The sequence below is a fragment of the Brachybacterium phenoliresistens genome (assembly GCF_039530785.1).
GTDB lineage: Bacteria > Actinomycetota > Actinomycetes > Actinomycetales > Dermabacteraceae > Brachybacterium > Brachybacterium phenoliresistens.
In genome coordinates, this window is the sequence record NZ_BAAAOW010000004.1 from 221,484 (window position 1) to 325,175 (window position 103,692).

The following is a 103,692-nucleotide window of genomic DNA, read 5'->3' on the forward strand; positions in this document are numbered from 1 at the left end:
GCGCCGGTCTAGGCCCCGGACCAGCGCACGGGATCCTCGCAGTCCCCGATCTCCCGGGCGTCCTCCCGGAGGCAGCCGCCGTCGACGAGCTCGCGGTCCCCGACGGGCTCCTCGAGGCGGACGGTGACGGGCACCCTGTCGTTGCCGGGGCAGTCATAGCCCCCGGGCTTCAGCGGAACCGCGTCGATGCGGACGATGACGCGGGACTCGGAGACGGTGATCACCGGCTCCAGGAGTTCACCTGTGCGGCCGTTCGCGCAGGATGTGCGCGTCGCCTCGAGCTTCAGCACGGTCGTCTCGGCCGTGACCTCCTGGCCGGGGGCCAGGGACCAGGTGGCCTGGTCCCCCTCCTCCGCCGCGGAGCATGCCGCGAGCCACACCAGCCCCACGACAGCCAGCGCGACCGTCGCACTCCTCATCGCTCTCATCCCGCGACGGTAGGGCGCTCGCTCGATGCTTGCGCGGATCGACGCTGGATCGTGACCTTCACACGACGCAGAACTCGTTGCCCTCCGGGTCCGCCATCACCACGTGGTCGAGGTCCTCGCCGATCCGATGCTCGGAGAGCACCTGCGCGCCCGCGTCGAGGAGCCGGGCGACCTCTCCGGTGATCCGGGCGCGGCGGACCTCCGCCGGGACCGCCCGGCCGCCGCTGACCTGGAGGTCCAGGTGCAGGCGGTTCTTGACGGACTTCGGCTCCGGCACCCGCAGGAAGGAGATGCGCGGCGCCGCTCCGGTCGGGTCGACCAGGGCGGCGCCGTCGCCCCGCTCGGCGAGGGGCACCTCGCAGGCGTCGAACCAGTCCTCCCAGGAGGCGAAGCCCGCCGGGGGAGGGGCGTCCTCGTAGCCGAGGGCCGTGCGCCAGAACGCCGCGCAGCGCACGGCGTCCGTGCAGTCGATGGTCATGGTCCATGGTGTCGTCATGGGGCCATCGAAGCATCGGCCTCCGACTACCGGATCGGCGTGCCGGCCGGGTCCAGCACCCACCACACCTCGTTGACGCCCTGGCCGGCGACGTCACCGGGGGCCTGGTCGCCGATGAAGGTGTACAGCGGCCAGCCGTCCAGGGTCAGCTGGGTGGAGCCGTCGACCCCGGTGATCGTGCCGACCTCCCCGGTGACGCCCTCGACCTCGGGTGCGTCGCCGTCGACGGTGACGGCCGGCCAGTTGGCGGCGCAGTCCCCCTCGCAGGCGCTGGCCCCGGAGCCCTGGGTGTCCTTGTCGAACATGTAGACCGTCATGCCCTCGCCGTCGACGACGATCCGGCCGAGATCGGACTCGGCGACGCCGAGCGCGGCGCCCTCCGCGGCGGGGGCCTGCGTCGTCTCCTCCGCGGGGGCCCCGCCGCCGTAGCCGCCTCCGCCGCCGTCGGACCCGCCCTCGCCCGAGGACGTGCATCCGCTGATGCCGAGCACGATCACCGCCGCCGCGCCGAGCGCCGCGTGCCTGATTCCGATGGACATGGCTGCCTCCTGGGTCCGGACCGGGAACCCGGTCACCCAGGACACGAGACCGGCCCGCCTGCGGTTCACCCGGAGCGCATGAGCACGGCCCCGGTGTCCGCCGCGCGGATCTCGAGGGCCTGGATCTCCTCCGCCGGCAGCGCCGTCCCGGCGCTGAGCAGCGCGGTCGATCCGGGCTGTGCATGCCAGGTGGACAGCGAGGTCTCCTGGCCATCGGCCCCGATGGCCACCAGCTCGTACTCGCCGCCGCCGGGCCGGCCGTACGCATCGGCCTCGTAGCTGCAGGTCACGTCCAGCTTCGTCCCCCAGGGGACGGTGGTCATGCCGATGCTCGCCCGCAGCGGCGCGGCATCCACCGGCTCCATCGCCACGGTCGTCTCGGGGCCCGGCTCCGTCTCCGCAGCGGGCCGCAGCAGGTCCAGGGCCGATCCCGCGAACAGCAGCGCGACGGCCGCTGCGGCGGCGGCCAGGGCGGTCAGCACCCGCCGCCCGCGCCGGCGCCGGGCGCGGTGCGCGCCGAGGTCCAGCAGGGCCTCCCGCTCGGCATCGGCCGGTGCCAGGAGCTGCTCGGCGCGCTCGGCGGGGATGCGGGCCAGCAGTCCGGGGACGGGGGCCAGTTCCGCGACCGCGTCCCGGCAGGCGGCGCAGTGCTCGAGGTGCTCCTCGAACTCCGCCCGGTCGGCGGCGCCGAGGGCCCCCAGGACGTAGGCGGCGTCCCATTCGGCCAGGCGCTGGTGCTCGCTCATCGCGTCACTCCTCTCTCCTGCAGGGCCAGGCGCAGGGCGCGCAGCGCGTAGTGCATGCGGGACTTCACGGTGCCTTCGGGGATGGTGAGCTCCTGGGCGATGCGGGCGGTGGACATGCCGCCGAAGTAGGCGCGCACGACGACGGCGCGGTGGGGCTCCGAGAGGGTCGCGAGGGCCTCCTCGACGAGCATCTGGTCGAAGACGGCGTCGGTCGCATCGCGCATCTCGGCCTCGGGGGCCTCCGCCACCGGCTGCTCGCGGCGATGATGGGCGCTGCGGGCCTCGTCGATGACGAGGTGGCGGGCCACGGTGAACATCCAGGACCGGACGGTCTCGGGGTCGTCGGCCAGGATCCTCGGCGTGCGCCAGGCGCGCAGCAGCGTCTCCTGGACCACGTCCTCCGCCGCCGCGGCGTCGCCGGTCAGGCGCGTCGCGTAGCGCCGGATCGGCGCGGCGTGGGCGTCGTACAGCGCGCCCAGCCGTGTCGCGTCCTCCTCGCCCATGCTCACCTCCGTCGGTGACACGGGGCAGGGGCGCCGCAGGTTCATCTGAACCGCGGCGGCCCGTCCCTCGTGGTCCGAGTATGAACCCGATCCTGGACGGCGTCATGGGCCTGCCGATGCACCCGCTGGTGGTGCACGCCGTGGTGGTCCTGGTCCCCCTCAGCGCCCTCGCCCTCGTCCTGGGCACCCTCGTTCCGGCGGCGCGGCGCCGCCTCGGGGCGGTGACCCCCCTGCTGGCCCTGCTGGTGATGCTGCTGGTGCCGGTGACGATCGCCTCCGGCGAGGTGCTCCTGGGCATGGTCGGCCCGACGCCGAGGGTGCTGGAGCATGCCCGCCTCGCCCGGATGCTGCCGCCGTGGACGATCGCGATGGCCGTGGTCGCCGCCGCCCAGTGGGCCTGGTACCGGTGGCGCGAGGAGCCGGGCCGCCTGGTCCCGCGGCTGCTCGGCGCGGCGGCGGTCGTCGCCGCCGGCGGCGCGACGACGCTGGTGGTGATGATCGGCGAGGCAGGCGCCCGCTCGGTCTGGGGCGGCTGAGCGGGGACCGGCCGCTACAGTGCTCGGATGCAGCACATCGTGGAGCCGTGGGTGCGGGAGGTGCTCGGCCCGCGCACCCGGATCGCGGCGATCACCCCGCTGACCGGAGGCCTGTCGCAGGCCATGTACCGCCTGGACCTCACGGGGGCCGATGCTCCCGCGGTGGTCCTGCGGCGCTGGCCCGAGGACGGCCCGTGGCCGCGGGAGTGCGCCCGCCGGGAGGCGGCGGCCCTGGAGCTCCTCGCCGGAGGCGGCATCGGCGCACCGGGACTGATCGCCGCCGACCCGGAGGGGGAGCGCACCGGCAGGCCGAGCACGCTGATGACCTGCCTGCCGGGGCGGGGCGTGCTCGACCCCGAGGACGTCCCGGGATGGCTGGAGGCGCTCGCCGCCCGTCTCGCCGCGATCCACGACCTGCCGCCGGGCCCCGACCTCGAGCCCTGCCCCCGCCACGCGGACATGGCCGATCCCCGCCGCCGCGCCTGGATGGCCGGGCTCCCGGAGGGTGCGGCCGCCCTCGACCTCGCGGTCTCGGCGGACGACCCCCGGCGCCCGCTGCTCGCCCACGGCGACTACCAGCACTTCAACGTGCTGTGGACGGGCAGCGCGCTGACCGGGGTGGTGGACTGGACGGGCTGCGGCGTGGCCGATGCCGGCCGCGACGTGGGCCACTGCATGCTCAACCTGACCGTCCTCCACGACGCCGCGCGGGCATGGTCCTTCCTCGGCCGGTACCAGGCGCTCACGGGCACCCGCGTCGATCCGGCCTGGCTGATGGGCGAGCTGCTGGACTTCTCCCCGGCGTGGGAGGAGTTCATCCCGATCCAGGTCGGCGGGCGCGCCCCGGTGGATCCCGCGGGGATGCGGGCCCGCGTCGAGGAGCTGATCGTGCAGGTGCTGCGCGCCGCCGGGTGAGGCGCCGCGCCCGGGCCACCCTGTCCCGCAGTCACCCCCGTCCCGCAGTCACCACGCCCCAGGCCACGTACCCGGGTCACCCGGCGTCCCCGATCACCGCGTCCCGGATCACCGGCCGTCCCAGATCACCCGCCCGTCGGCGTCGCGGCGGGCGCCCTCGCTGGGCTCGTGCGGGTTCAGCGCGCCGGAGTGCAGCAGGTCGAGGACCTCGAGGCCGTGCTCGAGCAGCATCACGTCGGCGATGAGGCGCCGGTGGCAGCGCCACCACACGGCCTCCGAGCAGAGGATCGCGGTGCGCGCGGCCGCGGCATCGGCCGCGAGATCCTGGGCCCCGGCCCGGAAGTCGGCGCTGCGGGTCCAGGCGGCGTAGGCGCGGAACGCCGCGACCCGCCACCACGTGTCGGGGGTCTCGGCGTCCTCGGCCGCCGTGAGCCGGCGGCGCCCGCCCAGGCGCTCGTCCCAGCGGTAGCCGATGCCGGCCGCGGCGCAGAGGTCGGGGATCGCGCCGCGGGCCGCGGCCTCGTGGGTCCGGCTGCCGGGGAAGCGGCGCACGTCCACGAGATGCTCGACGCCCGCGCCGGTCAGCAGCTCCTCGAGCTGCTCCCGGTCCAGCTGCCCGTGCCCGACGGTGATCAGCGGCGGCGTCATGGCAGCAGATCGGCCGCCCGCGCCAGGCGCACCTGCGGCGGGAACAGGCCCAGGGTGTGCAGGGCGGCCGCGCCGTTCTCCGGCGTGGAGGCGGCGCAGGCGTCGGTGACCACGGTGACGCGGCAGCCGGCATCGGCCGCCGCGAGGACGGTGGTGATCACGCAGCAGTCCGTGGAGACCCCGGTGACCAGCAGCTCCGCTCCCGCGCCGACGATCCCGGCGAGCTGCGGGCCCCACTTGCCGAAGGTCGGCTCGTCGATCGTGGGCCGGTCGGACAGCTGCTCTGCGCCGTCGACCAGGGCGTACAGCGGGTCGTCGGCCGGGACGTCCGCGAAGGGCCAGGCCGCGAAGTAGTCGCCCCACGAGGTCGAGCGGTCGGCGGTCGGCAGCCAGCGGGTGACCAGCGTGCGCTGCGGGCCGATGGCCGCGGCCAGGCGCTGGATCTGCGTCTTCGCGGCGGGGAACGTCGGGGCCGCCCAGTCGGAGGAGGGGTCCGCGAAGATGCGCTGGGGGTCGATGACCAGGAGCCAGGGGGCTGCGGGCGGGGAGCTGCTCATGCAGGCGACTCTACGGAACCGCCCCGGGCCCCGCTTGACTTCAAGCGCACATGAAGTCCTAGCGTCGTCGTCATCGACACGAGAGGACGACAGATGCCCGTCTACACCCTGCCCGACCTGCCCTACGACTACTCCGCCCTCGCCCCGCACATCTCGGCGCGGGTCATGGAGCTGCACCACTCCAAGCATCACCAGGCGTACGTGACCGGCGCCAACACGGCCCTCGAGCAGCTCGCCGAGGCCCGCGAGAAGAACGACTTCGCGCACATCAACCAGCTCGAGAAGGATCTCGCCTTCCACCTCGGCGGGCACCGGAACCACAGCGTGTTCTGGGAGAACCTCTCGCCCGACGGCGGCGGCGACCCCGAGGGCGCCCTGCGCGAGACGCTCGAGGAGCACTTCGGCTCCCTCGACAAGCTCCGGGCCCACTTCTCCGCCACGGCGCTCGGCGTCCAGGGGTCGGGATGGTCGGTGCTGGGATGGGACGGGCTCGGGCAGCGGCCCGTGATCTTCCAGCTCTACGACCAGCAGGGCAACATCCCCGCCGGGATCACCCCGCTGCTGCAGCTGGACGTGTGGGAGCACGCCTACTACCTCGACTACGCGAACGTCCGGGCGGACTACGTCACGGCCTTCTGGAACGTCGTGAACTGGGCCGATGTCGCACGCCGACTGGAGGCCGCCCGCTCGTGACCGCCACGCAGCATCCCTCCGCCGGCCCGGCGCCGGCCCTGTACGACAGCTTCGCGCAGTACGGCAGCGGCGTGACCCTCGTGAGCACGCGGGACGGCGAGGAGGACCTGTTCTTCATCGCCGCCTCCGTGCTGACCGCCTCCGTGGACCCCTTCACGATCGCCGTCTCGATGGGGCGCACCCGGGCGGGCGCCGCCGCGATCGCGGACGGTGCGCCCTGGGCCGTGTCGATCCTCGCCGCCGATCACCTGGGCCTGGTCCGCATCCTCACCGGCCGCACCGCGCGCGAGGAGCGCCGGGCCGCGCTCGCGGCCGCGGGGGCGCAGCGCACGCAGGAGGGGCCGATGGTCCTGCCCGATGCGCTGGTCGCCCTCGCGTGCACGACGCATGCGGTGACGCCGGTGGCCGATCAGCTGCTGGTGGTCGGCGAGGTGCGTCGCGGCAGCGCCCACCGCGAGGCCCCGCCGCTGCTGCGCTGGAACCGCGGCTTCGTCACGGGGGCGCCGATCCCGGCCGAGTGACCCCGGCGGCGAGGGCCGAGGAGTGGGGCGATCTGCGAGGGGATTCCGTGCGGGTCCCGGGTCAGGCGTCCCGTTCCTGCTGGCGGATCCTCCCGCGCCGGGCCAGCAGGGTGATGAGGAACGAGGCGACCAGCGCGAACAGCACGCCCAGGTTCGCGTAGGCCCAGGTGCCGTCCCAGTAGGCGCCGGCCGGGTCGTCGACGAAGGTGCCCATCCGCAGCGGTTCCAGCAGGTACCCCTGCCAGTTGTTCCACGGGGCGTCCTCGGCGTAGGAGTTCACCACCAGGCCCCAGCCGACGAGGGAGGTCGCCGCGAAGGTGACGATCGAGATCCAGTCCACCGACCCGTACCGCCCGGACGGGTCGAACAGGGCGGCCTCGTCGTAGTCGCGGCGACGGGTGAGGACATCGGCGATGAGGATCCCGGCCCAGGAGGCGATCGGCACGCCGAGGGTGATGAGGAAGCTCTGGAACGGCCCGATGAAGCTCGTGGCGAAGAAGACCACCCAGATCGTCCCCGCAGTGAGGATCGCCCCGTCCAGGAAGGCGGCGGCCGGGCGGGGGATCCGGATCCCCAGGCTCAGCAGGGTCAGGCCGGAGGAGTAGATGCCGTTGACCGCGCCGGAGACCAGGGTCAGCACGGCGACGATCCAGAAGGGGATCAGCGCCCACAGCGGCAGCAGCGTGACCAGGGTGCCCACCGGGTCGTCGCCGATCCGCGCCATGACATCGGCATCGGACCCGGCCAGCAGCAGGCCGAAGACCACCAGGATCACCGGCGCGGCCGAGCCGCCGATGGTGTTCCAGGCGACGATCGCGCCGTCGGAGGTGCTGCGCCGCTGGTAGCGCGACCAGTCCGCGGCGATGTTGATCCACCCCAGGCCGAAGCCCGTCATCACCATCACCAGCGCCCCGACCATCTGCTGCACGCTCCCCGAGGGGGCCGAGGCGACCGCCGCCAGGTCGATGTGGGGGATCGTGAGGACCATGAACACGATGGTCATGGCGCCGGTGGCCCAGGTCAGCACCGACTGGATGCGCATGATCGTGTGGTAGCCCAGCACCGAGGCGGTCACGATGATCGCCGCGATCACCAGCGTGGCGATGACCAGCACCGCGGTGCCGGAGGCGAGGCCCAGCGCCTGGAACACGGTCGCCGTGGCGAGCACCGCGGAGATCGCCAGCATCGTCTCCCAGCCGATCGAGGTCAGCCACGAGACGATGCCGGGGACCTTCTGGCCGTGCACGCCGAAGGCCGCGCGGGAGAGGATCATCGTCGGGGCGCTGCCGCGCTTGCCGGCGATCGCGATCAGCCCGCACAGCGCGAAGCTGATGACGATGCCGATCAGGGACACGACCACCGCCTGGGCGAAGGAGATGCCGAAGCCCAGCACCCACGAGCCGTAGCTCATGCCGAACACCGAGACGTTCGCGGCGAACCACGGCCAGAACAGGTCCCGCGGCCGGGCGGTGCGCTGCGACTCCTCGACGATCTCGATGCCGGTGGTCTCCACGAGGGGTGCGCTCATGCGCCCTATCCTGGCACCGGTGCGCACGGCGGCGGCGGAAGGCCCGCCGCACGGTCCCGGACGCGCGGAGGAAGCCCCCATGCCCGTCCCCTCGTCCGTCCGGGAGCGCGCCCGCCGCCTGGTCTCGCTCGCGCCGGGCCGGGTCGACCACATCCCGGCCCTCCGGATCGCGGTGGGGCTGGCCGTGCCGCTGGCGCTGCTGCTGGCCACCGACCGGATCGAGTGGGCGATGTTCGCGGCGTTCGGCGCCTTCACCGGCATCTACTCCCGCTACGAGCCCACCGCCCTGCGCTTCCGCCGGCAGAGCCTGATGGGCCTGGTGCTCACGCTGTGCGTGGGGATCGGCGCGAGCCTCGCCGCGCTCGGGCCGATGCTGGGGGATCGCGCCCTGCCGTGGACGGCGATGGTCGTCGGCGCGCTCGTCGCCGCCGGCGCGGCGACCCTCGTCGCGAAGCGCGGCATCAAGCCCGGCGGCGCGCTGTTCCCCCTGTTCGCGGTCGCGGCAATCTCCTCCGCGCCCTCCGTAGCGCCGGTGTGGCTGGCCCTGCTGATCGCCGCCGGCACTGCCTCCTGGTGCGTCCTGCTGGGGCTAGCGGGTCACTACATGGGTGAACGCCACCCCGGAGCGGGCGTGGACCCGCGCCGCGAGATCTTCACCCGCCGGCAGCTGGCCGAGGTCGGCGGGGTGCATCTGGCCGCGGCGCTGGCCGCCGGGGTCATCGGCATCGTCTCCGGGCTGCCGTTCCCGTACTGGGCGCAGATCGCGGCGGTCTCCCCGCTCTCGGCCCCCGGGCACGGCGCCCAGGTCGAGCGGGGCGTGCACCGCCTGCTGGGCACGATCCTCGGCATCGGGGTGACGGCGTTCCTGCTGTCCTTCCCCGCGCAGGCCTGGCAGCTGGTGGTGTGGGTGGTGGTGATGCAGTTCCTCGCGGAGCTGTACGTACTGCGCAACTACGCCTTCGCCCTGTGCTTCATCACACCGCTGGCCCTGCTCATGGTGCAGCTGGCGCACCCGCAGGCGGTGGGGCCGATGCTCCACGCGCGCGTGCTGGAGACCGCCATCGGCGTCGGCGTCGGCATCGTCGTCGTGCTCATCGGAGCGGCGCTGCGCCGGAAGGAGGGTCCCGGTCCGGATCCCCGCAGTTCCGGCGCGGGCCCCTCCCGCTGATCAGGATGGTCGGACGGATCCCCGACGGTCGGACGGATCTCCCGCGGCGCCGGCCCTGGCGCGCCCCGGCGATCGGATCCATCCCGCATCGGTGCGTTCGAGCACGTCTCGGCCTTCCGCGATCATCGTCCGCAGGTAGGCGGTCTCTCGGCGGACGCTCTTCGGCGAGGTCTCCTGCCAGGTCCTGCGGGTCATGCCGCGGCGGGTCTCCCCGTTGAACGGCTCGTATGCGGCGGTGTAGATCCGCTCGAGGGAGGGCACCTGCTCGGCAAGATGCACGAGGGCACGACGGTGATACCACTTGACCACGGCGATCACCGAGTGCACGGGTCCCAAGCGGTCGATGACGGCGCGGGCGTTGACGGCGTTCTCGAGCGTCGTCGCCGATGCCGTCTCGCAGAGGATCCGGTCCTCGGGGACGCCCCGGGCCACCATGAGATCCCTGTGCATCTCGGATTCGCAGAGACGCCCGTCGTGACGCGAGGAGCCGCCTGTCGCGAGGATCCGAGGTGCCAGGTCTCGGGTGAACAGATCCACGGCGACCTCAGCAGGTGTCCAATGAGGGGTGCCGAAGATGATGATGAGGTCAGCGGGGCGGATCAATCCGCTGTCGGTCTCGATGAGGTCTGGATCGGCATCGACGCCGGCGTTCATGTCGGTCCTGTCGTGTTCCCGAAGTCTTCGCATCGGCGCCCCGGGACGCGTGCGATGCGCTGATCATCCCCGAGCCTGCCACAGGGGCCGGATCAGATCGGCCCGTTCGTACCGAGGACGGGTCCTGGACGGCGAGTATGTCCGACACTCGAGCAGATCCAGGTACAGGGCGCGAACGGACGACCGTGAACCAGGCCGGATCGGCTTCTCGTCGACGAAGGGTGCCCGTCGCGCGCGAACCGGGCACGGTGATGTCCGAAGGCACCGCTGCTGTGGCCGTGACCTCGTGGAGCGATGCGTCGACAAGCGCAAGCAATGGCGCAGCATCTCGGGGAGCTACATCTGCTGCGTCACGGTGACGACATTGCCGCTGTGCTCATCGACGAACACGTACAGATGTGCGGTGTCGTGATGGAGAGCGGACACATCGAGCTGTCCGACGAAAACCGCAGCCCGTTGCTCTACCAGCGGCCATTGTGGTGACTGCAGCCATCGCGGCGGTCGTCGCAAGTACCGGTAGCGCTCCTTGATCATGGCTTTCAGCTGAGCTCGTCGTGAGTCCTCGGGGGCGTCTGCAGCAGCGGCGAGCAGCTCCTTCATTTCGTCCCCCGTGACGTCGAGCCAACGAGGCTGGACGTCAAGCAAGAGTTCGTAGTCGGACGCGGCTTTCCGTCCTCGTGTCGTAGGAGCCACAGCGGCGCCATGATCACGCAGATATTCCTCCAGCACGCTCGTGACGGCGTACCGGCCATCTGGAGTGTCGATGTCGGCAAGCAGGAGGTACTGCATCAGGTCACGGTGTGGAACGTACGCCGGCGCATTCGGCCAGTGGCGCAGACCGTCGAGCCGGTCGCCGCAGAGCTCCTCCAGAAAAACGGCATCGCTGATCTCGCCCGACAGGAACCCCTGGATGATGCTGATCACTTCAGGACTCTCCGACGTCATGCGGGTCAGAGTACCCACACCATGCGCAGGCGAGACGAGGGCTGCCCGCTGCAGGCGTCAATCGGCCTGGCAGCGTGCCCTGGCCGGTCCCCGGTCGGCGCCCAGCGGGCGGGGGAGGCCGGCCGCGGCGAGCAGGCGCGCCGTGCACAGGGCGAGGACGGGCATGAGGATCATGGAGGTCAGCACGTCGCTGGGGTGATGCACGCCCAGGGCCATCCGGGACCAGGCGACCGCCAGCACGAGCAGGGCGCCGGCCGCGACGGCGATGCGGCGCCTGCCGCCCGGCGGCAGCGCCAGCACGAGCGTCGTCGCGAGCGCCGCGGCGAAGGCGGTGTGCCCGCTGGGGAAGCTCGCCGAGGCCGGGTGGTCGATCAGCACGTGGTCGAGCACCCCCAGGTCGGGGCGCTCGCGCCGCACCAGCTCCTTGACCAGGCGGGAGGCCGCCCACGGCACGCCCGCGACCAGGCCCGTCCACAGGGCGGCGCGGGAGCCGCGCAGCAGCAGGGCGGCGAGGACCGCGAGGATCCACACGATCGCCGAGCCCATCGGCCCGAACAGCACGTCGATGCCGCGGGCGAGGGCGTCGGTGGCGGGGGAGTGGAGCGTGTTCACGGCGCGTACCCCGAGCATGTCGAGGTCGTCGACCGCCGGGGCGGCGAGGACCCACCATCCCAGAGCGCACGCCGCGAGCACGCTCGCGAGCGCCAGGGCGGCCCAGGGCAGAGGACGGGGAGGCGCAGGGATCATCGCCCCAGCATCCGCCATCATCGCGGCCCCGCGCACCCCAAGTGGTTATGCGATCGTTACTGTCCGTGTGAGCTTCTCGATAACGCAAGCCCTGACTGTCTTAATCGGGCGAGGTGAGGCTAACCTTCGTGACGACAGCCATGCCGACCGAAGGACATCACATGACCGCGATCTCCCGCCGCCGCCTGGGCGCGTTCTCCGCCGCCGGGGCCATCGGCCTGCTCGCCGCCGCCTGCTCCTCCTCCGAGGTCGAGGACCCGGCCCAGGGCGGGGCCAGCGACGCCGGCGGCGACGCCGCCTCGGTGACCATCGAGGACAACGACGGCGAGAAGACCATCTCCCTGCCCGTGCAGTCCGTCGTCGCCACCGACAACCGCACCTTCGAGACCCTCCATGACTGGGGCATCCCGCTGACCGCCGCCGCCGTCTCCCTCATGCCCTCCACCATCGGCTACACCGAGGACGACTCCATCGTCGACCTCGGCACGCACAACGAGCCCGACCTCGAGGCGATCGTGGCCGCGCAGCCCGACGTCGTCGTCAACGGCCAGCGCTTCACCCAGTTCCAGGAGGACATCGAGAAGCTCGTCCCCGGCGCGACCGTCCTCTCCCTGGACCCGCGCGACGGCGAGGACTTCTTCGCCGAGCTCACCCGCCAGGTGGGCGTGCTCGGCGAGGTCTTCTCCAAGCAGTCGGAGGCGCAGGAGCTCGGCGCCGCGCTCGACGCCCAGATCGAGCGGGTCAAGGCCGCCTACGACCCGGCGCAGACCGTGATGGCCGTGATCACCTCCGGCGGCGAGATCGGCTACTCGGCCCCCGGCAACGGCCGCACCTTCGGGCCGATGTTCCCCACGCTCGGCCTCACCCCCGCGCTCGAGGTCCCCGAGTCCAGCGACGACCACCAGGGCGACGACGTCTCCGTCGAGGCGATCGCCCAGTCGAACCCGACCTGGCTGCTGGTGATGGACCGCGATGCCGCCGTCTCGGCCGATGACCCGTCCTACCAGCCCGCCGCGGCGGTGCTCGAGGCCTCCGAGGCGCTCGCCTCGGTGACCGCCGTCGCCGAGGGCAACATCGTCTACATGCCCGCGGACACGTACACCAACGAGGGCATCCAGACCTACACCGAGTTCTTCTCGACCTTCGCCGACGCCCTGGAGGGCACGGCCTGATGAGCGCGACGATCGCGGCCCCTCGAGCGCCGGGCAGGGGCCGCCTGCTGGACCCGGCCCTGCTCCTCGGGGTCGCGGTCGTCGGCCTGCTGCTGGGAGCCTCCCTGTTCACCGGCGTCTACGACATCTTCGGCCAGGACGACGGCGCGCAGATGTTCGCGATCACCCGCATCCCCCGCACCATCGGCCTCGTCCTCGCCGGGGCCGCCATGGCCATGTCGGGGCTGGTCATGCAGCTGCTCACGCAGAACCGCTTCGTCGAGCCGACCACCACCGGCACCACCGAATGGGCCGGCCTGGGCCTGCTCGTGGTGATGATCCTGGCCCCGCAGGCCAGCATCCTCACGAAGATGACCGGGGCGGTGGTCGCCGCCTTCGTCGGCACCATGGTGTTCTTCCTGTTCCTGCGGCGGGTCTCGCTGCGCAGCTCGCTCATCGTGCCGATCATCGGCATCATGCTCGGCGCCGTCGTCGGCTCCCTGTCGACCTTCCTCGCCGTGAAGACGAACATGCTGCAGAGCCTCGGCGTCTGGTTCGCGGGCTCCTTCACCTCGGTGCTGCGCGGGCAGTACGAGCTGCTGTGGATCGTCGCGCTGGTGGGCGTCGCCGTGTTCGTCGTCGCCGACCGCTTCACCGTGGCCGGACTGGGCGAGGAGATCGCCACGACCGTCGGCCTCCACTACGGCCGGATCGTGCTGCTGGGCACCGCGCTGATCGCCGTCGCCACCGGCGTGGTCACGGTCGTGGTGGGGAACCTGCCCTTCCTCGGGCTCATCGTCCCCAACATCGTCTCCCTCATCCGCGGCGACGACCTGCGCAGCAACCTGCCCTGGGTGTGCCTGCTGGGGGTCGGGATCGTGACCGTGTGCGACCTGGTGGGCCGCACCATCATCATGCCCTTCGAGGTGCCCGTCTCCCTGATCCTCGGGGTGGTCGGCGCCGTCGTCTTCGTCGCCCTCCTGCTGAGGAGGCGCCGGCATGGCTGAGCTCACCGCCGCCCCGGCCCCATCCGGGCACCCGGCCCCGGCCGGAACCGCGCCCGCGTCCGGAACCGCGCCCGCGCCGGGGACTGCGCCGCCGTCCGGAACCGCGCCCGCTGCCGGGGCCCGCTCCGATGCCCCGTCCCGTCGACGGGCCGGCTCCGGCGCCCTGCCCACGCCCCGGGCGCGCCGCCGATTCGCGCTCGTGCTCGGCTCGCTGATCGTGCTGTCCCTCGCCTTCGGCCTGGGCTACCTCGCCCTGGACAACCCGATGCCCTTCGGGTCCGAGGGCTTCTGGATCATCGCGAAGCTGCGCGTGACCACGCTCGTGGTGATGGTGCTCGTCGCCTTCTGCCAGGCTCTGGGCACGGTCGCCTTCCAGACCGTCACGAACAACCGCATCATCACGCCGTCGATCATGGGCTTCGAGTCGCTGTACCGGGCGATCCAGACCACGGCGGTGTACGTCCTCGGCGTCGCCGGGCTCACCGCCCTCCAGGGCACCACCCAGTTCGTCCTGCAGATCGCGGCGATGATGGCGCTGTCCGCTCTGCTGTACGGCTGGCTCCTCTCCGGCCGCTCCGCGAACATGCAGGTCATGCTGCTGGTCGGCATCGTCATCGGCGGAGGGCTCGGCGCCGTCTCCACCTTCATGCAGCGCCTGCTCACGCCCAGCGAGTTCGACGTGCTCGCCGCGCGCCTGTTCGGCTCGGTGTCCAACGCCGATGTCGACCAGCTGCCGATCGCGATCCCGCTGGTCGTCCTCGCCGGCACCATCCTGCTGCTGCGCTCGCGGCGGCTGAACGTCGTGGCGCTCGGGAAGGAGCAGGCCACCAACCTGGGCATCGACCATCGCCGCGAGACGATCCTCGTGCTGCTGCTGGTCTCCCTGCTGATGGCCGTCTCCACCGCGATGATCGGGCCGATGACGTTCTTCGGCTTCCTGGTGGCGACCCTCGCCTACCAGGCGGCCGGCACCCACGACCACCGCCTCGTCCTGCCCGTCGCCTTCCTCACCGCCTTCGTCGTGCTCTCGGGCGCCTACTTCGTCATGAAGCACGTCTTCTACGCGCAGGGGTACGTCTCGATCATCATCGAGCTGATCGGCGGCTCGATCTTCCTCGCGGTCATCCTCCGAAAGGGTCGCCTGTGATCACGCTCCGCACCGTCAGCAAGCAGTACAGCAGCGAGGTCCGCATCGGCCCCGTGGACCTGGAGATCCCGGCCGGCGGCGTCACCGCCCTGGTGGGGCCCAACGGCGCCGGCAAGTCGACGCTGCTGACGATGATCGGCCGCCTGCTGGGCCTGGACGAGGGCACCATCGAGGTCGCCGGGATGGACGTGTCCACCACCCGCTCGAAGGACCTCGCGAAGGTGCTGTCGATCCTGCGGCAGGAGAACCACGTCGTCACCCGGCTGACGGTGCGGCAGCTGGTGGGCTTCGGCCGCTTCCCCCACTCGCAGGGACGGCTCACCGCGGCCGACGAGGAGCGGATCAGCGAGGCCATCGACTTCCTCCACCTCGGAGAGCTCGAGGGCCGCTACCTCGACGAGCTCTCCGGCGGGCAGCGCCAGCGCGCCTACGTCGCCATGGTCCTCGCCCAGGACACCGAGTACGTGCTGCTGGACGAGCCGCTGAACAACCTGGACATGAAGCACTCGGTGCACATGATGCGCCACCTGCGCCGCGCCGCGGAGGAGCTGGGCCGCACCATCGTCATCGTCCTGCACGACATCAACTTCGCCGGCCGCTACGCCGACCGCATCTGCGCCGTCCAGGGCGGCCGCGTCCTCGAGCACGGGCCGAGCGCGCAGATCATGACCTCCGAGGTCCTCACCCGCGTCTTCGACACCCCGGTCCAGGTGATCGACGGCCCCGACGGGCCCCTCGCGGTCTACTACTGACCCCGGCCGGCGACCCCGCCCGCCGTTCCCCGACGCTTCTCTGCCGCGGAAGATCTGCCGGCGCGGCCCCGGCGTTGCGCGAGATGTCATTCTGCGTCGCTTGAACGGGTGTTCAAGCGACGGAGAATGACATCTCGCGGGGCGGCTCAGGCGCCGGGCAGGGGGCGCTGGGCCGGGTCCATGCCGCCGCGGCCGTCGGGGCGGTCCAGGGCGTCGATCGCCGCGACCTCCTCCGAGGTGAGCGCCAGGTCCTTCGCGCCGAGGTTCTCCTCGATGCGGGAGGGCGTCACCGACTTGGGGATCACGACGTGCCCGTGCGCGAGCTGCCAGGCGATCGCGACCTGCGCGGGCGTCGCCGAACGGGCGGCCGCGATGTCGGCGAGCACCGGGTTCTCCAGCAGGTCGCTCTTGCCCTGGCCCAGCGGCCCCCAGGCCTCGGTGAGGATGCCGTGGCGCTCGTGCACGGCGCGCAGCTCGCGCTGCTGGAAGTAGGGGTGCAGCTCGATCTGGTGGATGACGGGGACCACGCCGGTGGCCTCGATGATCTCCTCCAGCTGCGGCACGGGGTGGTTGGAGACGCCGATGGAGCGGACCTTCCCGCGACGCTGCAGCTCGATCAGCGCCTTCCACGCGTCGACGTACAGGCCCTGCGCGGGCACTGCCCAGTGCGTGAGGTACAGGTCCACGTACTCCAGGCCCAGCCGCTCGAGGGAGGCATCGGCCGCGGCGAGGGCGTCGTCGTAGGCGTGGGCGTCGTCCCACAGCTTGGTGGTCACGAACAGCTCGTCGCGGGGGATGCCGGACTCGCGGATCGCCTGCCCGACGCCCTCCTCGTTGCCGTAGGCGGCGGCGGTGTCGATGTGGCGGTAGCCGGCCCGCAGGGCCTGCCCGGTGACGTCGGCCGCGACGGCCGGATCGACCTTGAACACGCCGTAGCCGAGCTGGGGGATGGCGTGGTCGTCGTGGAAGCGGAGCGTGGGAACAGTGGCCATGTCCTCCACCCTACGTGCGCCCCGGCGGACGGTCCCAGAGGGCTCGGACGCGCGCCCTCTACGATGGATCCATGCCCACCCAGCGCCCGCCGCGGATGGTGCCGCTGGACCGTCCCGTCCCCACGCGGCCGCCGGTCTACGATCACCCTCCGGGACACGTCGAGCGCGGCCGCCGCGGCGAGATCTACCAGGTCCTCGACGCGCTGTTCGTCGTCGCCGGCCTCGTCATCAGCATCTGGCTGGCGCTGCTGTACCTGTTCCAGGGCTTCTCGCTGACGCCGGTGCGCCTGCTGTACCTGCTGGTGTTCTGGGTGCTGTTCACCTACATCACCCTGCCGCGGCTGCACCAGCTGCTGACGTGGATCTACCTGCCGGACTACTTCTTCGGCCGCACCCGCAGCACCGAGGGGGTGCTCTCGGACCCCATCAACATCGCCTTCGACGGCGAGGAGAAGGACCTGCACGTGGCGATGCGCCGTGCCGGCTGGGTCCTCGCCGAGGAGCGCACCCTGGGCTCGGCCTGGTCGATGGTGGCCGCGACCCTGCTGCGCCGCTCCTACCCCGCGGCGCCGGTGTCCGACCTGTACCTGCTGGGGCGGCGCCACGACTTCACGTACCAGCAGGAGGTCGGCGGCAGCACCTCCAAGCGCCATCATGTGCGCTTCTGGCGGCTGCCGGAGAGCTTCGTGCTGCCCGGCGGGTACCGCGCGGACTGGCTGGCCGCCGGCACCTACGACCGGGCCGTCGGCTTCTCGATGTTCACCCTGCAGTTCACGCACCGCATCGACGAGGACATCGACATCGAGCGGGACTACATCGTCGACACCGTCCGCTACGCCGATCCGGCCGTCGAGGTCGAGGTCATCGAGGACTTCTCCACCGCCTACCACCATCGCAACGGGCAGGGCGACCGCCTGCGCACCGACGGCGACCTGCCGGTCGTCGACGTCACGGGCGCCGCGCAGCGCTCCCCGGGGGCGACCGCGGTGATGCTGCCGCGGCATCGGCCCACCGGCATCAGCGTGCTCAAGCCGCGCGCGGCCGCCGCCACCCAGGCGGCCCTGCACGCCGCCGCCCAGGGCGACGCCCACGAGCTCGCCGACCAGTGGCACGACGTCCTCACCGACTTCCGGGACGCCGTCGCGGGCGCCGCCGACCACCATCTGCCGCCGCCGACGGTCATCCTGACCGGCCTCATCATCCTGGTCCAGACCATCGCCGTGGTGATCCAGTGGGTCGCCCTCGGGCTCGGCGCGGACCTCACGGGCCGGATCGCCGAGGCCGGGCTGCTCCTGCCCGGCCGCGAGCAGATCCTCGCCGGCACCGCCTTCAGCGTGCTGGCGATCGTGTTCCTCGCCGGGGTGCTGCGCCGCAGCCGGTGGGCCCGCCTGGGGCTGATCGCGCTGTTCACGGCCGATGCCTCCAGCCAGCTGCTGGTGGCGACCTCGACCTCCGGGAGCATCGCGCACTCGACGCTGGTGGCCGTCGGGCTGTCCGCCCTGGGCGTCATGTCGATGACATCCGAGGCCACGAGGCTGTGGGTGGGCACGCGCCGGGTCCACGTCACGCGGGCCCAGCGCACCGACTGAGGGGCCGGGTGACGGGGGTCACCGTGGTATAGAGTGCGGGCACTGCGGGGCCCCTCGGCCCTGCGACGCATTCCCTTCCCCAGGAGTACCGCATGACGCAGGCACCCGCGCCGGCTGCCGGCTCGTCCGCACCGCAGACCGAGCTGAAGAAGGCCATCACCCCCAAGCTCCTCCTCCTGTTCATCGTCGGCGACATCCTCGGCACCGGCGTCTACTCGCTGACCGGCAAGGTCGCCGGCGAGGTGGGCGGAGCCGGCTGGCTGCCGATCATCATCGCCTTCGCGGTCGCCCTGGTGACCGCGCTGTCCTACCTCGAGATGGTCACCAAGTACCCGCAGGCCGCGGGCGCCGCCCTGTACGTGCACAAGGCGTTCGGCATCCACTTCCTCACGTTCATGGTCACCTTCGCGGTGCTGTCCTCGGGAATCACCTCGGCGGCGACCAGCTCGGTGTTCCTCGCCGAGAACGTGCTGAAGGTCTTCCACCTGGACGAGTCGATGGGCGAGTCCGGCTCCAAGCTCCTGGCCACCATGATCGCCGTGGTGTTCATCTGCATCATCGCCTGCGTGAACATGTACGGGGTCAGCGAGTCGGTGAAACTCAACGTCGGCCTCACCCTCATCGAGCTGAGCGGCCTCGCGATCGTGCTGATCGTCGGGTTCATCGCCATCGGCGAGGGGAAGGCGGACTTCTCGCGCGTGATCCTGTTCGAGACGCAGGGCGACAAGAGCCTGTTCATCGCGGTGATCGGCGCGACGGCCCTCGCCTTCTTCTCCATGGTCGGCTTCGAGGACTCGGTGAACATGGCCGAGGAGGTCGTCGACCCGCTCAAGAACTTCCCGAAGATGCTGCTGACGGGCCTGTCGATCACGGGCGTGGTCTACGTGCTGGTCTCCGTCACCGCCGTCGCCGTCGTGCCGATCGGCGAGCTGACCAGCGCCACCACCCCGCTGCTGAGCGTGGTGGAGAAGGCGGACCTCGACATCCCCATCGAGACGATCTTCCCGATCATCTCCATCTTCGCGGTCGCCAACACCGTGCTCATCAACATGATGATGGCCTCCCGCCTGCTGTACGGCATGGCGAAGCAGGGCGTCGTGCCCGCGTTCATGAAGGCCGTGCTGCCCCACCGCCGCTCCCCGTGGACGGCGATCATCTTCTCGACGGCGCTCGGCGTGCTGCTGATCCTCACCGTCCGCTTCGTGCTCGGCGAGGAGACCATCGGCGCCCTCGGCGGCACCACCGCCATGCTGCTGCTGGCCGTGTTCTGCCTGGTCAACATCTCCGTGCTGGTGCTGCGCAAGGACCACGTCGACGCCGACCACTTCGTGACCCCGACGGTCCTGCCGTACATCGGCGCGACCACCGCGTTCATCCTCATCACGCCCATCGCCCAGACGGGGCGGAACTATGCGATCGGCGGGGCGCTGCTGGGCATCGGGCTGCTGCTGTACCTGGTCACCTATCTGTACAACGGCGCGGTCAAGGCCCGCCGGACCCGCTTCCACCACCCCGACGACATCGGCCGCGACTGAGCCGTCCCGTCCCAGCCAGCAGGGAGCCAGAAGCATGAAGAAGATCCTCGTCGCCTACGTCCCCAGCGCCACCAGCGAGGCCGCCCTCGGCTTCGCGATCGCCGAGGCCGAGCAGCATTCCGCCTCGCTGCTCGTGCTCGCCTCGGAGAAGGCCGTCAACCCGAGCAAGGCCAAGGCCGTCACCGACGAGCGCTCCCTCGAGCAGCGGCTCGAGGAGTCCGGGGTGCCCTACGAGCTGCGCACCGTCCCGCGCCGCGACGACCCGGCCGATGACATCCTCGAGGCGATCGAGTCCGAGGGCATCGACCTGGTCGTCCTGGGCATCCGCAAGCGCACCCCGATCGGGAAGATCCTGCTGGGCTCCACCTCCCAGCGCGTCGCGATCGAGTCGCCGGCGCCGGTCGTGCTGGTCAAGCCGAAGGGGTTCGTGCCGCCGGCGCGGTTCTGAGAAGGCGGCTACCCGACGCCCACAGGCATCGGGAAGCAGATGAACGTCTGGACGCGCCAGACGGAGGAACCCACCATCGCAAAGGATTGCGTCCCGGATTCGGTGTCCACCTCGCATTTCTCGGGAGCCCCGGAGCCTTCCGGCCAGTATTCTTCGAGACCGTCCAGGGGCGGCGACAGGCCGTAGGCGTAGAAGTGCCGTTCGCCGTCCCCCACCTCCACGGTGCACATGACGACGGCTTCGCCGGCGCCGACGTGGCTCCGGACCGTGGAGAGGTCGTCGCCGGTGAGCCACGGGGCGCTCTCCCACGTCTGCGAGCATCTGTCCTGCGCACGGTCCTGCTCGCCGGAGGTCAGTGCAAACGCCTGAGGTCCGCTCGGCTCGGAGGCCGACGTCGGCGTCGCAGGGCGAGGCGGATCCGAAGGAGTCGGCGCTTCGCAGCAGGCGAGCGCTCCCATGGCGGCGATGGAGGCGAGCCATACGCCGACACCCCTGCGCGCCATGCTCCGACGGCGACTCGTCATCGGGCTTCGAAGCCGACCAAGGCCTTGGCGCTTCTGTCCGATGGCCCGGGCGGAGGGGCCGTCGGTCCCTGTTCCGTCGCCGACGGACTCAGTCCGTCGTCGCTCAGCGTGAGCTGGTGCGGCCGACGCTGCGGTGATGGCCATGCCGCCCGGCGCAGGGAGCACGGCACGGGCCGTGGCTCCATGGGTTGACGGAAGAATGTCTGGCTTCGTCATTGTCGGATCCCCCGATCCCCTGGCATCGGCCGCAGGGGCCGATGTTTCCGGCACGCGGACGTGCCTTCCGGGTTTCTAGCACAGCGCGCGGCGCACTGTCGAGACGGTCGTCTTCCTTCGGTCACGTGCGCGCTCCCGAGGGCGTGATGGGCAGGCGCCCTCGCCGGGTCGGGAATCGTCGCCGCTGTGTCTCCGCTGGTCTTTGCCGGTCGAGCTTAAGGGGTTTGTGCCGCCGGCGCGGTTCTGATCCGGGGCCGGTCCCCGCCGCGGAGATGTCCTGCTGTTCATCTTCGCGTTGCCATGGAGTGGGAGCGCTGTCACCCGCTTCGGGCAGGCTCCGAGGTCCCCATGTCGTGCGGCCCCCACCGCACGTGACCGAATCGAAGGGACCAGACCATGCCTCCGATCAGCCTCCCGCTGCTCATGCAGGGCCACACGCGCGGCAAGCGCTCGGCCGTGACCTGCGCTCTGAAGTGCGCGAACGCCTGCACGGGCGAGACCTGCAACACCTCCTCGAACGGCTACTTCCGCGACATCGCCGCGAGCGCCCTGTCGCGCCGCGCCCTGCTGGGCGGGGGCACCGGCGCCCTCGCCATCGCGCTCGGCGGCACGCAGGGTGCGCTCGCCGCGGGCCCCCAGGCCATCGGCGGCTCCGCCTTCGGCCCTGTGCCCTCGCTCGCCCCGAACGGCACCAAGCTCGACTTCGAGGCGATCGCTCCGGTGCAGTTCGAGGTCGACGAGTTCACCGTCCCCGAGGGCTTCGACTGGCATCCTGTGATCCGCTGGGGCGACCCGCTGTTCGACGACGCCCCCGACTTCGACTGGAACGCGCAGTCCGCCGAGGCGCAGAAGCTGCAGTTCGGCTACAACAACGACTACACGGAGATCCAGGAGATCCCGGGCTCGCACGGCAAGCGCGCCGTCATGTTCGTGAACCACGAGTACACGAACGAGAACATCATGCTGCCGGCGGACACCGACGCCGACGAGGCGATCGAGATCGGGATGGCCGCTCACGGCCTCACCGTCGTCGAGCTCGAGCGCCAGAACAAGAACAAGCCCTACCGCTACGTGCAGGGCGCGGAGCTGAACCGCCGCCTCCTCCTGGACACCGAGTACGAGCTCACCGGTCCTGCGGCCGGCTCGGACCTGGTCAAGACCGCGGACGACCCCGAGGGGCGCACCATCCTGGGCACCCTCGGCAACTGCGCGGGAGGCCTCACCCCGTGGGGCACGCTGCTCAGCGGCGAGGAGAACTTCAACGGCTACTTCCGCAGCCCCGGCACCTCCGCCGCGCAGAAGCGCTACGGCCTGGCGGACAAGGCCACCGCCCGCGGCTGGGAGACCAAGCACCCCCGCTTCGACACCCGCAACGCCGGGTACGAGAACGAGGAGCACCGCTTCGGCTACATCGTCGAGGTCGACCCGTGGGACCCCACCTCCACCCCGCAGAAGCACTCCTCGCTGGGCCGCTTCAAGCACGAGGGCGCGAACGTGATCATCGCCGAGGACGGCCGCGCGGTCGCCTACTCCGGCGATGACGAGCGCTTCGACTACCTGTACAAGTTCGTCTCCCGCGACACGTACATCGAGGGCGACCGCGAGCACAACAAGACGCTGCTGGAGAACGGCGACCTGTTCGTCGCGAAGTTCACCGGCAACTCCCCGGCCGCGGAGATCGACGGCTCCGGCACGGTCCCGTCCGACGGCGCCTTCGACGGCTCCGGCGAGTGGCTGCCGCTGGTCGTCGACGGCGAGAGCGCGGTCCCCGGCTTCACCCTCGAGGAGGTGCTCGTCCACACCCGCCTCGCGGCCGATGCGGTGGGCCCGACGAAGATGGACCGCTGCGAGGACGTCGAGCCCTCGCTGCACAGCCGCCGCGTCTACGTCGCCTGCACCAACAACTCGCAGCGCGGCACGGCCGGCAAGGCCGGCGTCGACGAGGCGAACCCCCGCACCGAGAACCGCGACGGGCACATCGTCGAGATCGACGAGCAGGGCGACCAGACCTCCACGACCTTCGCGTGGAACCTGCTGCTGGTGGCGGGCGACCCGGCGCAGGGCGACCAGACCTACTTCTCCGGCTTCCCGGTCGAGCAGGTCTCGCCGATCTCCTGCCCGGACAACCTGGCCTTCGACTCCGTCGGCAACCTGTGGATCTCCACGGACGGCGCGCCGTCGGGCATCGGCTACAACGACGGCCTGTTCCGCGTGACGCTCGAGGGCGAGGCCCGCGGCCGGGTGGAGCAGTTCCTGTCGGTGCCGATCGATGCCGAGACCTGCGGCCCGATCATCCGGGACCAGGACCGGACCGCCTTCGTCTCCGTCCAGCACCCGGGCGAGGACGGCGAGTTCGGCGCCCAGCGCTCCTACTTCCCGGACTACGACGGCACGGGCCCCCGCCCCTCCGTCATCCAGATCCTCAAGGGGTCCCACGGCAAGCCCGGCAAGGGCAAGGGGCGCCGCTGATCCCCGCCCGATCCGCATCGGAGGCCGGCGTCCCGGGAGCATCGTTCCCGGGGCGCCGGCCTCCGGCGTTCCCGCGGGAACACCTCGCGCCCGACCCCGGGGGAATGCCGCTGACCTGCGGCGTCGTCGGGATCGCCGGCGGCCCCGCCGACCGCTCGGTCGGCGGGCACCTGCCCACGGCGGGCGCTGAGCTATAGCGTGGCGCCATGCACATGATGCGTGAGACCGGCACCGACGCCCTCAGGATCCTGCCGGACGTCTCTGCCGCGGTGGGGGGCACGCCGCTGATCCGTCTCGAGAAGCTGTTCCCCGGCTCCGACGTCGAGATCCTCGCCAAGCTCGAGACGCTGAACCCCGGCGGCAGCACCAAGGACCGGCCGGCTCTCGCCATGGTGCGGCGCGCCCTCGCCGACGGCGTGCTCGCCCCGGGCGGGACGGTGGTCGAGTCCAGCTCCGGCAACCTCGGCCTGGCGCTGGCGCGGGTCTGCTCCGCCCACCGGCTGCGCTTCGTGTGCGTGGTCGATGCGCGGACCAACCGCTCCACCGTCGCGGCGATCCGCGCGCTCGGCGGGGAGATCTCCCTGGTCGCCGAACCGGACGAGGCCACGGGCGACTTCCTCACCGCACGGCTGGCCCGCGTCCAGGACCTGCTGGCGCAGATCCCCGGCGCCGTGAACCTGCACCAGTACGGCAACCCCGCCAACCCCGGGGCGCACCGCGACGGCACCATGCGCGAGATCGCCGAGGCCCTCGACGGCGACCTCGACGTGCTGATGGCGGCGGTGAGCACCACCGGCACCCTCGCCGGGTGCAGCCAGTACATCCGCGAGCAGGGCCTGCGCACGCGGACCGTCGCCGTCGACGCCGTGGGCAGCGTCCTGTTCGGCGGGACGTCCGGACGGCGCCCCCTGCCGGGCATGGGGGCGGGCGTGGTCACGCCGATCTCCGAGACCGTCCGCCCGGACGAGGTGATCCGGGTCGAGGCCGTGGAGTGCGTGATCGGCGCGCGCCTGCTGGCCCGCGCCGAGGGGATCCTCGCCGGCGCCTCCACCGGCGGCATCGTCCACGCGCTGGGCACGCTCGTGCCCCGCCTCGACCCCGGCACCCGGGTGGTCCTCGTGATCCACGACGGCGGCATGCCCTATCTCGAGACCGTCTACGACGACGACTGGGTCGCCGCGGAGCTCGGGGCGTCATCGGCCGACCTCGACCACGGCACCGCCGCGCTGCGGAGGACCGCCGACCGTGGCTGAGCCCGCATCGGCCGCCGCGCCGCGCCGGCTCGTGGTTGTCGGCGGCGGGCCCAAGGCGCTGTTCGCGCTCGAGGCCCTGGCCTCCCGCCTGGACCCCGAGCAGGGGCCGCCGCTGCACGTCACCGTCGTCGACCCGCAGGAACGGCCGGGCCCCGGCGCGGGGTATGCGACGGACCAGCCCGATGCCGTCCGCCTCAACGTCGACGTGGGGATCCTCGATGCCCCCGCGAGCGGCGCCGCCGGCTCCTTCGCCGCGTGGGTGCGAGAGCACCGGCCCGAGCTCGCGGAGGATCCGTACCCGCCGCGCGCCGTCGTCGGGGGCTACCTCCTGGAGCGATGGGAGCACTGCCGGGAGCGCTGGCGCGGCATCGGCCCCCTCGTGCACCGGCAGGGCACGGCCGTCGGCGCCCGCCGTGACGGCGAGGGCTGGAGGGTGCAGGTCCTCGCCCCGGGCGCGGCGCATCCGGAGGAGCTGGCCTGCGACGAGCTGCTGCTGGCCACCGGCCACGCCGGCACGTACCGCGGCGCCCTCGCCGCCGCCTGGGAGGGGCCGGAGCGCCTCGTGCCCGCCGTCCACCCCGTGGGGACCATGCTGGATCCCGCCTCGGTGCCGCCCGGCGCGCGCGTGGCGGTGCGTGGCGCCGCGCTCACCTTCCTCGACGCCGCGCTGGTGCTCACCGAGGAGCGCGGCGGGAGGTTCGTCCCCGACCCGGGATCGGGCGCTCTCGTGCACCGCCGCGGCGCGGGCGAGCCCGCGACCATCCTTCCCACCGCGCGCCACGGCCTGCTGCTGCACCCCAAGCCCGCCCCCGCGACCGTCCTGCCCGACGACGCCCGGGCCGCGATCGACCAGGGGCGGCGGCGTCTCGCGCAGGCGCGGCCCGGGGCCGTCGCGGCCTCCATCCCGCAGGTGATCGGCATCGTCGAGGACACGGCCGCGGCGCTGCTCGGCGGCGCGGCATCGGCCCGCGAGGACGTCGTGCGGACGCTCGCCACGGGCCGCGAACCGGACCTGGCCGAGGGCCCCGGCAGCGCGGAGCGGGCCCTGCGCCGCGCGGTCGACGTCGCCGCCGGCACCGTCGTGCCCGGTCCCGCCTGGGCCCTGGGCCGGGCCTGGTCCGGGCTGTACCCGCAGATCACCCGGGCTCTACGGGGCAGCGGCGCGCCCGAGCCCGTGTGGCGGGAGCTCCGCGACGCCGCCCAGGTGCTCGAGCGCTTCGCCTTCGGACCGCCGCTGATCACCGCCCGCAAGCTCCTGGCGATGCTCGACTCCGGCGCCGTGGACCTCTCCTGGCTCGAGGCGGGCACCCGGATCGGGCCGCGCCGCATCACCGGGGTCCCCGCCGGGGCCGCGGCCGCCGATGTCGTCGTCGACGCGGTGCTGGCCCCGCCCGGCGTGCGCCGGCTCCACGACCCGCTCCTGGAGCAGCTAAGGGCCGACGGGCACCTGCACATCCGTCCCGGACGGCGCGGGGCCGTGGTCGACGAGGACGGCACCGCGCTCGACGCCGTCGGGCGGCGCGTGGAGGGTCTCGTGCTCATCGGCCGGCCCACCGAGGACCACGTGATCGGCCATGACACCCTGAACCGGCACCTCCATGACGAGATCGACCACTGGGCCCGGCGCCTGGCAGGAAGGGTACGAGAGCATGCATGAGAACCCCGCCCCCACGATGCTGCGCGAGGGGTGCCGCGGCCTGCCGCCGCTGGACGCCCGGCTCGAGCCGTGGATGCAGGAGCTGCTCGCGGATCCTGCGGCGTGCGCCGATCTCCTCGCGCGGCACGGCAGCCCCGTGAACCTGCACGACTTCGCGGCCCTGTCCCGCAATGCCGCCGAGCTGGAGGAGGCCGCCGCCGCGACCGGCACGCCGCTGCGGATCTTCGCGGCCCGGAAGGCCAACAAGACGCTCGGCCTCATGGAGGCGTCCCGCGCCCGGGGGCTCGGCCTCGACCTCGGCAGCCACCGCGAGCTCTCCCAGGCCCTCGACCTCGGCGTCGCCCCCGAGGACATCATCGTCACCGCCGCCGTGAAGCCGGAGCCGCTGCTGCGCCTGGCCCTGGACTCCGGCGCCACCCTCGCCCTCGACAACCTCGACGAGGCCGCTGCGGTGGACCGCCTGGCCGCCCCCGACCCTGCGCGCCCCGGCGCCGCCCACGCCGGCGCCGCCCACCCCGTCGCGCTGCGCCTCGCGCCGAGCCCCGACGAGCTGATCGCCCCCACCCGGTTCGGCGAATCGGCGGCGACCTGGACGCACTGGGCGCAGGCCCGTGCCCAGCAGGCCCGTGCCCAGCAGGATCGCGCCGGGCAGGACCGCGCCGGTGCGGCGGACCCGCTGCGCATCGACGGCGTCCACCTGCACCTGCACGGCTACGACGCCGCCGCCCGGGTGCGCGCCATCGGCGAGGCGATCCAGCTGCTCGATGCCCTGCGGGCCCTCGGACATCGGCCCGCGTTCCTCGACATCGGCGGCGGGATCCCCATGTCCTACCTGGACGACGCCGCGCAGTGGGCGGCGTTCCTCGCGGCCCGCGAGGACGGCGCCGCCTCCGACGGCGGCCCGCTGACCTGGCGCGACGAGCCGCTGCGGCAGTTCTACCCCTACCACCAGTCGACGGTGCGCGGTCCCTGGCTCCGCGCCGTGCTCGCCGGGGAGATCGCCCCGGGGGTGAGCGTCGCCGCGGCGCTGGCCGACCGGGCCCTGGAGCTGCGCTGCGAGCCCGGGCGCTCCCTCCTGGACGGCTGCGGCATGACCCTGGCCTCCGTGGTGCAGCGGACCACCACCAGCGACGGCGTGGGGCTGGTCGGCCTGGAGATGAACCGGACGCAGTGCCGCTCGACCTCGGACGACTTCCTGGTCGACCCGATCCTGGTGCGCGGCTCCGCGGAGCCCTCCCCGCCGATGACCGGCTTCCTGGTGGGCGCCTACTGCATCGAGGCGGAGCTGATCCTGCGGCGCCGGCTCGCGTTCCCCCGCGGGGTCGGGATCGGGGACGTGATCGCCCTGCCGAACACGGCCGGATACCTCATGCACATCCTCGAGAGCGCCTCCCACCAGCTGCCGCTCGCCTCGAACCTCGTCTCCGGGGACGGGGGCTTCGTCCGCGACCGCATCGACGCGCAGCCGGCGGTGCGCCCCTGGTGAGAGGGGGCGCGCCCCCGCAGGGGCACGCCCCCGTCCCCGGAGGGCGGGCGCGTCAGCGGGAGCTGTCGTCGGTGAACACGTCCGGGACGCCGTCGAGGTTGGTGTCGACCTTCTCCTCCTCGGCGATGCGCCGGTAGCGGGCGTTGCGCGGGATGAGGATGAGCGCGCCGACGATCGCCGCGAGCAGCGAGGCGGTGAGCACGCCGACCTTGGCGATGTCGTGCAACGGATCGCCGGAGTCGTAGCTTAGCTCCGCGACCAGCAGCGACACCGTGAAGCCGATGCCGGCCACGGCCGCCATGCCGACCAGGTCCACCCAGCGGATCGCGGGGTCGAGGTTCGTGCGGCGCTGCCGCGTGATGAGGAACGTGGTGCCGACGATGCCGAGGATCTTGCCGCCCACCAGGCCGGCCATGATGCCCAGCGCGACGGGGGAGGCCCACGAGGCCACCAGGCCCGAGAACCCGCCCACGGCGACGCCGGCGCTGAGGAAGGCGAACACCGGCACCGCGAAGCCGGAGCTCAGCGGCCGGAAGCGGTGCTCGAAGGTCTCCGCGAGGGAGTAGCGCACGCCGTCCTTCTCCCGGGCGGTGGCGGGGACGAGGAAGGCGAGGGCCACGCCGGCGATGGTCGCGTGGATGCCGGAGTTCAGGAACAGCGCCCAGGTGATCAGGCCCAGCGGCAGCAGCAGGATCCACGCCGCCGTGAACGAGCGGTGGAACCAGGACTGCGCCTTCTGCGCCAGCAGGGCGAAGATCGCCATCGGCACCAGGGCCACCAGCAGGTACACCGGCTGGAGGTCGCTGGTGTAGAAGATCGCGATGATCAGGATCGCCAGCAGGTCGTCGACGATCGCGAGGGTCAGCAGGAAGGTCCGCAGCGCCGAGGGCAGGTGCGTGCCCACCAGGGCGAGGACCGCCAGGGCGAAGGCGATGTCGGTCGCGGCGGGGATGGCCCAGCCGCTGAGCGCGCCCTCGGGGCCGCGCAGGGTGATCGCGACGAACACCAGCGCCGGCACGGCCACGCCGCCCGCGGCGGCGGCCACCGGCACCAGGGCCCGGCCGGGATCGCGCAGATCGCCGTGGACGAACTCCTGCTTCAGCTCCAGCCCGGCGAGGAAGAAGAAGATCGCCAGCAGACCGTCGGCCGCCCAGTGCCCGATGGACAGGTCCAGGTTCAGCGGGCCGATGTGGAAGCCGATGTGGGCGTCGCGGAAGGAGGTGTACGCCTCGGAGGCGCCGGAGTTCGCCAGCAGCAGGGCCAGGCCCGCGGCGATGACGAGGATCAGGCCGCCGGTCGTCTCCGCCGTGAGGATGCGTTCGATGCGGCTGAGCTCGCGGTAGGTCCCGCGGGAGAGGACGGCGTCCTGCTCGTTCTTGGGTCGTGCAGTGCTCATGGGCGCTCCTCCTGGAGTCGGGGGGCTCGGGACGATCGTGACAGGGGGCGGCGCCGCCGAGCGGCGCGGCTCAGGGGGTGCGGGGGCGGCCCGCCCCGCGGGCGACCAGCTGCGGGGGACGGGAGGTGGCCTGCCGGGCGGCCCGGGCGAGGATCAGCAGGACGGTCAGCGCACCCAGCGCCTTCGCCCACCACGGCTGCGCGATGAACAGCAGCAGCATGGCCAGCAGCACCGGCGCCAGGTAGACGAAGGCCTCGCGGACGTAGCCGAAGAACGTCGGCATGGAGACGCCGCTGTTCTCCGCCACGGACTTCACCATGAAGTTCGGGCCGTTGCCGATGTACGTCATGGCCCCGCAGAGCACGGCGCCCAGCGAGATCGACACCAGCAGCGCCTCGGGGACGTCGGCGACCCGCGGCTCGCCGGCCACCTGCGTCGACATCTCGAAGAACGTCGCATACGTCGGGGCGTTGTCCAGCACCGCGGAGAGCCCGCCGGTGAGGAAGAACAGCGTGATCTCGTTCAGCGGCAGCGAGGGCGCCAGGGCGCGCAGCACCTGCAGGGCCGGCACCATCGTCACGAAGATGCCGATGAACAGGGCCGCGACCTCGGCGATCGGCGCGAAGGTGAACTCGTTCTCCGTGAAGCGGACCGTCTTGGAGCCCAGGGCGAAGGACGCCCCGGCCGCGGCGAGCATCACGAGCTCGCGCCACGGCACCCAGTTCAGGTGCTCCAGATGGCCGTGGGCGACGGCGTCGATGTCCAGCGAGGGCACCAGCGCCACCGCCAGGATGATCACGGCGAAGAAGACGAGGTTGCCCGCCCCGCCGATGCTGAGCGGCGTCTGGCGCGTCATGTCCAGGGCGATCGCCTCGGGCTTCTCCCGCGCATACATGCGGCGATCCAGCGCCCAGTACGTCGCCAGCAGGAGCGCCAGGATGAACAGCCACTGCGGGAACAGCGAGAACGTCCACGTGAACGGGACCCCGCGCAGCATGCCCAGGAACAGCGGAGGGTCGCCCAGCGGCGTCAGCAGCCCGCCGCAGTTGGCGACCACGAAGATCGTGAACACCACCGTGTGCGCGCGGTAGCGGCGCTCGGAGTTTGTGTTCAGCAGCGGCCGGATCAGCAGCATCGCCGCGCCGGTGGTCCCGATGAAGCTCGCCAGCACCCCGCCGACGGCGAGGAAGATCGTGTTCACCCGCGGCGTCGCGGCCAGGTCGCCGCGCAGGACGATCCCGCCGGAGACCACGAACAACGACAGCAGCAGCACGATGAACTGGGCGTACTCGATCAGGGCGTGCGCCAGCAGCTCCGGATGCGCGACCACCAGCAGGCCGATCGCCACGGGCACCGCGAGCACGAGCGCGTAGATCAGCTGGTTGCGGGGCCGCTCCCAGTGATGGGCCAGCGCCGGCACCAGCGGGAAGATCGCGATGCCCAGCAGCATCGCCACGAAGGGGACCAGGGTCCAGGCGGGGAACGACATCGCGTACGGCACCTTCGGGTCGGCGCCGACGCCGACCGGACCACGGGGGAGACCCCGCTGCGGTGGGGGACCGGGTGGAGCGGCGTACGCCGACGGTGCGGATGATGGACAGGAGGCGCATGGAGGTCCTTCGCGGGGCGCGTCGAGGTGCGGACGGGAACGTTCCCGTGCCGACCAGACTTCCCGGCTCTCCGCCGCCAGTGTCTCATGATGCACCCGGACGGGAGCCGGGAGCCCGCGAGCCGGGACGGGGCGCGTCGGGCCGACCGACCGGTCACGCAATCTCCCTATCGGCCGATGACCTGGCCCGATGCTCGGGAGCCCGGGCGCATCGCCTGGCGATGGGCCGCGCGCCTGCCTAGCGTGGAGAGGGCCCGCGCGCATGCCGGCGCCGGGCCGCAGACCGAGAGGACGGGTATCCCGTGTCATCATCTGCCAGCACCCCGGGGGAGGGCACCGCCTTCGAGGACCTCCCTCCGCGGCGTACGATCCGCCAGGCCGTCGCGGCCTCCGCGATGGGCAACGCCACCGAGTGGTACGACTACGGCGCCTACGCCGTCGTGGCCGTCTACATCTCCCAGCACTTCTTCCCGCCCGGGGAGCAGGGGCTGTTCTGGACCTATGCGTTCCTCGCGATCTCCTTCCTGGCGCGGCCCTTCGGCGGCTTCGTCTGGGGGCCGCTCGGCGACAAGCTGGGGCGCAAGCATGTCCTCGCGCTCACGATCATCCTCATGTCGGCGGCGACCTTCCTCATCGGCGTGCTGCCCACCTACGAGCAGGTGGGGCTGCTGGCGCCGGTGCTGCTGGCGCTGCTGCGCGTCATCCAGGGCTTCTCGACCGGCGGCGAGTACGGCGGCGCGGCGACCTTCATGGCCGAGTACGCGCCGGACAAGCGCCGCGGGCTGTACGGCAGCTTCCTCGAGTTCGGGACCCTGGGCGGCTTCGCCCTGGGCACCGTCGTGGTGCTCCTGCTGCAGCTGGTCATCGGCACCGAGGCCATGGCGGCGTGGGGCTGGAGGGTCCCGTTCTTCATCGCGGCGCCGCTGGGCCTGATCGGCCTGTACCTGCGCTCGCGCCTCGAGGAGACGCCGGTGTTCCAGGACCTCGAGGGCGCCGGCGAGGTCGAGGAGTCCGCCGCGGGCGGGCTGCGCGACCTGATCGCCCGCTACTGGAAGCCGATCCTGGTGATGGCGGGCCTGGTCATCCCGCTGAACATCGCCAACTACACGCTGCTGACCTATATGCCCGGCTATCTCGAGACGAAGATCGACCTCGGGGCGAACCAGTCCCTGGCGGTGATCCTCATCGGCGAGGTGGCGATGATGGCGCTGATCCCGTTCTGCGGGGCGCTGTCGGACCGCGTGGGCCGCAAGAAGCTGTGGTGGTTCTCGATGGTCGGCCTGTTCGTCATGGCCGTGCCGATGTACATGCTCATGGGGCAGGGCTTCGGCTTCGCGATCCTCGGCTTCGCCGTGCTGGGGCTGCTGTACATCCCGCAGCTGTCCACGATCTCCGCGACCTTCCCGGCCATGTTCCCCGCCCACGTCCGCTTCGCCGGCTTCGCGGTCACCTACAACGTGTTCACCTCGATCTTCGGCGGCACCGCCGCGCCGCTGAACGAACGCGTGGTCAGCGCGACCGGATTCCTCGAGTTCCCGGCGGTGTACGTGATGATCGGCTGCGTGATCGGCATGATCGCCCTGGTCTTCCTCAAGGAGACGGCGGGCGCCTCCCTGCACGGCACCGACATCCCGGAGTCCGAGCCGGAGGACTACGGCCCCAAGGCCATCACCGCCGAGACCGAGGCCCTCGACGCCGCCGGTCGCTGACCCCGGGGCGAGCGCTCGGCCCCGCGTGTCCGGGCCGGGCGCCGGGGCGGATCCGAGCGTCGGCTCCGGGCCCCGGGGGCGGTGCGTTCCGCCTGATGCGCTCATCTCGTGCCGAGGAGCGCATGTGCTGGATCCGAGATCCGAGGAGCGAGCTCGGATCCGGCGCGCGATCAGGTCGTGTCGCTGCTGTCGGGCCCTGCTGCGGCGCGCGCGAGGTACTCCGCTCGTTCCGCGGCGGTCGCCGGCCTGCCCGGCAACTCCGGGAACCAGGTCTGGGCGAAGGCCGAATCGGCGTCCAGGGAGGGGCGCCACCACACTCCCGGATCGGCGAGCCGCAGCATGCCGACGGTGCGGCGCCCGACCACGCGGCACGTGAGACCGTGATCGAGATACGCCACGGCCATGGTGACGGCCGCATCGCCCTCGCCGTAGTCCGCACCCTCGGAGCAGTGCACCGACCACGGGCCGATCTCGACCTCGGCGTCGTCCTCGAGAAGAGTCTCCTCGGAGAACCGGACGATGACGGGCCGGCCCGCGGTCTCTGCCGTCGTCAGCTCGACGGAGCCATCTGCCCGGATCGATCGCTCCATCGTCCTCGCGCATCGGCCGATGACCGCCTCGGCGATCGCCCCGAGGTCCGCGGGCCCGCTGCTCGACGACGTGAGCACGACACCGGTCCGGGGAAGAGCGATGCGCGGCTCGCCCCGCATGCGACAGCACGAGGCCGATGGCGCGCTCCATCGCGAGGAACGGGACGGCGACGAGGATCGCGGCCAGCACGAGAGGACCGAGCACGATCCAGACCGCCGCCGTCCCGAGATGTCCGAGAAGCTTCCGCACAGCGCCCCCTTTCCTCTGCCAGGCGTGCTTTCCTCTGCCAGGCGTGCTTTCCTCTGCCAGGCGTGGGCGCCAGTATCCATCGCCCGGTCATGGCGGGGTACCTCGGGACGGGGCTCCGACGGCGCTGTGCAAGGATCGGCCCATGTCACAGCGCCGCTTCGCCCAGCTCGACGTGTTCAGCGACCAGCCCTTCGGCGGGAACCCCCTGGCCGTGATCGTCGATGCCGAGGGGCTGTCCGACGAGCAGATGCTCCGCATCGCCGCCTGGACGAACCTCTCGGAGACCACGTTCCTGCTGCCTCCCACGCAGCCCGGAGCCGACTACCGGGTGCGCATCATGACGACGTCCGGGGAGCTGCCCTTCGCCGGGCACCCCACCCTCGGCAGCGCCCGCGCCTGGCTCGAGGCCGGCGGGCGGCCGATGGGGGAGAAGATCGTCCAGGAATGCGCGGCGGGCCTGGTCGCAGTGCGCCGGGACGGCGAGCGGCTCGCCTTCGCGGCGCCGCCGCTGCAGCGCAGCGGGCCCCTCGAGACGGCCGAGGTCTCGCGGATCGCGGCGGCGCTCGGCATCGCGCGCGAGGAGATCGTCGGCCACGCGTGGGCGGACAACGGCCCCGGCTGGCAGGTCGTCGAGCTGGCATCGGCCCAGGCCGTGCTGGACCTCGAGCCGCAGCTCGAGCCCGAGATGAAGATCGGTGTCATCGGCCGGTACGCGGCCGATGCCCCGCACCCGCGGGGCGCCGCCTACGAGGTCCGCGCCCTCCTCGGGGCGGTCCCCTCCTCCGGCGCCTCCGCCTGCGAGGACCCGGTCACCGGCAGCCTCAACGCCGGCGTCGCGCAGTGGCTGCTCGGGCGCGGAGAGCTGACCGGCTCCTGGATCGCCTCGCAGGGGGCGCGGCTGGGGCGCTCCGGCCTCGTGCACGTCCAGGTCGAGGCGGCCGACGGCGAGGCCATCGTGTGGATCGGCGGGCACGCGGTGACCCGGATCGCGGGAACTCTCGCCGTGTGAGCCGGCCCGGCCCGGGGAAGGCCCGGACGGCGCGCGGCGTTGCCCCGGGCATGAGGCTCTCCCTCCTGGACCGCTCGCGCACGCGCACCGGGCTGCCCGAATCCGCGGCCCTGCCCCACTCGGTCGCGCGCGCCGAGGCGGCCGAGGCCGCCGGCTACCACCGCTTCTGGGTCGCCGAGCACCATGCCGTGCCCGGGATCGCCAGCGGCGCCCCCGCGGTGCTGCTCGCCGCGATCGGTGCCCGCACCCGCCGGATCCGGCTGGGCTCGGGCGGGGTGATGCTGCCCAACCATCGGCCGCTGATCGTGGCCGAGCAGTTCCTCATGCTCGAATCCCTGTCCCCGGGGCGCATCGACGTGGGCCTCGGGCGCTCGCTCGGCTTCACCGCGCCGGTGCGGCGGGCGCTGGGCCGCGAGGAGGTCACCGCCGAGGACTTCGCCCGCGCCGTCGTCGCGGTCCGCGCGCACCTCGAGGGGGAGGCGGAGGTGACCGCCCGGCCCGCCGCCGATCGGCCGCCGCCGATGCACCTGCTGGCCACCGGCTCCGGGCTCGACATCGCCGCGCGGCTGGGACTGCCCGTGGTGCTCGGCGGCCCCGTGCTGCGCTCCGCGGAGCTGCCCGATCGCCTCGCAGCGTACCGCCGTGCCTTCCGCCCCCATCACGGCAGCGCCCCGCACGTGATGCTCTCGGCCGATGTCCTCGTCGCGGACACCGACGCCGAGGCCCGGGAGCTGGCCCTGCCCGAGGCCTGGGCCATGGTCCGCTCCCGCCGCGACGGCGCCTTCCCGCCGCTGGAGAGCGTCGCCGCGATCCGCGACCAGTCGCGGAACGCCCGCGAGGCCCAGCGCCTCGAGGAGACGCTCGAGGGCACCTGGGCGGGCAGCGAGCGGACGGTCGCCGCCCGCATCGGCCGCCTCATGGAGACGTCCGGGGCCGACGAGCTCCTCGCCTCCGGCGCGACCTTCGACCGCGCTGCGCTCGCCGACTCCGACCGACGCCTCGCCGCGCTGCTGGGCTGAGGGCCCAGGTCACGATCGGGACACATCGGCATGGCGACCTCCGGGAGCCGATAAATTGGACATATGACCATCGAGGGGGTGCGTCGGACTCTGGACCAGGTCCGCCGCGAGAACGAGGGGAAGTTCGGGGTCGGCGCGGAGGCTCGCGCCTACGCCGAGGAGATCGGGGGAGAGCTCTGCGCCGCCTGCGGCGCGGTGTTCGTCGTGAACCCGCAGTACCTGGACGGAGGGCACCAGTGCCTGGACGACGGGACCGCTGACATCTACCTGCTGGACGAGCTGCACACCTGAGGCGCGTCATCTCCACGGCCCGAAGCTGACGCGCTCCCGACTGCGCCCGTCACCGCTGGCCACGTGCCTTAGCGTGGGGTGTATGCCGATTGCCCTGCTGCTCCATGCGCACCCGGACGACGAGGCGTTCGCCAATTTCGGGTGGGCGAGCGACCTCGTTGCTCAGGGGTACGACGTGCACGGGGTGATCGCCACAGGCGGCGAGGCGAGCGAACTGCGGTCCACCTCATCGCTCCGCGAGGCTCGTGCTCGACGAATCGCAAAGTACGAGACGGCGCTCGACGTGATGGGCGCGAGTGGGTGGTCGTGGCTCGACAGCTCGGCTGCGTGGGTCGACGCTGATGGCGGGCCACTCGTTGGGGACGCTTCGCCCGAGCGGCTCCGGCAGGCCGTAGAGCGCCTCCTCGAACAGGTCCGACCGGAGATCGTGCTGACCTTCGCATCGGACGGCTTGACGGGTCACCCGGACCACATCGCCATCGCCGAAGCAGCGGTCGCCGCCGAGAACGGTGCTGCCGTCCCCGGAGGCGTCTGGGGTGCCCGACTCGCAGAGCCCGACGTCCGGGCGGGCGTCGATCTGCTCCGGGTGCTCGCTCCGAGCGCCCGGATCGGCTCAGGCCGAGTTCGCGGGACGTGCACGGAGTTGATCACGAGAAACGTGCAGGCCTCCGCACAGAACAGGAAGCGCGCCCTCGATGCGTACCACGAAGGGCTCGGCACCGGATCGCTGGAGTCCCTCGTGCGCGGAGGAGAGGTGGTGGGCGACTCGATCCTTCTGCGCGGGATCCTCGAGGCCACGGGCTGGTCCACTGAGCGCTACGAAGTCATTCGTGCCGACCATGCACGGCAGCCGCTTCCCGGGCCGACCGCATGAGTGCGACGGGCGGCCTCAGGCAGGGACGGCGATCTCGTCGAAGCGGCTCTCATCGATCACCCGGACACGGAGAACTGGGTGACATTCGACCTCAGCTCTCAGAAGACGATGCACTCCGTCCAGGATGATGAGGCGATCGCCAGCGCCGACATACGCGTCGAGAGGGTGCCTCAGGTCGGCCGCCATGGTTCGCCGCCACTGTTCGGCATGTGTTCCAGGATCGGCGGCGACCTCGAGCGGCGTCACCTGGAACGGGCGACTGCCGGACGGCCAGAACGGGAGCTCCAGATGCCACCGCAGCGTCGCGGTCCGCACCTCCCATGACGGCAGGTGAAGGCCGTGGAGACGCTGAAGGTCCCAATGGAAGTCGAGGATGATCCCCTCGAGCTCTGCGGGTCGCTCGGCGAGCAGGGGGAACGGCAGTCGATCGACCATGCCGTCGAGCTTAGGGGGACGCGCGCTCGCCTGGGGCGTGTCTGACAACATGCAGGCGGCGCCTTGCGAGTCCGGGGTCGTGGCACGTGTTGAGATGCATCTCGGATGCTCAGTGGTGGTTGATCGAGGAGATCCTGCTGGCGACGCAGTCGGAGGATGGCGTGAGTCTAAGCGGCGGGCGGCTGACCAGGCGGTTCTGACCGGCCGGTCAACACGTGAATAGCGCTGTGATATGGTGCGCGTCACACGGCGGACATCTCAGGGGGAGAGAGCCCACATGTGCCGTTCGGGGTTTTTCACCAAGGGGGTGCACGATGAAGCGCAGGACGATGATCAGTGGCGGCGTGACGATGATGGCGGCTCTGGGCGTGAGCAGCACGGCGAATGCAGAGGAATCGTTTGAGGCTGCCAAGAAGCGAGTGGATGCGGCGATCGCCGAGTACACCTACACGACGGGAGTCGATGGTCTTTCTCGCGTTGACGTCGCCGCGGCACGTGACGCAGGGGAAACCGAAGAGATCCTCTCGGCACTGCAGACATACAACAACTATTTGGATGACGCCATCGTGCCGGAGGGAATCGCTCCCCGCGCCTCCTTCCCTGTCTACGGCAACTGGTGCGGTCCAGGCCATTCTGGTCCGGGGGCACCGATCGATCTCCTGGATCGGATGTGCAAGAACCACGATGAGTGCTACGCACGAAAGGGATACTTCGACTGTGGTTGCGACCAGGGTCTTCTGTACATTATGAAAAAGGATTACGCAAAACTAAGCACGAAGGCGAAGGCGGTGAGCATCGGCATCACCGCCGCGATCAGCGCGTCGATGACTGTGCATGGCTGCTGAGGAAAGGGGTGCTGATGCACACCTCAGATGAATCCCTGTCGCTGCGGGAGATGTTCGCGAAGAACAAGGTCGCAGTTCTCATGATCTCTGCGATCGTGGCTGTCGGCGCGTGCGTCATCGCGCCGTTGACGGACAGCTATCTCTACGTGCTGGCACCTCTGGTGGGCCTGATCACGATCGTCTACTCAGTCATCGTGCGGTCGATCGGAGGCGTACTGCTGGGCGTCCTGGAGATCTTCCTCCCCATTGCGATGTACGTCGTCGTCGTCGAGCTGATCGGCCGGGGTTGGGCCTGAGCATCCCGTCCGGCGCATCCCTCCCCTGGGCGCGTTGGTGTTCCACGGGAGGGTTGCGTCGGGCCCTCTGGACGAAAGCGCGATGGATCATCGGGCGTCACCTCCCGCGATGGCAGCTCAGGAAACCGCTCCTCCTAGGCGTCACGGACTCCGTCGGGGAGGCCGAGCGTCAGCGCCTCGAGGCGGCGCCCGAGGGCACCTGGGCGGGCAGCGAGCAGACGGTCGCCGCCCGCATCGGGCGCCTGGTGGAGGGGTCCGGGGCCGATGAGCTGCTCGCCTCCGGCGCGACTTTCGACCGCGCCGCGCTCGCCGACTGCGACCGGCGGCTCGCCTCGATGCTGGGCTGAGGGCCCGGGTCACCGGTGGGCAGGAGTGCGTTCACGGCGTCGTGGATGCGGTAGTTGTTGCGGTGCATGGGGAGATCCTGCGTGCAGGGATGTTGCGAGAGCGTATGCGTACCCTGGCCCCATGGCGACGAAGCTCCCCTACGGATCCTGGCCCTCTCCCATCTCCGCCGAGATGCTCGCGACCGGCGGCACACGGCTCGGCGGACCCTGCGCGGTCGGCGACCAGGTGTGGTGGACCGAGGGCATCGCGACGGAGGGCGGCCGGCAGGCCATCGTCCGCACGGCCGGGCCCATCGGCCCCGACGGCGCGGGCGACGCGACACCGGTGACGGTGCTGCCCGCGCCGTTCAATGCCCGCTCCCGCGTGCACGAGTACGGCGGGGCGAGCTGGACGGCCGTGCCGCAGGAGCAGGGCGGGCCGCTGATCGTCTTCGTCGACTTCGCCGAGCAGCGCGTGCACGCCTTCCGCGAGGGGGAGCGGCCGCGGCCGCTCAGCCCCCTGGGCCCCGAGGTGCCCTCCGCCGGCGGGCCCTCCCTGCGCTGGGCGGACCCGCAGGTCGTCACCCCGCCCGGCGGCCCCACCGAGGTGTGGTGGGTGTGCGAGGACCACACCGGCGAGCAGATCCAGCGGTACATCGCCGCGGTGCCGCTGGACGGCTCGGCCGCCGAGGACCCGGCGGCGATCCGCCGCATCACCCCGCCGTCCCGCTTCGTCGCCCACGCCCGGCTGAGCCCCGACGGCGCGCGCCTGGCCTGGATCACCTGGGACCACCCGCGCATGCCGTGGGACGGGACCGAGCTGCACGTCGCCCCGCTGGTCGGCGGCAGCGCCGGGGCCGGCGAGGTGATCGCCGGCGGCGAGGCCGAGTCCGTGCTGCAGCCCGAGTGGCTGGACGAGCGGCGCCTCGTCCTCCTCTCCGACGCCTCCGGCTGGTGGAACCCGTGGCTGTGGGACGGCGGCGCCCCGCGCCCCGTGCTGCAGGCCGAGGAGGAGTTCGCCGGGCCGATGTGGATGCTCGGCACCACCTGGTACTCCGTCCTGGACCCCGACCGCCTGCTGGTGACGCACGGCCACGCCGACGACCGCATGGGCGTGCTGCGCGTGTCCACCGGGGAGCTCACCGCCATCCCGCTGGACCTCACCGCGATCCGCGGGGCGAGCGTGCGCGCCGACGGCCTGCTCACCCTCGAGGGCGCGTCCCCGACGGCGTTCCCCGCGATCCTCGCCGGAGCCCTCGACGCGGACGCCGCCGCGGCGGACCTGCGGGTGCTGCGCTCCTCCCGGGAGGACGCCCCCGACCCCGGGGTCCTGCCCGCCCCGGAGCCCGTCGCGGTCCCGCTGCCGGACGGCAGCGTGGTCCACGCGATCGTGTTCCGGCCCCGCCACCAGGGCATCTGCGGCCCCGAGGGCGCGAGGCCGCCGTTCATCGCCCGCGTCCACGGCGGCCCCACCAGCCACGTCCCGCCGGTGCTCAGCCTGCCCATCGCCTACTACACCTCCCGCGGCATCGGCGTGGTCGAGGTCAACTACGGCGGCTCCAGCGGCTACGGCCGCGCCTACCGCGACCGGCTCAAGGGCCAGTGGGGCGTGGTCGACGTCGCCGACACCGTCGCCGTCATGGAGCACCTGGTGGACGAGGGCATCGCCGACGGGGCCCGGCTGGGCATCGAGGGCGGCTCCGCCGGCGGCTGGACGACGCTGGCCTGCCTCACCCGCACGAGCACCTTCAGCGCGGGCGTGTCCAGTTTCGGCGTCGCCGAGCTGGAGACCTTCATCTACGACACCCACGACTTCGAGTCCCGGTACATCGACGGTCTCGTCGGCCCGTACCCCGAGCGGAAGGACCTGTACGTCGAGCGGGCGCCGCTCAGCCACGTCGACGAGCTCGAATGCCCGGTTCTGCTGCTGCAGGGGGACGAGGACCGGATCGTCCCGCCCAGCCAGTCGGAGATGTTCCGCGACGCGCTCGCCGCCAAGGGCATCCCGCACGCATACCTGCTGTTCGAGGGCGAGCAGCACGGCTTCCGCAAGGCCTCGACGATCATCCGCGCCACCGAGGCGAGCCTGTCGTTCTACGGGCAGGTGTTCGGGTTCTGCCCGCTCGAGGTGCCGGTGCTGTCCTTGGAGGGCTGAGGCTCCCGCACCCCGCGCCCCTCGGACCGGCGCCCGACCGGCGCGGGGACCCACGCCCCCGCCGCGCGCCCGCCGCGAGCCGGCGAGTGCCGGTCTACGAGCCGAATCAGGGCCATAGATGGCTCGCCATCCGGCACTCGCGGCGACAGGGGTCGGGCGACGGCGGCGACAGGGGTGGGGCGGCGGGCCGGTGGGGCCCGGCGGCGGGTGGGGCCGGCGGGGCGGGGGTGGTCAGTGCTTCTTGGAGCGGGAGCGCGGCGGGGCGGCCATGATCTGCAGGTCCAGCTGCCGCAGCACGTGATCGGCCGCCTCCGGGTCCACGCCCGGCTCGGAGCGGGCGGCGAGGATCTCGGTGCGCGCCGCGTCCAGGCCCACGGTCTGGGCGACGGCCATGAGCTCGCGGCCCTTGGCGACCTTCTTCCGCACCGCGGCCTGCTGCGCCGCCTGCTCCGCGGCCTTCTGCGCCGCCTCGGGGTCGAGGGGCTCGCCGTCGGGCCGGACCGCGCGGATCGCCTGGGTCTGGGTGTCGATCTCGCGGCGCATGCCCTCGAAGCGCTTGGTGAGCATGCGCATCTGCTCGCCGGAGAGCTCCTCGGACTCCCCGAAGCGCTCCCGGATCGCCCCCAGCGCGGCGGTGCGGGCGCGGCCGGTGAGCTCGCGGATCTCCGCGGCGGCGACGGAGCCGTCGTCCTGCAGGCCCAGCAGGCGCAGCACGGGCCCGACGGTGAGGCCCGTCGGCACCAGGGTCGCCAGCAGCACGGCGCAGGCCAGCACGATCACCAGGCCGCGATCGGCGATGAGGCTGCCGTCGGTGGCGAAGGTCGGCACGGACAGCGCGAGCGCGAGGGTCGCCAGGCCCCGCATCCCGCACCAGGTCAGCACGAAGGCCTCCCGCCAGTCCCGCGGCAGCGGGTCGGAGCGGCGGGTGGCGGCGGCCAGCGCCAGCATCCCCAGGAAGCGCACCGCGATCACCACCGCGCAGACGACCACGGCCGGCATCGCGTAGCCGAGGATGTCGGTGCCCTCGGCCAGCACCACGGCGCGCAGCTCGATGCCCATCAGCCCGAAGGCCAGGCCCGTGAGCATCAGGTTCACGACGTCCCAGAAGGCCGCGCGGGTCACGCGGGCCTCCCCGTCGGAGGCGCGGGCGCGGCGGTTGGTCTCCAGCGCGGTGACGACCACGGCGATGACGCCGGAGGCATGCACCTCCTCCGCGAGGATGTACGCCGCGAAGGGCGCGACGACGCTGACGGCCGTGCGGGCTCCCACCGAGGTCACGGCACGATCGGCCACCCGGTACAGGAAGCCCACCAGGAACCCGATCGCGACCGCGAGCGCCGCGCCGATCACGAAGTCCAGCAGGATCCCGGGGCCGAGGGAGTCCTGCCCCGCGAGCACCGCCCCGAGCGCCGCCTGGAACAGCACGATCGCGACGGCGTCGTTGAACAGGCCCTCCGTCTGCAGCACCGTGAGCAGGCGCCGCGGCATCCGCGCGGGGCCAGCGACGGCCTCGACGGCGACGGGGTCCGGAGGGGCGACCATGGCGCCGAGCATGATCGCCAGCGGCAGCGCGATGCCGGGGACCAGCCACAGCACGGTGCCGGCGACCGCGGCGGCGGTCACCGCCGTCAGGCCCACCGCCAGCATCAGCAGGGTGCGCCAGCGGGTGCGGAACACCGACCAGCTCGAGGTGCGCGCGGCCTGGAACAGCAGCGGCGGCAGGAACAGCGGGAGGATCAGCTCGGCGTCGATGAGGTAGTCCGGCACCCACGGCAGCCAGGCGATCGCGGCCGTCGCCACCAGCATGAGGATGGGGTAGGGCAGCTTCCAGCGCTCGCCGATGGCCACGCAGACCGCCGTCACGGCCAGCAGGGCGACGACGAGGACGATGATCTCCACGTCCCGACCCTACCGCCGTCCCCGGCGACGCCGGGGGAGGGGTGGTGGCGCCGGCCCTGCGCGGCGCAGACTGGTGCCCCAGCACCCTCCAGGAGGAGTTCCCATGTCGAAGAAGATCCTCATCCTCACCGGTGATGCCGCGGAGACGCTCGAGGTGTTCTACCCCTACCATCGGCTCCAGGAGGCTGGCCACGAGGTGCACATCGGCGCCCCGGAGAAGCGCCGCCTCCAGTTCGTCGTCCACGACTTCGTGGACGGCTTCGACACCTACACCGAGAAGCCCGGGCACACCTGGGAGGCCGATGTCGCCCTCGCGGACGTGGATCCCGCCGACTACGACGCCCTCGTCGTCCCGGGCGGGCGGGCGCCGGAGTACCTGCGCAACGACCCCGAGGCGCAGCGGATCGTGCAGCACTTCTTCGCGCAGGACGCCCCGGTCGCGGCGACCTGCCACGGTCCCCTGATCCTGGCGGCGGCCGGCGTGCTGCCGGGCCGCACCAGCTCCGCCTATCCCGAGCTCGCGATCGACGTGGAGACCGCCGGGGGCGTGTTCGAGGACGGCGGCGCCGTGGTCGACGGGAAGCTCGTCACCGCCCGCGCCTGGCCCGACAACGGCACCTGGATGAAGGCCTTCCTCGCCGTCCTCGACGCCGCGTGATCGGCCGCGCGACGCCCGCCGCCGTCGGGCTGGACGCCGAGGCCCTCGCGCGGATCCCGGGGATCCTGCGCGAGGGCGTCGAGGCATCCCCGCCGCGCCTGGCGGGGGCGAGCGCCCTGGTGGCCCGCCACGGGCGGATCGTCCTCGAATGCGCCGAGGGCTGGGCCGTGCGCTGGCGTGACGCCGAGCACGAGCTGCCGATGGACCAGCGGGTCCCGGCCCGCGAGGACACGATCTACGACGTCGCCTCGATCTCCAAGCTGTTCACGGCGATCGCCGTGCTGCAGCTGGTCGAGGCCGAGCAGGTGGGTCTCGAGGACCCCGTCGCGCAGCATCTGCCGCGCTTCGCCGCGCACGGCAAGGACCGCGTCCGCGTCCACCACCTGCTCACCCACACCGGAGGGCTGCCGGCCGAACGGCCGCTGCACCGCGAGCGCCCGGATCCCGCCTCCCGGCGGGAGCTGGCCCTGGAGACCGAGCCGATCGCCGGGCCGGGGGAGCGGTACGTCTACAGCGACATCGGGATGATCGCGCTGGGCTGCCTGGTCGAGGAGGTCGCCGGCCTGCCCCTGGACGCGGTGGTGCGGGCACGCATCACCGGACCGCTGGGCATGGACGAGACCATGCATCGGCCTCCGGCGGCGCTCCTGCCCCGCATCGCCGCGACGGAATGGGACCCGGACACGGGCACGATGCTGCGCGGGGTCGTGCACGACGAGAAGGCCCGCGCCCTGGACGGGGTCGCGGGGCACGCGGGGATCTTCTCCACCGCCTCCGACCTGGCCGTGCTCGCGCAGACGCTGCTGGACGGCGGCCGATGCGGGACGGCGCGGATCCTCTCCGAGGAGAGCGTGGCGGCGATGCTCACCGACCGCGTCGCGGCGATCACCGGACCGGACGGCGCCCGCCGGGGCCTGGGCACGGAGCTCTCCGCGGCCAGCCACGGCGCCCTCGCCCGGCCCCGCGGCACCGGGGCCCGCAGCACCGGCCCCCACAGCACCGGGCCCTGGAACGTCGGGTCCCCCGCGGCCGGGCCCCGCGGCGCCGGGTCCTTCGCGGCCGGGCCCCGGACCGCCGGGCACACCGGCTTCACCGGCACCTCGCTGCTGATCGACCCGGGCACGGGCGTGAGCGTGATCGTGCTGGCCAACGCCGTGCACCCGCGGCGGGAGCGGTCCGGGATGCCGGAGGTGCGGCGCGCGGTCGCCGACGCCGTCGCCGATGCCCTCGGGACCGAGGACGCGCCGGCACCGCACCTGCCCTCGGCACCGGACCGGCCCTCGGCGGCGGTCAGCGGGTCTGCGCCGCCTCCTCCGCGCCGCTGACCCCGTCCTCGTCGTTCCACCGCAGCACCTCGTCGTGGCTGTCGGAGACGAGCGTCAGGCGGTACGCGCCCGGCCGCCCGGAGAAGCGCAGGGTCATGCGGGCATCGGTGACCCGCGCGAGCACGGGCGCCATGGCGAGGGTGAGCCGGTCCCGGGCGCGGCGGGTCTCCGGGGCGTCCTCGGCGTCGTCCAGCAGCAGGACCTCGCGGCCGGCGCGGCGCGCGGCCTCGACCGCGTCGGTGAAGGCGCGCTGGCGGACCAGTCCGGGCACCCGGATCTCGTCGCGCAGCGCCGCCTCGAGCACGCGCGCCCGCACCCGGTCCTCCTCGCCGATCCCTCCCTCGGAGGCGATCACCTCGAGCACCGGCATCGCCCGCTCCAGCACCCCGTCGATGCGGGTGCGGCGCTCCTGCTCGGCGGCCGCGGCCGATGCCTCGGTGGCCGCGCGGGCGATCGCCGATCCCCGCACGCGGTCCAGGCGCCGCCCCATCCGATCCAGGCCCATGGCGACCCAGGTGCCCACCAGCAGCGTCCCGGCATGGCGCACGATCAGCTCGGCCGCGACGAGGGGCGACCCGCCGGCGGCCAGCGCCCACACGAGGGTCACCAGGAACATCGCCGCCAGGCCGACCCAGGCCATGCCGACGCGGCCGCGCACGGCCATCGCCAGCAGCAGGAAGGTGAGCGCCCCGAAGTGCCAGCCGGCCCAGCCCAGATCGTCCGAGAAGGGCAGCCCGTGCTCGACGACGGCGGTCGTGAGCGCCACGGTGGCGATGACCGCGGCGGCGCGGGCCCGGGACATCCGGGGAGCGCCGTCGAGCATGAGGATCGCGGCGCCGACGGCGAGCCCCAGCAGCCCGGCGATCACGGTGACGCTGATCAATCTGATGTCCGGGGTCAGCGCCACGAGCACGGCGTGGGTGAGGACCAGGCAGGCGGCGATCACCCAGGCGGCCCGGGAGCTGCGCAGGACGATCCACGGCTGCATCACCTCACCCCCGGTCGTGTCCAGGAGATCTCCACCTGTGTGCCCTCGCCGGGGGCGGAGATCACCCGTGCCTCGCCGCCGGGGAGCCGGGCGATGCTCCCGAGGATGCTCTCGCGCACCCCCATGCGGTCCCAGCCCACGCCGGCCATCGAGAAGCCGACGCCGTCGTCGAGGACGCAGATGTCGATCCGCTCGTCGCGCAGGCGGACCTCGACGGCCCGCTGCACGGCGCGCTCCTCCGCGCCGCCGGCGTGGCGGAGGCTGTTGCGCAGGGCCTCGCCGACCGCGGTCACCAGGGCGCGGCGCACCTCGGCGGGCACCGGGCGGCTGCGGGTGACCTGCGAGGTGAAGGCGACGGCGGGGCTGATCTCGTAGACGGTCTCCTGCAGCAGGACGACGAAGTCCCGCGCCGCGAACCCGCCCTCGCGGCGCTGCCGCGCCGCGCGCGGGGAGGCCGAGTCCTGCAGGGTGCGCAGGGCCGTGCGGGCATGCTGGCGGGCGCTCTCGCGCAGCGCCGGGTCCTCCCGGCCGGCGAGGACGAGGACGCTGAGCACCTCGTCGTGGAGGAACTGGCGCAGCCACTGGTCCTCCTCGCGCACCGCGGTGCGCCGCGCGCTCTCGCGGGCCTCGGCGCGCGCCCGGTCGGTGGCCTCGTCGGTGCGGCGGGCGAGGTCGCGGAACAGGAGGATCATGCCCACCAGCACGCCGCCGAAGACGATCGGGTACAGGCCGTCCTGCGTGGCCTGCGCCTCGAGCCCCGGCGGGCCGGCCAGCAGCCGCACCAGGCCGATGCCGACGCCGACGAGGACCGCGGAGATCCAGGCCAGCACCGTCCGCCCGGCGATGCAGACGGCGGCCACGCCGATCACGGCCGTGAGCGTGAACCAGGGCGCCTCCTCCAGCGTGCCGGGGGAGTGCATCGCCGGGACCAGCGTCGCCAGCAGGGCGAAGGCGGCGATCCCGGTGCCCAGCAGGGTCCGACGGATGGCCCGGATCGGGGCGCGGCGGGTCATGGCGAGCAGGACCAGGGGCATCACGAACACCACGAGGATCGAGCACACGTCCCACAGCAGGTGGTAGACGTGCCACTGGCGCAGCAGGGCGGGCGTGCCGAGGGCGCCGAAGGTGAGTCCGCCGAGCGCGTAGCCGAGGGTGAGGACCCGGGTGACGCTGTCCTCCATGGAGGCGTGCGCCGGCTCGGAGGAGGTCACCAGACCCCCGGCTCCCCGATGAACCCGTCCTCGACGGCCCGTTTGTACAGGTCGACCTTGGTGCCGCTCTCCCGCCCGACCCGCACGTACTTGGCGCGGATGTCCTTGACGTACTTGTCGACGGTGTGGACGGACAGCCCCAGGCGCTGGGCGACGGAGACCGTGGTGTGGCCGTCGGCGTACATGGCCAGCACCTCGCGCTCGCGCGGGCTGAGCCGGGCGTCGCGCAGGCGCTCGTCGGAGTCGATGGAGGCGGCGAGATCCGCGGTCATGACGTTGCCGCCGGCGAGGACGGCCTGCACGGCGGCGACGAGGTCTTCCTCGGGGGCGGACTTGCGCACCACGGCGCCCGCCCCGGCCTGGGCGGCGCCGCGCAGCAGGAAGCGGCTCTCGCCGGAGGTGTAGACGACCGTGGCGATCCCGGCCTCGCGCAGGATCGAGATGTTCTCGTCCGGGGCGGAGCCGTCCTGCAGGCGGAGGTCGAGGATCGCGAGGTCGACCCGGGGGTGCTCGCGCAGGAAGTCGCCCACGGTCGGGGCCAGGCCCACGAACTCGCAGCCGGGGATCCGGGCGACGACCTCGCTCAGGACCGTGCCCATGAAGGGGTGGTCGTCGATCGCGCCCACGGTGTGGCCCACGGCGTGTCCCTCCCAGCTCACCGGCGCAGGAGGCCCGCGCCGGCATGTCGGCAGCGGTTCCCGGCGAGGAACCGCGGGCCGTCAGTCTACCGGCGCGCCGGAGCGGCCGCAGGGAGGACCGGGCGGCGGGACGTGCGGCGCCTGCAGGGCGCGCGACGTGGTGGGGTGGGCCTGCGGCGCGGAACTCCGCCGCTGCCGGACGGTGCGTCCGGCAGCAGCGCAGAGCGTGAGCCGCAGCCCACCTGCCCGCACCACCCGCGAACGACGGTACGGGACCGCGCGCGCACTTCCCAGACCCGGAAACGGGCACCCCCGAAACGGGTACCCCCTTCCTGTCGTTCCTACATCGAGTCCTGCCAGGCCTGGTACAGCGCCGCGAACCGGCCTCCGGCGGCGACCAGCTCCGCGGGGGAGCCGTCCTCGACGACCTCGCCGCCGTGGACCACGAGCACCCGGTCGGCGATCATCACGGTGGACAGGCGGTGGGCGATGATCAGCGCCGTGCGCCGGCCCAGCAGGCGGGTCAGGCCCTCCTGCACCATGCGCTCGGAGGGGATGTCCAGCGAGCTGGTCGCCTCGTCGAGGATCAGCACCTTCGGGTCCGCGAGGAAGGCGCGGGCGAAGGAGATCAGCTGGCGCTGCCCGGCGGAGACGCGGCCGCCGCGCTTGTTCACGTCGGTGTCGTATCCGTAGGGCAGGGCCTCGATGAAGGTGTCCGCGCCGATGGCCCGGGCCGCGGCCTCGACCTCCTCGCGGGAGGCGCCGGGCCGGCCGAGCTCGATGTTGTCGGCGACCGTGCCCGAGAACAGGTACGCCTCCTGCGTGACCATGACGATGTTGCGCGTCAGGTCCTCCATCGACACGTCCCGGAGGTCCACGCCGTCCAGCGTCACCCGGCCCTCCGTGGCGTCGTAGAAGCGCGAGATCAGCTTGGCGACCGTGGACTTCCCGGCGCCGGTCTGCCCGACCAGGGCGACCGTCTGCCCGGCGGGGATGTGCAGGCTCAGCGGCTTCAGGACCAGCGGGCCATCGGCCGTGTACCGGAAGGAGACGTCCTCGAAGTCGACCCGGCCGGTGGAGTCGGCCAGGGGCGTCGGGCGCTCGGCCTCCTTCACGCTCGGCTGCTCGGCCAGGAGCTGGGCGATCTTCTCCAGCGCGGAGACGCCGGACTGGAAGGCGTTGTAGAAGCCGGCCAGCTCGTCGATCGGCTGGAAGAAGCGCCGCGAGTACAGGACCAGCGCCACGAGCACGCCCACCGACAGGGAGCCGTCGAGCACCCGGAACCCGCCGACCAGCAGCACCACGGCGATGGTCGTGTTGGCGAGGATGCGCAGGGCCGGCTGGTAGATGCCGAACACCCGGATGGAGCGCAGCGACGCGTCGCGGTAGTCCTGCGAGAGCTGGTCGAAGGTCGCCTGGTTGCGGTCCTCCTTGCGGAAGGCCTTCACCGCGCGGATCCCGGCCATGGCCTCGACGAAGTGGACGATCAGCCGCGCCGAATGGGTGCGGATCGCCCGGTACTCCTCGCGGGAGCGCTTCTGGAACCACATCGTCAGCAGCACGCCGGGAACCAGCATGAGCAGCATGACCGCGCCGGTCACCCAGTCCATCGAGACGATGAGGACGACGGTGAAGACCATCGACAGCGACGAGCCGACGATGATGTCGACCCCGAAGTCGAGCAGCTCGCGCAGGGCCTCCATGTCGGAGGTCTGGCGCGAGACGATGCGGCCCGAGGTGTAGCGCTCGTGGAACTCGAGGTCCTGCTTCTGGGTGAAGCGGAAGACCCGCTTGCGCAGGCCGAAGAGCATGCGCTGGCCCACGACCGTGCCCTGACGGACGTAGCCGAAGGTCAGCAGGCCGCCGACGATCGCGGCGCCGACGTACAGCAGGCCCGCGCGGATCGTCAGCGACGCATCGCCGTCGACGAGGGCGGGCAGGGCATGGTCGATGCCGTAGGCGATGATCCGCGGGCCGGCGACGACGGCCAGCTGGGCGATCACCACCATCACGCTCATCATCGCGAACTGGCCCTTCACGGGCGCGAGGAGCTCCCCGAGCAGGCGCAGGGTCCGGCGGCGGGACTCCCGGTTCTCCTCGGCGGACAGGACGCGGCTCTCCGCGTCCTCCTCGCGCTCGGCGGCCTTCCCGGCGGGTGCCGTGGTCATCGGGTCTCCTCCCCGGTCTGGACGGCGCGCAGGTCGAGCTCCCCGGTGAGGGTCTCGATGTCCTGGTCGCGCCGGGCCTCCTCGGCCTGGTGGGCGATGACGTAGCGGTACTGCGAGGAGCGGCGCATGAGCTCCGCGTGGGTGCCGACCTCGGTGATCCTGCCGCCGTCCATGAGAGCGACGCGGTCGGCGAGGGCGACGGTCGAGGTCCGATGGGCGACGATCAGGGTGGTCGTCCCCCGCAGCACCTCGCGGAGGCGCTCGGTGACCCGCTCCTCCGTCTTGGTGTCCAGGGCGGACAGCGGATCGTCCAGCAGCAGCACCGCCGGCTGGGCGGCGATGGCGCGGGCGAGCGCGAGGCGCTGGCGCTGGCCGCCGGAGAGGCTCATGCCCTCCTCGCCGATGCGCGTGTCCACGCCCTCGGGCAGGTCATGGACGAAGGAGGCATCGGCCGTCTCCAGGGCGAGCTCCATCAGGGCCTCGGCCTCGGCCTCGGACAGGGACTGGTCCGCACCGATGAGCACGTTCGAGCGCACCGAGTCGGAGAACAGGGTCGCGTCCTCGAAGGCGACGGCGGTCAGCGACCGCAGCGCCTCGAGGTCCATGTCGCGCACGTCGACGTCGTCGATGGTGACGCGGCCGCCGGTGACGTCGTAGAGGCGCGGCACCAGCTGCAGCAGGGTCGACTTGCCGCTGCCGGTCACGCCCACCAGCGCCATCGTCTCCCCGGGGCGGATCTCCAGGGTGGCGCCGTCGATGACGTCGTCCATGTGGTCCGGCGCATCGGGGTAGCGGTAGTGGACGTCCTCGAGGCGGACGATGCCGCGGGCCTCCCCGGCAGGGATCGCCACCGGCTGCTCCGGGGAGGTGATGGTGTTGACCTCGTCCATCACCTCGTAGTGGCGGTTCAGGGCCGTGGTCGTGTTCACGGCCTGGCCCAGCAGGTTGCCGAGCATGCGCACGGGGCCGATGACCAGCACCGCCGTGGCGAAGTAGGCGGCCAGGTCGCCGGGGGAGATGCTGCCGCGGGCGGTGAGGTGGATGCCGGTGAACAGGGCGACGCCCAGGGCCAGCTCGGGCAGCATGAACATGAACATGTCGAACCGGGCCATCGCGGTGGCCTTGCGGACCTCCGTGCGGCGCAGCGCGTCGGCCTGCTCGGCGAAGCCCTCCAGCGCGGTGGGGCCGCGACCGAAGGCCTTGAGCACGCGGATGCCCTGGACGGACTGCTCGATGGTGGTGGCGAGGTCGCCGTTCTGGTCCTGCGAGAGGCGCGAGAGCGTGTGGAAGCGGACGCTGAAGCGGTAGGCGATGATCGAGACCGGCGCGGCGGCGGCGATGAAGACCAGCGCCAGCACGACGCTCTCGCTGAAGAGGAAGGCGAGGCCCACCACGATGGTCACGGAGTTCGCGACCAGCATGATCAGGCCGAACGCGATCCAGCGGCGCACCGTGGAGATGTCGCTCATCATGCGCGAGAGCAGCTGTCCGGAGCCCCAGGCGTCGTGGAACGCCACGGGCATGTGCTGCACCTTGCGGTAGAAGTCGACGCGGATGCCCTTCTCGACGAGGGTGGCCGGGGAGACGGCGAAGACGCGGCGCAGATAGATGAGGGATGCCTCGACCAGGCCGAGGGCGATGGCGACGGCGCCGCCCGTCCACACGACGGCGGCGGTCGGCGTCGCGTCGAGCTGGTCGACGACGGCGCCCAGCACCTGCGGGATGAGCAGGGCGACGATCGAGGCGATGAGGGCGCTGAGCAGGCCCAGGAGGAGTCGGAGGCGAATGGGGCGGACCGTCTGCCACAGGCGGGCCATGGTCGCAATCATGAGGAGAGACCTCTATCGAGGAAGCGCGGCGTCGCGCGAAGGTGCGGGGCAAGAAGGCCGGGCAGGGCTCGCTGGCCATGCCGGTCGTGGAAGGGAGCGGTCGGTGCCGCGAGATCAAGCCTATCCAGAAGGTCGGACCTCTGGGAGGAACCTGGCCGAGTCTTTTGCAGTCGATGCAGAATCTTTGCGGGAGCGCCGGCCGGGACGAGGAGCACGGAGCGACCGGCTCCCGATGCCGCGGAGAACCGGCCCGATGCCGCCGGGAGCCCGCCCGGAGGCGGCGCGTGCGTCCCGTGCGGCCCGCGATCTCAGGGCTGAGGGTTCTCGGGGAGCCAGTCCTGGTCGGAGGCATCGGAGAGCAGGGCGGCGGCGCCCGCGGCCGCGGCCGTCACGGTGAGCACCGCGGGCCAGGAGCCGATCTTCTTCGCCAGCGGGTGCGAGAGGCCGAAGCCCAGCACGTACGTCGCCCCCAGCACGGCGGTGGTGGCCGGGCCGCGACGGGCCAGCCAGGTGCGGCCGGCATAGACGCCGGCGGCGGCGAGCACCACGCCGCCCAGCGGGCGGATCCCTGTCTCCCGCGCGGTGAGCCAGCCGCCGACGAGCCCGAGGGCGACGACGGGGGCGGTGGCGACGTTCCGGGCGGGCTTCAGGGTCATCGCGGTGCTCATGCCTCCGAGCCTACGCTCCCCGGCCCGGCGGGCGCCATGCGGTATCCCGCGCATCCGCGGCCGATGCTCGTGCCCGATGCGCGTGCCCGATGCGTGTGCCCGATGCGCTTGCCCGATGTACGCGCCCGATGCGCGCGCCCGATACGCGGGCGCGCTCAGCGCAGGACGGCGATCCCGTGGGCGGGGACGGTGCCGGGGCGGACCCGCTGCGTCCCGTCGACCATGTCGGCGCCGGAGACGACCTCGAGGACCTCCCGGTCGGTCGCGACCTCGTCCTCGCCGAGGTTGATCGCGAGCACCAGCGGCGGCATGGGCAGCTGGCATCCGGGGGTCAGCACGATCTCGGCGAAAGTGTGCGAGAGGGTCTCTTCCCGCACCGTGACATCGGCCTTGATCAGCCACGGCTCGCGGCGGCGCAGGGCCAGCAGGCGCCGATGCGCCTCCACGATCCGCGGCGCGGCCTCGGGCTTCAGCAGGGCGAGCGCGGAGGCGGCATCGGCCGGGTCGTCGGGGAAGGAGGGGCGCACGGCGTCGTCCCCGCCGGCGCGCTCCTCCTTGACGCCGACGGCCCCGAACTCGTCCCCGGCGTAGAGGGCGGGCACGCCCGGGAGTAGGGCCAGCAGGGCGATGGCGGCGGCGAGGTCGCGGCCGTCGGCCAGCTGGGAGGCGATGCGGGTGGTGTCGTGGTTGCCGAGGAAGGTCAGCGGCAGCGCGCCGCCGTCCTCCGCGCGGAAGTCCTGGTGGCGGCTCAGCGCGTGGCGCAGCTCGAAGAGGTTGTGGTCGTGCAGCGAGGACCAGATGCCCTTCCACAGCTCGTACTGGGTGATCGAGTCCGCGCCCGAGGCGGCGGCGAAGGCCGGGTAGTCGCCGTGGATCACCTCGCCGAGGATCCACGCCTCCGGGTGGCGCTCGCGCAGCCGCGCGATGATCGGCGCCCAGGCCTCCGGCCCCGCCGCATACATGGCGTCCAGCCGCCAGCCGTCGGCGCCGCGCTGCAGCCAGGCGCTCATCGTCTCGACCACGGCCTCCTGCACCGCCTCGTCGGTGAGGTCCAGCTCCACCAGGTCGGGATTGCCCTCGAAGCCGTAGGGGTGGGCGCCGGCCCAGCGGATCCGCGACCCCTCCGGGCTGTCGGGGCCGCCGGCCAGGGCCGCGCGGACCACCGCATGGTGCTCGCTGACGTGGTTGAAGACGCCGTCCAGCACGACCCGCACGCCCCGCTCGTGGCAGGCGGCCAGCAGGCGCTGGACATCGGCCTGGTTCCCCAGCCGCGGGTCCACCCGCTGGTGGTCCAGGGTGTCGTAGCCGTGGCTGACGGAATCGGCGATGGGGTTCAGGATCAGCACGTTCGCCCCCAGGGAGACGATGTGGTCCAGCCACCCCTCGATGCGCCCCAGGCGGTGCACGACGTGCTCGCCGTCGGTCAGCCCGTAGCTCGTCGCGACGAGGTCGTCGCGGTGCTGCGGGGCGCCGCAGAATCCCAGGGGATAGATCTGGTAGCAGATCGCATCCCGCACCCACGCCGGCGTCCTCGCAGTCATGAGCCCATCGTAGGCGTCCCGCCGGGGCGCGTCCGCCGCACGCGCCCGGCGGACGGGAACGTGGCGGCGGGGGCGCGGAGCCAGGACTCCCGGGATCACGGACTCCCCATCGGCCGTCCCATGAGGTTGGATGAATCCGGGGTGGCAGCCCGCCGCCCCACCACCCCGGCTCAGGAGGCTCCATGATCCGCATGCGCACCGACATCTTCGCCGAATCCCTCGGCATGGGCACCAGCCTGACCGTGCTGATGCCGCAGGCGGCCGCCGGCATCGGCATGGGCGGGGACGACGCCGCCCCGGCCCACGGCGACGGCGTGCCGGTGCTGTACCTGCTGCACGGGCTGAGCGACGACTGCACCATCTGGGAGCGGCGCACCTCGATCGAGCGCTACGCCAGCGAGAAGGGCATCGCCGTGGTGATGCCGCAGGTCGGGCGGTCCTTCTACTGTGACGAGGCGCTCGGCGAGGCGTACTGGACCTACCTCTCCGAGGAGCTGCCCCAGCTGCTCGCGCGGACCTTCCGGATCTCGACGGCCCGCGAGGACACCTTCGTGGCCGGGCTGTCGATGGGCGGCTTCGGCGCGTTCAAGCTGGCCCTGAACCATCCCGAGCGCTTCGCCGCCGCGGCGAGCCTGTCCGGGGTGGTGGACCTCGTCGCCCTCGAAGGCCTCGACGTGCATCAGGGGCATCTGGCCGAGCGGATCTGGGGCGGGAAGCGCCCCGATGGCACCCAGGACGACCTGGTGGGGCTGCTGCGCGCGGCCGATCCGGAGTCGCTGCCGACCCTCTTCCTCGACTGCGGCACCGAGGATCCGCTGGTCATGCTGAACCGGGGCTTCATCGCCGCGGCGGAGGAGAAGGGCGTGGCGATGCAGTCCCGCCTGCGCCCGGGCAACCACACCTGGGACTTCTGGGACACCAGCATCCAGGACGTCCTGGACTGGCTGCCGATCCGCGCCTGAGGGGATCCCGCCCGCGTGCCGCCGGCGCCGTCGACCGGGGCCGCGGCTCGCGGTCTGCGGGCCCCGGCCGACGGACGTCGGGTGCGGCGGGGCGGGGCGTGCGCTACGATCGCCGCGTGATCGATCGTCGCTATGCGTATGACTGCTCGGCTCTGGAGGGGCCGCAGCGGGCATAGACGCACGCCGACTTCCAGAGCCACAGGGCAGAGCGAACGCTCTGCCCTTCGCCGTTTCCGGCGGGCTCTGCGCAGGGTCCGCCCCTCTCCCAGGAGCAGACCATGACCCCTCTCGACACCACCGCCCCCGCCGCGCCCGCCGTCCCCGCTGCGCCCGCCGTCGCCGTCGGCACCGAGGACCTGCACGTCGCCGCCTTCACGGAGCTGCCGACCCCCGCGCAGGTGCGGGCCGAGCTGCCGGCCGAGCCCACCGACGTCGCCCTCGTGCGCCGCACCCGCGAGGAGGTCCGCGCCGTGCTGCGCGGCGACGACGATCGCCTGCTGGTGATCGTCGGCCCCTGCTCGATCCACGATCCCGAGGCCGGTCTCGACTACGCCCGTCACCTGGTGGGGGAGGCGATCTCCCACCGCGACGACCTGCTCGTGGTCATGCGCGCCTACTTCGAGAAGCCCCGCACCACCGTCGGCTGGAAGGGCCTGATCAACGACCCGCACCTCGACGGCAGCCACGACATCGCCACCGGCCTGCGCCGCGCCCGGGCGTTCCTGCGGGACGTCGTCGGGCTCGGGCTGCCCTGTGCGACCGAGTTCCTCGAGCCGATCAGCCCGCAGTACACGGCGGACCTCGTCTCCTGGGGAGCGATCGGGGCGCGCACCACCGAGAGCCAGATCCACCGCCAGCTCGCCTCCGGGCTGTCGATGCCGATCGGCTTCAAGAACGGCACCGACGGCGGGCTGCAGGTCGCCATCGACGCCCTCGGCGCGAGCGCCGCCCCGCAGTCCTTCCTCGGCATCGGCGCCGACGGCCGGGCGAGCCTGGTGACCTCCACCGGCAACCCGGACACCTCGGTGATCCTGCGCGGCGGCGCCGACGGCCCGAACTACGGCCCCGAGCATGTGCGCGCCGCATCCGAGCGCCTCGCGGCGGCCGGGCGCAGCCCCCGGCTGATCATCGACGCGAGCCACGCCAACAGCGGCAAGGACCACGAGCGCCAGGCCGTCGTCGCCCGCGAGATCGCCGCCCAGGTCGCCGAGGACGGCTCCGCCATCAGCGGCGTCATGCTCGAGAGCAACCTGCTGCCCGGAGCGCAGACGCTCGACGTCGCCGCCGGCCCCGCCGCGCTGGTGCGCGGCCGCAGCGTCACCGACGCCTGCATGGGCTGGGACGAGACCGCCCGGATCCTCGAGGACCTCGCCGCTGCGGTGCGCCGACGTCGCCTCGGCGGTCCCGCCGCTTGATCGGGGGCGTCCGGGCCGTCCCGGTCCGTCGCGCGACTGACCGGGGCCGTCCCCGGTCCGTCGCGCGCAGGGAGCGCTGGCCGGTCGCCTGGCCCCGTCACTCGCCCGCAGCGCAGGCTGGGAGCCTCGCCCCCGTTACTCTCCCGGTGCGGGGCTCCCGGAGGGCCGGTCGTGCTCGCCCGGAGCGGGGGCCGCGGCGGCGCGGTCGGCGTGGCCGAGGGAGCGGCCCGGGGCGATGAGGTCGCGGACCCGGCGCTTCAGCTCGGAGATGTCGGGGAAGCCGCCGTCGCGCTTGCGGTTCCACACGTGCGCGCCGTCCACGTCGATGCGGAAGACGCCGCCGGTCGCGGGCACCAGCGCGATCTCGCCGACCTCCTCCTCGAAGGTCTGCAGCAGCTCGCCCTGGTACCACTGGGCGCGCAGCAGCCAGCGGCACTGGGTGCAGTAGGTGATGACGATCCGCGGCGCAGGCATGCGGCCAGGGTGCCACATGCCCGCGCCGCGCGAGGCAGGGGGTCAGCGGCGTGCGGCGTCGTCCGCCGTGGTGCCGGGCTCCGACGGGGGCACCGAGCGCCCGGTCGAGTCCGCGTCTGTGTCCGTGTCCGTATCCGCGTCCGTGCCCGGGGCGGCGCCGCGGGTCTTCGCGAGGCTCGCGACGGTCGCGACGGCCACGGTCGCGCCGATGAACAGCAGCGAGAGCCAGATCGGGATCTCCGGAGCCCACAGCACGGGCTCGCCGCCGTTGATGAACCCCAGCTCGTTGACGTGCAGGGCATGCAGCACCAGCTTCACGCCGATGAAGGCGAGGATCACGGCGAGACCCTGGGCCAGGTACACCAGGCGCTTCAGCAGTCCGCCGATGAGGAAGTACAGCTGGCGCAGCCCCATCAGCGCGAAGACGTTCGCGGTGAACACGATGTACGCCTCGGAGGTGAGGCCGTAGATGGCCGGGATGGAGTCGACCGCGAAGACGAGGTCGACCACGCCCAGGGCGAGGATCGCCAGCAGCATGGGGGTGGCCATGCGGCGCCCGTCCTGGCGGACGGTCAGGCGGTCGCCGTGGTAGGTGTCGGTCACCGGGAGCACGCGGCGGACCAGGCGCATCAGCCGGCTGTCGGCCGGGTCGGCGTCGTGGTCGCCGAAGGCCTGCCGCCAGGCCAGGACCAGCAGCAGCGCCCCGAAGCCGTAGAAGGCCCACGAGAAGTTATCGATCACCGCGGCGCCGGCCGCGATGAAGCCGCCGCGCATGATCAGCGCGATGACGATGCCGATCATGAGCACCTTCTGCTGGTGCACGCGCGGCACCGCGAAGCTCGTCATGAGCAGCAGGAACACGAAGAGGTTGTCGATCGACAGGGCCTTCTCGGTGAGATAGCCGGCGAAGTACTCGCCGCCGTACCCCCAGCCCGAGGTCATGCCGATGCCCACGCCGAACAGCAGGGCCAGGACGATGTAGAACGCGGACCAGCGGGCGGCTTCGCCGAGGCCCGGTTCATGGGGCTTTCGCACGTGCGCGAAGAACTCGTACACGAAGAAGGCGATGGTGACGGCGATCGTGATCGCCCAGATGAGGGGTGTGATCTGCACAGGGTCCTCCGGAGACGGTGGCGTGGCGCCAGAGTCTCCTTCGTCCCAGAGGCGGGACCGACAGCCCGGGTATCCGTTGGCGGATCCGAAGTGACGGGCATGCCGAGGTGAAGTACTCCCTCTGCACCGCCTACGGTACGCGCTCTCGCGGCTCGTTTCCTGGGAACCTGCTCGGGAACTTCTGCATCGGCGGGGTCACACACCCAGCTGGAGGCGCTTGGCCTCCACGGCGATCTCGGCCTGACCTGCGACATCATCGGCATCGGCCCCGGAGGCGGCGGTGACGACCGCCCCGACCAGGCCCTCGACCAGCGGTGCGAAGGTGAGGTGGACGCGGCCCTCGAGCTCCGGGTCGAGGAACTCCAGCGCCGTCTGCGCGGAGAGGATCGCGGAGCCGAGGTCCATCAGCACGACGACGCCCTGGTCGTCGGCGGCGGCCTCGATGGCGGCGCTGATCGCGGCGGCATCGGTGCCGAGGGCGGTGCCGCCGCCCGGCTCCTCGATGCCGGCGGCGATCTCGATGCGCGGGGCGCCGTCGCGGACCATCTGCAGAGCGAGGTCCGCCGCCGCCTCGGCCAGCGCGCGCGAATGGGAGACGACGACGATCCCGGTCATGCCGATCCCTCCTGCCCGGCGACGGTCTCCGCCAGGGCCTGCCACAGCAGCGCGGTGGAGGCGGCACCCGGGTCGACGTGCCCGATGGAGCGTTCGCCCAGGTAGGAGGCGCGCCCCTTGGAGGCCTGCAGGGGGATCGTGGCCTCGCGGCCCTGCTCCGCCCCCTCCGCTCCGGCGCGGACGGCCGCGGCGAGGTCCGATGTGTCCTCGCCGGTGGACGCCTGGTCGAAGGCATCCAGGGCGGGCGCCCACGCGTCGAGCATGGTCTTCTCGCCGACGGTCGCCTTGCCGCGCTGCTCGATCCCGCCGACCCCGGCGCGCAGGGCGGCCAGCAGGTCCGCGGCATCCAGCTGCGTGGCGCCGGGCTGGGAGGTGCCCAGGCGCAGGAAGAACGTCCCGTACAGCGGGCCGGAGGCACCGCCGACGCTCGAGACCAGCGTCATGCCGACCTTCTTCATGAGCGCGGGGATGTCGGCGAACTCCTCGGCGTCCAGGGCGGTGACCACGGCGGCGAAGCCGCGCTTCATGTTGCTGCCGTGGTCCGCGTCGCCGATCGCGGCATCCAGCTCGTTCAGCGCGGACGCGTGCTCGGCCAGCAGCGTGCTCGATCGGCGCAGCCAGGCGGCGAGGTCCGATGTGGTCAGGGCGGTGAGGGCGTCGGCCATGGCGATCAGATCCCCTTCCTCAGGGCGGGGGTGGAGACGGGGGCGTCCCACCAGCGGGTGAGCTCCTCGTCCAGGCGCAGCAGCGTGAGGGAGGCGCCGGCCATGTCGAGGCTCGTGATGAAGTTGCCGACCAGGTGGCGGGACACCTCGATGCCGGCCTCGGCGAGGATCTCGTGGGCATCGGCGGCGAGGATGTACAGCTCCAGCAGGGGTGTGCCGCCGAGCCCGTTGACGAACAGCAGGACGGGGCCCTCGCCGGGCAGCTCCGCGAGGATCGGCTCGAGCATGGTGCGGGCGAGGTCCTTCGCGGGGGCGAGCTTCTCGCGGCGGCGGCCCGGCTCGCCGTGGATGCCGATGCCGATCTCCACCTCGTCCTCGCCGAGCTCGAAGGAGGGCTTGCCGTTGGCGGGCACGGTCGCGGAGGTCAGGGCCACGCCCATCGAGCGGGCCCCGGCGTTGACGCGCTCGGCGACCGCGGTGACGGCCTCGAGGTCCAGGCCCTCCTCCGCTGCGGCGCCGGCGATCTTCTCCACCAGCACGGTGCCGCCCACGCCGCGCCGCCCGGCGGTGAAGGTCGAGTCCTCGACGGCGACGTCGTCGTTCGTGATGACGGAGCGCACCGCGATGCCGGACTCGGCGTCGGCCAGCTCGGCGGCCATCTCGAAGTTCATGACGTCGCCGGTGTAGTTCTTGACGATCTGGAGCACCCCGGCCCCGCGGTCGACGGCGGCGATCGCGGCGGTCATCTGATCGGGGACGGGGGAGGTGAACACCTCGCCGGCGCAGGCGGCGTCCAGCATGCCGTGGCCCACGAAGCCGCCATGGAGGGGCTCGTGGCCGCTGCCGCCGCCGGAGATGATCGCGACCTTGCCGTCGTCCTTCGGCTGCGCGCGCAGGACCAGCCTATGGTCCAGGTCGACGCGCAGGGTATCGGGGTGTGCCAGGGACATTCCGCGCAGCGCGTCGACGACGACATCGTCCACGGCGTCGATGATCTTCTTCATGCCCACGACGCTACCGCGAGACGTGAGCGCCGTCACCCAGTTCCGAGGGGCGGGTCCGGGGGTTTCGCTGCTCGCGAGAGCCGGGCAAGAACCGCGCGAGCGCCGGGCAAGAGCACGGGAGCGACGGTGGGCGAGGGGAGAAGGGATCGGGGCAGAGTCCGGTGAGGACCCCGGGTCATCTGTTCCGGGGACTCGAGAAATTGCAGGCCCCAGAACCACTTCGGCGATGAAAGTGGATCAAAACGGGACAATCGCTGGAACGCCCCGGGAGGCGTCTCGTCCGCCGGTCGCGACGCCCAAGGCGAAGGGCCGTCGCGCGCCTATCGCCGCCGTGCCTGCGGGACGCGTGCTGGTCCTCCCCAAGGGACTGCGCTCCACATCGGAGCACCATGACTGACCGGGGCGGGGACCGGCGCCTAGCGTCGGAGCGTGCGCGATGACCAGGAGGACGATGCCGGCTCGGGGCAGCTGCTGCATCGGCGCGAGTGGCTGCGCAGAGGCGTCCACCCTCGACAGCTCGCCTCGGAGCGGTACATCCGCGTGTTCTGCGGATACTTCACGCCGTCGGCTCGGCCGGCCACCCTCGAGACGGCGTGCCGTGTCCTGCAGAACGAAGTGAGAGCCGGCGCTGTGATCAGCCACGAGAGCGCTGCCGTTCTCCTCGGGCTCGCCCTCCCGGACCGGTGCGGTCCCTCTGGCGCCGATGCCGACCGGACCGCCGTACCCGGTGAGGTGCCGCGCGTGCACGCTGTGCAGCCAGGGGATCGGTCCCGGCAGGTCGCGGGCTGCACGCTGCACGCGAGTCCGCCGGTGGCACGGGTCCTCGTCGCCGGGATCGAGGTCTGCCATCCGTACGACGTGGTCTGCCAGCTCGCGCCGGATCTTCTGCCGTGGGACCCGACGATCATGCTGGAGAGCATGGTCCGCCCCGGTCGCCCCGGTGCCGTCGTTCCGGGGCTCAGCCTCGACGGAGTCGTCACGCATGCCCTCATTCGGGCGTCTGCGGCAGTGGCGGAGGCGGTGTGCAGCGCGGCCCGGCGTGCTCGACGCCCGTCGCGCTCATGTGCGGAGACGCTGATCCGTCTGATGGTGCGGGCCGCGGGATTCGTCGACCCGGAGCTCGGGCCCGTCGTGGTCGGCGGGAGCGACGGAGGGGCGCCGCACCGGGTCGCGCTCGGATGGCCGACATGGCGCGTGGGCATCGATACGGACCATCTCCTGGGGCCTGCGCAGGCCAGGCGTCTGTGGCCCGCGAACCGCGCGGTCGCCCTCGCGGAGAGCGGCTGGTGCCTGCTCCGCCCGACGGCCGACGACCTCGGGGACTTCCTCGTGCTGCTCCTGAGCCTGAGGAACCTGCTCCAGCACGGGGGAGCTCCGGCACCGTCCCTCGCGCAGATCCGCGCCGCCGCCTCCTCGCGGGCGCGGCGCACGGCGCACCGGCACCCATGACGTGCGCATGCCCCGACGACCGGATGCCGGCACCCGGTGTCGGGTGCCGGCATCGGCTGTCGGGTACCGGCGGCCGATGACAGCGGCCGGTACCCGTGGGCCAGTAACCGTGGGCCGTGGGCCGTGGGCCGTCGGCGGGGCGGCTCAGAGCATCGCGCTCGCCGCGGCGGCGCGGCCCTCGGACTCGAGGGAGACGGCCAGTACGAGGCCCTCGGTGTCCCCGTCCGGGAGATCGAGGACCAGGTCGACCGCGCCGGCCGCGGCCTCCACGGGCTCCGCCGCGCTGACGGTCTCGCCGTCACGGACCAGGAAGGCCCGTACGGTCCCGCCCGAGGAGAGCTGCGCCCGGGCCGTGACCTGCCCGCCTGCGGCGCGCACCGAGGACAGCACGAGCGCGTCCTCGCCGAGGCTCGGCCTGCCCCCGAGACCCACGCCGTCCGCGGAGGCCTGCACGATCGACGGGCCGGAGGCGACGGACTGCGCGGCGGTCGAGGGGATGGTCGGCTCGCGCGGATCGGACTCCTCCTGCGCGAGCCCCGGCAGCTCGAGGACGCCCCAGCGGTACGGATCCGCCTGCACGCCCGGGAACGTCGACCAGCCGATCCGGGACTGCCCGGTGCGGTCCTGCGTGTCGGAGTCGTAGACCACGACGTTCAGGCCCATGCGGTCCGGGCGGATCGCATCGGGAAGATCCGCAAAGGGGATCCGCGCCTCCACCTCGTAGCCCGTGTACGGGTCCGTGACCTGCGAGGCGATCCTCACCCCCGGGGCCGTCTCGGAGAGGGGTCCCTGGTGGTTGTCGTGGTCGCGGCCGCCGCCCACCCGGGTGGTGCCATCGGCCTCGAGCACGGCGGGCAGCAGCCCGAGGATGAACGTGCTGGCCGTGTGCTGGGAGTCCCCGCGCGGATCGATCATGATCTCGACCGAGTCGGTGCGGAAGCGCTGCTTGTCGTCATCGGCCCCGAGCACGGCCCCGGCCACGTCGTCCGTGACGGCGACGTGGACGTACAGCGCCTCGTCGTCGTAGGCCACCTGCACGGTCCCGGAGGCATCGGCCGGCTCGACGGGCTGGCCCTCCCAGAGGGTGCCGATGTCCAGCGCCTCGCCCGGATACTCGCCGCCCCCGCGCACGCCGTCGGCCGTGGCCCCGGGCGTCCGGGAGGCGACCAGGCGCGGCACCAGATGCAGGCCCTGGGCGGCGGTGGAGGTGATCCCGTCGGCGCTCGCATGGACGGAGACCGGGTAGACCCCGCCGTCCGGGGCACGGTTGGCGGTCGGCAGGCTCGGGTCGGTGCTGATGATCTCGACCTCGAGGCGGGCCGTCCCGCCGGCGGGGACGTCGGCGACGTCGAGCACGGGAGGCTCCGCCGCGAAGCCCTCGGGCAGCTCGATCTCGACGGTGCCGTTGCGCGTGGCGTCGGCATGGTTGCGGACGATCACCGCGAAGCGGTCCGAGCCGCCGACCGGCAGGGAGCGCCGGGTGGGGACCAGCGCGTCGAGGTGCTGCATGCCGAGCTCCTCGGTCCAGGCCAGGAAGTCCAGCACCTCGGGCCGGTTCTCGAGACCGGCCTCGAGGGGGCCTCCCACCCGCACCGGCACGGCGTTCCAGCCGCTGCCGCGGTTCTTCGTGCTGACGCGGGCGCGCAGCAGCACGTCCGTGCCGGGCTGCGCATCCGCTCCCGGCGTGACCTGCACGGTCACCTGCCGGGTCTGACCGGCGGGGATGGTCGGCAGGTCGACGGGGCCGTTCGTCGACCAGCCGGCGGGCACCTCGACGTCGACGCTCGCCTGCGGCGTCGCCCGCCCCGGCGAGCTCAGGGAGACGGTGACCTCCAGCGGCGTGCCCGGCAGCACGGTGAACGTCGAGGCCGATGCCTCCAGCAGGGTCCCCAGCGCGAGACCGCCGTCCACGGGCAGGCTCGCGCCGCGCAGGGCGGCCTCGTCGCCGCTGGTCGGCTCGACGAGCGGGGTGCGCGAGGCGATCAGGGTGAACCAGGTGGAGGGGATCTTCTCCGGATCGGTGGGCGAGGGCGGGATGACCGACCAGCCCTGCGTCCGGTACGACCAGACCGCCTCGTCGCGCAGGGCGCTCCAGCGCTTCCCGTGCTCGGCGCTCGGCGTCCCGTTCCAGGCGCCGTAGACCAGGTCGCTGGCCACGGCGGGCTGGTACCCGGCCTCGACGGCGTCCGGTCCCAGTCCTCCCGTGCCGTTGGAGCCCGAGCGCAGCAGACGGCGCGGAGCCCAGGCGGAGAAGCCCTCCTCGAGGTGCTCGGGGAACGCCTCCGGGTCCCCGGCGAGGAGGTAGGCCTCGACGGCGTACATGGCCGCCTGCTGGTGGTTGCCGTGGTTCCCCTCCACCGCGGAGGGGTTCATCGTGATGATGACGTCGGGGCGGGTCGCCCGGATGACCCGGACGATGCGTCCCAGCACGTCGCGGCCGCCCCACACCTCCCGCGACAGCGGCGCGGACAGGGTGTAGAAGAAGTCCACGGCGTCGAGGTTGAACACGTGCTCGATGCCGGCGATGCCGACGGCGCGGCGCTCCTCCTCCTCGCGGATCAGGCCCAGCGGCGGGCCCTCCTCGAGGCCCACGGCGTTGCCGCCGCCCTCGCCGCGGGTGATGGTGATGACGCCGGCCTGCTGCCCGTGCAGCTCGTGCCATTGGCCCAGGGCGGCGAGCGTCCACGCCTCGTCATCCGGGTGGGCGCCGATGTACAGCACGTCGAGCTTCACGGCCTCGTCGGCGAGGGCCCGTTCGGCGGGGGTGAGGAGGGTCAGGTCGAGGGTGGCGGCGCCGGCGGCGGCGCCCAGCAGGCCTCCGGCGCGCAGCAGGGATCGGCGGGACAGGGTGGGGGACATGTGTTCTCCTTCGAACGCGGTGTTCCGTGCGGGGGTTCCGCCTGCCCCTCTTCTCAGTGCGCTCCGGCGTCCGAGCGCAGCGCGAAGGTGCCCTGAGCGCGGCGGCGGCCCTGGACGGGGTGATCGGGGACGACGCGCTCGAGGAAGCGGTAGCCGTCGCGGGTGTGGGCGGCGCGCAGGTCGCCATCGGCGGTCGCCCTGCTCAGGGCGGCCCACCAGTCGGAGATGTCTCCCCAACCGGGGGCGGCGAGGGAGCCGCCGAACTGCTGCACCGCCAGGGCCGAGCACAGCGAGGCGAACTTGAGCCGGTCCACCAGGGGCCATGCGGCGAGGGTGCCCATCACGATGGAGGCGGCGAACACGTCGCCGGCGCCGGTGGTGTCCAGGGCGGTGACGGGCACGGCGGGGCAGTACGCCTCCTCGCCGGTGCTGGAGTCGATCGCGTAGGAGCCGGCGGCGCCGTCGGTGACCACGGCGAGCGGGACCCGGTCGGCGAGGGCGCGCACCGCGCGGTCCGGGCTGTCGGTGCGGGTGTACCCCATGGCCTCGATCGCGTTGGGGGTGAAGGCGTGGCAGTGGGCCAGCGGGGCCAGGTCCGCCACGTCCCAGCGCTCGGTCTCGTCGAAGCCGATGTCGGCGAAGATCAGCGTGCCGCGGGCGGCCAGCCGGGACCACCAGGCCGTCTCCCCGGCGAGGTCGACGACGGCGGCGCGGGAGGCGGGCGCCCGGTCGATCAGCGAGGACAGCGGTTCGGGCAGGTCGTGGCCGTGGGTGACCATGGCGCGGTCGTCGTGGGCGGCGATCGACACGGTCACCGGGGAGTGGAAGGACGGGAAGCGCCGCGAGGCGCTCAGGTCGATGCCCTCGTCCTCGCTCATCGTCTGCCACATCCAGTCCGCGTAGGCGTCGTCCCCGAAGCCGGCGACCAGCCCCGTCCGCAGGCCCAGGCGGGAGGTGGCGGTGGCGAGGTTGGCGATGCCGCCGGGGCTGGAGCCCAGGCCCTTGGACCACAGCTCCTGGCCCGGCAGCGGCATACGCTCCAGGCCGGTGAAGACGATGTCGAAGAAGACCGTCCCGGACAGCAGCACGTCCAGGGGCGGGTCCTCGGGCGATCGGGTGGCCGCCAGCGGATCCCACTGGTCGGGGTCGATGGTCGGGTGCGTGCTCATTCCTTCGAGGCCCCCTCGAGCATTCCGCGGATGAAGTGTCGCTGCAGCAGGAGGAACAGGATCACCATCGGCAGCGCGACGATGATGGCCCCGGCGGCCAGCAGGGAGTTCTCCGCCGTGTACTGGCCCTGGAAGGTCGCCAGCCCCAGCGGGGCGGTGCGCAGGCGGCCGGCGGGCGCCATCACCAGGGCGATGAGGAACTCGTTCCACGTCCACATGAACACCAGCACCACCAGGGTGATGACGGCGGGCAGGGACGCCGGCACCAGCACGCGGGTCAGGGCGCGCAGCGGGCCGGCGCCGTCCAGGGCCGCGGCCTCCAGCAGGCTGGGCGGCAGGGAGCGGAACTGCGCCCGCAGCCAGAAGGTGCCGAAGGCGATGGACTGGGCGATCTGCGGCAGGGCGATCGCCGCGTAGGTGTCGGTCAGACCCAGGGTGCGCAGATCGAAGAACAGGGGGATGACCACGGCCTCCGACGGGATCATCAGCCCCAGCAGGAACAGCGGGAACAGCAGCCCGGCGCCGCGGAAGCGCATGGTCCCGAAGGCGTACCCGGCGCCCACCGACAGCACCACGGCGCAGGTGACCACGATGACCGCGACGACCAGCGAATGGCCCAGCGATTCGGCGAAGCCGCCGATGCGCCACGCCTCCAGGAGGTTCTCCGGGTGCAGCCCGGGGGACTCGCCGATCCGCGGGGCGAAGGCGGTGCGGACGATGGTGAGGATCGGGGCCAGGGCGAACAGCGCGAACAGGGCCAGGACGGCGTAGTTCATCATCTGCTCGGCGCGCGAGACCCTCATGCCGGTCGCTCCCCGATGCGGGTGACCAGCAGGTTGATCACGAAGACGAGGAGGGTCAGGACGATGGCGACGGCGCTCGCCGAGCCGACGTCCTTGAGCTCGAACGCCCGCCGGTACACCTCGTAGCTGGGCACGGTGGTCGCGCGGCCGGGCCCGCCGGAGGTGGTGAGGTAGACCAGGTCGAAGGTCTTCAGCGCCGCGATGATCGTGAGCACGAGGGCGACGACGATCTCCCCGCGCACCGAGGGCAGGGTGATGGCGAGGAACTCGCGCACGGGACCGGCGCCGTCCAGGCGCACCGCCTCGTACAGGTCGTTGGGGATGCGGCTCATCCCGGCCAGCAGGAGCAGCATCACCAGACCCATCTCGAGCCAGGTGCCGATGAAGCCGACGGCGGGCAGGGCGGCGCCGGGGTCGCCCAGCCAGCCGCGGGCGAGGGAGTCCAGGCCCAGGGCGCGCAGCGCCTGGTTCAGCGGGCCGGAGGGGGCGTAGATCTGCCGCCAGGCCACGGCGATCACGACCAGCGCGATCACCTGGGGCAGGAAGATGACCGTGCGGAAGATGCCCATGGCGCGCACCTGCCCGCGCCGCAGGATGGCCGCCAGCACCAGGCCCACGATCAGCGGCAGCACGGCGTAGAACACGATGAGCACGAGGGCATGGCCGATGGCGGCGCGGAACGCGGCGTCCCCGGCGAGGTCGAGGTAGTTGGACAGGCCCACGAAGGTGGAGGGGCCGAAGCCCGACCAGTCGTAGAGCGAGAACTGGGCCGCGCGCAGCAGCGGGTACAGGGAGAACGCCGCGTAGACCGCGAAGGCGGGCAGCAGGAACAGGTAGGGGGTCGCCGCCGTGCGGGCGACCGGCGAGGGCCTCCGGCGCCGTCGCCGGGGCGCGCCGGAAGCAGGCTGCGCCGGGCCGCCCGCGCCGGTGGCGGCGCGGGCGGGGGCGCGGTCCGCCGGTGCGGCGGCGGGGGAGGAGGAGGTGGGCACGGATCAGCTCGCGGCGGTGAACTCGCCGTAGTCGGCTTGGAGGGCGTCGGCCGCGGCGGCCGGGTCCGTCTGCCCGCCGATGACGCCCTGCAGGGTGTCCGCGGCCGTGTCGGCGAAGGTGGGGGTCGCGTAGTCCAGGTAGGGCAGCAGCGTGCCGGAGGTCGAGACGGCGTCGAAGGCCTCGTAGATCTCCTTGTTCACGCCGGAGTCCGGTGCGAGCGCCGCCGTCTCCAGCACGGGCATGCCGCCGTTCTCGGCGATCAGCGCCATCGCCTCGGAGCTGGTGATGAAGTCGATGTACGCCGCGGCCGCGACGGCGTTCTTCGCCTTCGCGGGGATGGTGAAGGGCAGCCCGGTGCCGCCGGTGGTGGCGACCTTCCCGTCCATGCCTGCGGGCGGCGCCATGAAGTGCAGGTCCTCGCCGAGGACCTTCTCCATGTCCGGTCCCAGCCAGGAGCCGCCGATCAGCAGCACGCCGGTGCCCTCGGTGAACGCGGCCCAGGCGGCGTCGTAGTCTTGGCCGTTGGGGGAGTCCCCGAAGGCGCCGGAGGCGCCCCATTCGGCCATCTGCGTGAGCGCCTGGATGTTGCCCTCGCTGGTCCAGTCCGCGCCGGCGTTGCCCATGCCCAGGGAGACGATCTCCTCCGCCGGGACGTAGTGGGCCTGCAGCGGCCCGAAGACGTGCAGGGCCGGCCAGCCCTCGATGTTGCCGAGCACCAGCGGCTGCTCCCCGGCGGCCTGCGCCGCGGAGACCAGGGCGATCAGCTCGTCCCAGGTGGTGGGGACCTGGGCGGAGAGCGCCTCGAGCTTGGCGGCGCTGTAGTAGATGCCGACCACCTCGCCGGTCTGCGGCAGGCCCCACAGGGAGCCCTCGCCGAAGGCGACGGCATCGGCCGAGTAGCGGGACTTGGCCAGGACCGAGGCGGGGAAGCGGTCCTCCCAGCCGTAGGCCTCGGAGTAGCCGGACAGGTCCGTGAGCTGGCCGGCCTTGACGAACTCGCCCATGTCAGCGCGGGCGTTGTTGACCTGCAGCACGTCGGGGACGTCGTTCCCGGACAGCGCGAGGGCCGTCTGCTGGCGCAGGTCGTCGAAGGACTGGGAGTGGCGGTCCACCGTGACGTTGGGGAACTTCTGCTGGAAGGACTCGATGAGGGCGGTGATGGCGTCGTTCTGGGCGCCGCGCACCTCCTGGTCCCACACGGTGAGGGTGACGTCGCCGAGCGCGGCGACGTCCTTGTCGACCTCGTCGGCCGCGGGGCCGGTGGCGGATCCGGGCTCGGGGGCATCGGAACCGGGGGCGCAGGCGGCGAGGAGGCCGAGGCCTCCCACGGCAGAGGCCTGGCCGAGGAAAGCGCGTCGTCGCATGGTCTCCTCCAGAGAACGGGGCGGTGCCGCGCCGGGAAGGGCGCAGACCCCCACGATGCCACATCCTGCGCAGGGATGACAGGAGTTGTGCACAGATGACGGAAGATGCGTGGAAGGTGCTAGCGTGAGCGCATGCTCAGCGAGGACCGGCTCCGCGGGATCGTCGCCGAGGTGCGGCGTCGCGGCTCGGCCAGCGTCTCGCGCCTCAGCGTCGACTTCGCCGTCTCCGAGGCCACGATCCGCCGGGACCTCGACCAGCTGGCGGAGTCCGGCACCCTGCGCCGCGTCCGCGGCGGGGCGACCGCGATCCGCGGCAGCGTGCGGCCCGAGGCGGATCCGCGCCCCTTCGCGGACGTCGCCACCGCCGCGTCCTCCGCCAAGGCGGGCATCGCCGCGCGCGCCGCGACCCTGGTCGAGGACGGCTCCGTGGTCGCCCTGGACATCGGCACCAGCGTCGCCGCGCTGTGCCCGCAGCTGCGAGATCGCGAGCTGACCGTGGTCACCGCCTCCCTCGCCGTGGTCCAGGCCCTCGCCGACGCCCCCGGCATCGACCTCGTGGTCCTCGGCGGGCTGCTGCGCCCCAGCTACCAGTCCATGGTCGGCACGCTCACCGAGTCCGCGCTGCGGCAGGTGCGGGTGGACGTCGCCTTCCTCGGGGCGGCGGGCGTGCGCCCCGACGGCTGCGTGCTGGACTCCACCCCCAGCGAGGTGCCCGTCAAGCGCGGCCTGCTGGACATCGCCGGCCGCTCCTATCTCCTGGTCGACCACGAGAAGTTCCCCGGCACGGGGTTCCTCGAGATCGCCCCCGCCACCCGCTTCGCCGGGATCGTCACCGACCGTCCCCTGCCGCCCGGCGCCATCGACCTCCCCGAGGGGGAGGAACTGGAGGTCCTGCTCCCATGAAGCTCACCATCCTCGGCGGCGGCGGGTTCCGCGTGCCGCTGGTGTACGAGGCCGTCGCCGCGCGGGCCACCGGCCTGGTCGTCGACGAGGTCGCCCTCCACGACGTGGACCCGGAGCGCCTGGCCACCATCGGCGCGGTCGCCGCGCAGCTGGGGGAGGAGCTCGCGGCGTCGGGCCGCGCCCCGCACCCGCTGCCGCGCCTGGTGCCCACCACGGATCTCCGCGAGGCGGTGGCCGGGGCCGACTTCGTCTTCAGCGCGGTGCGGGTGGGCGGCGCCCAGGGGCGCACGGTCGACGAGCGCGTCGCCCTGGACCTGGGGCTGCTGGGCCAGGAGACCATCGGCCCCGGCGGCCTCGCCTACGCGCTGCGCACCATCCCCGTCGCCCTCGACGTCGCCCGCACCATCGCCGAGCTCGCCCCCGCGGCCTGGACGATCAACTTCACCAACCCGGCCGGCATCGTCACCGAGGCGATGCGCACGGTGCTCGGGGATCGGGTGGTGGGCATCTGCGACACCCCCATCGGCCTGGTGCGACGGGTGGGCCGCCTGCTGGGGGCCGATGTCGACGCGATGGGCCCCGACGGGACCCCGCGGATCGGCGTGGACTACGTGGGGCTGAACCACCTGGGCTGGCTGCGGGCGATCACCGTCGACGGCGAGGACCGCCTGCCGGGCATCCTCGCCGACGACGCGGCGCTGGACGCGATCGAGGAGGCGCGGCTGATCGGCCCGGACTGGGTGCGGACCATGGGCGCCCTGCCCAACGAGTACCTCTTCTACTACCTGTTCACCGAGGAGGCCCGCTCCCGCATCGCCGCCGCGGAGGAGACCCGCGGCGAGTTCCTCGCCGCGCAGCAGGGGCGCTTCTACGAGGCCGCCGGGGACTCCTGCTGCGCCTCGCCGCTGTCCGCCTGGCGCGCCACGCTCCACGAGCGCGAGGCGACGTACATGGCCGAGACCCGGGACGAGGAGCGCCGCGAGGAGGACGTGGCCGGCGGCGGGTACCAGGAGGTCGCCCTGCGCCTGATGACCGCGCTGGCCACGGGCACGCCCGCCCGGATGATCCTCGACGTCGGCAACGGCCGGCCCGGGGGCGGGCGCATCGTGCCCGAGCTCCCGCCGGACCTCGTCCTCGAGGTCCCCTGCGTCGTCGACGGCGAGGGCGTCCACCCCCAGCAGGTGGGGCCCGTGAGCCTCGGCCAGCTGGGGATGATGGCGCGGCTGCGCGCCGCCGAGCGCGCGATCCTCGAGGCGGCGCGGCACGGGCAGGAGGCATCGGCCCGAGGCGGCGAGGAGGCCGCGCGGCTGCGGTCGCTCGCCCGCGAGAAGGCGTGGGAGGGCTTCTCGACCCACCCGCTGGTCGACTCTCCCGAGCTGGGGCGGGCCCTGCTGGACGGCTACGTCGCCGGGCACCCCGAGATCGCGGCGCTGCTGGAGGGGTAGGCGGCGCGCAGCCCTCGAGGGTGGGCGTTCCTCCTCGGCGGTGCGGCGCTCAGCCCTGGGCGAGGATCCGCGCGGCCCGCTGCCGGGACACCGGCCGGGCCAGCGCCACGATCCCGAGCACGATGTTCACCAGCGGGGCGAGGACGCAGATGTACACCAGTCCCGGCAGCGCCAGGCCGTAGAAGACCCCGGGCTGCTCCTGCGCATCGATCCCCCCGAGGACCCGGGTGAGGATCCCCAGCATCACCAGGTACAGCACCACGATCAGCAGGTTCGCGCCGCCGAGCAGCGCCGCCCGCAGCCCCGAGCGGCGGGCCACGGCGTTGCGGCCCAGCTGCGCCAGTCCGACCACCAGCATCAGGATCGAGGGGACCACCAGGGACAGCAGCGGCACGGCGAGCAGGGAGAGCAGACCGAAGGCCCAGGCCAGACGCCCGTCGTTGCTCGCGGTGGTGGGGAAGAAGTCCGGCGTCGGGTGCCGCGGGAACGGCGGCGGTCCCGTGCGGGCGCGGGCGTGCAGCGCCGGGTACAGGTTCCCGGATCCGGGATCGGGCGGCGGGCTCAGCTCGCTCATGGTCCGAGCATAGGTCGGCCTGCCTGGTCACGGTTCGGGCTGTGGACGACCGGTCTCGGCCTCGCTTCCCCACAAAGGTCGGATGTTCCGATAGCCTCCCTGAGCAACGACGCACGAGGCGAGGGAGCCGCCCTCAGCCGGGATCCGCAGGAGAGCCCCTTCATGACCACGCCCCGACCCCGCATCGCCATCGCCGGGATCGCCATCGAGTCCTCCACGTTCACGCCCTACCGCTCCTCCGCCGCGGACTTCGAGGTGCGGCGCGGCACCGCCGAGATCCTGGAGCGCTACCCCTTCTTCGCCCCCGTCGCCGACGGGGGCACCGAGACCGGTCAGGTGCTGCGCGAGGCCGCCGAGTACGTCGGCGTGCTGCACGCCCGCGCGCTGCCCGGCGGACAGCTGGTCGGGGCGGACTACGCCGTGTGGAAGGAGGAGATCCTCTCCGGGCTGCGCGCGGCGCTCGCCGAGGCCCCGCTGGACGGCTTCTTCTTCGACATCCACGGCGCCATGAGCGTCGAGGGGCTGGACGACGCCGAGGGCGACCTGATCGCCGCGATCCGCGGCGTGATCGGCCCGGACGTGCTGGTGGGCACCGCCATGGACCTGCACGGCAACGTCTCCGAGGTCCTCTTCGAGCACTGCGACCTGCTCACCTGCTACCGCCACGCCCCGCACATCGACGCCTGGGAGACCCGCGAGCGCGGACTGCGCGACCTGGTCGAGGCCGCCTCGCGCGGCGGCGCCCGCCCCCACAAGGCCCTCGTGCACGTGCCGATCCTCCTGCCCGGGGAGAAGACCTCCACCCGCATCGAGCCGGCGAAGTCCCTGTACGCCCGGATCCCCGGGCTCACCGCGCGCGAGGGCGTCACGGACGTGTCGATCTGGATCGGCTTCGCGTGGGCGGACCAGCCCCGCTGCAAGGCCGCCGTGCTCGCCTTCGGCGACGACGCCGATGCCGTCGACGCCGCCGCGCTCGAGCTGGCCACCGCCGTGTGGCAGGCGCGGCACGACTTCGAGTTCGTCGCCCCCACCGGGACCTTCGAGGAATGCCTCGACCGGGCCGTCGCCTCCACGGCGCGCCCGTTCTGGATCTCCGACTCCGGGGACAACCCCGGCGCGGGCGGGGCCGATGACACCACCTACTGCCTGTCCCGGCTGCTCGCCCGGGAGGAGATCCGCGCGGGCGAGGTCAGCGCCCTGATGGTCTCCCTGGTCGATCCGGGCTCCGCCGGCCTCGCGACGGAGCTGGGCGTGGGCGGGCGCGGCGACTTCACCGTCGGCGGTCGCATCGACGCGCGGGACCCGGGCCCGGTGGCGCTGCGCGCCGAGGTGACGGCCCTGGACGACGCCCCCGGCACCGGCCGCGCCGCCGCGCTGCGGGTGCTGGACGGCGACACCCCCACCGGCCTGACCGTCGTGGTCACGGCGCGCCGCTCGCAGTGGGCCAGCCACGAGATGTTCGCGCGCCTGGGCATGAGCATGACCGGCTTCGACATCGTCACCGTGAAGATGGGCTACCTCGAGCCGGACCAGTACGAGTCCGCCGCCGACTGGCTGCTGGCCCTCACCCCCGGCGGCGTCGACCAGGACCTGGTGCGCCTGGGCCACGCCCGGATCGACCGGCCGATGATCCCTTTCGACGCGGAGATCCCGGCGCCCACCCCGGACAGGATCCTGCGCGGCGGCGGCGCCTGACAGAATCGGCCGCATCACCCCCGTGCGAAGGAGCCCGTCCATGTCGATCTATGCCGTCACCTACCTCTATGCCGATGACACCGCGCTGAAGGACCGGCATCGGCCGGAGCACCGCGAGTTCCTGGGCGCCCTGCACGCGGAGGGCACGCTGCTGGCCTCCGGCCCATACTCCGACGAGGACGGCGGGGCGCTGCTGATCCTGCAGGGCGAGGGCACCGCGGCCGAGGTGCTCTCCGTGCTGGACCCGGACCCGTTCCGCCGCGAGGGCGTCGTGCTCGAGCGGAGCATCCGCCCCTGGAACGTGGTCATCGGCGGCTTCGGCACCGCCTGAGCGCCCGGGCCTGCGGCTCCGCGCCGTCGGCCCGGCCGGGCGGGGTCACGCCGGGTCGGGACCGTCGGAGTCGGAGCGGCCCGCGGCCTCCTGGGCGGCGGCGCTCGCATCGAGGAAGGCGCCGACGCTCGCCCGGCGCACCTCGGTGCCGTCTCCCAGCAGCACCAGCGGCAGCGCCTCCCGGCCGCCGTGCTCGGCGAGCAGCTGGGCTGCCTCCGCATCGCGGTAGACGTTCACCCAGGTCACATCGGTGCGGGTGCTGCGCACCGCCGTCTGCAGCCGGGCGCTGAGGGGATCGCCCGGCGCCCACAGGATCACCGAGTCGCCCGGACCGCGGGCGGCGAGGGCGGAGGCCAGCGGCGTGTGCTGCCCGGAGCGCAGGGGCGAGGTCCAGTAGCCCATGAGCAGGGCGAACAGCGCCATCGCGAGCGCGGCGACGCGCTGGTCCACGGCCAGCAGGAGCGCGGCGAGCAGCAGGCCGCCGACCAGCAGCAGCGCCGGCCTCAGCCAGGCGCTCGCCGGGACGCGCAGCGGGGCCGGCCGGGGCGCGGGATCGGTGGGCTGCGCCATCAGATCATCAGCGCCGCGACGGAGCGGCTGTCGGCCTCGGCCCGCAGCGCATCGCGCAGGGCCGCGACGGCGGGGATCTTGCAGGCCCCCCGGCGGTTGACCAGGCCGATGGTGCGGTTCTGCAGGTCCGGCAGGGAGCGGACGACGACGTCCTCGGAGGGCGAGGCCTCCAGGGCGATCTCCGGCAGCAGGGCCGTGCCGCCGCCGTGGACGATCAGGCGCTGCACGACGGTCGCATCGTCTGTGGTGTGGCGGATCTTCGGGGTGAACCCGGCCAGGCGCGCGCTGGCCAGCAGGTTCGCGCGACAGCGTTCGCAGCCGGCGATCCACGGGTCCTGGGCGAGGTCGGCGAGGGTGAGGTCCGGGTCCTCGGCCCGCGGGTGGGTGCGGGGCAGCACGGCCAGGACCCTGTCCTCCAGCAGCGGCGTCCACTCCAGGGCGTTCTCGCCGTCGGTGTCCGAGAGGGGGTAGCGGAAGACCAGGGCGAGGTCCAGGTCCCCGTCCTGCAGGGCGGCGATGGCATCCGGCGGCTCGAGCTCGTCGAAGGTGACGTCCACGCCGGGCGCGGAGTCCTGCATGGCCGCCAGCGCCGGGGGCAGCAGCACCGCGGCGGCCGAGGGGAAGGTCCCGAAGCGGACGCGGCCGCGGCGCAGGGCGGTGAGGTCCGCGAGCTCCTCCGCGGCGGCGTCCAGCTGCGCGGCGATCGCCTCGGCGTGCTGGAACAGGCGCTGGCCGGCCTCGGTCGGGGTGACGCCGGTGGAGGAGCGCAGCAGAAGCGAGGTGCCGATCTCCTTCTCGAGGGCGGCGAGGTGCTGGGAGACGGCCGGCTGCGTCCAGCCGAGCTCGCGCGCGCCGGCACCGATGGTGCCGTTGCGCACCACGGTGCGGAAGATCAGCAGTCGTCTGGGGTCCATGCGCCCATCGTACGAGCTGGTGCCAACGTCTGCTTATGACTTATGGCATTCCGGGCGGTTCTGTGAGGGGACCGACCCTGCGGTCGGCGACGTCACCCCGGCAGCGGGAGCCCCAGGTTCTCGCGCAGCGTCGTCCCGGCGTAGTCCTCCGGGTAGATCCCGCGCTCCTGCAGGCGGGGCACGAGTTCGTCGACGATGTCGTCGATGCCGCCGGGCACCAGCCACGGAGTGATGTTCAGACCGTCGATCGCGCCGATCCGCGCGAACTCGGCGAGCTGCTCGGCGATCGTGTCGTAGCCGCCGACGAAGGTGCCGCGGCGGCCGCCGGTCTGCTCGCGCGCGAACTCGAGGATCGAGAGGCCCTTCTGTGCCGCCTCGGCCCTCCAGGCCTGCGTGAGCTCCTGGGCCTTCGCGAACTGGAACCCGGCGCCGCGGGTCACCCCGGACTCCTCGACCTCGGGCTCGACGTCGGGCAGCGGGCCGTCCGGATCGAAGGCGGAGAGGTCCCGCCCCCAGTACTGCTCGAGCAGCGCGATCGCCTGCTGGGGGCCGACCTGCTGCTCCCGCACCCAGCGGAACTTCTCCTCCGCCTGCTCGTCGGTCGGAGCGAGCACGAGCACCGCCCCGGGGAAGATCTGCACCGCGTTCGGGGAGCGGCCGGCGGCGACGGCCCGCGCGGAGAGGTCGCGGCGGAACTCCGCGGCGGCGGCCAGGTCGCCGTAGGGGGAGAAGACCACATCGGCCGTGCGGGCGGCGAAGTCGCGGCCCTCGGCGGAGACCCCGGCCTGGAACAGCACCGGCTCGCCCTGCGCGGAGCGGGGCAGCTGCGAGTGCGCGCGCACCGTGTAGTGGGCGCCCTCGTGGTCGATCGCCTCGCCGCGCCAGACCTGCCGGGCGATCCGCACGGACTCCTCGGCGTGGGTGTATCGGTCCGCATGGTCGAGGTACCCGCCGCGGCGGAAGTTCTCCCCGGTCCAGGCGTTGTCGGTGGTGACGATGTTCCAGGCGGCGCGCCCGCCCGAGAGCAGGTCGAGGCTCTGCAGCCGGCGGGCGAGGTCCACGGGGTCGTTGTACGTCGTGTTCTGAGTGGCGACCAGGCCGATCCGCTCGGTGACCGCGGCCAGGGCCGCGAGCAGGGTCTGGGCGTCTGGTCGGCCGGCGACGTCGAGCTCGAGGGGGACGCCGCGGTGCTCGCGCAGGCGCAGCCCCTCGCCGAGGAAGAACGCGGCGAACCGGCCGCGCTCCGCGGTGCGCGCCAGCGTCTCGAAGGACTCCCAGGCGACCTGGTCGCCGCTCTCGGGCAGGCGCCACACGGTCGAGGAGTTCACGCCCTGGAAGAACACGCCCAGGCGCAGCTGACCGGTGGGGGCGTGCTCAGGGTGGAGGGGGCGCTCGGCCGGGCCGAGCGCGAGGTCCGCGGGGTGGGTCGCGGTGGCGGTCATCGGGTCTCCTGGAGGATCGAGGCATCATCGGAGGTGGCGGGGGAGGACGAGCCGGAGGGGCTGGTCGGGCCGCTCGGGCCGCTCTGGTCGGTGGGGCCGATGCGGTCCGCGAAGAGGCTGCTCTCGCCGCGCGCGATGCGGGCGCGGTCGGCGCGGCGCGCGGGGTCGATCACCGCCTTCGGTCGGGTCAGGCCCAGCTGGTCGCGCAGGCTCTGCCCGGCCGATGGGGACGGTGCCACCAGGCCCCGGCCGCGCAGGGCGGTCCCGGCGTCGTGGAGGGTCGCGGCGAGGCGGTCATCGGGCACCAGGCCGAGGAGCCGCACGATCTGCGCCGTCGGCGCTCCGGCGACCCGGAGGGCGGCGTCGACGGCGGCGACGATGCCCTCGGAGTCCAGGCCGGTCGCATCCACGTCCAGGGCCCGACCATCGGCCGCGCGGCCGGCCACGGCCTCGCCGACGACCTCCCGGTCGGCATCGGCGACCAGCACGGGGATCTGCCCCTGCGGGGAGCGGGGCGTGATCGCGGGCCCGCGCACCGAGAAGGTCGCGCCCTCGAAGTCGACGTACTGCAGGCGGGCGGCCGCGACGTAGATGCCGCTGTCGGCATCGCGCACCACCGCGTCGTCCGTCCACGAGTCCCACAGCAGGCGCGAGACCGCGAGGACATCGGCCGCCTCCTGCGCGGCGGCCCGCGCATCGAGGGCCTCGCGACCCACGGCGGCGGGAACGGCCGGGTCGGTCGCGGCGGTGAGCAGCCAGCCGGCACGGCCGCCGGAGACGTGATCCAGGCTCATCAGCTGCGTGGCCAGGTGGAACGGCTCGACGTGCACGGCATCCGCGCGAGGGATCAGGGCGGTGGCCGAGGTCGCGGGGGCGAGGTGGGCGGCGGCGTGGATCGGGTGCAGCCCGCCGTCGGTGAGGACGATCGCGCCGATGCCCGCGGCCTCCAGCGCGCGGGCCCGCCGGGCGAGATCGGGGGCGAGCAGCGGATCGGTGACGAGGTCGACCGCGAGGACGGGCGGGAGCGGGCGGGAGGGTGCGGGGGTCACGGGTTCTCCTGGGTGTGGACGCGGCTCTCGGGGAGCGATTCGGCGGTCAGGCCCCAGCGCTCCTGCACCGCGGCGTACGTGCCGTCGGCGATCAGGGAGTTCAGGGCCGCGGCATAGGCGGCGGCGAGGCCGCTCCCGGCAGGGAAGGTGGCGGCCACGAGGGTCTGGTCGGGCCAGCCGGCGTCGATGCGGCCCTGCACCTCGACGTCCGTGCGCCGGGCGGCGACGAAGGACTGCGAGGCGTAGGGGCCCATCGTGGCGTCGATGCGTCCCGAGCCCAGGGCCAGCAGGGTGTCGGCATCGCTGGAGTAGTTCTTCAGCTGCGCGGGCTCCTTCCCCTCGGCCTGGAGCCGGGCGTTCCAGTCGGTGAGGATCCGCTCCTGGTTGGTCGCGGCGCCGACGGCGATGATCCGCCCGCTCACGGAGGCGGGGTCCTCCAGGAAGAAGTCGGCGCCCTTCGCCGCGAGGAAGGACATGTAGGCGGCGCGATAGGAGGCGAAGTCGAACTTCTGCAGGCGCTCGGCGTTGATGCCGATGTTCGCGTGGACGACGTCGAACTCGCCGGCCTCGAGCTTGAGCGGCCAGTTCTCCCAGGTGGTCAGGCGCAGGTCCAGCGTGAGACCGAGCCGGTCGGCGACGATCCGTGCGATGTCGATCTCGGAGCCGATGTAGGTCGTGTTGTCGTCGGCGAGGAAGGCCAGCGGCGCGGTCCCGGCCCCGTTGGTGCCTGCCCGCAGGACCCCGGCGGCGGCGATCTCCTCCGGCAGCAGGGCCGCGATCTCCGGGTCGGCGCTCGCCCGGATCAGCTCCTGCGTGCCGCTGGTGTCGATCGCGGTGCCCTGCGACCCGCCGGCGTCGGAGGCGCCGCCCCCGCCTCCGTCCGATCCGCCGGGGTCCGACGCCCCGGGACCTGTCGCGCTGGAGACGGGATCTGCGCAGGCCGCGAGGCCGGCCAGGGGCAGCATCAGGCCGCCGAGGGCGAGGGTGCGGCGGCGGAGCGTGCGCGGGGTGCTCATGGGGTCTCCTGAAGCAGGGTGGGAGGCGGACGGGGAGGCGGGCTCGGGCGAGGGGGACGGGGACGGGGACGGGAGAGGCCGCGGACCGGGGCGAGGGCGCGAGGAGGAGCGGACGGGACGGGGGAGCGCGCTCATGCGGGGCGGACCTTCTGCAGGAAGGCCCGGGTGCGCTCGTGGGTCGGGGCGTCGATCACCTGGGCGGGCGGGCCCTGCTCGAGGATCCGCCCGCCGTCCATGAAGACGATCTTGTCGGCCACGGACCGCGCGAAGGAGATCTCGTGGGTGACGATGACGAGGGTCCGGCCCTCGCGGGCCAGACCGCGGATCACGGTGAGGACCTCCTCGACGAGCTCGGGGTCCAGGGCGGAGGTCGGCTCGTCGAACAGCAGCACCGTCGGCTCCAGCGCCAGCGCCCGGGCGATCGCGACGCGCTGCTGCTGGCCGCCGGAGAGCTGACGCGGGTAGGCATCGGCCTTCTCGGACAGGCCCACCTGCTCCAGCAGGGCGCGGGCGCGGGCCTCCGCCTCCCGGCGCGGGATCCGCCGGGCGCGCCGCGGCGCCTCGGCGACGTTCTGCAGCGCGGTCATGTGGGCGAAGAGGTGGAAGCTCTGGAAGACCATCCCGATGCCGGTGCGCTGGCGCAGCACCTCCCGCTCGGGCAGCTCATGCAGCACGCCTCCCGCCCGGCGGTAGCCGATGATCTCGCCGTCCACGCTGATCAGGCCGGCGTCGACCGTCTCGAGATGGTTGATGGTGCGCAGCAGGGTCGACTTCCCCGACCCCGAGGGGCCCAGGATCGCGGTGACCGTGCCGGGGCGAACGGTCAGATCCACCCCGCGCAGCACGGCGAGGTCGCCGAAGGACTTGTGCACGCCCCGCAGCTCGACCAGGCCGCCGGGCCGGGCGATCGGGGCGGGCGCCGCGCTCATGCCCCGGCCCCGGAGGGGATCGGGCGCAGGGCGCCCAGGCGGGCGCGCAGGCGCTGCAGGGGAGTGGGCGGCAGCGTCCGGACCGCGCCGCGGGCATAGTGCCGTTCGATGTAGTACTGCGCGATCGAGAGCAGCGAGGTGATCACGACGTACCAGAGGGTCGCCACCAGCAGCATCGGCAGCACCTGCTGGGTGCGGCCGTAGATCAGCTGCACGGTGAAGAACAGCTCGGCGTGCGCGAGGACGTAGACGATGCTCGTGCCCTTGACCAGGCCGATGATCTCGTTGAACGCCGTGGGCAGGATCGCCCGCATGGCCTGCGGCAGGACGATCCGCAGGGACCGGTCGCGGGCGGGGATGCCCAGGGCGCTCGCCGCCTCGAGCTGGCCCTGGTCGACCGAGAGGATGCCGCCGCGGATCAGCTCCGCCGCGTAGGCCGCCTGGTGCAGGCCCAGTCCCAGCACCGCGGCGAGCATCGGCGACATGAGGTCGCTGGTGCGGGCGTCGATCAGGGTCGCGCCGGTGAGGGGGACCGCCACGGTGATGCGCTCGTAGAGGTAGCCCAGGTTGTACCAGAGCAGGAGCTGCACCAGCAGCGGCGTGGAGCGGAAGACCCACGAGAACGTCCAGCTCACCCCGGACACCAGCGGGGAGCTGGACAGCCGCATGAGGGCCAGCACGAGACCCAGCCCGAAGCCCACCGTCCCGGCGAGGACCGTCAGCCGCAGGGTCTCGGCGAGGCCCCGGAGGATCGACTCGGCGAAGAACCAGCTGCCGACCACGCCCCACTCCCAGCGGGGATTGGTGAGGAAGGACCAGGCGACCGCGGCCACGACGATCGCGACCAGCACCGTGAGGACGATGCGCCCGGGGTGCCGGGCCGGGACGACCCGCAGCGCGGGCGGGGCGGCGGTGCCGGGCACGGAGGCGGGACCGGCGGGAGCACGCTGATCGGAGCCGGAGCCGGAGGCTGCGCGGGCGGCGGGGTGCGGGGGCGGGGCGGCGGCGTCGAGGGCCGGGCCGACGGGACCGCGGGCAAGCGTGCTGCCCGGGCCGGATGCCGTGCTGCGGGACATGGGCGGGACCTTCCGTGACGGGGCGTGAACCTGAGGTGGGCGGATGCTTGCGGTGGACGTCGACATAGGCAACGCTAATGATGGTTCAAAGGAAACCGCAATGGCGGTTGCACACGGCGTCACAAACGCCCGAGCGAAGGGGAGTCACCGGATGAGCACGCGTCTGGTCGTCATCGGCGGAGGACCGCGCGCCATCGGCGTGCTCGAGCGGATCGCGGCCCGCGCCGCGCAGCCCGAGCACGCCGCGCTGCGGGCCGCTCCGCTCCGGATCGACATCGTCGACCCGCACATGCCCGGTGCCGGCCGGATCTGGCGCGCCGACGAGAACCCCCTGCTGCTGATGAACTCCCGCGCCCAGGACGTCACGATGTTCCTCGACGACTCCGTGACCTGCGAGGGTCCCGCCCTCGCCGGACCATCGCTCGCCCAGTGGGCGCAGGGGATCCGGGAGGGGCGGATCCCCGCCCCCACCGCCGGGACCGTGCGCCGGGCCGAGATCGAGGCCCTGCGCCCCGAGAGCTTCGCCAGCCGCCGGGTGCAGGCGCTCTACCTCGAATGGTTCTTCGGCCAGGTCCTCGCGCGCCTGCCCCGCACCGTCGAGGTGCGCGTGCACCGCTGCGTCGCGACGGCCGTCCGCCGCGATCCGTCCCGCCGGACGGGCTGGCTCGTCGACCTCGAGGACCGCCCGCCGCTGGCCGCGGACCTGATGCTCCTCGCCGCCGGGCACACCGACGCCCGACCCGACGCGGCCCGGCACGAGCTCGCGGCCTTCGCCCGCCGCCACGGAGGCACCTACCTCCCGCCGTCCCAGGCGGCCGATGCCCCGCTCGAGCAGCTCGGCCCCGGGCAGGAAGTGATCGTGCGCGGCATGGGCCTCGCCTTCGTAGACCTCATGGCCCTGCTCACCGAGGGGCGCGGCGGCGTCTTCGCCCCCGATCCGCGCCCCGGCGATCCCGACCGCCTGCGCTACACGCCCTCGGGCCGCGAGCCCCATCTCTGGCTGGGGTCCCGGCGGGGCGTGCCGTACCACGCGAAGATCGTCGACGAGGCCGTGCCCGCCGGCCCCCGCGATCTCGTCCACGTCACCGCCGAGGAGCTCCGCGCCCGGGAGGGAGCCGACGGCCTGCTGGACCTGCGCGAGGACGTCGTCCCCCTCATCGCGGCGGAGATCGCGCGCGCCGCCCCCGGCGCGCCGGGGCCATCGACCGGGGACGGCGACCCCCTCGCCTGGCTCGACGAGCCGCTGGCCGACCTTCCGGCCGACGCCGGCCCCGAGGCCACCCGCGCCGCCGTGCTCCGGCACATCGAGGAGGATCTCGCCGCCCGCACCGGCGGGGACACGGCGCCCGCCCGCGCCCTGTTCCAGGTGCTGCTGCGCCTGGCCGGGGCCCTGGTCGACCTGCTGCCCGCCGATCGGCTGCGCGAGAGCTCCCACGGCCAGCACCCGCGCTGGTGGCACTCCCTGTTCAGCTTCGTCGACTCCGGCCCGCCGCCGCACCGCCTGCACCAGCTGCTCGCCCTGGAGCGCGCAGGGGTCGTGGCCTTCCTCGGACCCCGCACCCGCGTGGTCGCCGATGCCGAGCTCGGGGTCTTCGTCGCCCGCGGCGGGGGCGGCGTGGAGGTCTCGGCATCGGCCTTGGTCGATGCGTTCCTCCCGGAGGCCGCGCTCGCCTGCTCCGCGAACCCGCTGCTGCGCTCCCTGGTCGGGGACGCCGAGGAGGGCGAGGCGCTGGGCCGGGAGTCCGCGGCGGCCCCCGGACGGCTCGAGGTCGACGCCGAGCACCGGGTCATCGGCCCCGACGGGTCGCCGCAGGCGGGCCTGTGGGCGGTCGGCGCGTGGACCTCGGAGATGCCCGTCGGCGCCTTCGCCCGGCCCGGCACGAATGCGCCCGCCTTCCGCCTCAACGACGCGCTGGCCGGCCGCCTGCTCGCGGCGGCGCATCCCAGGGCGGGGGCGCCGGGGGAGAGCCGGAGCCTTCCGGACCGGAACCCCTCGGCCGATGCGGATCGATCACGACCGCGGCGTCGCCCGCCCTCGTCCCCGCGACTGGGCGTGCTCGGCCCGGGCAGGATCGGCACCGCCATCGCCCGAGCCGCCCAGCGCGCGGGGATCGAGGTGCGCGTCGCCTCCCGCCGCCCGGTGCCGGACCTCGGGCGGCGCATCCCGGGAGCGGAGGCCGTGCCGATCGAGGCGATCGGGCACTGCAGCGACATCGTCCTGCTGTCCCTGCCCCTGCACGCCGCCCTCGCGATCGATCCGCAGGCGCTGCGCGGCGCCGTCGTCATCGACGCCACCAACCCGTGGGGCGAGCAGGACCGGGCCGCGCTCGCCGCCGCCCGCGCGACGCCGCCCGGCGGGATCGGCGCGGAGGCCTCGACCAGCGAGCTGCTCGCAGCCCGCTTCGAGGGCGCCCACGTGGTGAAGACCCTCAACCACATCGGCTACCACGATGTGGAGGACCACGGCCGGCCCGCCGGGCACCCCGAGCGTCGCGCGCTCGCGGTCGCGGCCGACGACGACCGGGCGGCCGATGCCGTCAGCGCCCTGCTGGGACGTCTGGGCTTCGACGCCGTGCGCATCGGTCCCCTGGCCGAGGGGCGCCGCGTCGAGCCGGGCGCCGGTCTGTTCACCGGCTGGAGCACCCGCGAGGAGCTGGCGCGCGCGGGCGCCGGGCATCCGGGGGCGGCGTGACCGGAGCGGCCGGAGCCCGGCTCAGCCAGGCGGGACGGGCCGGCGGGAGCCGGCGGGCGCGGGCGCGCCCTCGGCCCCCGGCGGGACGGGCTGCGGGGCGAGCGGGGGGATCCGCTCGGCGATCGCCGCAGGGGCGGGGGATGCGGCAGCGACCCGGGGGGCCGGGGCGTCGGCGCTCGACCGTGCACCCTCCGCCTGTTCTCGGCGCCGGGCGGGGAATGCGTAGAGGAAGCCGGTCATCGGCCGCAGCAGCACGGCGAGCACGCAGACACCGAGGGTGATCGCCAGGGACGGCAGGAACCCGGCGCGGCCCGGCGGCAGATCGGCGTGGCGGGCCAGGACCTCGGCCACCGGCAGGTGCACGAGGTAGAACACGATCGAGTTGCGCCCGGCCCACTCCAGCGCCCGGACGACCCGGACGCGCGGCAGGCGCTGCGCGATCCCGATCGCCGCGAGGACCCCGACCAGCACCATGAGCTGCGAGAGGACCGGCAGCTCGGGCGCGCGATCGATGCGCACGGCGTAGGCGGACCAGGCGAGCGCGACCAGGATCGAGGGGATGAGGACGCCCATCGGCACCCGGCGGGACATCAGCCGCCCCCGCAGCGCCGCGCCCGCGAAGAAGAACGCCGCGTAGTAGAGGAACTTGTCCGGCCGCAGGCCCGAGGTGGCGAGGTCCACGCCCAGCACGGGCAGCGCCGTCCACGCCGCGATGCTCGCCAGCGCCACCCAGCCCGGCGGGATGCGCCGGGTCAGCAGCCCCACGACGTAGTAGGCGAACAGCGCCAGCAGGAACCAGGTGTACATGCCGTTGACCCACCACAGCGGGTCCGTGCCGTAGCTCCAGCCCATGATCGGCAGCATCACCAGGGACCACAGCAGCCAGGGCCACAGCAGGGCACGGGCCTTCCCCGACAGGTACTGGCCTGCGGGCTTGCGCAGCGACCGCGACAGCAGCAGCCCGGAGGCGAACAGCAGGGCCGGCATGCGGAACGGCGTGGTCGCCTCGGAGACGAGGACGGCCTCGCGAGGGCTCGGCCCGTCCCAGGCCTGCTGGACCAGGTGGACGTGCAGGACGATCACCAGCAGGACGGCGGTCCCGCGCAGCAGATCCATCCAGTGCTGGCGACCGGGGGCGCCGGTCGGCGGGGTACTGCGACTGCTCATGGCGATCGAGGGTACGGGGCGTGCGGCCCTGGACCGGGGACCGGCGCGGCCGGTAGCCTGCCCGGCATGAGCGAGCCGACGGTCCGTCCCTCCGCCCGCCCGGCCGTCCCGGGGCGGCGGGCAGGCATCGCGCTGGTGCTCCTCGGGGTCCTCCTGGGCCTGGCCGTGCACAGCCTGACCATGAGCCCTGCCGCGGTGACCCTCGGCGCCTGCCTCGTGATCCCGGGCCTCCTCCTGCTCGTGATGGGCCGGCAGGCTCCGCGCCGTGCCCGGTGAAGCCCGGCATCACGGCCGGAGGCTCGCGCCGTGACCGGCCGCCCCGAGATCGTGTGCCTCTGCGGCTCCCTCCGGTTCGCGGAGCAGATGCGCGCGGCGAACCGTGACCTGACCTTCGCCGGCGTCATCGTGCTCGCCCCGGGCGAGGCCGATGCCGACGAGGTGATCACCGCCGAGCAGAAGGCCGCACTGGACGCCCTCCACCTGCGCAAGATCGACCTCGCCGACCGGATCCTGGTGGTCAACCCCGGCGGGTACATCGGCGCGTCGACCCGTCGCGAGATCGCCTACGCCGAGGCCGCGGGCACGCCCGTCACCTTCACCGATCCCCGGTGACCACGTCCCGCGCCGGGACGACCGGCTCAGGACTGCTCGCGCGTCTCCTCGAGGTGCGCGAGCACGTCGGCGGGCAGCTGCTCCGTCGCCGCCTCGTGGAACGGCGCGAACCATTCGGTGCAGCCGTCCAGGGCGGTGAGCGCCTCGCCCCCGCTCTCGGTGGCCCAGGTCTCGCCGAGGTAGTAGGAGACGGCGCCGTCCTCGAGGACGAAGGACCCGAAGCCCACGCCGTCCCCGCCCATCGCGGCCGCGGGGTCCCCGGGGCCGGCCTCGCGCAGGCACGCCAGAGCATCCTCGTACGTCCGGTGGTCGACGGTGATCACGGGGTTCTCCACGCCGGAGTAGAGGTGGATCATCACGGCCGGGTCCTCGGGGGCCTCCGCGGAGGTGCAGGCGGGCAGCAGGCCCGCCAGGACGATCGCGGCCAGCGCGAGACCTCTCCGGCAGCGCAGCATCGGCACCTCCACCCCTCGTCGGACCATGCGCTCCGCATCCTACGGCCCCTGCACCCGCGTCCCCGCGGCGCCGACGAGCCCGATCCGCCGGCATCGCCCGCCGACGCTGCCCGCCTGCACCGCCCGCCGACACTGCCCGCCGACGCCGCCCGCCCCGGGCGGCTCAGCCGTCGATGCGCTCCGGGCGCAGGTCCAGGCGCCGCAGCAGCTGGGCGTTCAGGGCCACGATCACCGTGGACAGGGACATGAGGATCGCGCCCACGCTCATCGGCAGCACGAACCCGAGCCCGGCGAGCGCCCCGGCGGCCAGCGGCACGGAGACGAGGTTGTAGCCCGCCGCCCACCACAGGTTCTGGGTCATCTTCCGGTAGGCGGCGCGGGAGAGGTCGATGACCGAGAGCACCGCCCGCGGGTCCGAGCCGGCCAGCACCACGCCGGCGGAGGCGATCGCCACGTCCGTGCCGGCGCCGATCGCGATGCCGACATCGGCCCGGGCAAGCGCCGGGGCGTCGTTCACGCCGTCGCCGACCATCGCGACCTTCCTGCCCTCCCCCTGCAGGCGGGCGACCGCATCGGCCTTGTCCTCGGGGCGCACCCCGGCGAACACGCGGTCGATGCCGAGCTGGTCGCCGACCGAGCGCGCCACGGCCTCGGCGTCGCCGGTGACCATCACGACGTCCACGCCGCGCGCATGCAGCGCCTCGACCGCCGAGCGGGACTCCGGGCGCACCTCGTCCGTGAGCGCGAAGGCGCCGATCACCTGGCCGTCGCGCAGCACATGGAGGATGATCGCGCCCTCCGCGCGCCAGGCCTCCGCCTCGGCGACCTCCTGCGTGCCGGTCTCCTCGAGCAGCCGCGGGCCGCCGACCCGCACCTGGTGCCCGCCGACCTGCGCGCTCACGCCCAGGGCCGGGGCCGATGCCACCTCGGTGGCCTGCGGGACCTGCACGCCCTCGGCCTGCGCGCGCTCGACGACGGCCCGGGCCAGCGGGTGCTCGCTCTCGGACTCGGCGGCCGCGGCGAGGGCCAGGACCTCGGCCTGCTCGGCGCCCGTCGCGGCGATCTGCGAGAGCACGGGCTCGCCGCGGGTGAGGGTGCCGGTCTTGTCGACCAGCACGGTGTCCACCGTGCGCATGGCCTCGAGGGCCAGACGGTCGGTCACCAGCACGCCCGCGCGGGCCGCCCGCTCGGTCGCGATGGAGACGACCAGCGGGATCGCGAGCCCGAGGGCATGGGGGCAGGCGATCACCAGCACCGTCACGGTGCGGATCACGGCCTGGTCCGGGAGGCCGATGGCCGTCCACACCACGGCGGTGATCACGGCGGCGCCCAGCGCGAACCAGAACAGCCAGCCCGCGGCGCGATCGGCGATCCGCTGGGCGCGGGAGGAGGAGCTCTGCGCCTCGCTCACCAGGCGGCGGATCCCGGCCAGCGCCGTCTCCTCGCCGGTGGCGGTGACCTCGATGCGCAGGCTCGAATCGGTGGCGACGGTCCCGGCGACCACGGCGTCGCCGGCCTGGCGCGCCACGGGCCGGGACTCCCCGGTCACCATGGACTCGTCGACGTCCGCGCGGCCCTCGACGATGGTGCCGTCGGCCGGGATGCTCGCCCCGGGCCGCACCAGCACCAGGTCTCCGCGGCGCAGATCCGCCGGGTCGACGGGGACGATGCGATCCCCCTCGACGCGCTCGGCCTCGTCCGGCAGCAGCGCGGCCAGGGAGTCCAGGGCGGAGGAGGTGCGCGCCAGGGACCGCATCTCGATCCAGTGCCCCAGCAGCATGATCACGATCAGCAGCGCGAGCTCCCACCAGAACTCGAGCTCGTGGTGGAGCACGCCGATCGTGGCGCCCCACGAGGCGACGAACGCGACCGTGATGCCCAGGGCGATGAGCAGCATCATCCCGGGGCGGCGGGAGCGGATCTCCGAGACCGCACCGGTGAGGAAGGGGCGCCCGCCCCAGACGTACAGGACGGTGCCGAGCACCGGGGCGACCCAGCGCAGGCCGGGCAGCGGCGGGATCTGGTACCCCAGGAGCATCGCGAACATGGGGGAGAGCGCGACGACGGGGACCGCCAGGATCAGGCTGATCCAGAACAGGCGGCGGAACTGGCCGACATGATCGCCGTGCCCGCCGTGCTCCTGATGGCCGTCGTGCCCGCCGTGCTCCTGGTGGCCGTCATGCCCGCCGTGCCCGCCGTGCTCCTGGTGGCCGTCGTGCCCGCCGTGCTCCTGGTGCGCGCCGTGCCCGCTGCTCGGCTGGTGCCCGTCGTGCCGGCTGTGCTCGGGGTGTTCGCCGTGCGTCTGGTGTTCGCCGTGCGTCTGGTGCTCGTCGTGTGCCGGGTGCCCCTCGTGCTCGCTGTGCCCGCCGTGGCCCGCGGCCGCGCGGGCATGCCCGCCGTGCGGATCAGAGCCCGCGGGGTGCCGATGGTCGGTGCGGTTCTGTGGGTCCATGCCCGGCACGATATACCCCAAGGGGGTATGCGTCCAGGGGCGTGTTCTGCTCTCCGCGAGACGCGGGTCGCCGGGTCCGGGGGCGGCTCAGGCCTCCTCGGCCGTGCCCGGCGCGTCGTCGGCGACGCTCGGGGCGGGGGCGGTGATGGCGGGGCCCGGGGCGCCCGGGGCGGCGAGCTGCTGGCCGGAGGTGCCGGCCATCGTGGCCTGCGTGTTCGCGGCGACCAGGGCGACCGTGGCCAGCCCCATGCTCGAGGCGATCATGACGCGGCGCAGGGCCGCCATCGTCGGCGATTCCGCGGCGCGATCCCGAGCATGTCTGCGGGAGTCGTCGATCTCCATCTGCGCTCCTTCCGTGCGCTCCGGGCGGAGCGGGGTCCCGCCCGGTCGAGGCCCCAGCATCCGCAGTCGACCTGGAGCGGGCCTGGACGTTCCGGGGGGACGGGCTCCGGATCCGAGAAAAAATGTGCGCAATTGGGTTGTGCACAATGGAAATCGGTGGCAGGATCGGCCCCATGGCAGTGACCGACGAGATGGTGTGCTTCTCCCTCTACGCGGCGTCCCGCGCGACGACCCAGGCGTACCGGGAGCTGCTCGAGCCCTTCGGCCTCACCTACGCCCAGTACCTCGTGCTGATCGTGCTGTGGACCGAGGGGGAGCGCAGCGTCCGTCAGCTGGGGGAGGCCCTCCAGCTGGACTCCGGGACCCTCTCGCCGATGCTGCGACGCATGGAGGCCGCCGGCCTCGTCGAGCGCCGCCGCACCGGCACGGACGAGCGCGTCGTGACCATCTCGCCCACGGCCCGGGGCACCGCCCTCCATGCCGAGCTCGCCCACGTCCCCGCCTGCGTGTTCGCCGGCACCGGACTGGGCAGCGCCGAGGACGCCCGCGCCCTCATCGCCACCCTGCAGGAGCTCACCCGGGCCCTGCGCTCCGCACCGCGCACCGCCGCGGCGCCGGAGGCCCGCACCGTCTGACCCATCGGCCGGAGAACCGCTTCGGCCCCCACGAAGGAGCACCCCATGAAGGCGCTGTACACCGCAGAGTCCCTGTCCACCGGCCAGGGCCGCGACGGCCACGTCCGCACCGTCGACGGCACCATCGACCTGACCATGGCCCCGCCGAAGGAGATGGGCGGCACCGGCCAGGGCGCCAACCCCGAGCAGCTCTTCGCCGCCGGCTACGCGGCCTGCTTCCACTCCGCGCTGAACCACGTCGCCCGCGCGCAGAAGGTCAAGATCACCGACTCGAGCGTCGGCGCCCGCGTGAGCATCGGCGACAACGGCGAGGGCGGCTTCCAGCTGGCCGTCGACCTCGAGGTCGTCATCCCCTCCCTGCCCGTCGAGCAGGCGCGCGAGCTCGCCGAGGCCGCCCACCAGGTGTGCCCCTACTCCAACGCGACCCGCGGCAACATCGAGGTGAACCTCAGCGTCAGCGACGACTGATCCATCCGGCGCCGCGGCGCCGCCCGGGGCCGGCGGCTCGGATCCTGCGGGGTCCGGGCCGCCGGTCTGCGTCCCGCCGCAGCGCGCCGACGGCGCACAATGGAGTCGATCCCGACGCAGAGATCGGAGCTCCATGCCCCCGCACGCCCCGGCCCGCGACCCCCGCGAGGCCGTCCGCTCCCGCATCGCCGCCGCCCTCGACCCCGCGCTCGCCGCCCCCGAGCTGCTCGAGGAGCTGACCGCCCGCCTGCTCGCCCTGGACTCCTCCGACGCGATGGGCTGGGTCGACGCCCTCCTCGCGGCCGATGCGCAGCACGCCGCCGAGGGCCCCGCCGCCGCGACCGGCGCCCGCGCCGGCAGCGCCCCCGGCCCCGCCGGCGCCGCAGTCGCCGGCAGCCCCGTCGGCACCGGCCGCGCCCTGCCGCCGCCGACCGAGCGGGCCCTCATCGGCGACATGCTCTACGCCCACGGGCTCGCCGCCGACCGGGTCTCGGAGGTGCTGGCCCCGCACGTCGGCGCCTGGTCCCCGCCCGCCGCGCCGGAGGTCCCGCCCGCCCTGCTGCGGCCCGAGGACCTCGCCTCCCCCGCCGATCTCGCCCCGGGCTACGACGCGGTGGTCATCGGCTCCGGCGCGGGAGGCGGCATGGCCGCCCAGGTCCTCGCCGAGGCCGGGGCCCGCATCCTCGTCCTCGAGCGCGGCGGCTACCCCGCCCCGCACGCCCTCATGACCGACCACCTGCGCACCCCGCGCGCCTCCACCGGGCTGTACCCGCTGTCCGGGCCGGGGGCCGATGCGGAGACCCGCTCCTTCGCCATCGGGGACGGGCCCTTCCGCGACGTGCCCGCCCGGGACTGGCTGTGGAACAACAACGCGATCACCCTCGGCGGCGGCACTCGGGTGTACGGGGCGCAGGCGTGGCGCCTGGCGCCGCGGGACTTCCGCATGGCCAGCACCTACGGCGTCCCGGAGGGCAGCGCGCTGGCCGACTGGCCGATCTCCTACGAGGACCTCGAGCCGTTCTACACCCGCGTCGAGCAGCAGCTCGGCGTCAGCGGCGGCCCCTTCACCGACCCCTGGGCCGGGCCCCGCAGCGCCGATCTGCCGATGCCGCCCCTGCCCCTGACGCCGATCGCCTCGCGCCTCGCCGCGGCCGCCGCCCGCCTGGGCTTCGGCACCCAGCCGGTGCCGCTGCTGGTGAACTCCCGCCCCCACGGCGGGCGCGGCGCCTGCATCCGCTGCTCCCAGTGCATCGGCTTCGAATGCCCGGTCGCCGCGCGCGCCGGCAGCCACTCCACGACCCTGCCCCGCGCCATGGCCAGCGGCAATGCAACGGTCCTCGCCGGGGCGCAGGCCCGGCGGATCCTGGTGGGCCCCGGAGGGCGCGCCCGCGGCGTCGAGATCGTCGGCGAGGACGCCGAGGGCCGGATCTGGCGGCGCGAGGTCGCCGCCGGCACCGTGGTCCTCGCCGCCGGCGCCATCGAATCGGCCCGCCTGCTGCTGGACAGCGCCACGGCCGAGCACCCCGACGGCCTCGGCAACGCCGCCGACCAGGTGGGCCGGCACGTCCAGGGCCACGCCTACGGCGGCGCCTCCGCGATCTTCGACGAGGAGGTCGTGGACCTGCGCGGCCCCGGCCCGCGGATCTCCACCGCCGACTTCCGCCACGGCAACGACGGGGTCGTCGGCGGCGGGATCCTCGCCGACGAGTTCGTGCCCACCCCCGCCTCCACCCAGCGGGCCCTGCTCGAGACGGGCCTGGTCCCGGCCGATGTCCCCCTGGGCTCGCCGACGATGGAGCGGGCCATGCTCCGCTTAGCCCGGGTCATGGGGCCGATCCAGGAGGTCACCAGCGCCGATGCCCGCGTGCGCCGGGACGGCGGCCGCCGCGACCGCTTCGGGCGCACGCAGGTGCGCCTGTCCGGCAGCCTGCATCCCGAGGACGTGCGCGGGCGCGACCTGCTCATCGCCCGGGCCGCCGCCTGGCTCGAGGAGGCCGGCGCCGCCCGGGTGGTGCCGATGCGGCCGATGACCCTCCCGGCCCCCGTCAGCGCCGGGCAGCACCAGGCCGGGACGCTGCGCATGGGCACGGACCCGGCGACCTCCGCGACCGCCCCGGACGGGCACGTGTGGGGGCACGAGAATCTGTTCGTCGCCGACGGATCCACGCACGTCACCAACGGCGGCGTGAACCCGGTGCTCACCATCCTCGCCAACAGCCTGCGCATCAGCGAGGGCGTCGCCGGCCGCTGAGGAACGGCGGGGACGGGACCTCGACCTGCTCGGCGACCTCAGCGGCCCCCATCGGTCACATCGGCCGCATCCGGCGCGTCAGCACCACGAGACCGCGGCCGATCGGCTGCGGACCTACGGAAGGATGGACGACATGGATCCGAGGGAGACCCCCCGACCCCCGGCGGGCGAGACGGCCGGCACCGGGCCATCGGCTGAGGCCGAGCTCGCGCAGCGCTTCGCGGCAGAGCGGCCGCGCCTGGTGGGCCTGGCCGCCAGGGTGCTCGGCGACCATGCCGAGGCGGAGGACATCGTCCAGCAGGCGTGGCTGCGCCTGGACGGCAGCGGCGAGGACATCGAGAACCTCCCCGCGTGGCTGACGACGGTGACCACGCGGCTGTGCCTGGACCGGCTGCGCCGCCGCACCCCGATCCCCGAGGAGGAGATCGAGGTCGAGGAGGTCGCCCCCGATCCGGCCGACGACGTGGCCCTGGCCGATGCAGTCGGCGTGGCCCTGCAGGTCGTGCTGGATCGTCTCACCCCGAACGAGCGCATCGCCTTCGTCATGCACGACAGCTTCGGCTTCGAGTTCACGACGATCGCCGCGGTGCTGGACTCGACGCCCGCAGCCGCGCGCAAGCTCGCCTCCCGCGCCCGGGCGAAGGTCGCCCAGCCCCGCTCCGAGGACGCGCTCGCCGACTGGGAGGTCGTCGACGCGTTCATGGCCGCGGCCCGCGAGGGGGACTTCAGCCGCCTCGTGCAGCTGCTGGCGCCCGATGCGGTGGTCCGCGGCGACGAGCAGGCGATCCTCACCGGCACCCCTGCCCGGATCGACGGCCGCGACGACGTGGCCTCCTTCTTCAACGGCTCGGCGCATGCGGCGCTGCCGGTCATCGTCGACGGCCGGGCGGGATCGGCCTGGTTCCACCGGGGCGAGGCGAAGGTCCTGTTCGACTTCACCATCGTCGACGGCCGCGTCCAGCGCATCGACTTCCGCGCGGACCCCCAGGTCATCGCGAAGGTCGCGCGCCGCGACGGGGCCGATCCCCGCTGATCCCCCGCCGTTCCCCGATCCCTCCTCGTGCGGCGGTCACACCTGCGGCCCGCCGTGCGTCATACAGATGACAGCATCTCGAACCCCAGGAGCATCGCGCAGTGCGAGGCCCCTCATGTCCCGGAAGGACGACCGATGAAGACCATGACCTGCCAGCAGCTCGGCGGCCCCTGCGAGCTCGCCCACCGCGGCGAGACCGCCGACGAGATCATCCAGGCCCAGGACAAGCACCTCAAGGACGCCGTGAAGAACGGCGACGCCGCCCACGAGTCGGCCCGCTCGGAGATGAAGTACCGCTGGCTGCACCCCAAGAAGTCCCTGGGCTGGTACAACGACACCAAGGCCGCGTTCGCCGCGCTGCCCGAGAGCTGACCTCAACCGTCCCCGTCGACGTGCACGCCGTACTCGGCCAGGAAGGTGCGCAGCTCCGCCTGGTACCGCTGGTCCTCCGTCAGGGGCGGGGCGGCATAGTCCTCGTCGCCCAGCGCCAGGGTCGCCCGGTCGTAGAAGCCGGGCGAGACGAGGACCGCGCATTCGCGCAGCCCCCGGCTGAGGATCCGCACGGGCTCCGCCGCGGCCTGCTCGATGTCGTGGCTCAGATGCGTCCGCAGATCACTCGGCGTCGTGTTCACCATGGGCTGCTCCTCGGTCGCCGCGGGGAGGCCTCGGCGACCGCCCTCGGATAGCAGCGACGGTACTGCTCCCCGCGGCAGCCCGTGCGGCCGCTGTGGACAACTGCGCCCTCCCCAGGCGGTGACGGATGAGGAGTCCAGACGACGTCGCGCGCCGAGGCGAGGAGCCACGCGCGCCGGCCGAGGAGACGAACTGCTTCCGGCGGACACGTACAAGATGTACGTGTCCGCCGGAAGCAGTCACCCTGCTCGGTGCTCCGTCGAGTCGCACTGAGCGCCGCAGAAGGAAGGGGACTCGGGAGTCCGTGGAGTCGAGGTCGATGCTCCGGGGGAGACCGACTCGGCGGCCCGCGGAGCCGGGCTCGTGGGGCCGCGGGAACGGGATCGATGCTCCGGGGCTCGGATCAGCCGCGGGGGCCCGTGCCGCGCCCGCCGCCGGCTCCGCCCATGCCGCTCGCGGTGATCTCCCCGGCGGTCGCGGTGGCGAGCTCGGTGCCGTCGCTGACCAGGGTGTACGACTCCCCGTCGACCACCTGGTCGCCGGTGGCGATGATCGCCGCGCTGGCCTTGGTCAGCGTGATCGTCGCGACGGTCGTGCCGGAGGAGTCCTGCACCTCGAGGGTGTCGCCCGCGTTCGCCGCGCTGCTCAGCGAGAACTGGACGGCGGGGTGCTCGGAGTCCTCGCTCGGGGAGACGACCATGCCTCCGGCATCGGCCGTGACCAAGGAGCCCCCGGTGACGATGTAGCTTCCGTTGACGTCGACCGCACCGTTGCCTGCGTTCGTGGGGCCGTTCACCGTGGTCTCGCCGCCGGAGATCGTCAGCGACCCGTTGGAGTCCAGCCCATCGCCCTCCGCGTCGACGGCGAGGGTGCCGCCGCTGATGGTGAGGGTCGAGCCGTCGTCGCCCATGCCGCCGCCCGGGCCGAAGCCGCCCGCCGTCTCCGCATCGTCGCTGGTCTCGGAGTCGTCGGAGGCGACCGCATTGAGTCCGTCGTCGCTCGAGGTCACGGAGATGTCGCCGCCGCTGATGAGGATCGAGGCGGATTCGATGCCCTCGTAGGAGGCCGTGATGTCGACGGTGCCGCCGGAGATCTCGACCGCCTGCTCCCCGGTGATCGCATCGTCGCCCGCGTCGATGCTCAGCGTCCCGCCGGAGACGAGCACCCAGCCGCGGTCGGCATCGGTCGCGTTGTCCGACTTCAGGGCATCGTCGCCGGCGCTGATCGTGACGTCGCCGCCGGTCAGGGACACGTAGTCCTTGCCGCGGATGCCGTCGTCCGCCGCGGTCACCGACAGGGTCCCGCCCAGGATCGCGAGGCCGTCCGAGGAGCTGATGCCGTCGTTCGTGCTGCCGGTGACGGTCAGGGAGCCGTCCCCGGCGATGGTCAGGTCCGAGGCCGAGGCGATCGCCGCGACGGGCGTCGCATCGTCGGCGACAGAGTATCCGGAGCCGTCGGCGACGGAGTTCTCCGTGCCGGAGGCGAGAGAGATCGTCACCTCATCGGCGCTGGTCACGGAGATGCCGGGGCCGCTCGAGCTGGCGATGGCGGCGCCGTCGAGGACCAGGGTGACGGTCTCGTCCTCCGCAGCGGCGACCACCACCTGGCCGTCGCTCAGGGACCCGGTGATGCGGTAGACCCCGCCGGCGGTGATGGTGACCGTCGAGCCGTCGATGCTCACCGCGTCGCTGTCCGAGGTCGATCCCGAGTCCGCGAGCGTGATCGTCTGCTCGTCCGCGGCGTCCCAGGTGAGGTCGTCCTCGTCGACGTGGGTGTCGATGCTCGCGAGTCCCCCGGCGACGGTCTCGGTGGTCGCGGTCGTCGAGGCCGTCGTGGAGCTGGAGGAGTCGGTCCCGGTGATCGCCGTCGCGGCGCCGCAGGCGGCCAGGGCCATGGCGGCCAGGCCCACCGTCGAGGCCATCATCATCCGGCGCAGCGAGCGGAACCCGGCAGGGCCGCGACCCCCGGACCGAGGGGTGGGCGACGGGGCGGGGGAGGGAGTTGGGGTGTTCGGCGTGGTCATGGCGGGGTCCTTCCGGAGTCTGAACGGGTGATGGATCCAGGTTCGGCGCCGCTGCTGTGCGGGGCCTATGCCGATCCGAGGCGAGGGATGTGCGGATCGCCGCGCGGGGTCAGGCGGCGTGAAGGTCGAGTCGGCCCAGCGTGCGGTGCCAGCGGTTCGCCGCCAGCTCGGGGCGCAGGAGCGCGAGCCCGACGGCGTACTTCGACAGCCGCAGCGGCCGATGCCCCAGCGCCCACAGCAGCCGGTCCGCCGGGCCGGGGCGGGTCCCGGCCTTCGTCTCCACCACCACCAGCTCGGTGAGGCTGGTGGACGCCCCGGTGACCGGGTCCGTCCAGGCCAGGGCGGCGTCGACGGTGATGCGGGAGGGGTCGGAGCGGACATCGGCCGGGGCCGCCATCAGCGTGGTGCGGTCGTAGGCGGTCGCGAGCACCGGGTGCAGCGCGCCGGCGGGGACGGGGATCCCCGCCTCGGCCAGCTGGTCGAGCACGAACTCCGCCGCCTCCCCGCGCAGGTCGCCCGGTGACGCAGGGGAGGGACCGGGAGAGGCCGGCGGCAGCGGGTCCGCGGCCAGGGCCAGGCGCACCTTGCTGCTCTCCCCGCGGCCGGTGCGGGTCTTCACCTCGAGGAACGCGGCGCCGGTGTCGAGGTAGTCGCGACGGCGCACCTTGAACCGGCGTCGCCGGCCCGTCGCCGCCGCCCGGTAGGAGGCCAGCTGCGCGGTGTCGTAGTACACCGAGCGGTACCCGAAGGTGCGGCGGCCTGCGATCTCCAGGACCTGCAGATCTGCGGACATCTCCTGCAGCAGACGGTGGACGGCGGAGGCCGGCACCAGGTACTTGCGGTCCACGCGCGTCATGAGGGAGGCCTGCTCGGTCAGCTGCTCCAGGCCGATGGCCGGGAGGTCCAGCAGGGCCGGCCGGGGCGTCGGGCGGGCCGTCGGCGCGGCGCTCATCGTGCGGCCCCGCTGAGGGAGGCCACGGGCGCGGCGGACGCGGCGCCCGCCGATGCCGGCATCGAGCCCGGTGCCGGCGAGGTCGAGGTCGAGGTCGAGGGCGAGTGCGCGGCCGGCACCTGCGCGGATGCCGCCGTTGCCGTGGACATGGCCGATTCGGCCGGTGCCGGTGCCGGCGTGGGCGCGGGGCCGGGGGCCGCCATCGACCGCTCCGCTCGGGGGTCGCGGGAGCCGGCCCGCGGCATGCGATAGCGCACGTCGACGGTGGTGGTGTCGGTGACGAGATCCAGCTTCTGCAGGGACACGGCCGTGACTTCGGCGCCCAGCATCTGCTCGAGATGCTCGCGCAGCAGGTCTTCGTCGCCGATGGCCCGGTCCAGGACGATCAGCTGGCGCCGCGAGCGGGCCATGATCGCGGGGTGGTCGACGATGCCCATCGTCACCAGGATCAGAGCCATGAAGGCCAGCGACATCCAGATCGGGGTGATGCCCAGCCCGCCCACCAGGCCCAGGGCGAGGGTCGCGAAGTAGTAGGCGATCTCGTGCTGGGCCAGCTCGTCGGAGCGCAGACGGATGATCGACAGCACGCCGAACAGGCCCAGGCCCAGCCCCGCGGTCACGGCGGAGTTCGCCAGCAGCGCGGAGACCGCCAGCACCCCGACGTTGATGCCGAAGAACGCGACCACGAGGTCGCGGCGGCGGTGCCGGGGCCAGTAGACGCCGGCGGCGAGGACCGTCACGGCGATCAGATCGGCGAGGTAGAGGATCGGTGCGGACATCGGGGGCTCCTGGGGGGTCTCGGGACGCCCGGGGTCCCGGGCGGTGCGGGATCCACCCTCGGAGCCGATGCTGTGGATCGGCTATGCCTGCCCTGTCGTGCCTGTATGCACTCCGGTCGCCCGGGGTTCACCGGCCGTTCATGCGTTCCCGGGAGGTGCCGGGCCTACTCCTGCGGCGCGTCCGCCAGGATCTCCTCGAGCCGGGGCAGCACCGCGTCCATCGGCCCGGAGGCGTCCAGGTGGAGCACCTCCTGGTTCAGGTCGGCGGCCATCACCGCGATGCGCCGCCCCATCTCGAGGGCGTCCTGGACCGCGAGCCCCGCGTCGTTGGCCGCCTGCTCGGGCCGGGTCGGGGCGGCGCGCCGGGCCGCGAGCCGCACGCGCAGGGCATCGGCCGGCAGCTCCAGGAAGACGTGCGCGAAGCGGGCCCCGCTGCGGTCGGCGAGCTGCTGCAGCGCGACCGCGAACTCCGGCCGGGCGAGCAGCTGGGGGATCACCACGCTGCGGCCCGCCGCGAGCTCGCGCCCGGCCTGCGCGAGCACCTGCTTGCGCGCCTCCAGGCCCGCGGCGTGCGGGTCCTGCGGCCAGGCGGGCAGGCCATGCTTGACGACGTCGACGTCCAGCGCGGTCCGCTGCGGGTGCGAGCGCGCCAGGGCCTCGGCGAGCGTCGACTTCCCTGCCCCGGGCGGGCCGTTGAGCAGGAGCAGGACGGGTGTGGCGGGGCGGCTCATGCCCCCATGATCGCCCTCGTGGCCGGGCGCACAGCATCGGCACAGCTCGGACGGGGTCCCGGGCACAAGCTCGCCGCGCACCGTACCGGGCATGAGCACGCACCGCTTCGACTCCCGCACCCCCGCCCACACGCTGCCCGAGGACGACTCCCCGCCGGGCCGGTCCCGCCGGGCGGACCTCACCCGCCGCAGCCTGCTGGCGGGCGGTATCGGGGCCCTGGCGCTCACGGGCGGCTCGGCGGCCTGGGCCTACGACCGGTTCCTGCGGGAGGAGGTCGATGTCGAGGACGTCTCCGCGCAGGAGGCCGCCTCCGGCGTCGCGGCCGGCACCCTCGTCCCTGCCGACGGCGTCTACAGCTCCACCGGGTACACCTCCTCGACGACCACCCTCGAGATCACCCGTTCCGCCACCGGCAGCGGCGACACAGCCCTGGCCTGGTACGCGGCCGACGTCACCGTGAGCGATGCCCGGCTGATCCGCTCCGCCTTCGCCGAGGACGACTTCGGCCGCAACATCACCGAGATGCCCTCCGCGATCGCCGAGCGGGCCGGGGCGGTGCTCGCGATCAACGGCGACTACTACGGCTTCCGCGACACCGGCATCGTGATCCGCAACGGCATCGCCTACCGCGACGAGCCGGCGCGGGAGGGCCTGTGCTTCTTCGCCGACGGCCGCACCGCCGTGTACGACGAGACCGCGACGACCGCCGACCAGCTGATCGCCGACGGCGCCTGGAACACCCTCTCCTTCGGGCCGGCCGTCCTCGTGGACGGCGCGGTGCCCGACGGCATCGAGGACGTCGAGGTCGACACCAACATCGGCAACCATTCGATCCAGGGGGAGCAGCCCCGCACCGCCATCGGCGTGATCGGCGAGAACCACCTGGTCATGCTCGTCGTGGACGGCCGATCGGAGGGATATTCTCGCGGCGTCGGCCTGCCGGAGCTCGGCGGGATCCTGCTCGACCTCGGCTGCACGAGCGGCTACAACCTCGACGGCGGCGGCTCCTCGGTGATGCTGCTGGACGGGGAGATGGTGAGCGACCCGCTGGGCCGCGGCCGGGAGCGCGCCACCAGCGACATCCTCTACGTGGCCGGGTGAGGACGATGACGATCTCCCGGCACCCTGCCCGCCCCCGGACCACCGCCGCTGCGGTCGGGACCCCCGCCGCACCCTCCCGGATCCCCACCGCGCCGCTGCCGGCCGTGGCCGCCCCCGTGGTCGTGATCCCGGCGCTCGCCCCCGACTCCGCCCTGCCGGATCTCGTCCGCCGCCTCGCCGGGCGCGGGATCGAGATCGTGGTCGTCGACGACGGCTCCGGCCCCGGCTACGACGTCGTCTTCGACCGCTGCGCGGTGCTCGGCGCCGTAATCGCGCGCGAGGCCGTCAACCGGGGCAAGGGGGCGGCGCTGCGGCGCGCCCTCGCCCTGGTCCAGGACCTGTACCCGGGAGCCGGCGTCGTCACGGCCGATGCCGACGGACAGCACGCCCTCGTCGACGTCCTCGCCGTGCGCGACCGGCTGATGGGGCAGGGCGCGCGCGGTCCGGAGCGCCCGCTGGTCCTCGGGGTGCGCACCGCCGAGCGCGTCGGCGTCCCCCTGCGCAGCCGCCTGGGCAACGCGGTGAGCGCTGCCCTGTTCCGTCTCGCCGGCGGGGTGCGGCTCGCGGACACCCAGACCGGCCTGCGCGGGATCCCCGCGGAGCATCTCGACTGGGCGCGCTCCCTGCCCGGGGACCGCTACGAGTACGAGACGACCATGCTGCTGCGCGCCGCGCGCGGCGGCATCGGCCTGGACAGCATCGCGATCCGGACGGTCTACCTCGAGGACAACGCCTCCAGCCACTTCCGGCCGCTGCGCGACTCCCTGCGGGTGCTCGCGCCGATGCTCGCTTTCGCCGCCTCCGGTCTGCTGGCCTTCGCCGTGGACACCGGGCTGTTCGTCGCCCTCATGGCGGCGACCGGGCTCCTGTGGCCCTCGCTGATCGGGGCACGGCTGGTCAGCGCCGGGGTGAACTTCGCCGTCAACCGCGGGCTCGTCTTCCGGGCCCGGCACGCCGGGGCCACCGACTCCGAGGGGCGCTCCGGCCGGGGCCGGATGCTCCCGGACCTGCTGGGCTACGCCGCGGTCGCGGCCCTCGTGGCCCTCGGCGGCGGGCTGGGGATCGACGCGCTGATGGCCCTGGGCGTCCCGGTGCTCGCCGCGAAGGTCCTCGCCGACCTGTCGCTGTTCTGCGTCAGCTACGCGCTGCAGCGCGCGGTGGTGTTCGGGCGCAGGACGGGACGCTCCGGTGCGTGAGCAGTCGGAGAGTGTGAGGACGCGAGCCGGTGACGCTCGTACTCGAATGCGACGAGCGGGGCGGTGGGCTCGGTGAGCGCTCCACGGACCTCGTGAGGTTCAGCAGATCATGTGCACCGCAGGGCTTCGTGGTGCCCGGCCAGGACTGCGCTGCTGGAGCGACTTGACACACGCATGGCCGCCCTTCAGACGGCTCTTGAAACTCGGCATGAGACCATGCAACCCTGGAGAGGCAACAAAATGCACCGGTGTAGCAACAAGTTGCGTCCATGATTGGAGGAACATGTTAGCCCGTCCTGAGACTCGCGAGAGCGCCCTGCTAGGCCCGCTCCTGATCGTCAATCCCAAGGCCTACCTCTACGGCCCGCAGCTGCTGGATCTGGCCGTGCTTGTCGACGAGGTAGCCGCCAGCTCGAAGGTCACGACGATCTTCACTGCCCAGCACGCGGACTTGCGTCTGGTGGCCGAGCGCACCCGACATGTCGTCGTGACCGCGCAGCACATGGACCCACTGCGCCCCGGGCGCGGGATGGGCCACGTGCTGCCGGAGTCCCTCGCTGCTGCGGGCGCCCGCGCCGTGGTCCTGAACCACGCCGAGCACCCGATGTCTCTCTCAGATCTTGACGTGGCCCTGGAGCGATCCCGCGAAGTGGGGCTCGCAAGCATCGTCTGCGCCGACTCGGATGCCCAGTGCCACGCCGTCGCGACGCTGGGCCCGGACGTGATGATCTGCGAGCCGACCGCTGCGATCGGCACCGGGGCCATGGACGAAGGGGACTACGTGCGCCGCACCACCGCAATCGTCAAGGCCGTTGACCCCTCGATCCTCGTTATCCAGGCGGCCGGCGTCACCAGCGGGGCCGATGTCGTTCGGGTGCTGGCCGACGGGGCCGACGGCTCCGGGGGTACCAGCGGGATCCTGCGCCACCCGGACCCGCGGTCGCTCCTGCTCGAGATGTGTGAGGCCCTGCGAGCTCACCCCGCAGCGGCCGGCCGGTCCCGTACCCCCACCCCGACGCCCACTGCACTACCCCAGGAGCCGACATGCTGATCACCCTGACCGAGGCACTCGCCCACGCCGAGCGCCACGACATTGCCATCGCTGCCGTGAACACCCCCTTCTTCGAGGCACTGCTGGGCGCGATCGATGTGTGTGAAGTCACCGGCACCCCGATGATCCTCCAGTTCGCCCAGGTCCACGAGGGCATCGTCGGCATCGAGGAGATCGGCCCGGCGATGGTCGAGTTGGCCCGTCGCTCCAGCGCGCCCTTCGTGCTGCACGTCGATCATGGGGAGGACCTCGAGTACATCCGCAAGGGCCTCGAGATCGGCTTCACCTCGTGCATGATCGATGGCTCCCATCTGCCCTACGAGCAGAACGTCGCTCTGACCGCGCAGACGGTTGCCCTGGCTCGGGAGGTGGGCGGCATCGGTGTCGAGGCGGAACTGGGTGTCATGACCGGCAATGAGAACGGCGACCCGTCCCAGGGAATCGCCGACGCGGCCCTGTACACGGACCCGGAGCAGGCGCGGGACTTCGTCGCACGTACCGGCGTGGACGCCCTGGCCTGCTCCTTCGGGACGGTGCACGGATTGTATCGACGCCAGCCGGAGCTCGACCATGCACTCATCTCCCGCCTGAGGGAGGCGACCGGAGTGCCGATCGTCATGCACGGTGGCTCCGGCCTCTCCCCGGAGGACTATCGGCGCAGCATCGCCGCGGGCGTGCGCAAGATCAACTACTACACCTATGCTGCCCGCGCCGCCTACGACGCCGTCGTCCCCTTGGTCGAGGACGAGAACGTCTTCCTCTTCTCCAACCTCGCGCGGGCGGCCCGCTGTGCCGTTCGCGAGGATCTGTCGAGCTTCACGAGGATTCTCGCCGGGGACGCTGATGCCAAGAAGGGAAGGGTATGAGCACCTTCTCGCGAACCGTCTCTCTGCACTCGCATGGCGGAACACCGACATTCCTCGACGTCACCGATCAGGTGCGCGCGGCGATCGCCGACAGCGGCATCACCACGGGTACCTGCACGGTCATCTCTCCGCACACGACCTGTGCGGTCTACTACGACGAGTTCGCCCACGATTCCTTGGCCGACGGCACCGACTTCCTCCAGGCGGACCTGGATGCTGCCCTGTCGCGCATGTTCCCGGCCCAGCAGGACTTCCCACCCGCGCAGGGGTACCTCTACCCCGGTGAGGAGCACTACCGCGAGGTCGAGATGTGGCCGGAGGCCGCGACCTATCTGCCCGGCGGTGACCGCCGCCAGCTTCTCAACGCCGATGCGCATCTCAAGGCCACGCTCATCGGCTCCAGCGAGATGGTCGCGGTGCTCGGGGGCGAGGCGGCAGTCGGGGCGACCGGCTACCTGTTCTTCGTCGATTTCGACCGCTCCCGACCGCGCGAGCGGCGCTGCCACATCGTCGTCAGCGGCGACTGATCTCGGCATCGCGGGCTCCGACATACTGGAGGCTCTCCGCTTCTGGCCCGGCGTCTCCGGCGCCGGACGGCCAGACGATAGGGAGGATCTTCGTGGCACGACGCGATCGCCGCACGCTCATCGAGGCGGCCCGGCTCTACTACCTCGAGGGTCAGGACCAGACCGCCGTCGGAGAGATCCTGGGTCTGTCCAAGTCGGGGGTTTCCCGCGTCCTGCGCGCCGCCAAAGACGAGGGGATCGTCCGCTTCGAGATCGTGGACGACGAGGAGGACGTTCGCCGTGATGCTGACCTCGAGCAGCAGCTGCGGACAGTCCACGGCTTGCGGGCCGTTCGCGTGGCCCGCGGTCCAGGTGAGGGGCGCGATCCCGTGGACCGTGTGGCCCGCCTGGGCGCCGAGGTGTTCTGCGAGCTCGCTCCCGACGCCTCTCGGATCGGTTTCGGCTGGGGCGTCAGCATCCAGCGCCTCACCGAGGTGATCCCTTCCCAGCGCCTCGCCCCCGGCACCAGCCTCGTCTCTCTGGTGGGCGGCATGCCGACCGTGGACACCGCTGTCTCCGGAAACCACATGCTGGTGCCGCTCGCCGAGCGCACCGGCACCCGCACCGAGCGATTCGATGCCCCGGCGATCGTCGAGTCCCGAGCAACTTTCGATGCGCTCCGCTCCGAGACGTCCGTGCGCGCCGCCCTCGAACGGGCGCGCCACTGCGAGCTCGCCTTCGTCGGCATCGGCTCCTACGGCCGTGGCACCTCCCGACGGATCCTCGAGGCAATGCATCTGGACGCGGAAGAGTCCCAGCGGTTCGTCGCCCAGAAACCTTGCGGTGACTTGTGCGGTCACTACTTCGACGCGCAGGGCCGGCCACTCGGCGAGCCTTCCTCCCACCGGGTCATCGGCCTCACCGTCGAGGAGTTGCGAGCAATGCCGCTCGTGGTAGGTCTCGCGGCGGGCGTCGAGCGTCTTCCCGGCGTCCGCGCCGCTCTCCGCACGGGGGCGCTGGACATGCTGGTCCTGGACGCGGACCTGGCCCGGGCGCTGCTGGCCGACGAGGTTCACCTCCAGGGGGCCGCGGATGAAGGATCCGCCTCCTCCACCGCGGCGCATGTGACCGTCGAGGCCCACTGCCCGCGTTGCGGCTTCCCCATCACCCCGGCGGGGTGAACCCACCGGACTGTACGCAGCCGGTGGGACAACAACCGGTGGGTCAGAGGCCCAGCTGCTCCAGGAGGGGCAGGCCGGCGCGGACGGCCTGCTTCGCGGCGGAGGCGGTGGGGGCGGCCACGGCCGCGGCCGCGAGCTCCTTCGCCTGCTCGAGGGAGAC

At 73.1% G+C, this 103,692-nt stretch carries 100 protein-coding genes; 48 read left to right on the forward strand and 52 right to left on the reverse strand.

The genetic code is table 11. From position 1 onward, the window contains the following. Nucleotides 1-8: 8 nt before the first annotated feature. From ABD234_RS11340 to ABD234_RS11360, 5 genes are all read right to left on the reverse strand, one after another. A complete protein-coding gene (locus tag ABD234_RS11340; protein WP_344356234.1) occupies nt 9-419 on the reverse strand; it encodes a hypothetical protein in 411 nt (136 codons plus the stop codon). 67 nt (nt 420-486) lie between these two features. Beyond that, nucleotides 487-924 (reverse strand): VOC family protein, encoded by a 438-nt coding sequence (locus ABD234_RS11345; protein WP_344356236.1) that lies wholly within the window; start codon nt 922-924, stop codon nt 487-489. Nucleotides 925-950: 26 nt separating this feature from the next. After that, a complete protein-coding gene (locus tag ABD234_RS11350; protein WP_344356238.1) occupies nt 951-1,463 on the reverse strand; it encodes a COG4315 family predicted lipoprotein in 513 nt (170 codons plus the stop codon). A gap of 65 nt (nt 1,464-1,528) precedes the next feature. Further along, the gene (locus ABD234_RS11355) at nt 1,529-2,209 is read right to left on the reverse strand and encodes an anti-sigma factor family protein (protein WP_344356240.1); all 681 of its coding nucleotides are present in this window, start codon (nt 2,207-2,209) and stop codon (nt 1,529-1,531) included. After that, nucleotides 2,206-2,712 carry a sigma-70 family RNA polymerase sigma factor gene (locus ABD234_RS11360; protein ID WP_344356242.1) on the reverse strand — a complete coding sequence of 169 codons (507 nt, stop codon included), beginning with the start codon at nt 2,710-2,712 and terminating at the stop codon, nt 2,206-2,208. The genes ABD234_RS11355 and ABD234_RS11360 overlap by 4 nt, the downstream gene beginning before the upstream one ends. A gap of 80 nt (nt 2,713-2,792) precedes the next feature. Between ABD234_RS11360 and ABD234_RS11365 the strand changes: the two genes are divergently transcribed. Then, nucleotides 2,793-3,248, forward strand: a complete 456-nt coding sequence (locus ABD234_RS11365; protein ID WP_344356243.1) for a DUF2231 domain-containing protein — start codon at nt 2,793-2,795, stop codon at nt 3,246-3,248. Nucleotides 3,249-3,275: 27 nt separating this feature from the next. After that, entirely contained in the window at nt 3,276-4,163 is an 888-nt protein-coding gene (locus ABD234_RS11370; RefSeq protein ID WP_344356245.1) for a phosphotransferase family protein, read from the forward strand. 108 nt (nt 4,164-4,271) lie between these two features. On the opposite strand, the gene ABD234_RS11375 is transcribed toward ABD234_RS11370, so the two are convergent. After that, nucleotides 4,272-4,811 carry a DUF488 domain-containing protein gene (locus ABD234_RS11375; RefSeq protein WP_344356247.1) on the reverse strand — a complete coding sequence of 180 codons (540 nt, stop codon included), beginning with the start codon at nt 4,809-4,811 and terminating at the stop codon, nt 4,272-4,274. Next, a complete protein-coding gene (locus ABD234_RS11380; protein WP_344356249.1) occupies nt 4,808-5,368 on the reverse strand; it encodes a cysteine hydrolase family protein in 561 nt (186 codons plus the stop codon). The genes ABD234_RS11375 and ABD234_RS11380 overlap by 4 nt, the downstream gene beginning before the upstream one ends. A gap of 93 nt (nt 5,369-5,461) precedes the next feature. On the opposite strand from ABD234_RS11380, the gene ABD234_RS11385 reads away from it, so the two are divergent. Together ABD234_RS11385 and ABD234_RS11390 are read left to right on the forward strand one after the other, a co-directional pair. Beyond that, nucleotides 5,462-6,061 (forward strand): superoxide dismutase, encoded by a 600-nt coding sequence (locus ABD234_RS11385; RefSeq protein ID WP_344356251.1) that lies wholly within the window; start codon nt 5,462-5,464, stop codon nt 6,059-6,061. Beyond that, a complete protein-coding gene (locus tag ABD234_RS11390; protein WP_344356253.1) occupies nt 6,058-6,582 on the forward strand; it encodes a flavin reductase family protein in 525 nt (174 codons plus the stop codon). Before ABD234_RS11385 ends, ABD234_RS11390 begins: the two co-directional genes overlap by 4 nt. 61 nt (nt 6,583-6,643) lie before the next feature. Here ABD234_RS11390 and ABD234_RS11395 read toward each other — a convergent pair whose 3' ends face one another. After that, a complete protein-coding gene (locus tag ABD234_RS11395; protein ID WP_344356255.1) occupies nt 6,644-8,110 on the reverse strand; it encodes a purine-cytosine permease family protein in 1,467 nt (488 codons plus the stop codon). Between the two features lie 79 nt (nt 8,111-8,189). Here ABD234_RS11395 and ABD234_RS11400 point away from each other — a divergent pair, with 79 nt between their 5' ends. Beyond that, complete coding sequence (locus ABD234_RS11400) at nt 8,190-9,278, forward strand: FUSC family protein (protein ID WP_084148468.1); 1,089 nt, start codon at nt 8,190-8,192, stop codon at nt 9,276-9,278. Here ABD234_RS11400 and ABD234_RS11405 read toward each other — a convergent pair whose 3' ends face one another. From ABD234_RS11405 to ABD234_RS11415, 3 genes are all read right to left on the reverse strand, one after another. After that, complete coding sequence (locus ABD234_RS11405) at nt 9,279-9,932, reverse strand: YdcF family protein (protein WP_038372633.1); 654 nt, start codon at nt 9,930-9,932, stop codon at nt 9,279-9,281. A gap of 336 nt (nt 9,933-10,268) precedes the next feature. Then, nucleotides 10,269-10,856: a hypothetical protein gene (locus tag ABD234_RS11410; protein WP_051486849.1), complete on the reverse strand. Its 588-nt coding sequence runs from the start codon at nt 10,854-10,856 to the stop codon at nt 10,269-10,271. Between the two features lie 78 nt (nt 10,857-10,934). Further along, the gene (locus tag ABD234_RS11415; protein ID WP_051486848.1) at nt 10,935-11,624 is read right to left on the reverse strand and encodes a phosphatase PAP2 family protein; all 690 of its coding nucleotides are present in this window, start codon (nt 11,622-11,624) and stop codon (nt 10,935-10,937) included. Nucleotides 11,625-11,785: 161 nt separating this feature from the next. Here ABD234_RS11415 and ABD234_RS11420 point away from each other — a divergent pair, with 161 nt between their 5' ends. Genes ABD234_RS11420 through ABD234_RS11435 form a run of 4 tightly spaced genes read left to right on the forward strand, consistent with a single transcriptional unit; the run spans nt 11,786 to nt 15,681 of the window. Then, nucleotides 11,786-12,796 (forward strand): siderophore ABC transporter substrate-binding protein, encoded by a 1,011-nt coding sequence (locus ABD234_RS11420; RefSeq protein ID WP_198025414.1) that lies wholly within the window; start codon nt 11,786-11,788, stop codon nt 12,794-12,796. Beyond that, nucleotides 12,796-13,782, forward strand: a complete 987-nt coding sequence (locus tag ABD234_RS11425; RefSeq protein ID WP_051486847.1) for an ABC transporter permease — start codon at nt 12,796-12,798, stop codon at nt 13,780-13,782. Before ABD234_RS11420 ends, ABD234_RS11425 begins: the two co-directional genes overlap by 1 nt. Continuing rightward, complete coding sequence (locus ABD234_RS11430; protein ID WP_344356260.1) at nt 13,775-14,929, forward strand: iron chelate uptake ABC transporter family permease subunit; 1,155 nt, start codon at nt 13,775-13,777, stop codon at nt 14,927-14,929. The genes ABD234_RS11425 and ABD234_RS11430 overlap by 8 nt, the downstream gene beginning before the upstream one ends. Beyond that, complete coding sequence (locus tag ABD234_RS11435; RefSeq protein ID WP_038372630.1) at nt 14,926-15,681, forward strand: iron ABC transporter ATP-binding protein; 756 nt, start codon at nt 14,926-14,928, stop codon at nt 15,679-15,681. The genes ABD234_RS11430 and ABD234_RS11435 overlap by 4 nt, the downstream gene beginning before the upstream one ends. 146 nt (nt 15,682-15,827) lie before the next feature. On the opposite strand, the gene ABD234_RS11440 is transcribed toward ABD234_RS11435, so the two are convergent. Then, on the reverse strand, nt 15,828-16,673 hold the full coding sequence (locus ABD234_RS11440; protein ID WP_038372628.1) for an aldo/keto reductase: 846 nt from the start codon (nt 16,671-16,673) through the stop codon (nt 15,828-15,830). A gap of 71 nt (nt 16,674-16,744) precedes the next feature. On the opposite strand from ABD234_RS11440, the gene ABD234_RS11445 reads away from it, so the two are divergent. The 3 genes from ABD234_RS11445 to ABD234_RS11455 all read left to right on the forward strand — a co-directional run bounded on the left by ABD234_RS11445 (nt 16,745) and on the right by ABD234_RS11455 (nt 20,245). Further along, a complete protein-coding gene (locus ABD234_RS11445; protein ID WP_344356263.1) occupies nt 16,745-18,262 on the forward strand; it encodes an LssY C-terminal domain-containing protein in 1,518 nt (505 codons plus the stop codon). A 92-nt stretch (nt 18,263-18,354) separates the two neighbouring features. After that, nucleotides 18,355-19,797 (forward strand): APC family permease, encoded by a 1,443-nt coding sequence (locus tag ABD234_RS11450; protein ID WP_038372625.1) that lies wholly within the window; start codon nt 18,355-18,357, stop codon nt 19,795-19,797. Between the two features lie 34 nt (nt 19,798-19,831). Beyond that, entirely contained in the window at nt 19,832-20,245 is a 414-nt protein-coding gene (locus tag ABD234_RS11455; protein ID WP_038372624.1) for a universal stress protein, read from the forward strand. An 8-nt stretch (nt 20,246-20,253) separates the two neighbouring features. Here the strand turns inward: ABD234_RS11455 and ABD234_RS11460 are convergent, their stop codons facing one another. Then, on the reverse strand, nt 20,254-20,703 hold the full coding sequence (locus tag ABD234_RS11460) for a hypothetical protein (RefSeq protein WP_344356265.1): 450 nt from the start codon (nt 20,701-20,703) through the stop codon (nt 20,254-20,256). Between the two features lie 678 nt (nt 20,704-21,381). Here ABD234_RS11460 and ABD234_RS11465 point away from each other — a divergent pair. The 4 genes from ABD234_RS11465 to ABD234_RS11480 all read left to right on the forward strand — a co-directional run bounded on the left by ABD234_RS11465 (nt 21,382) and on the right by ABD234_RS11480 (nt 27,850). Further along, entirely contained in the window at nt 21,382-23,454 is a 2,073-nt protein-coding gene (locus tag ABD234_RS11465) for a PhoX family protein (RefSeq protein ID WP_344356266.1), read from the forward strand. A gap of 206 nt (nt 23,455-23,660) precedes the next feature. After that, complete coding sequence (gene sbnA, locus ABD234_RS11470; RefSeq protein ID WP_344356268.1) at nt 23,661-24,707, forward strand: 2,3-diaminopropionate biosynthesis protein SbnA; 1,047 nt, start codon at nt 23,661-23,663, stop codon at nt 24,705-24,707. Continuing rightward, complete coding sequence (locus ABD234_RS11475; RefSeq protein ID WP_344356270.1) at nt 24,700-26,364, forward strand: FAD/NAD(P)-binding protein; 1,665 nt, start codon at nt 24,700-24,702, stop codon at nt 26,362-26,364. The genes sbnA and ABD234_RS11475 overlap by 8 nt, the downstream gene beginning before the upstream one ends. Beyond that, nucleotides 26,357-27,850: a type III PLP-dependent enzyme domain-containing protein gene (locus ABD234_RS11480; protein WP_344356272.1), complete on the forward strand. Its 1,494-nt coding sequence runs from the start codon at nt 26,357-26,359 to the stop codon at nt 27,848-27,850. Before ABD234_RS11475 ends, ABD234_RS11480 begins: the two co-directional genes overlap by 8 nt. 52 nt (nt 27,851-27,902) lie before the next feature. Here the strand turns inward: ABD234_RS11480 and nhaA are convergent, their stop codons facing one another. Both nhaA and ABD234_RS11490 read right to left on the reverse strand, forming a co-directional pair. Then, the gene (nhaA, locus tag ABD234_RS11485) at nt 27,903-29,246 is read right to left on the reverse strand and encodes a Na+/H+ antiporter NhaA (RefSeq protein ID WP_344356274.1); all 1,344 of its coding nucleotides are present in this window, start codon (nt 29,244-29,246) and stop codon (nt 27,903-27,905) included. 70 nt (nt 29,247-29,316) lie between these two features. Further along, on the reverse strand, nt 29,317-30,735 hold the full coding sequence (locus ABD234_RS11490) for a sodium:proton antiporter (RefSeq protein WP_344356276.1): 1,419 nt from the start codon (nt 30,733-30,735) through the stop codon (nt 29,317-29,319). 422 nt (nt 30,736-31,157) lie between these two features. Here ABD234_RS11490 and ABD234_RS11495 point away from each other — a divergent pair, with 422 nt between their 5' ends. Beyond that, the gene (locus tag ABD234_RS11495; protein ID WP_038371503.1) at nt 31,158-32,564 is read left to right on the forward strand and encodes an MFS transporter; all 1,407 of its coding nucleotides are present in this window, start codon (nt 31,158-31,160) and stop codon (nt 32,562-32,564) included. A 170-nt stretch (nt 32,565-32,734) separates the two neighbouring features. On the opposite strand, the gene ABD234_RS11500 is transcribed toward ABD234_RS11495, so the two are convergent. Then, nucleotides 32,735-33,154 carry a hypothetical protein gene (locus ABD234_RS11500; protein WP_344356278.1) on the reverse strand — a complete coding sequence of 140 codons (420 nt, stop codon included), beginning with the start codon at nt 33,152-33,154 and terminating at the stop codon, nt 32,735-32,737. 392 nt (nt 33,155-33,546) lie between these two features. On the opposite strand from ABD234_RS11500, the gene ABD234_RS11505 reads away from it, so the two are divergent. From ABD234_RS11505 to ABD234_RS11520, 4 genes are all read left to right on the forward strand, one after another. Next, nucleotides 33,547-34,413, forward strand: coding sequence for a PhzF family phenazine biosynthesis protein (locus tag ABD234_RS11505; RefSeq protein ID WP_344356280.1), 867 nt, complete (start codon nt 33,547-33,549; stop codon nt 34,411-34,413). Nucleotides 34,414-34,463: 50 nt separating this feature from the next. Next, on the forward strand, nt 34,464-35,432 hold the full coding sequence (locus ABD234_RS11510; RefSeq protein ID WP_344356282.1) for an MsnO8 family LLM class oxidoreductase: 969 nt from the start codon (nt 34,464-34,466) through the stop codon (nt 35,430-35,432). A gap of 63 nt (nt 35,433-35,495) precedes the next feature. After that, nucleotides 35,496-35,723, forward strand: a complete 228-nt coding sequence (locus ABD234_RS11515) for a hypothetical protein (RefSeq protein WP_344356284.1) — start codon at nt 35,496-35,498, stop codon at nt 35,721-35,723. Between the two features lie 82 nt (nt 35,724-35,805). Beyond that, nucleotides 35,806-36,597, forward strand: a complete 792-nt coding sequence (locus ABD234_RS11520) for a PIG-L deacetylase family protein (protein WP_344356286.1) — start codon at nt 35,806-35,808, stop codon at nt 36,595-36,597. A gap of 15 nt (nt 36,598-36,612) precedes the next feature. Here the strand turns inward: ABD234_RS11520 and ABD234_RS11525 are convergent, their stop codons facing one another. Continuing rightward, the gene (locus tag ABD234_RS11525) at nt 36,613-37,032 is read right to left on the reverse strand and encodes a hypothetical protein (protein ID WP_344356288.1); all 420 of its coding nucleotides are present in this window, start codon (nt 37,030-37,032) and stop codon (nt 36,613-36,615) included. A 314-nt stretch (nt 37,033-37,346) separates the two neighbouring features. Here ABD234_RS11525 and ABD234_RS11530 point away from each other — a divergent pair, with 314 nt between their 5' ends. The 4 genes from ABD234_RS11530 (at nt 37,347) to ABD234_RS11545 (ending at nt 40,654) form a co-directional block, all read left to right on the forward strand. After that, nucleotides 37,347-37,877 (forward strand): phospholipase A2 family protein, encoded by a 531-nt coding sequence (locus tag ABD234_RS11530; protein ID WP_344356290.1) that lies wholly within the window; start codon nt 37,347-37,349, stop codon nt 37,875-37,877. A gap of 8 nt (nt 37,878-37,885) precedes the next feature. After that, on the forward strand, nt 37,886-38,173 hold the full coding sequence (locus tag ABD234_RS11535) for a hypothetical protein (RefSeq protein WP_344356292.1): 288 nt from the start codon (nt 37,886-37,888) through the stop codon (nt 38,171-38,173). A 53-nt stretch (nt 38,174-38,226) separates the two neighbouring features. Continuing rightward, nucleotides 38,227-38,520: a hypothetical protein gene (locus ABD234_RS11540; RefSeq protein WP_344356294.1), complete on the forward strand. Its 294-nt coding sequence runs from the start codon at nt 38,227-38,229 to the stop codon at nt 38,518-38,520. A 121-nt stretch (nt 38,521-38,641) separates the two neighbouring features. Next, on the forward strand, nt 38,642-40,654 hold the full coding sequence (locus ABD234_RS11545; protein ID WP_344356296.1) for a prolyl oligopeptidase family serine peptidase: 2,013 nt from the start codon (nt 38,642-38,644) through the stop codon (nt 40,652-40,654). A gap of 231 nt (nt 40,655-40,885) precedes the next feature. On the opposite strand, the gene ABD234_RS11550 is transcribed toward ABD234_RS11545, so the two are convergent. Next, entirely contained in the window at nt 40,886-42,553 is a 1,668-nt protein-coding gene (locus ABD234_RS11550; protein ID WP_344356298.1) for a cation:proton antiporter, read from the reverse strand. A 103-nt stretch (nt 42,554-42,656) separates the two neighbouring features. On the opposite strand from ABD234_RS11550, the gene ABD234_RS11555 reads away from it, so the two are divergent. Further along, on the forward strand, nt 42,657-43,211 hold the full coding sequence (locus ABD234_RS11555) for a DJ-1/PfpI family protein (protein WP_344356300.1): 555 nt from the start codon (nt 42,657-42,659) through the stop codon (nt 43,209-43,211). Continuing rightward, a complete protein-coding gene (locus ABD234_RS11560) occupies nt 43,208-44,536 on the forward strand; it encodes a serine hydrolase domain-containing protein (protein ID WP_344356302.1) in 1,329 nt (442 codons plus the stop codon). Before ABD234_RS11555 ends, ABD234_RS11560 begins: the two co-directional genes overlap by 4 nt. Here ABD234_RS11560 and ABD234_RS11565 read toward each other — a convergent pair. The 7 genes from ABD234_RS11565 to ABD234_RS11595 form a co-directional block, all read right to left on the reverse strand. Beyond that, nucleotides 44,502-45,524 (reverse strand): hypothetical protein, encoded by a 1,023-nt coding sequence (locus ABD234_RS11565; RefSeq protein ID WP_344356304.1) that lies wholly within the window; start codon nt 45,522-45,524, stop codon nt 44,502-44,504. The genes ABD234_RS11560 and ABD234_RS11565 overlap by 35 nt on opposite strands. Further along, nucleotides 45,524-46,735, reverse strand: coding sequence for a sensor histidine kinase (locus ABD234_RS11570; RefSeq protein WP_344356306.1), 1,212 nt, complete (start codon nt 46,733-46,735; stop codon nt 45,524-45,526). Before ABD234_RS11570 ends, ABD234_RS11565 begins: the two co-directional genes overlap by 1 nt. Continuing rightward, complete coding sequence (locus ABD234_RS11575; RefSeq protein ID WP_344356308.1) at nt 46,732-47,394, reverse strand: response regulator transcription factor; 663 nt, start codon at nt 47,392-47,394, stop codon at nt 46,732-46,734. Before ABD234_RS11575 ends, ABD234_RS11570 begins: the two co-directional genes overlap by 4 nt. 320 nt (nt 47,395-47,714) lie before the next feature. Then, nucleotides 47,715-49,541, reverse strand: coding sequence for an ABC transporter ATP-binding protein (locus tag ABD234_RS11580; protein WP_344356310.1), 1,827 nt, complete (start codon nt 49,539-49,541; stop codon nt 47,715-47,717). Then, entirely contained in the window at nt 49,538-51,370 is a 1,833-nt protein-coding gene (locus tag ABD234_RS11585; protein WP_344356312.1) for an ABC transporter ATP-binding protein, read from the reverse strand. Before ABD234_RS11585 ends, ABD234_RS11580 begins: the two co-directional genes overlap by 4 nt. A 308-nt stretch (nt 51,371-51,678) precedes the next feature. Continuing rightward, nucleotides 51,679-52,038, reverse strand: a complete 360-nt coding sequence (locus ABD234_RS11590; protein WP_344356314.1) for a hypothetical protein — start codon at nt 52,036-52,038, stop codon at nt 51,679-51,681. Nucleotides 52,039-52,193: 155 nt separating this feature from the next. Beyond that, nucleotides 52,194-53,579, reverse strand: a complete 1,386-nt coding sequence (locus ABD234_RS11595) for an alpha-amylase family glycosyl hydrolase (RefSeq protein WP_038371524.1) — start codon at nt 53,577-53,579, stop codon at nt 52,194-52,196. Nucleotides 53,580-53,761: 182 nt separating this feature from the next. Here ABD234_RS11595 and ABD234_RS11600 point away from each other — a divergent pair, with 182 nt between their 5' ends. Together ABD234_RS11600 and ABD234_RS11605 are read left to right on the forward strand one after the other, a co-directional pair. Beyond that, entirely contained in the window at nt 53,762-54,541 is a 780-nt protein-coding gene (locus tag ABD234_RS11600; protein WP_344356317.1) for an alpha/beta hydrolase, read from the forward strand. A gap of 278 nt (nt 54,542-54,819) precedes the next feature. Next, a complete protein-coding gene (locus ABD234_RS11605; protein ID WP_344356319.1) occupies nt 54,820-55,956 on the forward strand; it encodes a 3-deoxy-7-phosphoheptulonate synthase in 1,137 nt (378 codons plus the stop codon). A gap of 135 nt (nt 55,957-56,091) precedes the next feature. Here ABD234_RS11605 and ABD234_RS11610 read toward each other — a convergent pair whose 3' ends face one another. The 5 genes from ABD234_RS11610 to dhaK form a co-directional block, all read right to left on the reverse strand. Then, the gene (locus ABD234_RS11610) at nt 56,092-56,430 is read right to left on the reverse strand and encodes an Rdx family protein (RefSeq protein WP_344356321.1); all 339 of its coding nucleotides are present in this window, start codon (nt 56,428-56,430) and stop codon (nt 56,092-56,094) included. 42 nt (nt 56,431-56,472) lie between these two features. After that, nucleotides 56,473-57,543, reverse strand: coding sequence for a TerC family protein (locus tag ABD234_RS11615; RefSeq protein WP_344356323.1), 1,071 nt, complete (start codon nt 57,541-57,543; stop codon nt 56,473-56,475). 195 nt (nt 57,544-57,738) lie between these two features. Then, entirely contained in the window at nt 57,739-58,158 is a 420-nt protein-coding gene (gene dhaM, locus ABD234_RS11620; protein ID WP_038371529.1) for a dihydroxyacetone kinase phosphoryl donor subunit DhaM, read from the reverse strand. Beyond that, on the reverse strand, nt 58,155-58,823 hold the full coding sequence (dhaL, locus tag ABD234_RS11625; RefSeq protein ID WP_344356327.1) for a dihydroxyacetone kinase subunit DhaL: 669 nt from the start codon (nt 58,821-58,823) through the stop codon (nt 58,155-58,157). The genes dhaM and dhaL overlap by 4 nt, the downstream gene beginning before the upstream one ends. A 5-nt stretch (nt 58,824-58,828) precedes the next feature. After that, the gene (gene dhaK / locus ABD234_RS11630) at nt 58,829-59,827 is read right to left on the reverse strand and encodes a dihydroxyacetone kinase subunit DhaK (protein WP_038371803.1); all 999 of its coding nucleotides are present in this window, start codon (nt 59,825-59,827) and stop codon (nt 58,829-58,831) included. Nucleotides 59,828-60,637: 810 nt separating this feature from the next. Here dhaK and ABD234_RS11635 point away from each other — a divergent pair. Further along, complete coding sequence (locus ABD234_RS11635) at nt 60,638-61,276, forward strand: hypothetical protein (protein WP_344356330.1); 639 nt, start codon at nt 60,638-60,640, stop codon at nt 61,274-61,276. Nucleotides 61,277-61,420: 144 nt separating this feature from the next. Here ABD234_RS11635 and ABD234_RS11640 read toward each other — a convergent pair whose 3' ends face one another. The 5 genes from ABD234_RS11640 to ABD234_RS11660 form a co-directional block, all read right to left on the reverse strand. Beyond that, the gene (locus tag ABD234_RS11640) at nt 61,421-64,135 is read right to left on the reverse strand and encodes a sugar-binding protein (protein WP_344356332.1); all 2,715 of its coding nucleotides are present in this window, start codon (nt 64,133-64,135) and stop codon (nt 61,421-61,423) included. A gap of 53 nt (nt 64,136-64,188) precedes the next feature. Continuing rightward, nucleotides 64,189-65,304 carry a carbohydrate kinase family protein gene (locus tag ABD234_RS11645; protein WP_038371533.1) on the reverse strand — a complete coding sequence of 372 codons (1,116 nt, stop codon included), beginning with the start codon at nt 65,302-65,304 and terminating at the stop codon, nt 64,189-64,191. Further along, on the reverse strand, nt 65,301-66,107 hold the full coding sequence (locus tag ABD234_RS11650; protein WP_344356334.1) for a carbohydrate ABC transporter permease: 807 nt from the start codon (nt 66,105-66,107) through the stop codon (nt 65,301-65,303). Before ABD234_RS11650 ends, ABD234_RS11645 begins: the two co-directional genes overlap by 4 nt. Then, nucleotides 66,104-66,940, reverse strand: a complete 837-nt coding sequence (locus ABD234_RS11655; protein ID WP_038371805.1) for a carbohydrate ABC transporter permease — start codon at nt 66,938-66,940, stop codon at nt 66,104-66,106. The genes ABD234_RS11650 and ABD234_RS11655 overlap by 4 nt, the downstream gene beginning before the upstream one ends. A 159-nt stretch (nt 66,941-67,099) precedes the next feature. Then, entirely contained in the window at nt 67,100-68,461 is a 1,362-nt protein-coding gene (locus ABD234_RS11660) for an ABC transporter substrate-binding protein (protein WP_344356336.1), read from the reverse strand. A 132-nt stretch (nt 68,462-68,593) separates the two neighbouring features. Here ABD234_RS11660 and ABD234_RS11665 point away from each other — a divergent pair, with 132 nt between their 5' ends. Next, the gene (locus ABD234_RS11665; protein WP_344356338.1) at nt 68,594-69,364 is read left to right on the forward strand and encodes a DeoR/GlpR family DNA-binding transcription regulator; all 771 of its coding nucleotides are present in this window, start codon (nt 68,594-68,596) and stop codon (nt 69,362-69,364) included. Continuing rightward, nucleotides 69,361-70,809, forward strand: a complete 1,449-nt coding sequence (locus tag ABD234_RS11670) for a family 4 glycosyl hydrolase (RefSeq protein ID WP_344356340.1) — start codon at nt 69,361-69,363, stop codon at nt 70,807-70,809. Before ABD234_RS11665 ends, ABD234_RS11670 begins: the two co-directional genes overlap by 4 nt. A gap of 49 nt (nt 70,810-70,858) precedes the next feature. Here ABD234_RS11670 and ABD234_RS11675 read toward each other — a convergent pair whose 3' ends face one another. After that, nucleotides 70,859-71,383, reverse strand: a complete 525-nt coding sequence (locus tag ABD234_RS11675; RefSeq protein ID WP_344356342.1) for a hypothetical protein — start codon at nt 71,381-71,383, stop codon at nt 70,859-70,861. A 162-nt stretch (nt 71,384-71,545) separates the two neighbouring features. Here ABD234_RS11675 and ABD234_RS11680 point away from each other — a divergent pair, with 162 nt between their 5' ends. Then, nucleotides 71,546-73,078 carry a M81 family metallopeptidase gene (locus tag ABD234_RS11680; protein WP_344356344.1) on the forward strand — a complete coding sequence of 511 codons (1,533 nt, stop codon included), beginning with the start codon at nt 71,546-71,548 and terminating at the stop codon, nt 73,076-73,078. Nucleotides 73,079-73,118: 40 nt separating this feature from the next. Continuing rightward, nucleotides 73,119-73,409 carry a YciI family protein gene (locus tag ABD234_RS11685; protein ID WP_344356346.1) on the forward strand — a complete coding sequence of 97 codons (291 nt, stop codon included), beginning with the start codon at nt 73,119-73,121 and terminating at the stop codon, nt 73,407-73,409. 45 nt (nt 73,410-73,454) lie between these two features. Here ABD234_RS11685 and ABD234_RS11690 read toward each other — a convergent pair whose 3' ends face one another. From ABD234_RS11690 to ABD234_RS11720, 7 genes are all read right to left on the reverse strand, one after another. Further along, nucleotides 73,455-73,979: a hypothetical protein gene (locus tag ABD234_RS11690; RefSeq protein WP_038371547.1), complete on the reverse strand. Its 525-nt coding sequence runs from the start codon at nt 73,977-73,979 to the stop codon at nt 73,455-73,457. Beyond that, entirely contained in the window at nt 73,979-74,893 is a 915-nt protein-coding gene (locus ABD234_RS11695) for a LysR family transcriptional regulator (RefSeq protein WP_038371548.1), read from the reverse strand. Before ABD234_RS11695 ends, ABD234_RS11690 begins: the two co-directional genes overlap by 1 nt. A gap of 92 nt (nt 74,894-74,985) precedes the next feature. Continuing rightward, nucleotides 74,986-76,335: an LLM class flavin-dependent oxidoreductase gene (locus ABD234_RS11700; protein WP_344356350.1), complete on the reverse strand. Its 1,350-nt coding sequence runs from the start codon at nt 76,333-76,335 to the stop codon at nt 74,986-74,988. Beyond that, nucleotides 76,332-77,384: an LLM class flavin-dependent oxidoreductase gene (locus ABD234_RS11705; RefSeq protein WP_344356352.1), complete on the reverse strand. Its 1,053-nt coding sequence runs from the start codon at nt 77,382-77,384 to the stop codon at nt 76,332-76,334. Before ABD234_RS11705 ends, ABD234_RS11700 begins: the two co-directional genes overlap by 4 nt. Beyond that, nucleotides 77,381-78,400, reverse strand: a complete 1,020-nt coding sequence (locus tag ABD234_RS11710; protein WP_344356354.1) for a transporter substrate-binding domain-containing protein — start codon at nt 78,398-78,400, stop codon at nt 77,381-77,383. Before ABD234_RS11710 ends, ABD234_RS11705 begins: the two co-directional genes overlap by 4 nt. A 131-nt stretch (nt 78,401-78,531) precedes the next feature. Then, complete coding sequence (locus ABD234_RS11715; RefSeq protein WP_344356356.1) at nt 78,532-79,329, reverse strand: amino acid ABC transporter ATP-binding protein; 798 nt, start codon at nt 79,327-79,329, stop codon at nt 78,532-78,534. Continuing rightward, nucleotides 79,326-80,405 carry an amino acid ABC transporter permease gene (locus ABD234_RS11720; RefSeq protein WP_344356358.1) on the reverse strand — a complete coding sequence of 360 codons (1,080 nt, stop codon included), beginning with the start codon at nt 80,403-80,405 and terminating at the stop codon, nt 79,326-79,328. Before ABD234_RS11720 ends, ABD234_RS11715 begins: the two co-directional genes overlap by 4 nt. A 151-nt stretch (nt 80,406-80,556) precedes the next feature. Between ABD234_RS11720 and ABD234_RS11725 the strand changes: the two genes are divergently transcribed. Beyond that, complete coding sequence (locus ABD234_RS11725) at nt 80,557-83,097, forward strand: FAD/NAD(P)-binding protein (protein WP_344356360.1); 2,541 nt, start codon at nt 80,557-80,559, stop codon at nt 83,095-83,097. A 21-nt stretch (nt 83,098-83,118) separates the two neighbouring features. Here the strand turns inward: ABD234_RS11725 and ABD234_RS11730 are convergent, their stop codons facing one another. Next, nucleotides 83,119-84,264 (reverse strand): acyltransferase family protein, encoded by a 1,146-nt coding sequence (locus tag ABD234_RS11730; protein ID WP_344356362.1) that lies wholly within the window; start codon nt 84,262-84,264, stop codon nt 83,119-83,121. Between the two features lie 66 nt (nt 84,265-84,330). On the opposite strand from ABD234_RS11730, the gene ABD234_RS11735 reads away from it, so the two are divergent. Both ABD234_RS11735 and ABD234_RS11740 read left to right on the forward strand, forming a co-directional pair. Further along, nucleotides 84,331-84,540, forward strand: a complete 210-nt coding sequence (locus tag ABD234_RS11735) for a hypothetical protein (RefSeq protein ID WP_038371551.1) — start codon at nt 84,331-84,333, stop codon at nt 84,538-84,540. A 30-nt stretch (nt 84,541-84,570) separates the two neighbouring features. Further along, a complete protein-coding gene (locus tag ABD234_RS11740; RefSeq protein ID WP_344356365.1) occupies nt 84,571-84,876 on the forward strand; it encodes a hypothetical protein in 306 nt (101 codons plus the stop codon). A gap of 26 nt (nt 84,877-84,902) precedes the next feature. Here ABD234_RS11740 and ABD234_RS11745 read toward each other — a convergent pair whose 3' ends face one another. The 3 genes from ABD234_RS11745 to ABD234_RS11755 form a co-directional block, all read right to left on the reverse strand. Then, the gene (locus ABD234_RS11745) at nt 84,903-85,358 is read right to left on the reverse strand and encodes a hypothetical protein (protein WP_344356367.1); all 456 of its coding nucleotides are present in this window, start codon (nt 85,356-85,358) and stop codon (nt 84,903-84,905) included. A 136-nt stretch (nt 85,359-85,494) separates the two neighbouring features. Next, the gene (locus ABD234_RS11750; RefSeq protein ID WP_344356369.1) at nt 85,495-87,783 is read right to left on the reverse strand and encodes a heavy metal translocating P-type ATPase; all 2,289 of its coding nucleotides are present in this window, start codon (nt 87,781-87,783) and stop codon (nt 85,495-85,497) included. Nucleotides 87,784-87,870: 87 nt separating this feature from the next. Continuing rightward, nucleotides 87,871-88,125, reverse strand: a complete 255-nt coding sequence (locus tag ABD234_RS11755; RefSeq protein ID WP_038371556.1) for a hypothetical protein — start codon at nt 88,123-88,125, stop codon at nt 87,871-87,873. 173 nt (nt 88,126-88,298) lie between these two features. Here ABD234_RS11755 and ABD234_RS11760 point away from each other — a divergent pair, with 173 nt between their 5' ends. The 5 genes from ABD234_RS11760 (at nt 88,299) to ABD234_RS11780 (ending at nt 92,884) form a co-directional block, all read left to right on the forward strand. Next, on the forward strand, nt 88,299-88,760 hold the full coding sequence (locus ABD234_RS11760) for a MarR family winged helix-turn-helix transcriptional regulator (protein ID WP_344356371.1): 462 nt from the start codon (nt 88,299-88,301) through the stop codon (nt 88,758-88,760). 45 nt (nt 88,761-88,805) lie between these two features. After that, nucleotides 88,806-89,228 carry an organic hydroperoxide resistance protein gene (locus tag ABD234_RS11765; RefSeq protein ID WP_038371558.1) on the forward strand — a complete coding sequence of 141 codons (423 nt, stop codon included), beginning with the start codon at nt 88,806-88,808 and terminating at the stop codon, nt 89,226-89,228. 133 nt (nt 89,229-89,361) lie between these two features. Then, nucleotides 89,362-91,479, forward strand: a complete 2,118-nt coding sequence (locus tag ABD234_RS11770; protein WP_344356374.1) for a GMC family oxidoreductase N-terminal domain-containing protein — start codon at nt 89,362-89,364, stop codon at nt 91,477-91,479. A 133-nt stretch (nt 91,480-91,612) separates the two neighbouring features. After that, nucleotides 91,613-92,512 carry a sigma-70 family RNA polymerase sigma factor gene (locus ABD234_RS11775; protein ID WP_344356376.1) on the forward strand — a complete coding sequence of 300 codons (900 nt, stop codon included), beginning with the start codon at nt 91,613-91,615 and terminating at the stop codon, nt 92,510-92,512. Nucleotides 92,513-92,647: 135 nt separating this feature from the next. Further along, complete coding sequence (locus tag ABD234_RS11780) at nt 92,648-92,884, forward strand: hypothetical protein (protein WP_344356378.1); 237 nt, start codon at nt 92,648-92,650, stop codon at nt 92,882-92,884. Between the two features lie 2 nt (nt 92,885-92,886). Here the strand turns inward: ABD234_RS11780 and ABD234_RS11785 are convergent, their stop codons facing one another. The 5 genes from ABD234_RS11785 to ABD234_RS11805 form a co-directional block, all read right to left on the reverse strand. Next, entirely contained in the window at nt 92,887-93,147 is a 261-nt protein-coding gene (locus ABD234_RS11785; protein ID WP_344356380.1) for a prevent-host-death family protein, read from the reverse strand. 401 nt (nt 93,148-93,548) lie between these two features. Further along, the gene (locus ABD234_RS11790) at nt 93,549-95,168 is read right to left on the reverse strand and encodes a carbohydrate-binding domain-containing protein (protein ID WP_344356382.1); all 1,620 of its coding nucleotides are present in this window, start codon (nt 95,166-95,168) and stop codon (nt 93,549-93,551) included. A gap of 109 nt (nt 95,169-95,277) precedes the next feature. Continuing rightward, nucleotides 95,278-96,120, reverse strand: coding sequence for a polyphosphate polymerase domain-containing protein (locus ABD234_RS11795; RefSeq protein WP_344356384.1), 843 nt, complete (start codon nt 96,118-96,120; stop codon nt 95,278-95,280). Next, entirely contained in the window at nt 96,117-96,899 is a 783-nt protein-coding gene (locus ABD234_RS11800) for a DUF4956 domain-containing protein (protein ID WP_344356386.1), read from the reverse strand. Before ABD234_RS11800 ends, ABD234_RS11795 begins: the two co-directional genes overlap by 4 nt. Nucleotides 96,900-97,063: 164 nt before the next feature. After that, the gene (locus tag ABD234_RS11805; RefSeq protein ID WP_344356388.1) at nt 97,064-97,630 is read right to left on the reverse strand and encodes a P-loop nucleotide/nucleoside kinase family protein; all 567 of its coding nucleotides are present in this window, start codon (nt 97,628-97,630) and stop codon (nt 97,064-97,066) included. Nucleotides 97,631-97,721: 91 nt separating this feature from the next. Here ABD234_RS11805 and ABD234_RS11810 point away from each other — a divergent pair, with 91 nt between their 5' ends. From ABD234_RS11810 to ABD234_RS11835, 6 genes are all read left to right on the forward strand, one after another. Continuing rightward, nucleotides 97,722-98,732, forward strand: a complete 1,011-nt coding sequence (locus ABD234_RS11810; protein ID WP_344356390.1) for a phosphodiester glycosidase family protein — start codon at nt 97,722-97,724, stop codon at nt 98,730-98,732. 5 nt (nt 98,733-98,737) lie between these two features. Then, nucleotides 98,738-99,928, forward strand: a complete 1,191-nt coding sequence (locus ABD234_RS11815; protein WP_344356392.1) for a GtrA family protein — start codon at nt 98,738-98,740, stop codon at nt 99,926-99,928. 283 nt (nt 99,929-100,211) lie between these two features. Then, a complete protein-coding gene (locus tag ABD234_RS11820; RefSeq protein ID WP_344356394.1) occupies nt 100,212-100,979 on the forward strand; it encodes a triose-phosphate isomerase in 768 nt (255 codons plus the stop codon). Beyond that, entirely contained in the window at nt 100,973-101,845 is an 873-nt protein-coding gene (locus ABD234_RS11825) for a class II fructose-bisphosphate aldolase (RefSeq protein WP_344356395.1), read from the forward strand. Before ABD234_RS11820 ends, ABD234_RS11825 begins: the two co-directional genes overlap by 7 nt. After that, nucleotides 101,842-102,372 (forward strand): YjbQ family protein, encoded by a 531-nt coding sequence (locus ABD234_RS11830; RefSeq protein WP_344356396.1) that lies wholly within the window; start codon nt 101,842-101,844, stop codon nt 102,370-102,372. The genes ABD234_RS11825 and ABD234_RS11830 overlap by 4 nt, the downstream gene beginning before the upstream one ends. A 92-nt stretch (nt 102,373-102,464) precedes the next feature. Further along, nucleotides 102,465-103,532 (forward strand): sugar-binding transcriptional regulator, encoded by a 1,068-nt coding sequence (locus tag ABD234_RS11835; protein ID WP_344356397.1) that lies wholly within the window; start codon nt 102,465-102,467, stop codon nt 103,530-103,532. Nucleotides 103,533-103,692 lie beyond the last annotated feature (160 nt).

What these genes read in the sequence shown, in the direction of transcription:
- ABD234_RS11340 (WP_344356234.1), bottom strand. Translation starts at nt 419, where the DNA reads ATGAGGAGTGCGACGGTCGCGCTGGCTGTCGTGGGGCTGGTGTGGCTC.
- ABD234_RS11345 (WP_344356236.1), bottom strand. Translation starts at nt 924, where the DNA reads ATGACGACACCATGGACCATGACCATCGACTGCACGGACGCCGTGCGC.
- ABD234_RS11350 (WP_344356238.1), bottom strand. Translation starts at nt 1,463, where the DNA reads ATGTCCATCGGAATCAGGCACGCGGCGCTCGGCGCGGCGGCGGTGATC.
- ABD234_RS11355 (WP_344356240.1), bottom strand. Translation starts at nt 2,209, where the DNA reads ATGAGCGAGCACCAGCGCCTGGCCGAATGGGACGCCGCCTACGTCCTG.
- ABD234_RS11360 (WP_344356242.1), bottom strand. Translation starts at nt 2,712, where the DNA reads ATGGGCGAGGAGGACGCGACACGGCTGGGCGCGCTGTACGACGCCCAC.
- ABD234_RS11365 (WP_344356243.1), top strand. Translation starts at nt 2,793, where the DNA reads ATGAACCCGATCCTGGACGGCGTCATGGGCCTGCCGATGCACCCGCTG.
- ABD234_RS11370 (WP_344356245.1), top strand. Translation starts at nt 3,276, where the DNA reads ATGCAGCACATCGTGGAGCCGTGGGTGCGGGAGGTGCTCGGCCCGCGC.
- ABD234_RS11375 (WP_344356247.1), bottom strand. Translation starts at nt 4,811, where the DNA reads ATGACGCCGCCGCTGATCACCGTCGGGCACGGGCAGCTGGACCGGGAG.
- ABD234_RS11380 (WP_344356249.1), bottom strand. Translation starts at nt 5,368, where the DNA reads ATGAGCAGCTCCCCGCCCGCAGCCCCCTGGCTCCTGGTCATCGACCCC.
- ABD234_RS11385 (WP_344356251.1), top strand. Translation starts at nt 5,462, where the DNA reads ATGCCCGTCTACACCCTGCCCGACCTGCCCTACGACTACTCCGCCCTC.
- ABD234_RS11395 (WP_344356255.1), bottom strand. Translation starts at nt 8,110, where the DNA reads ATGAGCGCACCCCTCGTGGAGACCACCGGCATCGAGATCGTCGAGGAG.
- ABD234_RS11400 (WP_084148468.1), top strand. Translation starts at nt 8,190, where the DNA reads ATGCCCGTCCCCTCGTCCGTCCGGGAGCGCGCCCGCCGCCTGGTCTCG.
- ABD234_RS11405 (WP_038372633.1), bottom strand. Translation starts at nt 9,932, where the DNA reads ATGAACGCCGGCGTCGATGCCGATCCAGACCTCATCGAGACCGACAGC.
- ABD234_RS11415 (WP_051486848.1), bottom strand. Translation starts at nt 11,624, where the DNA reads ATGATCCCTGCGCCTCCCCGTCCTCTGCCCTGGGCCGCCCTGGCGCTC.
- ABD234_RS11420 (WP_198025414.1), top strand. Translation starts at nt 11,786, where the DNA reads ATGACCGCGATCTCCCGCCGCCGCCTGGGCGCGTTCTCCGCCGCCGGG.
- ABD234_RS11425 (WP_051486847.1), top strand. Translation starts at nt 12,796, where the DNA reads ATGAGCGCGACGATCGCGGCCCCTCGAGCGCCGGGCAGGGGCCGCCTG.
- ABD234_RS11430 (WP_344356260.1), top strand. Translation starts at nt 13,775, where the DNA reads ATGGCTGAGCTCACCGCCGCCCCGGCCCCATCCGGGCACCCGGCCCCG.
- ABD234_RS11440 (WP_038372628.1), bottom strand. Translation starts at nt 16,673, where the DNA reads ATGGCCACTGTTCCCACGCTCCGCTTCCACGACGACCACGCCATCCCC.
- ABD234_RS11445 (WP_344356263.1), top strand. Translation starts at nt 16,745, where the DNA reads ATGCCCACCCAGCGCCCGCCGCGGATGGTGCCGCTGGACCGTCCCGTC.
- ABD234_RS11450 (WP_038372625.1), top strand. Translation starts at nt 18,355, where the DNA reads ATGACGCAGGCACCCGCGCCGGCTGCCGGCTCGTCCGCACCGCAGACC.
- ABD234_RS11455 (WP_038372624.1), top strand. Translation starts at nt 19,832, where the DNA reads ATGAAGAAGATCCTCGTCGCCTACGTCCCCAGCGCCACCAGCGAGGCC.
- ABD234_RS11460 (WP_344356265.1), bottom strand. Translation starts at nt 20,703, where the DNA reads ATGGGAGCGCTCGCCTGCTGCGAAGCGCCGACTCCTTCGGATCCGCCT.
- ABD234_RS11465 (WP_344356266.1), top strand. Translation starts at nt 21,382, where the DNA reads ATGCCTCCGATCAGCCTCCCGCTGCTCATGCAGGGCCACACGCGCGGC.
- sbnA (WP_344356268.1), top strand. Translation starts at nt 23,661, where the DNA reads ATGCACATGATGCGTGAGACCGGCACCGACGCCCTCAGGATCCTGCCG.
- ABD234_RS11480 (WP_344356272.1), top strand. Translation starts at nt 26,357, where the DNA reads ATGCATGAGAACCCCGCCCCCACGATGCTGCGCGAGGGGTGCCGCGGC.
- nhaA (WP_344356274.1), bottom strand. Translation starts at nt 29,246, where the DNA reads ATGAGCACTGCACGACCCAAGAACGAGCAGGACGCCGTCCTCTCCCGC.
- ABD234_RS11490 (WP_344356276.1), bottom strand. Translation starts at nt 30,735, where the DNA reads ATGTCGTTCCCCGCCTGGACCCTGGTCCCCTTCGTGGCGATGCTGCTG.
- ABD234_RS11500 (WP_344356278.1), bottom strand. Translation starts at nt 33,154, where the DNA reads ATGGAGCGATCGATCCGGGCAGATGGCTCCGTCGAGCTGACGACGGCA.
- ABD234_RS11505 (WP_344356280.1), top strand. Translation starts at nt 33,547, where the DNA reads ATGTCACAGCGCCGCTTCGCCCAGCTCGACGTGTTCAGCGACCAGCCC.
- ABD234_RS11510 (WP_344356282.1), top strand. Translation starts at nt 34,464, where the DNA reads ATGAGGCTCTCCCTCCTGGACCGCTCGCGCACGCGCACCGGGCTGCCC.
- ABD234_RS11515 (WP_344356284.1), top strand. Translation starts at nt 35,496, where the DNA reads ATGACCATCGAGGGGGTGCGTCGGACTCTGGACCAGGTCCGCCGCGAG.
- ABD234_RS11520 (WP_344356286.1), top strand. Translation starts at nt 35,806, where the DNA reads ATGCCGATTGCCCTGCTGCTCCATGCGCACCCGGACGACGAGGCGTTC.
- ABD234_RS11525 (WP_344356288.1), bottom strand. Translation starts at nt 37,032, where the DNA reads ATGGTCGATCGACTGCCGTTCCCCCTGCTCGCCGAGCGACCCGCAGAG.
- ABD234_RS11530 (WP_344356290.1), top strand. Translation starts at nt 37,347, where the DNA reads ATGAAGCGCAGGACGATGATCAGTGGCGGCGTGACGATGATGGCGGCT.
- ABD234_RS11545 (WP_344356296.1), top strand. Translation starts at nt 38,642, where the DNA reads ATGGCGACGAAGCTCCCCTACGGATCCTGGCCCTCTCCCATCTCCGCC.
- ABD234_RS11555 (WP_344356300.1), top strand. Translation starts at nt 42,657, where the DNA reads ATGTCGAAGAAGATCCTCATCCTCACCGGTGATGCCGCGGAGACGCTC.
- ABD234_RS11565 (WP_344356304.1), bottom strand. Translation starts at nt 45,524, where the DNA reads ATGCAGCCGTGGATCGTCCTGCGCAGCTCCCGGGCCGCCTGGGTGATC.
- ABD234_RS11580 (WP_344356310.1), bottom strand. Translation starts at nt 49,541, where the DNA reads ATGACCACGGCACCCGCCGGGAAGGCCGCCGAGCGCGAGGAGGACGCG.
- ABD234_RS11585 (WP_344356312.1), bottom strand. Translation starts at nt 51,370, where the DNA reads ATGATTGCGACCATGGCCCGCCTGTGGCAGACGGTCCGCCCCATTCGC.
- ABD234_RS11590 (WP_344356314.1), bottom strand. Translation starts at nt 52,038, where the DNA reads ATGAGCACCGCGATGACCCTGAAGCCCGCCCGGAACGTCGCCACCGCC.
- ABD234_RS11595 (WP_038371524.1), bottom strand. Translation starts at nt 53,579, where the DNA reads ATGACTGCGAGGACGCCGGCGTGGGTGCGGGATGCGATCTGCTACCAG.
- ABD234_RS11600 (WP_344356317.1), top strand. Translation starts at nt 53,762, where the DNA reads ATGATCCGCATGCGCACCGACATCTTCGCCGAATCCCTCGGCATGGGC.
- ABD234_RS11605 (WP_344356319.1), top strand. Translation starts at nt 54,820, where the DNA reads ATGACCCCTCTCGACACCACCGCCCCCGCCGCGCCCGCCGTCCCCGCT.
- ABD234_RS11610 (WP_344356321.1), bottom strand. Translation starts at nt 56,430, where the DNA reads ATGCCTGCGCCGCGGATCGTCATCACCTACTGCACCCAGTGCCGCTGG.
- dhaM (WP_038371529.1), bottom strand. Translation starts at nt 58,158, where the DNA reads ATGACCGGGATCGTCGTCGTCTCCCATTCGCGCGCGCTGGCCGAGGCG.
- dhaL (WP_344356327.1), bottom strand. Translation starts at nt 58,823, where the DNA reads ATGGCCGACGCCCTCACCGCCCTGACCACATCGGACCTCGCCGCCTGG.
- dhaK (WP_038371803.1), bottom strand. Translation starts at nt 59,827, where the DNA reads ATGAAGAAGATCATCGACGCCGTGGACGATGTCGTCGTCGACGCGCTG.
- ABD234_RS11640 (WP_344356332.1), bottom strand. Translation starts at nt 64,135, where the DNA reads ATGTCCCCCACCCTGTCCCGCCGATCCCTGCTGCGCGCCGGAGGCCTG.
- ABD234_RS11645 (WP_038371533.1), bottom strand. Translation starts at nt 65,304, where the DNA reads ATGAGCACGCACCCGACCATCGACCCCGACCAGTGGGATCCGCTGGCG.
- ABD234_RS11650 (WP_344356334.1), bottom strand. Translation starts at nt 66,107, where the DNA reads ATGAGGGTCTCGCGCGCCGAGCAGATGATGAACTACGCCGTCCTGGCC.
- ABD234_RS11660 (WP_344356336.1), bottom strand. Translation starts at nt 68,461, where the DNA reads ATGCGACGACGCGCTTTCCTCGGCCAGGCCTCTGCCGTGGGAGGCCTC.
- ABD234_RS11665 (WP_344356338.1), top strand. Translation starts at nt 68,594, where the DNA reads ATGCTCAGCGAGGACCGGCTCCGCGGGATCGTCGCCGAGGTGCGGCGT.
- ABD234_RS11670 (WP_344356340.1), top strand. Translation starts at nt 69,361, where the DNA reads ATGAAGCTCACCATCCTCGGCGGCGGCGGGTTCCGCGTGCCGCTGGTG.
- ABD234_RS11675 (WP_344356342.1), bottom strand. Translation starts at nt 71,383, where the DNA reads ATGAGCGAGCTGAGCCCGCCGCCCGATCCCGGATCCGGGAACCTGTAC.
- ABD234_RS11680 (WP_344356344.1), top strand. Translation starts at nt 71,546, where the DNA reads ATGACCACGCCCCGACCCCGCATCGCCATCGCCGGGATCGCCATCGAG.
- ABD234_RS11685 (WP_344356346.1), top strand. Translation starts at nt 73,119, where the DNA reads ATGTCGATCTATGCCGTCACCTACCTCTATGCCGATGACACCGCGCTG.
- ABD234_RS11690 (WP_038371547.1), bottom strand. Translation starts at nt 73,979, where the DNA reads ATGGCGCAGCCCACCGATCCCGCGCCCCGGCCGGCCCCGCTGCGCGTC.
- ABD234_RS11695 (WP_038371548.1), bottom strand. Translation starts at nt 74,893, where the DNA reads ATGGACCCCAGACGACTGCTGATCTTCCGCACCGTGGTGCGCAACGGC.
- ABD234_RS11700 (WP_344356350.1), bottom strand. Translation starts at nt 76,335, where the DNA reads ATGACCGCCACCGCGACCCACCCCGCGGACCTCGCGCTCGGCCCGGCC.
- ABD234_RS11710 (WP_344356354.1), bottom strand. Translation starts at nt 78,400, where the DNA reads ATGAGCACCCCGCGCACGCTCCGCCGCCGCACCCTCGCCCTCGGCGGC.
- ABD234_RS11715 (WP_344356356.1), bottom strand. Translation starts at nt 79,329, where the DNA reads ATGAGCGCGGCGCCCGCCCCGATCGCCCGGCCCGGCGGCCTGGTCGAG.
- ABD234_RS11720 (WP_344356358.1), bottom strand. Translation starts at nt 80,405, where the DNA reads ATGTCCCGCAGCACGGCATCCGGCCCGGGCAGCACGCTTGCCCGCGGT.
- ABD234_RS11725 (WP_344356360.1), top strand. Translation starts at nt 80,557, where the DNA reads ATGAGCACGCGTCTGGTCGTCATCGGCGGAGGACCGCGCGCCATCGGC.
- ABD234_RS11730 (WP_344356362.1), bottom strand. Translation starts at nt 84,264, where the DNA reads ATGAGCAGTCGCAGTACCCCGCCGACCGGCGCCCCCGGTCGCCAGCAC.
- ABD234_RS11735 (WP_038371551.1), top strand. Translation starts at nt 84,331, where the DNA reads ATGAGCGAGCCGACGGTCCGTCCCTCCGCCCGCCCGGCCGTCCCGGGG.
- ABD234_RS11745 (WP_344356367.1), bottom strand. Translation starts at nt 85,358, where the DNA reads ATGGTCCGACGAGGGGTGGAGGTGCCGATGCTGCGCTGCCGGAGAGGT.
- ABD234_RS11750 (WP_344356369.1), bottom strand. Translation starts at nt 87,783, where the DNA reads ATGGACCCACAGAACCGCACCGACCATCGGCACCCCGCGGGCTCTGAT.
- ABD234_RS11755 (WP_038371556.1), bottom strand. Translation starts at nt 88,125, where the DNA reads ATGGAGATCGACGACTCCCGCAGACATGCTCGGGATCGCGCCGCGGAA.
- ABD234_RS11760 (WP_344356371.1), top strand. Translation starts at nt 88,299, where the DNA reads ATGGCAGTGACCGACGAGATGGTGTGCTTCTCCCTCTACGCGGCGTCC.
- ABD234_RS11765 (WP_038371558.1), top strand. Translation starts at nt 88,806, where the DNA reads ATGAAGGCGCTGTACACCGCAGAGTCCCTGTCCACCGGCCAGGGCCGC.
- ABD234_RS11770 (WP_344356374.1), top strand. Translation starts at nt 89,362, where the DNA reads ATGCCCCCGCACGCCCCGGCCCGCGACCCCCGCGAGGCCGTCCGCTCC.
- ABD234_RS11775 (WP_344356376.1), top strand. Translation starts at nt 91,613, where the DNA reads ATGGATCCGAGGGAGACCCCCCGACCCCCGGCGGGCGAGACGGCCGGC.
- ABD234_RS11780 (WP_344356378.1), top strand. Translation starts at nt 92,648, where the DNA reads ATGAAGACCATGACCTGCCAGCAGCTCGGCGGCCCCTGCGAGCTCGCC.
- ABD234_RS11785 (WP_344356380.1), bottom strand. Translation starts at nt 93,147, where the DNA reads ATGGTGAACACGACGCCGAGTGATCTGCGGACGCATCTGAGCCACGAC.
- ABD234_RS11790 (WP_344356382.1), bottom strand. Translation starts at nt 95,168, where the DNA reads ATGACCACGCCGAACACCCCAACTCCCTCCCCCGCCCCGTCGCCCACC.
- ABD234_RS11795 (WP_344356384.1), bottom strand. Translation starts at nt 96,120, where the DNA reads ATGAGCGCCGCGCCGACGGCCCGCCCGACGCCCCGGCCGGCCCTGCTG.
- ABD234_RS11800 (WP_344356386.1), bottom strand. Translation starts at nt 96,899, where the DNA reads ATGTCCGCACCGATCCTCTACCTCGCCGATCTGATCGCCGTGACGGTC.
- ABD234_RS11805 (WP_344356388.1), bottom strand. Translation starts at nt 97,630, where the DNA reads ATGAGCCGCCCCGCCACACCCGTCCTGCTCCTGCTCAACGGCCCGCCC.
- ABD234_RS11810 (WP_344356390.1), top strand. Translation starts at nt 97,722, where the DNA reads ATGAGCACGCACCGCTTCGACTCCCGCACCCCCGCCCACACGCTGCCC.
- ABD234_RS11815 (WP_344356392.1), top strand. Translation starts at nt 98,738, where the DNA reads ATGACGATCTCCCGGCACCCTGCCCGCCCCCGGACCACCGCCGCTGCG.
- ABD234_RS11820 (WP_344356394.1), top strand. Translation starts at nt 100,212, where the DNA reads ATGTTAGCCCGTCCTGAGACTCGCGAGAGCGCCCTGCTAGGCCCGCTC.
- ABD234_RS11825 (WP_344356395.1), top strand. Translation starts at nt 100,973, where the DNA reads ATGCTGATCACCCTGACCGAGGCACTCGCCCACGCCGAGCGCCACGAC.
- ABD234_RS11830 (WP_344356396.1), top strand. Translation starts at nt 101,842, where the DNA reads ATGAGCACCTTCTCGCGAACCGTCTCTCTGCACTCGCATGGCGGAACA.